The organism is Lentzea tibetensis, assembly GCF_007845675.1.
Lineage (GTDB): Bacteria > Actinomycetota > Actinomycetes > Mycobacteriales > Pseudonocardiaceae > Lentzea > Lentzea tibetensis.
The window spans coordinates 1-115343 of sequence record NZ_VOBR01000018.1; the positions used below are offsets into that span (position 1 = coordinate 1).

Sequence of the window (115343 nt, forward strand, 5' to 3'; positions counted from 1 at the left end):
CCTTGACTTGGGGTGCGGCGTGGTACCCCTATCGGGCCGGCAGGTTCTCTTCCTGCCGGCGGAGCCGGCCCCACCACGCCGCGAGGGGCCCCAAGTCAAGGCCCAATCGCTGCGCCGAAGGCGCGACCCAACCCACGACACCGAAACACCGAAACACAGCAACCATCAGACCCCAGCCTCGACGAGAACCGGCCGCCAGGCAAAGAACCCCAGCCCCGACGAGAACCGGCAGCCAGACAAAGAACCCGGCCCCGACGAAGCCGGGCACGTCGACACGCCCAGCAACCCGGCGGAAGCACACCCGGCCCGCGCGAGCCGTCGCGAAGTCGGCCACCCCCGCGAGCGAGGTGTGCGCGGACCTGCGCTCTACAGCGGAATGTTGGTGTGGGCCCCGCGCCCAGCGGGAGCGGCAGCCAGCGCCTCTGCCACCCGGCGCCGCGTCTGGGTTGGCGCGATCACCTCGTCGACCACGCCGAGCGACACGGCGCGGTCCACGCCGCCCGCGATGCGCTCGTGCTCGGAGACCAGGTGGGTGCGCAGAGCTTCGCGCGCGGTGGTGTCGTCGACGGCGGCGAGTTTCTTGCGGTGCAGGATGCCGACGGCGGCGCCCGCGCCCATCACGGCGACCTCGGCCTCTGGCCACGCGAACACGTTGGTGGCGCCCAAGGAGCGGGAGTTCATGGCGATGTACGCGCCGCCGTAGGACTTGCGGGTCACCAGGGTGACGCGCGGAACCACGGCCTCGCCGAAGGCGTGCAGGAGTTTGGCGCCGCGCCGGACCACGCCGCCCCACTCCTGGCCCACGCCGGGCAGGTAGCCGGGTACGTCCACGACCACGAGCAGCGGTGTGCCGAAGGAGTCGCACATGCGCACGAAGCGGGCGGCCTTCTCTGCGGACAGCGAGTCGAGGCAGCCGCCCTTGCGCAGCGGGTTGTTGGCGATCATGCCCACCGTGCGGCCGCCGAGACGGCCCAGGCCGACCACCACGTTCGGGGCCCAGCGGGCCTGGAGTTCCTCGAACGACGACGTGTCCAGCAGGGCGTGCACGAGAGGCTTGACGTCGTAGGCGCGGCGAGGTGCCGAGGGGAGCCAAGCTCGCAGGTCGTCGCCCTCGGGAACGGAGCGGGGATCGAAGACGCCGGGTTGTGCGAACAGACCGACGAGGCGGCGGCAGCGGGCGAAAGCGTCCAGCTCGTCAGAAGCGGTCACGTGGACCACGCCGGAGCGGCGGCCGTGGGCGTCCAGACCGCCCAGGTCGTCCATGGAGATTTCCTCGCCGGTCACCGAGCGGACGACGTCCGGGCCGGTCACGAAGACCTTGCCGGACGGGCACATGATGACGAGGTCGGTCAGCGCTGGGCCGTAGGCGCCGCCGCCCGCGGCCGGGCCCACGACCACGGACAACTGGGGTATGCGGCCTGAGGCGCGGATCATCGCCGCGAACATCTGGCCCATGCCGTCCAGCGACTCGACGCCCTCCGGGAGGCGGGCGCCGCCGGAGTGCCAGACGCCGATGACGGGGCAGCGCTCGCGCACCGCGGCGTCGATGGCTTCCACCACGTGACGGCAGCCGAGCGAACCCAGTGCGCCGCCCATCAGGGTGGCGTCGCTGCAGTACGCGACGACCTTGGCGCCGTTGACGCGGCCGCGCACGGCGTGCATGCCGCTGCCGTCACGTGGGCGGAACGGGGACATCGAGCCTGGATCCAGCAACAGCGAGAGGCGGTGCAGGGGGTCGCGGGGGTCGATCACCACAGCGGCAGTCATCGCGGTACTCCTCGGGCGCGCGGAAGTGCAACCGATAAGGAGAAGGGGGCCTCACCCCGGCCGTGGAACTAGGCCGGGGTGAAGGCGAGCGCGACGTTGTGCCCGCCGAAGCCGAACGAGTCGTTGACGGCGGCGTCCAGCTTGATCTTGCGTGGCTCGTTCGCCACGACGTCGAGCAGGACGGCCGGGTCGAGGTTGTCCAGGTTCAGCGTCTGCGGCACGACACCATCACGGATCGAGAGAACCGTGACGATGGCTTCCACCGCTCCAGCGGCACCGAGCAGGTGACCGAGCGCGCCCTTGGGAGCGGTCAGCACCGGGTGGTCGCCGATGGCCTTGCGGATTGCGACGGTCTCGGCCACGTCGCCGACCGGGGTCGAGGTGGCGTGGCAGTTCACGTGGCCGACGTCGGCCGGGTCGATGCCACCGCTGCGCAGCGCAGCGGCGATCGCCCGTGACTGCCCCACACCCTCGGGGTCCGGTGCGGTGATGTGGTAGCCGTCGGCACTGGTACCGATGCCTGCGAGCCTGCCGTAGATCTTGGCACCGCGAGCCTCGGCGAAGTCCCGACGCTCCAGCACCATGATTCCGGCGCCCTCACCGAGCACGAAGCCGTCGCGACCGACGTCGAAGGGGCGCGAGGCCTTCTCCGGCTCGTCGTTGCGCGTGCTCATCGTGCGGGCCTGGGAGAAACCGGCGACCGGGATCGCGGTGATGCACGCTTCCGCGCCACCGGCGACCACGACGTCCGCTTCGCCCGCCTTGATCATGCGGAACGCCCAGGCGATGGCCTCGGCACCCGAGGCGCAGGCCGACACCGGTGCGTGCACACCGGCCTTGGCCTTCAGCTCGAGACCGACGTGCGCGGCCGGGCCGTTCGGCATGAGCATCGGCACGGTCAGCGGCGACACCTTGCGGAGGCCCTGCGTCTCCAGCAGGTCGTCCTGCGTCAGCAGCGTGATCGCGCCGCCGATGCCGGTGCCGACGATGACGGCGAGCCGTTCCTTCTCGACGGTGTCGTCGTTGTGACCCGCGTCCGCCCATGCCTGCCGCGACGCGACGATCGCGACCTGCTCGGAGCGGTCCAGCCGCCGTGCCTCGACCCTGGGGAGGACCTCGGTGGGGTCCACGATCAGCTGCGAGGCGATCTTGACCGGCAGGTCGAACCGCGCGACCCAGTCAGCCTCCAGGGGGCGAACCCCGGACTTCCCGGCGAGCAAGGCGTCCCACGTCGAGGTGACGTCACCGCCGAGCGGGGTGGTGGCACCCAGCCCGGTGATGACGACCTCGATGTCGTTCGAACTCATGCGTTGGCGGTGATGTACTTCACCGCATCACCCACGGTCTTGAGGTTGGCCAGCTCGTCGTCCGGGATCTTGACGCCGAACTTGTCCTCGGCCTGAACGGCGATCTCCACCATGGAGAGCGAGTCGATGTCGAGGTCGTCCACGAAGGACTTCTCGGCGGTGACGTCGTCGGCGGCGACACCGGCGACCTCTTCGACGATCTCGGCAAGCCCTGCAAGGACGTTGTCGCTCACTGAAGTTCCCTTTCCATCGATACTCATGGGCACCGGACCACCTGTCCCGCGTAGGACAGACCTGCGCCGAATCCGACCAGCAACACCACATCTCCACTGGAGATCTCGCCCGCTGCCCTCATGTGGTCCAGTGCCATGGGGATCGAGGCGGAGGAGGTGTTGCCGGATTCGACGATGTCTCGTGCGACCACCATGTCGTCGCGTGCACCCTTGGCACGCAGACGCTTGGCGATCGCGTCGATGATCCGCAGGTTCGCCTGGTGCGGCACGAACACGTCCACGTCGGACAGTTCGATGCCGGCCAGTTCGACCGCGCGGATCGCGACGGGCGCGATCTGGGTCGTCGCCCAGCGGAAGACCGACTGGCCTTCCTGGTGGATGAAGGAGTTGCGGTCCTTGATCGTGATGGTCTCCGCGAGGTCACCCGCGCTGCCCCACGACACCGGACCGATGTTGGCCTCGTCGCTCGCGCCGACGACCACCGCGCCAGCCGCGTCGGCGAAGATGATCGCCGTCGAGCGGTCCTCGGGGTCCACCCAGTCGGTGAGCTTCTCGGCGCCGATCACCAGCACGTGCTTCGCGGTACCGGCGCGGACCAGGTCCGACGCGGTGGCGAGCGCGTAGCAGAAGCCCGCGCACGCGGCGTTCACGTCGAACGCGGGGCCCGCCTTGACGCCGATGCGGTCGGCGACCTGCGCGGCGGCGTTCGGGATCGGCGACGGCATGGTGCACGTCGCGACGATCACGCCCTGGATGTCCGCCGCGGTGAGACCCGCGTCCTCGAGCGCCTTCTTGCCCGCGGTGGCGGCCATGTCGACGAGCGACTCGTCCTTGTCCGCGAAGCGGCGGTTCACGATGCCGACGCGCTCGCGGATCCACTCGTCGCTGGTCTCCATGCGCGCCGCGAGGTCGTGGTTGCTCACCACGTTCTCGGGCTGGTGGCTGGCGAGCCCGACGATCCGGGTGCCACCCACGCTCGCGGAGACGTTGAAAGCGGTCACTTGGTGGCCTCCGCGCTGGTCAGCAGGTCGCTGACCTGGTCGAGCTGGGCCGGGGTCTTCAGGCCGAGCGTGGGGGTGCCCTTGAGGGTGCGCTTCGCCAGACCGGTGAGCGCGCCCGCGGGCGGCAGCTCGATCACAGCGGTGACGCCCTCGGCGGCGAGCGTCTCCTGGCAGCTGTCCCAGCGGACCGGGCGGGTCACCTGCGCGACGAGGCGGCGCAGCACCTCGGCGCCGGTGGTGACGACCTGACCGTCCGAATTGGACAGCAGAGGCAGCGTGGGGTCGTTCGGCGTGATGCCGGCGGCGTGCGTCTTCAACGCCTCTTCGGCCGTCGCCATGTACTGCGTGTGGAACGCGCCCGCGACCGCCAGCTTGCGCACCTTGGCGCGCTCCGGCGGGTTCTCCACGAGCTTGGCGAGCGCCTCCAGCGGACCGGCCGCGACGATCTGACCGGCGCCGTTGCGGTTCGCGGGCACCAGGTCCAGCTCGGCGAGCCGCTCCAGCACCTCGGACTCCTCGCCACCGAGGACGGCGGCCATGCCGGTCGCCTCCAGGGCGCACGCGGCGGCCATCGCCTTGCCGCGCACCGCGGCGAGCGCGACGGCCTCGTCCGGGCTCAGCACACCGGCGATCGCGGCGGCGGCGAGCTCACCGACGGAGTGGCCCGCGATGATCGTGTCGGCGGGCACCTCGATCCGGCCGCGCAGCTCCTGGAACGCGAGGAGCGCGAACGCGACGACGAGCGGCTGCGTCACGGCCGTGTCCACGATCTCCTCGGCCTCAGCGGTGGTGCCGAGTCGCACGAGGTCCAGGTTCGTGATCTCCGACCACTTCTGGACCTGCTGCTCCGCCCCCTCGACCTCGAGCCAGGGGGTGAGCATGCCGGGCGACTGGGAGCCTTGTCCGGGAGCGAGGAGTGCGATCACCCGCTCACTAAAGCTGGTCACGGGCGATCGAAGTGATGCCGGGGGTTACGAAGTACGACGATCGTCTTTGTAGGTTCTCTACAAAAGTGACCGGGCGATGAACGTTGAACGACGTCATCAGTTGTTGAGCGTTGACTCAATCACCCGTTTGGACCGGCACTCCAGCGTGTGCCTCTCACCACAGTCCGCGCGATCTTGCCAGTCTTCCCACGCTCAGTGCGACGCGCAGCACCAGAGCGTCACGAGGATCGTGCGCGTTGCGGCCGGTCAGCTCGTGGACCCGGCGCAGCCGGTACCGGACGGTGTTGGGGTGGACGAACAGCCGTTTCGCGCAGGTCTCCAGCACGCCGCCGACCTCGAGGAACGCGTCGACGGTCTCCAGCAGCGAGCCGCCAGCCTCCTCCAACGGCCGCGCGACGCGGTCGACGAGCTGCCACTCGGCCTCCGGGTCGCCCGCGAGCGCGCGTTCCGGCAGCAGGTCCAGCGACCGGACGGGTCGCGGTGCGCCCGGCCAGCCGACCACGGCCCTCAACCCGCTGAGCGCGTCGCTGGCGCTGCGGTGCGCCTCGGCCAGGCTCGACGTCGTCGGTCCGGCGACGACCGGGCCGTCGCCGAACGCCTCGGCGACCTTCTCCAGCACGTCGCCACCGGGCTCGGTCGGCCCGCTCAGCACCACGACCAGCCTGCTGCCCTGCACGCTCAGGAGCACCGCCCTGCCGATCCGGGCGGCCCGGCTGCGCACGCCGTAGATGATCTCCTGAGGGTCTTCCGAGCTCGGGTTGCCGACCAGGACGGTCGCCTCGGCCGCCGGGTCCCAGCCGAGCGCTGCCGCCCTGGAGAGCAGCGCCTCCTCGGGGTCGCCGCGCACGATGCCGTCCACGACCAGCGCTTCGAGCCGGGCATCCCACGCGCCGCGGGCCTCCGCGGCCGCCGCGTAGCTCGTCGCCGCCGAGAAGGCGATCTCCCGGCCGTACCGGAGTACGCCCTCGGTGAGGAACGCGCGCTCCTTCTCGTTCACGGCCAGTATCGGCAGTTGCTGCTCGAACAGCTCCAGCGCGATGCGGACCAGTTCCACGGTCTGGCGGAGGCTCACCCAGCGGGAGATGTCCTTGGGCGCGCTGCGGAACGCCTCCGCGCTCAGGCTCATCGACTGCTGCGGGTCGTGCAGCCACGACACGAAGCCGGCCACGCCGTTCTGGATGAGGAGCAGCACGCTCGCGCGCTGGTCGGCGGGCATGCGGCGGAACCAGGGGAGGCGGCTCTCCATCTCGGCCACCGTGGACGACGCCAGGCTCCCCGACGCGCGCTCCAGCTTGCGCATCGTGCGAGGGGACAGCGGTTGCGCGCCCTCCTCGGCCCCGGCGGTGGTGGTCATACCCCCAGCCTATGTGGTGGTTCTGGGCGTCACCGTTCCGAGTGACAGAACCTGAATCGGCGTCTCAGTAGCCATACCTTCGCTGGGGTGTTCTGCCCGTCGTCGCGGAGGTTCGTCTTGCGGAGGTATCCGACTATCAGCATCGGTGTGGTCGCGCTCATGCTGGTGAGCACGACCGCGTCAGCGGACCCTCCGGATCCGCTCGCCGAGTTCTACCAGCAGAAGGTGACCTGGGCTCAGTGCAGCGGCAAGCTGGCCGAGCTGGAGTGCGCCACGCTGGTCGCGCCGCTGGACTACGCCAAGCCCGCGGGCGACCGGATCTCGGTCGTCATCAGTCGCCGCAAGGCGGGCGAGCAGGAGCGCAGGCGGGGTGTTCTGTTCACCAATCCGGGTGGTCCCGGTGGCTCGGGTCTCGGGATGCCGCTCTTCCTCGGCAAAACGGAGATCGCGAAGGTCCACGACCTGATCGGGTTCGACCCGCGCGGGGTGGGCGGCTCGACGGCGTTGAACTGCCGCGCGGCTCCCGTGATCGCGGCACCGGACTCGCGGCCGGGCGACGCCGACTTCCCCAAGTGGGCGGCCGAGGCGCGCGAGGCGGAGGAGGCGTGCCAGAAGTCGGCAGGCGGGATCCGGCAGTTCGTCAGCACGCTCAACACGGCGCGGGACATGGACGTCCTGCGCGGTGCGCTGGGTGAGCAGAAGCTCAACTACCTGGGTTACTCGTACGGCACCTACCTGGGCGCTGTGTACGGAACGTTGTTCCCGGCACACCTGGACCGCAGTGTGCTCGACTCGGCCGTGCACCCCGAATGGGTGTGGCGCGAGCAGTTCAAGGCGCAGGCCGTCGCGTACCGGCGCGACGTCGAGGCGTGGGCGGCGTGGGCCGGTGAGCGCAACGAGAAGTTCGCGCTCGGCAAGACGCAGGGCGAGGTGCTGGGCGAGGTCGAGAAGGTCGCGGCCAAGCTGCTCGCCGAGCCGATCGGCGACCACACGCGCACGTCGTTCGACGGCGCGGTCGGTGTCGGCGCCCGCTACCGTCCACTGTGGGCGGACCTGGCGACGATCGTCGGGAAGCTCAAGGCGGGGGAGAAGCCCGCGCAGACCGAGGGTGCGAAAGCCGCGCAGCTGCTGGCGAAGACCGGGCTGAGCGAGCTGCGGTCTGGCGTCTTCGACACGGTCACGTGCGAGGCGGACTGGCCGACGGACGTCGAGACCTACTACGAGGACATGCGGGCGTTCCGCGAGCGCTACCCGTTCGGGTTCGGCATCGTCAGGGCCGCGCCGATGACGTGCACGTTCCGCACGTTCACGCCGCCGGAGGCGCCCGCGAAGCTGGCCCGCAACGGCTACCCGGTCGGCCTCGTGGTCCAGGCCGAGGGCGACACGCAGACGCAGTACGCGAGCGGTCCCGCGATGGCGAGCCGGTTGGGGCACAACCTGATCACCGTTGTCGACGAGGGCAAGCACGGGATCTACGGCGGCGGCAACAAGTGCGTCGACGCCAAGGTCGACCGGTACCTGGTCGACGGGGTGCTGCCGGGCAGCCTGACCGAGTGCCACGGCGACGGGCGGCCGGACGTGCCGAAGGACGGTGAGCCGCCGAAACCGGCGCAGGCGGCGAACCTGGAGCAGTCGATCCAGACGTACCTCAACGGCCGCGGGCTCAGCGCGATCGGCTGACCCCACCTGGGAAACACGGAAGCGCCCGGCGCGTCGAACGCGCCGGGCGCTTCCATCTCCCCGGTCCCCACCGGTCACTCCACTCTGGACGGACTGAGACGGAAAATCCACGTCAGCCACCCTTTCGTGTAGCAGTGTCGCGCTTGTCGCGTGTCGTGATCCGCGAAACGATCTCCACGTTGGTTTTCATCTTCGTGTTGGTTGGAGTGGCGCCGTGGGCACCCAAATCACCGAAGGACTGGGTCAGGCGTGGGCAATGGTCGCCACGTTCGTGCCGAAGCTCCTCGGTTTCCTGCTCGTCCTGGTCGTCGGCTGGTTCATCGCCAAGGCACTCGCCAAGGGCGTTGAGTTCCTGCTGAAGCGGGTCGGTTTCGACCGCCTGGTCGAGAAGTCCGGTCTCGGTGGCGCCATGGCGCAGTCCCCGATCGACGCGTCCGGGCTGATCGTCAAGATCGTCTACTACTTCGTGCTCCTCATCGCGCTGCAGCTGGCGTTCGGTGTCTTCGGCACCGGCAACCCGGTCAGCTCGCTGCTCAACGAGGTCATCGCGTACCTGCCGCGCATCGTCGTGGCGCTGGTGCTCGTGCTGGTCGCCTCGGCGATCGGCAAGGCCGTGAGCGGTCTCGTGACGGGTGCGCTCGGTGCGCGGCCGTACACGAAGATGCTGGGCTCGATCACCTACGGCTTCATCATGGCCCTCGGTGTGATCGCCGCGCTGAACCAGCTCGGCATCGCCGTCTCGGTCACCATGCCGGTGCTCATCACCGTGCTCGCGACCGTCGCCGGCGTGATCGTCATCGGTGTCGGTGGTGGTCTGGTCCGTCCCATGCAGCAGCGCTGGGAGGGCTGGCTGCAGCGCATGCAGGCCGAGGCGCCGGGTCGTGCGCCGGAGCCGCGTCGCTCGCAGGAGCCGGTCAGCGCCGGTGTGCGCGCCGGTGACAACACGCCGACGCCGCCGCAGGGCACCCCGATGCCCAAGCCGGAGTAGTCAGCGCACAGTTCGCTCGACGTCCGGGGCGAGGAAGGCCAGGAGGCGCTCAGCCTCCTCGGTCACCTCGTCCCGGACTCGTTCTTCCGGCTCTGCCAAGTACTCCACGGCCAGCGTCGCCGAGTCCTTCGTGCGGGTGAGCGTCCACTGCGCGCCGACGTAGCCGTTGATCAGCACGGTCCGCTTGCCGCCGATCACGAGCGGCAGGTCCTTGTCCGCGATGACGCGGCTGCGATCCGCGTGCGCCAGCAGGATGTTGTCGAACTCCGGGATGAACCGCACCGGCAGCGGCGTGTCCTCGTCCGGCCGCGGCGCGTCCGGCAGGTCGAACAGCTCGCGCCCCGACTCGTCGGTGAACACCACGAGCCGGTCGCGCAGCCGGTCGAGCACCTCGCGCAGCCGGGTCAGGCCGCACCACGCCTGCACGTCCATCACGGACGACGGCCCGAACGCCGCCAGGTACCGCAGCACCACGTCGTCGATCGAGAACGACTCGAGCGGGCGGCCCAGCCACGCGTCGGACGTCGTGCACACCGGACGCTTCATCAGCCCCGGACCCCACGTGCCGCGCGGCGGCAGCTGCACGGCGGGCAGCGCGCACCGCAGCAGCAGGCCGAACGTCGTGGGGTCGTAGCCGGGCCACTTCTCCGCGAGCTGCTTGCCGATGTTGGTGAGCGTGTCCGGACGTTCCTCCATGAGCACGCGCGCGGTCTCGACGACCTCGGGGACGTCGAGACCGACCAGCTTCTTCATGATCATGGGGGTGGCGGCGTGCCGGTCGAGTATCACCTGCACGAGCGGCCGCAGCCCGAGGCAGTCGGCCGCGCTGACCAGGTGGATCGTGCCGCGCATCAGCAGCAGCCGCACGGCCTGGCGCGACTCGAGCAACGCCGTCAGGTCGTCGGCGCGGAAGTTCTGCAGCCGTGACCAGAGGCCGGGGTAGGGCGACGGCGGTTCCTGCGCCTGGATGCCCACCAGGTGCTCGATGGCGTCGAGCGCGCCCAGTGGGGCGCGCTCGCGCAACATCTGCCGTTCGATCAGTGCCCTGTTCAGCGCGTCCCGGCTGAGAATCCCCATCCGGGAATGCTAATCACCTGCGCAGGAAGGCGAAACCGGTGCCGTCAGGACGTTCGCCGTCGTGCACGACCAACAGGTTGAGCTTCCCGGTGACGATCGCCGCGCCGTCCGAGTGCTCGACACCGGCGACCTTGAAGTCGCTGAGCGCCTTGAACGACCCGGTGCGCCGGTACAGCACGAACCGCGAGTCGCCCTGGCTGGACGCGATCAGCATGTCGTCGCCGAGCAGCGTCAGGCCCTCGGCGTCCGCCTCCAGCCACTTGCCGCCGAAACCGGGGTTCGGGCCGTCGGCCACGCACTCCTCGGTCGCCTCGTCGAACTTCATCGGCGCGCCGAACGTGCGCACCTCGTCCACCAGCACCGGCTGGCCGAAGCCCTTGGCGCGCAACGGGATCCGCCAGATGCCGACGTCCTCCTGCGCGGCGTAGAGCACGCCGGCCCTCGAGTCGATCACCATGCCCTCGAGTTGCGGGTCGTCGCCGGGCTCCTCGCACGGCTGCCACGTCTTGCCGTTGGGCAGCTTGAACTTCTTCGGCAGGTCGAGAGTGGACACCACCTTCGTGTCGACCGTCCTGCCCTTCTCGACCTGCAGCAGCGCGATGCGGGTCTCGCTGCGCCTGCTCGTGACGACGACGTCCTTGCCGCCGACGGTGCCCGCCGCGAGGCCGTACGCGGTGTGCTGCTCGTCCACCTCGGTCTCGTCGGCGGAGAAGACGGGCTTCGTCCTGGGGTTCGTGACGTCCTTGGCGCCGTGCTCGTCGACCCGGTACACCCGGATCCGGTCGCGGCCCCGGTCGCTGACGAACGCCAGGTCGCCCAGCACGTCGACGTTGTTGAACCGGCCCGGCTTCGAGTCGGGCGTCGGGCCCGCCGGCGCCGGGTACGTGCCGATCGTGCGTCCGCTCAGGTCGAACGCCGCCAGGCCGCCCTCCTTCAGCGTGCCGAGCACGACGCTGCGCTCGGGGTTGGCCGGGTTCACCCAGATCGCCGGGTCGTCGGCGTCGGCGGGATCACCGAAGGTCTGCGTCACCGCGGTCGGCTCGAGTACAGGGGTGGCGGAGGGTGCCGCGAGGAACAAAGGCACCAGCGCCAGCGCTAACGAAGATGACATGGGTGGGAACGTAAGGGCGGTCGGTGTACAACGACTGAACCGAGGGGGAACGGCTGTGTGGTTCGAGCTGGGGTTCAAGATCTTCGGTCAGAAGATCGCCTACACGGAGCTGGTCGGACAGGTGCTGGCGCTCGCGGTGGTCTTCTTCGCCCAGCGCCGCTCGTTGTGGACGTGGCCCGTGCAGCTCGTGTCGGTGTCGCTGTTGTTCGCGGTCTACGTCTCCGCGCACCTCGGTGGTCTCGCGACCAGGCAGGTCGTGGTCGGGCTGATCGCGATCTACGGCTGGTACGCGTGGGTGCGGCGGCGTGACCCGATCTTCGGCGTGGTGGTCCGCAAGGGCTCCCCGCGTGAGCGGCTCGCGATCGTGGGTGTGTTCGCCATCGGCACGGTCGCGTTCGCGCTGCTCCTGGACGCACTGGACGCCTCGTGGGCGCCGTGGCCGGACGCCGCGATCTTCGTCGGCACCGTGCTGGCGTTCTCGTTGCAGGGGCTCGGGCTGGTCGAGTTCTGGCTGGTCTGGCTCGCCGTCGACGCGGTCGGCGTACCGCTGCAGATCCAGTCGCACCTGTACTTCAGCGCACTGGTCTACACGGTGTTCGCCGGTCTGGTGATCCACGGCTGGTTCGACTGGAACAGGACCGCGCGCCGATTGACACAGGCGGCAAAGTCTCCTGTATGAGGGGACTCCTGATCGCTCTCGCAGCAGCAACACTCACCTTCACCGCGGCTCCGGCGCACGCAGCCGAGCCGCCGCGCACCGGGTTCGAGCAGACCGGCAAGTGGACCACGCAGGACGAGGAGCAGGCCTACCTGAAGGCGCTCGGACTGCCCGTCACGCAGATAGGCACCACCGCGCAGGGCCGCCCCGTGCAGCTCGTGCGGGTCGGTCCGAAAGCCAGGACCGTCGTGCTGTTCATCTGCTCGCAGCACGGCGACGAGCCGTCCGGCCGCGAGGCCTGCCTGATCGCGATGCGGGACCTGCCGCGCCGCGCGGGCGTCACGTACCTGTTCGTGCCCAACGCGAACCCCGACGGCCGCGTCGCGAACACGCGCGGCAACTCGGCCGGCATCGACATCAACCGCGACCACCTGCAGCTGCAGACGGCCGAGGCCCGCGCGATGGCCGCGGTGATCCGCGACTGGCAGCCGGACGTGATCCACGACCTGCACGAGTTCGGCCCGTCCGCGCCGTACTACGTCAAGGACGTGCTCTGGCTGTGGCCGCGCAACCTGAACGCGCAGCAGGACGTGCACGACCTCTCGGAGTCGCTGTCGCGCTCCTACGTGAAGCCCGCGGTCGAGGCCGCCGGCCGGACGAGCGGCGTGTACGGCATCTACGTCGACCCGGTGACCGGTGAGCCGGTCCGGCAGGTCGCCGGTGACCACCAGGAGCGCATCCTGCGCAACACGGCCGCGCTCAAGCACAGCACCGGGCTGCTGCTGGAGACCAACGTGACCGGCACGCCGCGCAAGCGCGTCTACTCGCACCTGATCGCCGTGGACGGGACGCTGAAGTTCGTCGGCGAGAAGCGGAGCCTGATCGAGCGCGCAAACGCCCTCAGCCGGGCCGTGCGGAGCGGGCCGGTGTACTTCGGTGGGGCGGACAACCAGCCGCCGTCACCGGGGCAGGTGGACGCCAATCCGCCGTGCGGCTACGTGCTCACCGCCGCCCAGTTCACCCAGATCGGTGACGAACTGGCGTTGCACGGGATCTCGTCGCAGTACCTGCGCGGCGGTGACCGCATCGTGCCGCTGAAGCAGGAAGCCCGCGCGCTGATCCCGCTGCTGCTGGACGCGCGGGCGGACGGCGAACTGGTCGCCGCCCGCCCGGTAGCGCGCTGCTGATCTTTATGAAGGGAGCTTTCATCAAGCTCAGGTTGATGAAAGCTCCCTTCATCAAGGACTAAGCGAGGCCTGCGTCGCCCGTCGAGGGGCCAGCGGCCTGGACGTCGTCGATGCGGTACTTGCGTGCCGCCTCGACGACCTTGGCCTGGTCCACCTCACCGCGGCGGGCGAGCGCGGCCAGCGTGGCCACGACGACCGACTCGGCGTCCACCAGGAAGTGGCGCCGGGCGGCCGGGCGGGTGTCCGAGAAGCCGAAGCCGTCGGTGCCGAGGGTGACCATGTCGGTCGGCACGTACGGGCGGATCAGGTCCGGGATGGCGGACATCCAGTCCGACACCGCGACGACCGGGCCGGGCTGGTCGGTCAGCACCTGCGTCACGTACGGCACGCGCGGCTCGGCGTCCGGGTGCAGCAGGTTGTGCCGGTCCGTGTCGACCGCGTCGCGGCGCAGCTCCGGGTACGACGTCGCGGACCAGACCGCGGCCTGCACGCCCCACTCGTCGGCGAGGATCTGCTGGGCCTTGAGCGCCCACGGCAGGCCGACACCGGAGCCGAAGATCTGCGCCTTCGGGCCGTCGCCCGCCGGAGCCTCCTGGTACCGGTACAGACCCCGCAGCAGGCCCTCGACGTCCAGGCCCTCCGGCTCGGCCGGCTGCACGTACGGCTCGTTGTAGACGGTCATGTAGTAGAAGACGTTCTCGGCGTTCTCGCCGTACATCCGCCGCAGGCCGTCCTTGACGATGTGCGCGACCTCGAACGAGAACGCCGGGTCGTACACGACCGCGGCCGGGTTCGTGTGCGCCAGCAGCAGCGAGTGGCCGTCGGCGTGCTGCAGGCCCTCACCGGTCAGCGTCGTGCGGCCCGCGGTGGCGCCGAGGACGAAGCCGCGGGCCATCTGGTCCGCCGCCGCCCACAGGCCGTCACCGGTCCGCTGGAAGCCGAACATCGAGTAGAAGATGTAGATCGGGATCATCGGCTCGCCGTGCGTGGCGTACGACGTGCCGACGGCGGTGAACGACGCCGTCGAGCCTGCCTCGTTGATGCCCTCGTGCAGGATCTGGCCCTGCTCGGACTCCTTGTACGCCAGCATCAGGCCGGCGTCGACGGAGGTGTAGGCCTGCCCGTTCGGGTTGTAGATCTTCTGCGTCGGGAACATGGAGTCCATGCCGAACGTGCGCGCCTCGTCCGGGATGATCGGCACGATGCGCGAGCCGATCTCCGGGTCCTTCGCGAGGTCGCGGACGAGCCGCACGAACGCCATCGTCGTCGCGACCTCCTGCTTGCCGGAGCCGCGCTTGATGCCGTCGTAGACCTTGTCGCCGGGCAGCACGAGCGCCTTGGACTTGGTGCGCCGCTCGGGCACGAAACCACCGAGCTGGCGGCGGCGCTCCTGGAGGTACTGGATGGCCGGGTCGTCCTGGCCGGGGTGGTAGTACGGCGGCAGGTACGGGTTCGCCTCGAGCTGCTCGTCGGTGATCGGGATGCGCAGGCTGTCCCGGAAGCCCTTGAGGTCGTCGAGGGTCATCTTCTTCATCTGGTGCGTCGCGTTGCGGGCCGCGAAGTGCGGTCCGAGCGAGTAGCCCTTGATGGTCTTGGCGAGGATGACCGTCGGCTGGCCGACCGTCTCGGTCGCCGCCTTGTACGCCGCGTAGACCTTGCGGTAGTCGTGGCCACCGCGCTTGAGGTTCCACACGTCGTCGTCGCTCATCTGCGAGACGAGCTCCTTCGTGCGCGGGTCGCGCCCGAAGAAGTGCTCCTTGATGTAGGCGCCGTCGTTCGCCTTGTAGGTCTGGTAGTCGCCGTCCGGCGTGCTGTTCATCAGGTTGACCAGCGCGCCCTGGCGGTCCGCGTGCAGCAGCGCGTCCCACTCGCGGCCCCAGATGACCTTGATGACGTTCCAGCCCGCGCCGCGGAAGAACGACTCCAGCTCCTGGATGATCTTGCCGTTGCCGCGGACCGGGCCGTCGAGGCGCTGCAGGTTGCAGTTGACCACGAACGTCAGGTTGTCCAGCTGCTCGTTCGCGGCGAGCTGCAGCAGGCCGCGCGACTCGGGCTCGTCCATCTCGCCGTCGCCGAGGAACGCCCAGACGTGCTGGTCCGAGGTGTCCTTGAAGCCGCGGTCGTGCAGGTAGCGGTTGAACCGCGCCTGGTAGATCGCGTTCATCGGGCCGATGCCCATGGAGACCGTCGGGAACTCCCAGAAGTCCGGCATCAGCCGCGGGTGCGGGTACGACGGCAGGCCGCCGCCGGCACCGGCGTGCGAGTACTCCTGGCGGAAGCCGTCGAGCTGGTGCTCGGACAGCCTGCCCTCGAGGAACGCGCGGGCGTACACACCGGGGGACGCGTGGCCCTGGATGAAGACCTGGTCGCCGCCGCCGGGGTGGTTCTTGCCGCGGAAGAAGTGGTTGAAGCCGACCTCGTAGAGGCTCGCGCTGGACGCGTACGTCGAGATGTGACCACCAACACCGACACCCGGCCGCTGCGCGCGGTGCACGGTCATCGCCGCGTTCCACCGGATCCACGCGCGGTAGCGGCGCTCGGTCTCCTCGTCACCGGGGAACCACGGCTCCCGCTCGGTGGCGATCGTGTTGACGTAGTCCGTGCTGATCAGCGAGGGGACACCGACCTGGTTCTCACCGGCCCGCTCGAGCAGCCGGAGCATGAGGTAGCGCGCACGCTGCTGTCCACCGTCCTGCAGCACCGCGTCGAACGACTCGAGCCACTCCGCGGTCTCCTCCGGATCGATGTCCGGCAGGTGGGCGGCGAGGCCGTCGCGGATGACGCGCACCCGTTCGGGGCCGGTGTTCTGCGGGCTCAAGGTGTCTCCTCGACTGGTTCTTCCGGTGGCCGTGCGACCGCCTCGTGCGCCTCTATCGTTGTCTGAAGGACACGAATACGTCACCGCTACCGGTGAGTAGTTCTGGATCGTGTCTCTCACGCGCGCGCGATAAGAGGTATGTGCAGCGTGCACCATCACCCCCTAGGTGTTCTCACAGGGGTCCTTTTTGCGGCGTGTCACGTGGTCAACAGTTGCGCAGGTGGTAGCAGGCAGTGTTCGCTGTCCCGGAAGACTTGAAACCGGCGGCAGTCGAGGTGGGCTGCCGCTCTTGCGTAGTTGGAGGAGTGGAAGCCGTGGTCGCCGCGGAAGACGCCGGCAAGATCGGTGTCGCCGAGAAGCTCGGGATCGAACCGGGCATGACCGTCCAGGAACTGGGCTGGGACGAGGACGTTGACGACAACCTGCGGGCGGCCGTCGAGGAACAGGTCGGTGGAGACCTACTCGACGAGGATGCCGACGAGGTCATCAACGTGGTCCTGCTCTGGTGGCGAGAAGACGACGGCGATCTGGTCGACGCCCTCATCAACGCGACCGGACCCCTTGCCGAGGACGGCGTGATCTGGGTCCTGTCGCCGAAGACTGGGCGCCCAGGACACGTCGAGCCCAGCGACATCGCGGAGGCCGTGCCGACCGCTGGTCTGGCGCAGACGTCGAACATCGGTGTCGCCGACGACTGGGCGGGCGTCCGCCTCGTGTGGCCGAAGTCCGCCAAGGCCAAGCGCTGATCTAGGGTGGGTGACGGGCTCCCCGCCAGGCGGGGGGCTCGTTGCTGACACCTGTCTTTGGGGCCTTTGTGCCTTTGGTCGGAGGGGTTTGTACATGGCGGTCGAGATCGGTTCGGTGGCCCCGGACTTCACGCTCAACGACTACAACAAGCAGCCCGTCACGCTGTCGTCGTTCCGCGGCTCGAAGAACGTCCTGCTCGTGTTCTACCCGTTCGCGTTCAGCGGCACCTGCCAGGGCGAGCTCTGCCAGGTCCGCGACGAGATCGGCGCCTACGAGGACGAGAACGTCCAGGTGATCGGCGTCTCCGTCGACACGCCGTTCTCGCTCAAGGCGTGGGCAGCGCAGCAGGGCTACACGTTCCCGCTGCTGTCCGACTTCTGGCCGCACGGCGCCGTCGCGCAGGCCTACGGCGTGTTCAACGACGGGCCGGGGTTCGCCAACCGCGGCACGTTCCTGATCGACACCGACGGGGTTGTGCGGTTCGCCGAGGTCAACGGACCCGGTGAGGCCCGCGACCAGGACGCCTGGAAGAAGGCCGTAGCCTCCCTCAAGGCATAATTCGATGCGCCCAGGACTCCTGGGCGCGTCTGGGGCGTGTAGCTCAGCGGAAGAGCACTCGGTTTACACCCGAGCGGTCGCAGGTTCGAACCCTGCCGCGCCCATCCGCTCGTGGGCGAGGTGTGTCTGTGGACAGCACAGACCGCCTCGCTCCTCGTGTCTTCTGGGGGCCGAGCCCCCAGACCCCCAGCCGGGGCACTCCGCCCCCGGACCCCCGGTTCGGCCCTTGCTTCGCTCGGCCGCCCTTGTTGGCCGCATGAACTGCGTCCGTCGTCACCTGTCGGGTTAGTCGTCGAGGCAAAGGGCGCCAGGCAGGGTGCCGAGAACGGCGTTCCCGTCGGCACCGCCTGGCACGTTGAGGACGTAGCCGACCAAGCACGCGTCGTCGCCGATGGCGACGGCGTGGATCAGGCTGCTGGGCGGAGCCGGGGCGGTGGAACGAGCAACGCGGGCCGTGCTGCTGTGGTGCACGCCGCCTTGAGCGCCTGGACGACGGCATCGGTTGGTTGGCGGTGCGATGTGCTCCCACCGCAAGGCTCTCCGACGCGTCCCGGTATTCGCTCGATCTCGCTCGCCGCGGCTGCGGCCGCACGACCGCAGTACTCGTCGTTGCTGCCAGCCCCTACGTCCAACCGCTTCAGTAGTTGTGGCAGGTGACCTTCTGGGTGCGCACCCATTGGGCCTTGTCCGGGCAGAAGATCTTGGACTCCTTCGACGCGGTGACGCGGAACGGCGTGCCGTTGTCGTCGACCTGGAGCTCCCCCTTGCTGGTGCCCGAAGTCCACGACAGGTGGACGCGCCAGTCGAAATCGCCCTCGCGGGTCGTGGCGCTGACGACGATCTTCTCCGGTGCCGTGCGGCTGACGGTGTAGGGGAAGGGCGCCGAGCCGTCCTCGCCCTCGTAGAACTTGAGGGCGAGTGTCGGGGAGTCCAGATCGGCTCCGTAGTGGCGGACCGGCAGGAGGTAGCACGGACAGATCGGGCCGGTCCACAGCAGAGCGCCGCCGGAGGTCGGTGGGCGGCGGGCGACTACCTCCACGCGGGCGCCTTCCAGCACCACCGCCTCATCGGTGAGGCCGTGCACGGTCATGCTCACCGACAGGCTGGTGCCGGCCACCCCGTCGGGCGGCCGGTTGTCGCGGTCGAGGGGAATGGGATCGTCGGGACGGTCGGGCACCAGCCAGCCGACATCGGCCTTCTGGGTCGAGGTCACCGACAGCGGTACCGACGGGGCGCGAAGCGTTGTCCAACCCCAGATACCGCCCACCGCGGCCAGCGTGACGAGGAGTGCGCCGATCACGGGCCACGCACGGGCGCCGCGCACGATGACGTTGTCGATCGAGCCCGCCTGCACCACCCAGCGGGCCCTGCCGCTCATCGAGTTCGTCACCTCGTCGGGCCCGGCCATAATTGGAACTCGGAATCGGCTACCCGGCCGTTACCCGTGTCACCTGTTCAGCCCAGGAGGTGTACTCCCACGTCCGTCAGGAACGGTGCGTCGTACTGGGCCGGGTCGACCGCCGTGTCGGTGATCAGGTCCGCCCGGAGCGGCGTGTGCTGGGTGATCACCTCGACCCCCTCCAGTTGGTACGACAGCAGCAGCGACGGGTCGGTCAACGCGTCCAGCCGCAGCACCTTCGTGGCCTCGTCGGGGTCGTCCATCGTGCCGAGGAAACGAGCGGGCACGGGTGTGAAGCGCAGTGCGCTCTTGAACGCGAACAGGCCAGGCTTGGCCATGTGACCGTAAAGAGCAGGGTCGGAGCCCAGTGAGATGTCGTTGAACCCCATCTCGCGCGCGGTCTGGAACACCTGCATGTACATGGCCCGCACGAGCCGCTGCTGGCGCGAGGACGGGGCCGTGGAAGCGAAGCGGATCACGACAGTGGAGATGTCGCGGCGCAGCCTGCACACGCACGCGCCCTGCAGAGCCGAGGACGAGTACGCCAGCACGGCGAAGTAGTCGGCCCCCGCGGCGAGGATCTCGGACCGTTCCATGCGTGCGTACGGAACGCCGTGCCGCATGGAGCTGATCTGCGCGTCGTAGAGCGTGAGGAACGCGTCGAACGACGCCTCGTCCAGTGGGGAAGCCACCTTCAGCGCGATGCCCTCGGAGGCGACGAACCGTTGGCCGGCGCGGACGGAACGGCGTTCCTTGCCGGAAAGGCGGGAGAGGTAGGACTCCTCGGAAGCGCCGACGGGCGCGATCCAGGTGACCCACGACGGGTGGACCGCGAAGCCCGCTCGCTGCAGAGCGGGCCACGCGGCCGCCGGGGGATCGACGACACGGACGACGTCGAGACCGTCGTGCGGTGAGAAGGTCAGTGCTTCGTCGACGGTCACCAGCGCGGTGGTCAGACCGTGCGTGGTCTCGACGTCCATCCGTGCCTCCAGGTCACGTGCGAACGGTTACCGGGACGTCCAGACGCTGCTCGCGCGTGCCCTGACGGGTGCGCAGGACCACGCCGGACTCCGTGATCTGGACGGTGCGCTCGTCGGTCCAGCCGGTGAAGCGGAACTCCCCGTCGCCGACGTGCACCAGGCCGTACTTCGGCGTGCCGTCCACGGACAGCACGAGCGGGTCACCGTCCACAGTGGCCTGAACGTTCTGCTGCGGCAGTTTGAACTGGCCCTCGGCCTCCTCGAAGTCGAGGAACGACAGGGGGAGCTCGAACGAGCAGTCGTACGAACGGTCGACCGGTACCGCGGGGCGGTTGAACAGGATCTCGGACGCGTCCAGCTGGTCGAGGAACGACGACGGGAACAGCGACAGCAGCTCGGGGGTGAGGGTGGTGTCGATGACCATGTGGATGCGCTTGCGGGTACCGGTGTTCTCCACCTGGTGCAGGCGGCAGAAGTCGCCGAACCAGAACGTGCCCGGCTCCCACACGTGGACGTCGCCGTCCATCAGCAGCGTCGCGCCGGGGTTGGTGATCAGCGGTACGTGCAGACGCAGGTTCGCCCACGGGAAGCCGATCTTCGTGTCGAAGTGGAGCTCGCTGCACGCGCCCGGACCGAGTGCGAGCAGGCGGACGCAGCGCAGCGGGGCCGGAATCGAGTCCAAAATGGACGCGAGATAGGGCGCGGACGCCTTCCACTTGGTGTCGGCGAACTCGTCGAGCCCGGCACCGCCGGGGTCGGTGCGCAGCTCGCTGCCGGTCGGGCTGCGCAGCGGCAGCGCGCGCCAGTCGAAGTCCGCCTCCTCGGCGGGACCGTCGGTCTCGAACGTCGTCTGCAACGACCACTGGTGGCTGTCGAGGATCTTCAGGTCCCCGAGCAGCCGCTCGACGTCGAACGTCGGCAGCAGCCGCACGGCGGACGGGTGGCTGCCGACGTGGGCCTCGCAGAGCTGGTACGGAGCAGTCATGGTGTTGGTCTCTCCGATCTTCCTGGTTCTCAGCCCACTGTGTCGCCGGCCGGTATCAGTTCCTTCTCCTTCCGGTACTCGCGCTGCGGCACCACGACGAACACCAGTGCTGCCAACAGGAGTCCGGACACCGCGCCGAGGAACACGAACGACAACCGCCCGGTCAGCTCGTACAGCACGACGCCGATGATCGGCCCGAGCACGCTGCCGACGTCCGAGATGAACCCGAACAGCCCGAACGCCTTGCCGTGGTTGCCCGCCGCGGACTTGAGCTCGACGATGCCGCGCCGCGCGCTCAGGAACAGCGCCGCGTACCCGACCATGAACAGCACGAACCACGCCGCGACCGCCAGCACGTCCGCGCTGATCGCCGTGCCGGCCAGTCCGACCGCGAGGAACCCGAGCCCGACCTTCACCATCGTGGTGAGGCGCAGCTTCTCCGCGTACCGGCCGAGTACGAACATGCTCAGCCCGGACGTCGCGAGCCCGACGACGAACACGATCGAGATCGCGCCGCGCGCGTCGTCCCGCACGGTGCTGAGGTACAGCGGGAGCACGGGTTCCAGCGCCGAGTAGATGATCGAGGTGAACATGTCCAGCCCGCCCAGCGCGAGCACCCACACCCACCACTTGCCGACGGACTCCTTCGACTCCGTCTGCTGTTCCTCGTGCGTCTCGACGCGCCGGGCCGGAATCGCCTGCAGCAGACCGAAAGCAGTCGCCGCGGTGATGACGGCACCGATGAGGAACAACGCTTCGAGCCCGAGCGGTGTGGCCACGCCGGCGACCAGCGGCCCGAGCAGGAACCCGGCGATCGCGGCCGACCCGAAGTTGCCCATCATCCGGCTGGTCGAGATGCCGTAGACGTTGCACAGCGCGGACATCCCGGCGTACAACGCGGGGGACACGAGCCCTTCACCCACACCCCACAGCGCTCGCCCGGCGAGCAGCGTGAACGAGTCCGTCGCGAACGCCGTGACCACGATGCCCGCCGCCGCGATGAGCAACGACACGCACGCGACGGCGTTGGCCCGCCAGCGGTCGACCCACCACCCGCCGACGGGCTGGAACAACGCCTTCGTCGCGGCGAAGAGCGCGAACATGAGCGCGATGGTCACCGGCCCCGCACCGACCCGGTGCTCGAGGTCGGGGACGAACGGGATCAGGACCGTGTACGAGGCGTTGACGCTGATGACCGCGATCAGCAACAGGGCGGCGCGCCGCTGACCTGATCCCATCACACACCCTTGATATAGGCGGAAAGCACGCTGTGCATGCCTTCCAGAGCGGGCACGAGATCAGGTCTCGCGGAGGGCGCGTAGACCAGGGCCCACAGATCGGTGCTGTCCAAGCCGTGCTTCTCCTTGAACCGGTAGTTGTCGCGGCCCCACTCCATGCGGCGCATGCCGTTCTCGTAGGACCACCGGACGCAGCCGTACATCAGTGCGATGTAGGTGCTGTACTCCTTCAACGTCGAGTACTCGATACCGCCGCACATGAACGTGACCTCGTCGCCGTGCACGAACGAGAAGAACGCGCCGACCAGCCGATCACCGATCTCGGCAGCGACCAGCATCGCGCCGGGCACGTCGAGCATCGCGTTCAACGACTGCTCGCTGAACAACGCGGGCCAGTCGTTCTTGTCGCTGGTGTCGACGGTCAACGGGTACGCGTACTTGACCAGGTCGTGCGCCTCGGCACCGGTGACCATGCGGATGGTGAGCCCGCGCTCGGACGACCGCCGCAGCCTGCGCTCGACGTCCTTGCGGATCTTCTCCGGCAGATGCCGCCACAGGTGGTCCCGAAACGTCCCCTCAACCGCAACGCTGTAAGTGCGCTCCAACAACACCTTGCCGACGGGCTCCGGCGCCGCGTCGAGCCAGCTCTCCACACCTTCGTCGGTCAGGTTGGGCACGATGAGCAGGTCAGCGGGCCCGTTCTCGATCCACTCCATCGCCGTGGCGTGCGCGCCGCGGATCAACGCGTGCGACACCGCCCCTCGCTTGCCGTACATCGAGTACGTCGACCCGGCGAACAAGATCGGCTTCCCGAACCGCCCGACCAGCTCGCACTGCACCTCGTACCCGTGCCAGAACGGCGACGAGGTGATCTCGTACAAGGGCAGCACATCCCCGCGTTCGTCGCTGATGTAGCCGAACCGGGTGCGTTGCTCGATGGTGTTGGTCTCCCAGGTGCGCAGCCAGCCGTCGGAGTCGTACAGGCTGCTGGGCACAACCCGCTCCGGCAGCTGATCGGACAGCGACCAGCCGGTATGTGTGACGGTCATGTCGCATACCTCCCGGGAGAAAACTAGATATCGCCGCTCTCATCCCGGTCTCACCGCATTCCAGCGAGATTTGAGAGTTTCCTGATAGGTCGTCTCGCTACTTTTGGTGGCGTGGAGCCGACTATTACTTCCGTGGACGCGGACACGTTCCGCCACGCGATGGCCCAGCTGGCCGCGCCGCTCACCGTGCTGACGTGCTACGGCCCGTCCGGTGAGCCGATCGGCCTCACGGTGAACGCGGTGTGCTCGGTGTCGGCGTCTCCGCCCCTGGTGGCCGTGTGCCTCAACCGGTCCAACTACAGCCACGACATGGTCGTCGCCGCGCGGCGGGTGTGTCTGCACGTGCTGGAACCGGGGCAGGAGGGGTTGGCGTTCCACTTCGCCAAGCCCATTGACCGGTTCGCCGGGGTTTCCGTGCTGCACGGGGATGCACCCGAGTTGGGTGATGTGCGGCTGCGGATCCTGTGCACTCCCGACGGGGTACGGGATGGCGGGGACCACACCATTCTGCTGGGGCGCGTGGTTTCTGTGGTCAGCCCTGAGGAAGGCGACGGGGGCGGGCTGGTCTGGCACCGGCGGGGCCCGGTGGACGCTCGCCGCTCCGCTTGAGCAGCCGCGCGCTGGTCTGCTCTCGCACCGTCTTGCCCTGACCCCGGCCGCGCGCCGCACGTGGGTGTGTGCGGTCGCCGAGTTGTTGGGCGCGTCGACGTGCCCGCGCTCACGCAGGCATCCTCCGGCGCGAACCAAGCGAGCGCCGCCCAACCGGCAGGTACCAAGGGAGCGCCGACCAAAACCGGCAGGTACCAAGGGAGCCCAGCGAAACCGGCAGGTACCGAGGGAGCCCGACGAAACCGGCAGATACCAAAAGAAAGAGCGCCCGCCGCACTCCCAACCCCCGCACTGCCAACCGGGCGCGGCCCCCGAGCACAAACCGGCAGCCAAATAATCCCAAGCATCCGAAGGGCGAGCCCCTCCCCACCCCACACCAGAAAGCCCCAAGCCCCTCAGCTGGTGATGTCCTTGCGAGCAAACCGCCGAGCAGCAAACACACAGAAGACCAAGCAGTACCCCAAGGACAACAGAGCCCCACTAGCCATGTTGGTCCAGTTGACATCGGTGGAGAACACGTCAATCCAGGAGAACGTGTAGTGCGTGGGCAAGAATTCCCGAACACCCCCAAGCGCGGTGATCGCATCGAGGATCTGCGACAACACCCCGGCCAACACAGCCCCACCCACAGCCCCAAGAGGAGCGTCAAGCACCACGGACAGCAACAACGCAAGCCCAGCAACCCAACTCAACTGAACCACGATGTACCCGGAAGCAACGCACAACGCGACAACGGACTTCCCGAACGGCACAGCGTCCCCGGTAGGACTGGTCGCATCCCCAGCCCCGTACCAAATCACCCCGACCAAAAAGGCACACAAGGGAAACAACAACAGCCCGGCCAACGACAACCACCCGGCGACGAAGGCCTTCTGCCGCAACAACCGCAACCGAGGAACAGGTATGGCCAACAGGTACTTCAGGGAAGACCACGAGGCCTCGGAAGCAACCGCCTCACCGAAGAACACTGCCACCACAACGGGCAACAGATAGGCGCCGGCGACGTAGAACCCGAACACCACGAAGTTGGGCGCGGACACCATCGCCAGGTCGGCGAACGTGCCACCGCGCTTGGCGGTGTCCGGAGTCTCGCCGAACCCGAACGCCACCACCAGCAGCAGAGGCAGGAGAGCGGTCAGCGCGAGCAGCATCTTGGTGCGACGGCGCCGGAGCTGGCGGCGCAGCTCCACCCCCAGCCGCAGCGTGCGGGAAGGCGCGTACCCGGCAGCGGTCATGATCCCTCTCCGACGAGTTGCAGGAACGCGTCCTCCAGGCGGACGCGGGGGCCGGCGCGTTCCACGGACACGCCCGCGGCCACGAGAGCCGACACGGCCGTGCCGATGGACGACGTGCCCAGGTCGGCGTGCACCACGGAGCCCTCGACCGCGGTCACCAAAGGCCCGAGTACGGAGGCGGCCAGAACGGGCTGGTCCACGGTGAAGCTCGACGCGCCGCCCGCCGACGCGATCTCGGACACCGTGCCCGACGCGATCACGTGGCCGTGGTGCACGACCACCACGTGCGAGCAGGTCTGTTCGACCTCGGCCAGCAGGTGGGACGACACGACCACGGTGCGGCCTGCCGCTGCGTAGCGGCGGAGCACGTCGCGCATCGCGTGGATCTGGGGCGGGTCGAGGCCGTTGGCCGGCTCGTCCAGCACCAAGAGGTCGGGGAGACCCAGCATGGCCTGGGCGATCGCCAGACGTTGGCGCATGCCCTGGCTGTACGTCCGGACCCGGCGCGACAGAGCGGAACCCAGGCCGGCGATCTCCAGCGCTTCGTCGAAGCAGGCATCCGCAGCGGGACGACCTGTCGCGGCCCAGTACAGGCGCAGGTTCTCGATGCCCGACAGGTGCGGCAGGAACCCTGCGCTCTCCACGAACGAACCCACCCGCGACAGCACCGGAGCACCGGGCGTGATGAGGCTGCCGAACACCCTGATCTCACCGGCCGTGGGCTTGATCAAGCCCATCAGCATGCGCAGGGTCGTGGTCTTGCCCGCGCCGTTGGGACCGAGCAGACCGAGGATCTGGCCGCGTGCCACCGAGAACGACAGGTCGTCGACCGCGGTGACGCCACCGGGGTACGCCTTGGTCAGCGAAGAGATCACCAGAGGCGTGTCCGACAAAGACGAGTCCACATCGGGACTGCGGCGGCGCCGCACGAAACCGAGCACCAGAGCCAGCACGAGCACACCGAGAATGCCGAGCAGCTGGCCAACGGGCAGCAACGACGAGGTGGGCGCGCCGGGGACCACGGGCACCGACACCGGGCCCACCAGGGACACCCGGTAGGAAGCCGGAGTGGTGGGCGTGCGGAAGTTCTGGTCCGTCGTGCCGACCACGACCTGCAGCGTGTGACCGGTCTCGAACGGGCGCACGATGCCGGACAGCTCGACGTCGACCTCGACCGGCGAGCCGTCGGCGGGCAGCGGAGGCAGGCGCACCGGCATGACCGCGTTGCCGGGCAACGTCCTGTTGTCGTTGGGGTCCTTGTCGAAGACTTTCAGGAACAACACGCCGTCGCCGGGCGGGCCGACCGCGGACACCCGCAGCCGCACGCGAGGAGCACCGGCTGCCAGCAGCTGCGACTCCAGAGGGGCCGAGGTGAACGCGGCCTGCTGGCCGGGCAGGTCCATGCCGAACAACGAGGACAGCCACGGGGTCTGCGCCAACCGGCTGTTCAACGCCGGCATACCGCTGATCGCGGCGGGCAGGCCACCGGGCGGCGTGATGATCGTCTGCGCATCACCGAGAAGCTCCACCGAGCGGCGGGTAGCACCAGCAGGATCGGCCCGAACGGTGCGAGCGGAAGGAATGCCCTCGGGCGTGATGTTGCCCTGCACGTCGTACTCGAAGGCACCGAACGGGTTCGAGCCGGCTCCGCGCAACTGGAACGAGATCCACGAGATGATCCGGGCCCGCAGCTCGTCATCGGGATAGGCGCCGTCGTGACCACCGGCGAACCACACCTGCTGCACAGGCCCGGGAATCTGCGCCGCGTTCGCATCAGACTGGTCGAGCCCGAACAGCGTGTCCTGCTCGCCCTGCACCAGCAGCGTAGGCGCCTTGATCTTGTCGGTCACGGTCAGCGGCGAGACGCGCCGAAGCAGAGCAGTGGTCTCGGGACCCATCGTCCCGGTGGTGGCCACCTCGGTCCATGCCCGGCAGATCTCCGGGGTGAACCGTCCGCACACCCCGGAAACCGGCGTGGCCAACGAAGCCGGGGCGACACCGTCCGAAGAGGACACGACGGAGTCGACGCCCATCGAGTAGAGGAAGCCACCCCAGGCGCCCTTGAACACGCCGTTCGGCAGCAGCCCCTCAGCCAGCGAGTTGTAGGTGATCACCGGTACCAGCGCGTCGATGCGCGAGTCCGTGCCGGCCAGCAGCAACGACAGGCCGCCGCCGTAGGAGGCACCGGACACCGCGATCCGGGGATCACCGGGGGAGTCCAGCACCACGTCGGAACGGGAGGCCAGGCGGGACACCAGGAAACGCGCGTCGGCCACCTCGAGGTCGGGGTCGTTCAGGCCGATCTTGCCGGTGCTGCGGCCGAAGCCGCGCGCCGAGTAGGTCTGCACGACGAAGCCCGCCGCGGCGAGTTCGCGCGCGTCCTTCTCGGTGCTGTGCTTGTCGCCGCCGAACCCGTGCGCCAGCAGCACGGCGGGCGCCGGTGTCTGCGAGGGTATGTACAGGCTCGTGTCCAGCGTGGCGCCGGACACCTCCACGAACCCGTCCTCCACCTGGAAGTCCGGGGCCGGGTCCTCACGTGAGATCCACACCGCGGTCGCGCCCAGAAGAACGACGACGACCGCGGCGAGCGCGACGAGCCTGCCGCGCGAACGAGTCAACCGCCTGCGCAAAGTCACGCGACCGACGCTAGCCAGCACGCCTATCACCCGGCTCTTACCGGCGCCGGGCCGCCACCGCGACGTCCGGGTGGTCGGCGAACGCGCCGTCGATGCCCTGCCGGTAGTACGCCTTCAGCAACGAGGTGAACGTCTGGCCGGTCGGCAGGTCGTCGGCCGCGAACGTGTACGCGTGCACGGCCAGCCCAGCTCGGTGCGCGTCGCGAACCAGCGTTGTAGGAGCTCCCAGAGAACCGTCCGAGTTCCAGCTGATCACCATCGTCATGTGCGGCCCGACCGCATCCGCGTACGAGGCGATCTCGCGCAAGCGCGCGGGCGTCACCTGCGCGGGTTCCCACACCAGCTGGATGAGCGGAACGCGCAGCTGCCGGTTCAGCGCGCGCAGGTTGTCCGACTCGAACGACTGCACGAACACCTTGGCGCGTCGGTGGTTGAGCCCGTTGACGTTCAGCGTCCGCACGAGCGCCGGCTCCAGGGGCAGACCCAGAGCCGCGAAGTACGCGGAGTGCTTGGTCTCCGGGTAGAGGCCGATCTCGCGCCCGAGCTGCCGCGACAGCCGCCGCGAGAGGTCGATGACCTCCTGGAACGTCATGATCTGGTACTTCCCGTCCCACGCCGTGTTCGCCGGCCGAAGTGAAGGCTGGCTCTCCCGCGCGCGCAACGTCTTGAGCTCGGCCAGGGTGAAGTCCTCGGTGAACCAGCCGGTCATGTCCCAGCCGTCGACGTTCTTCGTCGTGAGCCGAGAAGCGAACTCGGGGTGCGACGCCACGTCGGTCGACCCGCCGATCTCGTTCTCGTGCCGGGCGACGAGCACACCATCCTTTGTGGACACCAAGTCCGGCTCTACGTAGTCGGCACCCATCCGAGCCGCGAGCTCGTAGGACGCGGCGGTGTGCTCGGGACGGTAACCGGCGGCGCCGCGGTGGCCGATGACCAGCGGATCCGCCCCGTGCGCGGCGGCGGGCACCACAACGGTGCTGTGCAGGAGGAGTACGGCGGCGGTGGCCGCGACGAGTCGAGTCAGCATGGCCGAAATCGTCTGCCGCACCGTGCACAGGAGCAATCGAATGAGACTGGAGCGAAGACCGCGCTGATAGGTGAACTTCGTAGCTTTGCCGCAGGAAATCGTCATACCGGCGGAGGGGTTCGCCACATGAAGGACTACGCCCGGCAGGTGCTGACCGGCGAGGGACGCGACGACTACGCGAGGTACATGCGCACCGATGCGCTGCTGTCGCTGCAACGCGGCTCGGACGAGGTCGTGCACCGCGACGAGCTGCTGTTCCAGGTGGTGCACCAGTCCACCGAGCTGTGGCTCAAGCTGGCCTGCGCGGAGGTCGCCGAGGCGGCCGAGTGCATCGGGCGCGACGACTTGGAGGCCGCGATCCGGCTGCTGGGCCGGGCCGCGCTCGGCGTCCACCTCGTCACCGACCAGCTGGAGATGATGCGGCACCTGTCGCCGTGGGACTTCCAGACGATCAGAACCGTGCTCGGCCACGGCTCCGGCGCCGACTCACCCGGCTGGCGGTCCGTGCAGCGCACCAGCAGGGTTGTCGACCGCGCCTTCACCGACCTCGTCGAACGCCGCGGCGTCGACCTCGCCGAGCTGTACCGCAGCAAGGTCGACAGCGACGAGCAGCGGCTCGCGGAGGCCATGATCGAGTGGGACGAGCGCATCTCGCTGTGGCGCGTGCGCCACTACAAGATGGCCACCCGCGTGATCGGCCACCAGGTCGTCGGCACCCAGGGAACGCCGGTCGACGTGCTCGCGAAGCTCATCGCGCACAAGTTCTTCCCGTCGCTGTGGGACGTCCGCACCGAGCTCACCAGAACAGGGCCGATGGGGGACACGACATGACAGCAGCGGTGTTCCGCAAGCACTTCCCCGCACTGGAGCAGAGGGTCCACCTGGCCAGCTGCAGCATCGGCGCGCGCTCGTCCGACCTGGACGACGCACTCCTGCGCATGGCGGACGACCTCTCCGGCAACGCGTGGGAGTCGTTCGAACGTGAGGTCCTCCTCGCACGTCAGGGGTTCGCGAAGCTGGTTGGCGCCGATGAAGACCAGATCGCCTTGCTGCCCAATGCCTCCACCGGCGCCTATCAAGCAGCCTCCACGATGGAGTTCGGGAAACGGTGGAAGGTGGTCACAACTCCGGTGGAGTTCCCGTCCATCGCGCACGTCTGGTTGGCCCAGCAGCCGCGCGGCGCCGAGGTCGTCTTCACCGCCGAACCCGAGGACTACGAACGGTTCGTCGACCGCCGCACGCGCCTGGTGTCCGTGCCGCTGGTGAGCTACCAGCACGGCCGGAGGCTGCCGGTCGAACGAGCCGTGCACGCCGCGGAACAGGTGGGTGCGCAGGTGTTCGTCGACGCGTACCAGGCGGTCGGCGTCATGCCGGTCGACGTGTCCGAACTGGACTGCGACTTCCTGGTGGCGGGTGCGTCGAAGTACCTGCCCGGCCTGCCGGGCCTCGCCTTCCTGTACGTGCGCGACCCGGAGCTCACCGACCGGGTGCCGCAGCTGACCGGGTGGTTCGGCCGCGTCAACCCGTTCGCGTTCGACCCGACGACGCTGGACTTCCCCGGCACGGCGTCCCGGTTCGAGACCGGGACGCCGCCGGTGCCCGCGTGTTACGCGGCGAACGCCGCCCTTGGCCTGATCGGAGCGCTCGACCTCGCGGAGGTGCGTATGCACGTGCTGCAACTGACCGAGCTGGCCGCGAGCCGGCTGACCGGTCAAGGGGAACAGGTACACGCGTTGCCACCGGAGCGACGCGGCGCGCACATCGGCCTGGTCGATCCCGACCCGGCCGCGCTGGCCCGTGGTCTCGCGAGTCGCGACGTCACGGTGAGCCCGCGCGGCGATCTCGTTCGCATCTCCTTCCACTACTACAACAACGAGGAGGACGTCGCGGCCTTGTGCGACGCACTCGACGACGTCAGAAGCGGGCGGTAGAGCCATGTCCACCGCCGAGTTGAGGTCCTGGTTGCGCGCTCCGGCCGTCAAGAGCTTCCCGTACGGCGCCGTGGTCCGCGAGTACCACAGCGCGGGCAAGCACTTCGTCTCACCGGAGCTGCTGGAGATGCTGTCCGGCGTGCGCGACATGCTGCCGGAGCTGAGCGGCCCGTGGCCGAACGTGCAGACGCTCGCGTCGTTCCTGACCACCGCGCTGGACAAGCCGGACAAGCGTTACGACTACCCGTCCTACCTGGCGCTGGCGCTGCTCCAGCTGCCGGGCCCGGACGACCCGGTCGAGCAGGCGCCGTTCGCGCGCACCCGATGCGACCGGCTCACCGCGCAGCTCGTCGCGGACGCACTGGCGTTCGAGGTGTCCGCATTGGACGGACGCACGACGTTGCTGCCGCAGTTGCGGCCCGCAGAGGTGCACGTCGGCAAGCGGTTCCGGCACGGGCTGCGGGTGATCCGGCCCGCGCTGGCCCGCATGGCGCTCGACACCGGGCTCACCGCCACCGAGCCTGGCGACCTCGCGCGCCAGGCCTGCGCCGCAGTGCACGACGACATGTCCTACGCCGAACGGCGTGCGCTCGAGCTGAGCATCCTGCCCGTCTACACGATGCACGACGAGTACCTGTTCCTGCGCGTGCTCCAGACGTTCGAGACGACGTTCTCGCTGCTGGCGACGCAGATCCGCGGCGCGATCGCGGCCATCGGCGACGGTGAGATCGAACGGGCCGTGCACTTCGTCAACAGCTCTGAGACCGCGTTGAGAGAGTCCGCCCCGTTGTTCTCGATGCTCGCGACCATGCAGATCGAGTCGTTCCGCACCTTCCGCGACTTCACCGAAGGCGCGAGTGCGATTCAATCGCGCAACTACAAACTGGTCGAGTCGCTGTGCCGGACACCGGACACCAGCCGGGTGGACTCACCCGCGTACCGCTCGGTGCCCGACGTCCGCGAACGCGTGCTGGGCAGCCAGCCCACGCTCGACGAGGCGTACCGGGAGCTCTGCGCGTCCGACGTCATCGCCGAGGACGCGCTCAAGCCGTTGTCCGAGGCCATGAGCGCGTTCGCGCGGGCGCTGCTGCGCTGGCGGCAGACGCACTACCGGCTCGCCGTGCGCATGCTCGGCGAGGCGACCGGGACCGGTTACACCGAAGGAACTCCATACCTGGCCGCGGTGCGGGACATCCCCGTCTTCCACGCGGTCGACACCGAAACCACGGGGGCGCCGTGATCATCGAAGCACCGGTCGGGATCGTCGGTGCCGGCCCCGTCGGGCTGGTCGCCGCACTGCGGCTCGCCAGCCTCGGCGTGGACTGCGTCGTGCTGGAAGCCGATCCCCACCTGATCAAGCAGGGTTCCAAGGCGTGCCTCATCCAGGGCGACGTGCTGGAGGTGCTCGACAAGTTCGGGTGCGCCCAGCAGATCGCGGACGAGGGTGTCACGTGGACCACCGCCCGGACGTACGTGCGCAACCAGGAGATCCGCGCGGCGCAGTTCCCGCGCGGGCTCGGGTACGGGCCGTTCGTCAACATCTCGCAGTTCCGCATCGAGCAGGTGCTGGTCGACGCCGCGGAGGCCGAGCCTGCCATCGACATCCGGTGGGGCCAGAAGGTCATCGGCGTCTCGCAGGACGACGACGCGGTCACCGTGCGCGTCGACAGCGCCAGCGGCGACTTCGACCTGAGCTTCTCCTACCTCATCGCGTGCGACGGTGTCCGAAGTGGACTGCGGGAGATGCTCGGCGTCGAGTGGACCGGGTACACGCACCAAGACCGGTTCCTGATCACCGACATCAGGGCCAAGCTGCCGCTCGCCAAGGAACGGCACTTCCACTACGACCCGTCGTTCAACCCCGGCCGCCAGCTCGTCATGCACCCGCAGCCCAACGACATCTGGCGCATCGACTGGCAGCTCCCGCCGGACGCGGACATCGAGGCCGAGCGCGCCGACGGCCGGTTCGACGAACGGGTGCGCAAGGTCATCGGCGACATCCCGTACGAGATCGACTGGGTCAGCACCTACCGGTTCCACCAGCGGGTCGTCGACCGGCTGCGGGTCGGGCGCGTGCTGTTCGCCGGTGATGCCGCGCACGCGCTGCCGCCGTACGGGTCGCGCGGCATGAACAGCGGCATCCAGGACGCGGACAACCTCGCGTGGAAGCTCCCGCTCGTGCTGGCAGGCACCGCGCCGGACGAGCTGCTCGACACCTACCACGACGAGCGGTACGCCGCGGCGAAGGAGAACCTGCGGGTCACCGAGGCCACGATCCGGTTCATGGTGCCGCCCAACCGGATCCGCAGGCTGACCCGCTCGGTGCTGCTCACGCTGTCCGGCTGGCTCGGGCTCGCGCGCAAGCACGTGAACAGCGGCAAGATGGCCGAGCCCTACCACTACACGGACTCGGCGATCATCCAGAAGGGACACCCGCTGCTCGGTGCGTTCGCGCCGGACGGCCGGGTGTACGTCAACGGTTCCCCGACGCGGCTGCGCAGGCTGCTCGGCGACGAGTTCGTCGGGCTGGTCTTCGCGCGCAACCGCATCGAGGCCGTCGAGATGATCGACGCCGCGCAGCTGCGGCCGTGGCCGTTGCCCGCGAACCTGGTGGTGGTGCTGCCGTACGGCTCGTCGGTCGCGGGGCTGCCGCCCGAGGTCACCGTCGCGATGGCCGAGGACGAGCGCCTGTTCGACACCTACGGCACCGGCTGGTGGCTGGCCCGTCCCGACGGCCACCTCGCGGCCACCGGGCACCGCGGCGAGGAGTTCTTTAGCGCGCTTCGAGCGGCGGCGGGCATCGTCGCATCGGACCTGGTCGAAGGCTCGATGAGGGGATAGCCGCCATGAGCAACGCCTACAGCAGGCGCGCCGTGATCGCGGGTACCGGCGCCGTGATCGCAGGAACCGCCGTCGGCGCGTGCGGTGAGGTCGTCCGCACCGCCGACGCGCCACCGTCCGGCACACCGCTGGGCAAGGTGTCCGGCATCCCGGTCGGCGGCGGCGAGATCTTCGCCGAGGCCGGCGTGGTCGTGTGCCAGCCCGAGGAGGGCAAGTTCAAGGCCTACTCGGCGATCTGCACGCACCGCGGCTGCAAGGTCACCGCCGTGCGCGACGGGCAGATCACCTGCGAGTGCCACTACAGCGTCTTCAACATGAAGGACGGCACGGTCACCAGCGGACCGGCCAAGCAGCCGCTGCCGGAGTTCGGGCTCAAGGTGGACGGCGACGAGATCCAGGCGGTGTGACGTGCTCACGATGGTGGTTGTGGCGGTTGAGGTGTGCTGCGGCGACGAGATCCAGGCGGTGTAGCGGTGCTCAGCGAGCTGGTCGCGGCACTGCGCGGCGGCGCGATCGAGGTCGTCGACCTGACCGCGCCGCTGTCCGAGGAGACGCCGATCATCAACCTTCCGTCCGAGCGCGGACAGCCGTGGCCGTTCTCGCGCGAGGTGATCAGCGACTTCGACGCGCTCGGCCCGACCGTGTACTGGAACAACATCCGGCTGTCCGAGCACACCGGCACGCACTTCGACGCGCCGGTGCACTGGTTGTCCGGCAAGGGATCGCACGACGTGTCCGAGGTGCCACCGGGAAAGCTCGTAGGTCCCGCCGTGGTGCTGGACTTCTCGGCGCAGGCCGCGGAGAACCCGGACTTCCTGTTGCAGCAGTCGGATGTCGAGCAGTGGGTGTCGGAGCACGGCCCGTTGCCCGAGGACGGCTGGCTGCTCTACCGCACCGGCTGGGAAGGCCGGGAGAACTTCCTCAACGACGGCCACACCCCCGGTGTGGCCGTCGACTGCGCGCGCTGGCTCGCCGAGGAGACCCCGATCGTGGGAATCGGCGTGGAGACCGTGGGCACGGACGCGGGGCGGGCAGGTGAGTTCGAGCGGCCCTACCCGTGCCACTGGTACCTGCACGGCGCGGGCAAGTACGGCCTCACCCAGCTGCGGAACCTCGCCTCGCTGCCCCCGACCGGCGCGGTGCTGATCGCGTCACCGCTGCCGATCGTGCGCGGCTCCGGCAGCCCCACCAGGGTGCTCGCGCTCGTCGAGCGGCGGCCATGATGTTCGGCATGGGTTCTTCCGACAACCACGACGTGATCGAGGTCCGCGGCGCCAGGCACAACAACCTGGCCGACGTGTCGCTGGACGTCCCGAAGCGCAGGCTCACCGTGTTCACCGGCGTGTCCGGGTCCGGCAAGTCGTCGCTGGTGTTCGGCACGATCGCGGCCGAGTCGCGCAGGCTGCTCAACGAGACCTACACCGCGTACGTCCAGGGCTACCTGCCGTCGATCGGACGCCCGGACGTCGACTCGCTGCGGAACCTGAGCGCGGCGATCATCGTCGACCAGGAGCGGATGGGCGTGAACTCCCGTTCGACGGTCGGCACGGCCACCGATGCGCACACCATGCTGCGCATCATCTTCAGCAGGCTCGGCAAGCCGCACGTCGGCACGTCGAGCGCGTTCAGCTTCAACACGCCAGAGGGCGCGTGCCCGTCGTGCGAGGGCCGCGGGTACGTGTCGGACATCGACGTGGACAAGATCCTCGACCGGAACCTGTCGCTCAACGACGGCGCGATCACCGCACCGCACACCGGTGTCGGCTCGTGGTACTGGCAGATCATCGTCGAGTCCGGCTACTTCGACCCGGACGTCAAGCTCAAGGACTTCACCAAGCAGCAGTGGGACGACCTGCTCAACCGCGAGGCCACCAAGCAGAAGAAGGGCAACGGCAAGACGACCTACGAGGGCCTGCTGGTGAAGATGCGCCGCATCTACCTCACCAAGGACCGCGACGCGATGCGCCCGGACATGCGCGCGTACGTCGACAAGGTCGTCACGTTCACGCACTGCGCCACGTGCGACGGCACCAGGCTCAACCCGGCCGCGCTGTCGTCGAAGATCCGCAACCGCAACATCGCCGAGTGCTGCGCGATGCAGATCGACGACCTGCTGACGTGGGTGCGCGGTGTGCGCGGCAAGGCCGTCGCGCCGATGCTCGCGATGCTGACCGCGACCCTGGAGTCGCTGGTCGAGATCGGCCTCGGGTACCTGTCGCTGGACCGCGAGTCCGGGACCTTGTCCGGCGGCGAGGCGCAGCGCGTGAAGATGGTGCGGCACCTCGGGTCCTCGCTCAGCGACATCACGTACGTGTTCGACGAGCCGACGGTCGGGCTGCACCCGCACGACATCGAGCGCATGAACGGCCTGCTGCTCTCGTTGCGGGACAAGGGCAACACCGTGCTCGTGGTCGAGCACAAGCCGGAGACCATCGAGATCGCGGACCACGTCGTCGACCTCGGTCCCGGTGCCGGCGCCGACGGCGGGCACATCTGCTTCACCGGTGACGTGGCCGGGCTGCGCGCGTCGGACACGTTGACCGGGCAGTACTTCGACCACCGCGTCACGTTGCGCGAGGAGCCGCGCACGAGCACGGGCAAGCTGCCGATCAAGCGCGCGAAGCTGCACAACCTGCGCAACGTGAGCGTGGACATCCCGCTGGGCGTGCTGACGGTCGTCACGGGTGTCGCGGGCTCGGGCAAGACGTCGCTGATCCACGGTTCACTGTCTGAAAAGGACGACGTGGTGATCGTCGACCAGGCCGCCATCCGCGGTTCGCGGCGCAGCAACCCGGCGACCTACACCGGCATGCTCGACGCGATCCGCACCGCGTTCGCCAAGGCCAACAAGGTGAAGGCCGCGTTGTTCAGCGCGAACTCCGAGGGCGCCTGCCCGAACTGCAAGGGGCTCGGCGTCATCTACACCGACCTCGCGATGATGGCAGGCGTGGCGTCCGTGTGCGAGGACTGCGAAGGCAAGCGCTACACGGCCTCCGTGCTCGAGTACAAGCTGCGCGGCAAGGACATCAGCGAGGTGCTGGCGATGTCCGTCTCGGAAGCGGTCGACTTCTTCCCGTCCGGAGTCGTCCGCACCGTGCTGGACCGGCTGGTCGACGTCGGCCTGTCGTACCTGCGGCTGGGGCAGCCGCTGACCACGTTGTCCGGCGGTGAGCGGCAACGGCTGAAGCTCGCGGTGCACATGGCGTCCGAGTCGGCGACCTACGTGCTGGACGAGCCGACCGCCGGCCTGCACCTCGCGGACGTCGACCAGCTGCTGGCATTGCTGGACCGGCTCGTCGACGCGGGCAACACGGTGATCGTCATCGAGCACCACCAGGCCGTGATGGCGCACGCCGACTGGCTGATCGACCTCGGACCCGGTGCCGGGCACGACGGCGGCAAGGTCGTCTTCACCGGCACGCCCGCCGACCTGGTGGCGAACGCGGACACGCTGACCGCCCAGCACCTGCGGAAGTACGTCGGTGCTGCCCGCTGACGTGCGCGCGGGCGCCCGGCTCATCTCGAGGATCGAGGCGGGCGAGGCGGCGTTCGACGTGGTCACGGGCAACGCGTCCGTCGTCGGCATCACCGGCCCGCCCGGCGCGGGCAAGTCCACGCTCGTCGACAAGGTCATCACCGCGTACCGCATGCGCGGCCAGACGGTCGCGGTGCTCGCAGTCGACCCGTCGAGCCCGTTCACCGGCGGCGCCGTGCTGGGCGACCGGATCCGGATGCGCTCGCACGCGGGCGATCGCGGCGTGTTCATCCGCTCGATGGCCGCGCGCGGGCAGCTCGGTGGTCTCGCGGTGGCGACGCCCGCGGCGATCCGGGTGCTCGACTCGCTCGGGTTCGACCGGATCATCGTGGAAACCGTGGGGGTGGGCCAGAGCGAGATCGCGGTGGCCGCGTCCGCCGACTGCACCGTGCTGGTGAGCACGCCCAACGCGGGCGACTCGGTGCAGGCCATGAAGGCAGGCGTGATCGAGGTCGGGGACGTGTTCGTGGTGAACAAGTCCGACCTGCCCGGTGCCCAGGTGACGGCGCGATCGCTGCGCAACGCCTTGGGAGTCACCGCTCGACGAGCTCCGGTGCTGCTCACGCGGGCGGACCGCGGTGACGGCGTGCCGGAGCTCGTCGGCGTGGTCGAGCGCTTCCTAGACGCGCTGTAGGCGTTGCGCGGCAGGCGGTTGGTCGAGCTGGATGCCGAACGTGCCGCGGTAGACCTCGACCAGCTCGGCCTCGTCCAGCGTGCGTTCGGTCGTCTCGCCGTCGGACGTGGTCAGCAACCTGTTGCCGTGCAACGTGATCCGCCCGGTGGGTGTGGCGAGCGAGCAGAGGTCCATGGTGTTCCAGAACGACTCGGTCGCGACCTGGTGCCACTCCCAGGACGGCATGAAGTCGACCCAGCGGCGCGGGTGGGACTCCACGCGGTACTTCGGCTTGCCGTCGAACCACACGTCCACGTCGCCGTGCTCGGCCTCGGTCACGCGGAACGTGCCGGCGGGGTCGTGCTGCACCTCGTCGGTGTCCATGCGGATCGGGAAGATGTAGCCCTGGCCGAAGCCGACGTCGATCATGTACGGGTGGTCGAGGTCGACCCGCAGCACGAGGTGGTCCAGCGCGAACATGGGCACGCCGTCGGGCTTGAACGGCGCGGCGCCCAGCAGCGTCACCTGGTAGCCCAGCGCACGCAGCAGCGCCCCGAAGGCACCGTTGAGCTCGTAGCAGCCGCCGCCGTACCCGAGGCGCACGATCTTGTCGACGTACACGTCCTCGTCGAGGTCGACGGGTGTGCCGATGCGCGTGTAGATGTTCTCGAACGGCACCGCGTACAGGTGGCGCTGGTGCAGTTCCCGCAGCGTGTCGAGGTCGGCTGTGATCGGCGTGGAGGCGCCGAGGCGGTCGAGGTAGGCCCGCACGATCTGCTCGTCCATGCGCCCGATGGTGTCGGGATCGGCTCGAGCGCGGCTTGAGAACGCACCGATACGGTGCGTCGCATGACTGAATCGCTGGCAGGAAAGGTCGCACTGGTCGCGGGCGGAACGCGTGGCGCGGGCAGGGGCATCTCCGAGCAACTGGGCGCGGCGGGCGCGACCGTCTACGTCACGGGCCGGACGACCCGCAGCCAGAAGTCGGAGATGAACCGGCCGGAGACGATCGAGGAGACCGCCAAGCTGGTGACGGCCGCCGGTGGCACGGGTATTCCCGTCCAGGTGGACCACCTGGTGCCCGCCGAGGTGCAGGCGCTGGTGCAGCGCATCGAGGACGAGCAGGGCGCGTTGCACGTGCTGGTCAACAACATCTGGGGCACCACCAAGATCGAGTGGCAGAAGTCGGTGTGGGAGGTCGACCTCGAGAGCGGGCTGCACACCATGCGCCTCGCCGTCGACACGCACGCCATCACCAGCCACTTCGCGTTGCCGCTGCTCATCAAGCAGCCCGGCGGGCTCGTCATCGAGATCACCGACGGCACGGACGAGTACAACTCGAAGAACTACCGCAACTCGTTCTTCTACGACCTCGCCAAGGGCGCCGTCAGCCGCATGGCGTTCGCGCTGGCGCACGAGGTGAAGCCGCACGGCGCCACCGCCGTCCTGCTCACGCCGGGCTGGCTCCGTTCGGAGTTCATGCTCGGCGAGTTCGGTGTCACCGAGGACAACTGGATGGACGCCACCCGGTTCCAGCCGCACTTCGCGATCTCCGAGTCGCCCGCGTTCGTGGGACGCGCGGTGGCCGCTCTCGCCGGTGACCCCGATGTGGCGCGGTGGAACGGGGAGTCGCTGTCCAGCGGCCAGCTCGCCAAGGTGTACGGCTTCACGGACGCCGACGGCAGCCAGCCGGACGCGTGGCGGTACATGGTCGAGGTCCAGGACGCCGGCAAGCCCGCGGACACCACCGGTTACCGGTAGAGACTCAGCTGAGAGCCGTTGAAGCTAGTTTTGGCTGGTGACGGCATCGGCGAGTGGTATTCCGCTACCCGCGGTCGCGGGTGATGACCTGGTGGCACCCGGCCTGTCCGACCGCGTCGGCAGGCCGGGGGAGTTCCCCTACACCAGGGGAATCCGGCCGACGATGTACCGCGAGCGGCCGTGGACGATCCGGCAGCTCGCCGGGTTCGGCACGGCCCAGGACACCAACGCCCGCTACCGGATGCTGCTCGACAACGGCTCGACCGGCATCAACGGCGTCTTCGACTACCCGAGCCTGCGCGCGTTCGACTCGGACGAGCCGCGCGCGCGGGCCGACGTCGGGCGTGGCGGCGTGGCGGTCGACGTGCGCGACGACTTCGACGACCTGTTCAAGGCCATTCCGCTGGACTCCGTCAGCGTGTCGCTGGTGTCGTCGCAGCCGATCGGTGCCGTCGCGCATCTCGCGATGTACCTGCGTTCCGCGGAACGCCAGGGCTTTGCGCGCACCTCCCTCGCGGGTACGAGCCAGAACGACTTCCTGATGGAAACGGCCATCACGATCGCGCCGGAGGCACTGCCGCCCGCCGGGTCGTTCCGGCTGGCGTGCGACCTCGCGGACTTCGCGCTGCGCGAGGTGCCGCGCTGGAACCCGGTGAGCGTCAGCGGGTACAACTACCGCGAGGCCGGTGCGGACGCCACGTTCGAGATGGCCCTGTGCCTCGCGCACGGCCAGGCCGTCGCGCGTGAGCTGATCGGGCGCGGCCACGACCCGGACCGCGTGCTGTCGCGGATCTCGTTCTTCCTCAACGCCCACAACGACTTCTTCGAGGAAGTGGCCAAGTACCGCGCGCTGCGCCGGATGTGGGCCACGTGGGTGCGCGACGAGCTGGGTGTCACTTCGCCGCGCGCACAGGCGTTCCGCTATCACGTGCAGACCTCGGGCGTGACGAACGCCGCCCGGCACGCGCACGTCAACATCGCGCGCAGTGCGCTGCAGGGTCTCGCCGCGGTGTGCGGCGGCACGCAGTCGTTGCACCTCAACGGGTACGACGAGGCCGTGTGCATTCCCTCCGAGCACGCCGCGATGACCGCGTTGCGCACGCAGTACGTGCTGCTGCACGAGACCGGTGTCGCGAAGGTCGCGGACCCGTTGGGCGGCAGTCACCTCGTCGAGTACCTGACGGACTCGCTGGAGGCCCGCGCGGCCGAGCTGGTCGCGGTGATCGACGACATCGGTGGTGTCGTCGCCGCGACCGAGCAGGGCTGGGTGCACGCGGAGCTCGCGCGCACCGCGTTCGCCGACCAGAAGGCCATCGAGGACGGCACCTCGCTCGTCGTCGGCGTCAACACGCAGCTGGAGGGCGACGACGAGCAGCCGATGCTCTTCGAGATCCCAGACGACACGCTGGAACGGCAGGTCGCGCGCCTGGAACTGGTGCGCTCTCGGCGTTCCGAAGTCGGTCCTGCCCTGAAGGCTGTGGCACAGGCCTGCCGCGACGGCGTCAACGTGATGCCCGCCGTGCTGGCCGCGGTCGACGCCGACGTGACGCTCGGCGAGCTGGGCCTGGTGTTCCGCGACGAGCTCGGACGATGGGAGTTCCCGCTGTGGTGACCGCATTGCAAGGACGCAAGGCCATCGTGGCCAAGCTCGGCATGGACGCCCACTGGCGGGGCGCCATCGTCGTGTCGAACGCGCTGAAGGAAGCCGGGATGGAGGTCGTCTACCTCGGCCACGCCACGGCGCAGGACCTCGTTTCCGCGGTGGCGCAGGAGGATCCGGCTCTGCTGGGCCTGTCCACGTTGTCCGGAAACCACCTCACCGAGTGCGAGGCCGTGATGGCCGCACTCCGCGACGCGGGCCTCGACGACGTGGCCGTGGTGGTGGGCGGCTCCATCCCCGCACAGGACCACGACCGCCTGAAGTCCTTCGGCGTGGACCAGGTCTTCGGCGTGGGCAGCCCGCTGACCACCATCGTCACCAACATCGCCGACCTGATCGCCTGAACGCCGTCAGGGCCACCCCTCAGCGAGGGGTGGCCCTGACGGCATTTCGGCCTAGCGGCGGGAGCGGATCAGCAGCGAGGCCAGGATGATGGCTGCGGCGAAGCCGGCACCTGCGGCGAAGCTGCCGGACATCGACGCCGTGAACTGGGCGTCCGGGGCCGCGGAAGCCGACACGGCCGTCGCGATCGCGACGATGATCGCGAGCGAGATCGACGAGCCGACGTTCTGCACGGCGTTGACGACGCTCGAGGCGGAGCCGGAACCGGAGTCCTCGACACCCGACGTGGCGTGCACGGTCGCCGGGATGATCGTGAACGCGAGCCCGGCGCCGACCAGCAGCAGCGACGGCAGGATGGCGGTCCAGAACGAGTCGCCCGGCTCCATCCGCAGCAGCCACACGTTGGCGGCCACCAGCATCAACGCGCCGAGCACGATCACCTGACGCCCGCCGATGCGCGCGTCCAGCTTGCCGGCCGGACCGGCGGCACCGACCATGCCCACCGACACCAGCAGGAACGCCAGCGCCACCGTCATCGGTGTGTACCCGGCGACGAGCTGGAGGTACTGGCCGAGGAAGAAGAACAGGCCGATCTGCGTGCCGGGCATGAGCGCCAGCACCAGGTACGCGCCGACGCGCGACCGGTCGGAGAACAGCGACAGGTCCAGCAGCGGCTGCGCGGCCCGCCGGGTGATCGTCACGAACACCCCGAGCAGCACCAGACCGCCGACGACGTACCAGGACGCACTGGCCCAGCCGTTGGTCTGCGAGCTGGTCAGCCCGTACACCAGCGCGACGAGCCCGAGCGTCGACACCAGAGCACCCGCCACGTCGAACCGGCCGGACTCCCGAGGCGTCTCACCGACGACGGCAGGCGTGACGACCAGCAGGACCAGCCCGATCACACCGGCCAGCCCCATCTGCAGCTTCCACGAGCCGAACGACCCGAGCGCGCCCGCGAGGAGCAGGCCGACGGCCGCGCCGGTGCCACCGGCGATGGTGTAGACGCCGATCGCCTTGCGGCGCAACGCACCCTCGGCGAACATGTTCATGATCAACGCGAGCACGCACGGCGTGGCAAGGGCCGCACCGGCGCCCTGCACACCGCGCGCGAGGATCAGCAGCCACGCGTCGGGCGCGACGACCCGAGCGAGACAACCGATGGTGTACAACGCCATGCCGGCGACGAACACCCTGCGCTTGCCGAGGATGTCGCCCACCCGTCCCCCGAGCAGCAGCAGGCCGCCGTAGGGGAGCAGGTAGGCGTTCACCACCAGCGACAGCTCGACCTGCGTCAGGTCGAGCGCGGTTCCTATCTGCGCCAACGAGATGTTCACGACCATCTCGTCGACGAGGATGAGCGCCCAGAAGCTGACCACGACGGCGAGCGCGACCGCGGTGCGGCCCCTGATCCGATCAGGCGCCGGTGGCGCCAACAGCTGCGTGGACATGGGCGGCTTCCAATCGTTAGGCGGGGACGATGGACATGGAGTGCTTGAACACGTTGCGCGGGTCGTAGCGCTTCTTGATGCGCTGCAGGCGCGGGTAGTTGTCGCGGTAGTAGAGGGTGTGCCACGGCACGCCCGAGGTGTTCCACGCCGGGTCGAGCAGGTCGCTGTCGGCGTAGTTGATGAACGCGCCACCGTTGGTCGCGTTCGGCACGGGCACGCCGCCGGTGGTGGCGTAGACGTCGCGGTAGAGGTTGCGCACCCACGTCATGTGGGTCTCGTCCTCCCACTCGCCGGTCCAGCCGCCCGCGGTGAAGTACACGCGCAGGATCGAGTCGCGGTGCACGGCCGCGGTCGCGTCGGACGCGACGCTGTTGATCTGGCCGCCGAACCCGGTCATGTTCACCAGCGCGTTGGCGTTGGAGTAGCCGGGATCGTTGAGGTAGCGGTAGATCGTGGAGATCTGCGCGTCGCTGTAGCCCTTGCGCAGGTCCGCGGTCTTGTTCTTCTGACGGCCCGCCGGGTCGCTGACCCAGTTGCGCGGGTCGAGCCACGAGGTGACCTCGCCGAAGTCCGCGATGGGCGTGGCGCCGACGTCCGCCATGATCGAGTTGAAGTGCGCGTCCAGCATGGCCTGGCCGCCGGACACGGTGTCCTCGACGCCGGCCAGCACGCCGATCGTGCCCGCGGCGGCGTGGTTCGCGAAGAGGGTGCCCCAGAGCTTGGTGTTCGGGTTGCCCGGCGCGCTGTTCGCCTCGAACCAGTTGCTGTAGTTGCGGATCAGCTTGATGAACGACTGCTCCGACATGCCCTGCCACGAGTACATGACCATGCGGGCGCGCTGGTTGCCCGTGCTGGGCAACAGCTTGCGCGGATCGGTCGACGTGGCACCGGGCGAGCGGAACCAGTACTTCGTGACGATGCCGAAGTTGCCGCCGCCACCGCCGGTGTGCGCCCACCACAGGTCGCGGTTCGGGTCGGTCGCCTCGCGGGTCGCCACCACCAGCTTGGGGGTGCCTGCCGCGTCGACCGTCACGACCTCGATCGCGTACAGGTGGTCGACGGTGATGCCGTAGCGGCGCGAGTAGAAGCCGTAGCCGCCACCGGGGATGTGGCCGCCGACGCCGACGGCCGCGCAGCCGGTGCCGGGGATCATGACGCCCCAGCCCTTGAACAGGGTCTCGGCCATCCGGCCGATCGTGGCGCCCGGCTCGACGCAGAACGCGCGCTTGGCCTCGTCGTAGTACACCTCGTCCAGCTGCGAGAGGTCGATGAGCGCCTTGACGTCCGTCGTCGTGAAGTTCTCCATGCAGTGGCCGCCGGAGCGCGCGGCGATGCGCTTGCCCGCGGCGACGGCGTCGCCGACGGCGGAGACGACGTGTGCTGGTGTGCCTACTACTTTGGAGTAGTCGGGGCTTCCTACGTACCTGGTGTTGTGCGCGCGTTGCACGCTCAGGTAGCGAGGATCACCGACGGGGATGGTGACAGGCCCGAAGGGGGCGCACGTCCTGGCGGCCTCGGCGGCGGCCGTCGCGACCGACGTTCCCGCCACCAGGCTCGCTCCGCCGATCGCCGTACCGGCCAGGAATCCTCGACGGGACAGTGCAGTCATGTTCTCACCTCGAAGTAGTTGAAACCGACCCTGGTCTCGGTGGCGATTCGCCACCGAGACCAAGCAGGACCACTTGTGCTGAACCTCAGCGCTTGATGAACGGCTTTCCCATGGGGAAGGACTTGCCGCCGAGAGCGGCGTTCGTGGCGCTCATGAAGAGGTACAGACCGAGGAACGGCATGATGAACAGCGCGGCGATGCCGGGGTGCAGGATGAACGGGTCGCCACCGGCACCGGGACGAGCGATGCTGACCGCCGAGAACAGCGTGATCAGCGAGAAGTCGACCAGCACGAACAGCAGCGTGATGGCCTTCGGCAGGCGCAGCGTCGCGAACGTCATCGCCAGCATCAGTACGAACCACACGAGCAGGAAGTTCGCGTTCGCGCCGCGCTGAGCGGGCTCCGGGAGCTTGCCGAACCAGTTGTCGAGCAGGCCGACGATCAGGACGGTGAAGCTCAGCCAGAACGCGCCGAACAGGCCGAAGATCGCGGCCTGCACGCCGTCGTTGCGCTTGATGGCCCAGATGCTCGCGACGATCAGCAGCAAGCCGCTGGCCACGATCATGATCGGCAGCCCGCCCGCGAGCGTGCTGGGGATCGTGGTCTGGTTGAAGCCGGTGAGGAACAGCGCGAGAGACAGCGCCCCGATGGCGAACGCGGGGTAACCGAGCAGCGCCGGGTTCGCGCTGAGAGAGGTCGGGACCTCGGTCGGTGCGGTCTCGGTCTTCTCGACGGCCACCTTGTGCCCGTTCGAGGTCTGGGACGGAATTTCCGTAGTGGTCATGAGTTCTCTCCGGTCGCTCGACATCTGGCGATCCGAAAGCTAGCGAGCGCCGTTCTCACATCAGTAAACGCAGAGATTCGTACGGCTCTTTCGCCAGTCTCACCACGCTCTTGTCCCCTTGTTCGCGTCCGAGCGACTCCAATTTACTAACCAGGCGGCAAAGCGGACGACCAGGCTGAAATGGGGGTTGTATGCGCACGCTGCTCATCGACAACCACGATTCGTACACCTACAACCTGTTTCAGTTGATGGCCGAGGTGTACGGCACGCCTCCGGTGGTGGTGACCAACGACGACGAACGCTGGTCGTCGCTGGACGTGGACGGGTTCGACGCGATCGTCGTCTCGCCCGGTCCCGGCCACCCCGGACGCACCCGCGACCTCGGCGCTGTGCGCGCGGTGCTCCGGCACACCTCCGTCCCGTTGCTGGGCGTGTGCCTCGGTCACCAGGCGATCGCCCTGCTCGCCGGAGCCGATGTCGTCGGCGCTCCGCAGCCGAGGCACGGGCACCTGACTCGGGTGCGCCACAACGGATCCGGCTTGTTCGACGGGCTGCCACAGGACTTCACCGCCGTCCGCTACCACTCGCTGTGCGTGCCACCCGAGAGCTTGCCCGCGACGCTCGAAGCGACGGCGTGGGCCGAGGACGGCGTGCTGATGGGGTTGCGGCACCGGGAACGTCCCATGTGGGGCGTGCAGTTCCACCCGGAGTCGATCGCGTCCGAGCACGGCGCCTGGTTGATCGAGAACTTCGGCAGGCTCGCCGCGAAGACGTTGGCGGAACAGGGGAAGGCCTTGCGCGCCCCGGTCGCCGACGAACCGGTGCGTGAGGTGATCACGGTGCGCCCGGCGGGTGAACCGTGGCGCGTGCTGCACCGCGAGCTCGGCCGCGAGGTCGACACGGCGTCGGTGTTCGCGGACCTCTTCGGCGGGCTCGACCACGCTTTCTGGCTCGACAGCAGCCGCGTCGAGCCCGGCCTGTCGCGGTTCTCGTTCCTCGGCGCGCCCGAGGGCCCGCACGGCGAGGTGCTGACGTACACGATCGACGAGACCGAAGAGTCGATCTTCGACGCCCTGCGCGCGCGGCTGGCCGCGCCGGTCGAGGGTGCGCCGGACGTGCCGTTCGACCTGACCGCCGGCTACGTGGGCTACTTCGGCTACGAGCTGAAGGGCGAGCTGGGGTCGCCGAACCGGCACCGCGCGCTCACCCCGGACGCGGTGTGGATGTCGACGACCCGCATGGTCGTCGTGGACCACGAGGAACGCGTCACGCACCTGGTCGCGCTGACCCGCGGCGACGACGTCACCGCTGCGGAGTGGCTCGACGACACCGAACGCCGGATCGCCGAGCTGCCGCCGTTGCCGGAACCACGTGAGCCGCTCGAGTTCGGCTACGACCCCGGCCCCGGCCTGATGCTGGCGCGGCAGGACTACATCGACAAGGTCGAGGCGTGCCAGCGGCAGCTGCACGCAGGTGAGAGCTACGAGATCTGCCTGACGACCAGGACGAGCCTCCCGCTGCTCGACACCGACCCGCTGAAGCTGTACCTGGTGCAGCGCAGGACGAACCCCGCGCCGTACGCGGCGTTCCTGCGGCTCGACGGAGTGTCGGTGATGTGCTCGTCGCCCGAGCGGTTCCTGCGCGTCGACCGCGACCGGACCGTGGAGTCCAAGCCCATCAAGGGAACCACCGCCCGATGCGACGACCTGCTCGAGGACGCGCGGCTGCGGGCCAGCCTCAGCGAGGACCCTAAGGTCCGCGCCGAGAACCTGATGATCGTCGACCTGCTGCGCAACGACCTCGGCCGGGTGTGCGAGATCGGCTCGGTGCACGTGCCGAGGTACATGGCGGTGGAGAGCTACGCGACCGTGCACCAGCTCGTGTCGACGGTGCGGGGCAGCCTGCGCGACGACGTGGACACGATCGCCGCCGTGTGCGCGTGCTTCCCCGGCGGCTCGATGACCGGTGCGCCGAAGATGCGCACGATGGAGATCATCGACCAGCTGGAGCAGACGGCGCGCGGCATCTTCTCCGGCTCCATCGGTTTCCTGTCCTGCAACGGAACCGCGGACCTGAACATCGTGATCCGCACGGCCGTCTCGGACGGGCACAGCCTCTCGATCGGTGCGGGCGGCGCGATCGTCCTCGACTCCGTTCCCGAGGACGAGTTCGAGGAAATGCTGCTGAAGGCACGGGCCCCGATGCGCGGGCTCGGCGCACCGCGATCCCATCTCTTGGAGGCGAAGCGATGACGCGCTCCGGCAAGGAGTACCTGGAGTCGTTGCGCGACGGCCGGGTCATCTGGCTCGACGGCGAACGGGTGGACGACGTCACGACGCACCCCGCGTTCCGCCGCTCGGTCCAGTCGATCTCCGAGCTGTACGACATGACGCACGAACCGGAGTTCGCCGACGCGCTCACCGTCGACCACGACGGCACGAAGATCCTGCGCGCGCACCAGATTCCGCGCACCAAGGACGAGCTCAAGGCCAAGGGCCGGGCGTTCAAGGTGTGGTCGGAGGCGACGTTCGGCTTCTTCGGCCGCTCGCCCGACTACATGGCGTCCGCGGTCGCCGGGTTCGCCGCCGTGCCCAGCGTCTTCCAGAGCGACTTCGACGGGTCGGCCAACATCCTGGCGCACTGGGAGCGGATGGCCACACAGGACCTGTACCAGGCCCACACGCTGGTCAACCCGCAGATCGACCGCACCAAGGCGCCGTCCCAGCAAGAGGAGGACGACCTCTGCCTGCGGGTGGTCCAGGAACGCGGCGACGGCATGGTCGTGCGCGGCGCCAAGATGATCGGCACCGCGGCCGCGTTCGCGGACGAGATGCTGGTCGGCGTCACGCAACGGATGGCGCCCAGCGAGGCCGACTACGCGGTGAGCTTCTCCGTTCCCGTTGCCACACCGGGCATCCAGTTCGTCAGCCGCACCTCCTACGAGGGCCGCGCGACGAGCGTCTTCGACTACCCGCTCTCCAGCCGGTTCGACGAGAACGACGCGCTGGTCGTGTTCGACGACGTCTTCGTGCCGTGGGAGCGGGTCTTCGCCTACCGCGACCCGGTGGTGTGCCAGGAGCAGTTCTGGAAGACGCCCGCGTTCCTCAGCTTCGTGCACCACGGCGCGATCCGGCTGTGGACCAAGCTCGAGTTCATGGTCGGCGTGGCGATCCTCGTCGCGCGGGCCAACAACACCTACGACCTGCCGCCGGTGCGGATGCAGATCGGCAAGCTCATGGCGTGGGTCAACACGGCCAAGGCCGTCGCGATCGCCATCGAGGACGGCGCCGAGCCGATGGGTGCGGCCATGGCGCCGAACCGCGAGATGTCGTGCGCCCAGCTCGCCATCGGGCCGGACCTCTACCCGAAGGTGCTGGCGGAGATCAAGCTCCTCGCCGGTGGCGGGCTGATCCAGCTCCCGGCGTCCTACCGGGACCTCCAGCACCCCGAGGTCTCCAAGCTGCTGAACAAGTACGTCCGCTCACCCGGTCACGACGCCGAGTCGCGGATCAAGCTGCTGAAGCTCGCGTGGGACGCGCTCGGCAGCGAGTTCGCCGGCAGGCACGACCAGTACGAGCGCTTCTACCACGGCTCACCCCACGTCTACCTCCCCGCGCTGGTGCGCGAGGGAGATCCCGAGTCCTACGCGGCGCTGGCCAGACGGTGCCTCGACGGCTACGGCCTCGAAGAGCTCTGAGAACACCATCCACCGAAAGGAACCAGTCATGGCCGCGACCGAGACCCGCACCAGCCCCACACTCGCGACGAAGCTGCAGCCCGGCGTGCTCGCCGGGTTCCGGATCGTCGTGTCGTTCCTCTTCATCCTGCACGGCACCATGGGCCTGTTCGGCGCCTTCGGCGGCGTCGACGGTCAGGGCGGCACCGTGTCGTTCCCGACGTTCCCGGACTTCTGGGGCAGCGCTATCCCGTTCGGCACCGGCATCCTGATCCTGCTGGGCCTCTTCACCCGGCCCGCCGCGGTGCTCGCGTCCGGCTCGATGGCGTTCGCGTACTTCGTCGTGCACATCCCGATGGGCGGCCTGTGGCCGTTGCAGAACGGCGGCGAGCTCGCCGCGATGTTCAGCTGGATCTTCCTGCTCATCGCGGCCTTCGGCCCTGGTGCTCTCGCGCTGGACAACCTGCGTCGCAAGGCATCATGACCGGCGGCGTAACCCACGGCGCCCTGCTGCGGACCTACCTGGGTCCGCAGCGGGCGAGCGTCGTGGTGATGGCGGTGCTGCTGCTCTGCTCGATCGCACTCGAGATCGCGGAGCCGCGCATCGCCGCCTTCTTCATCGAGTCCGTGCAGCTCGGCCGCGCGGAGAGCACGCTCGTCGGCATCTCGCTGGTGTTCCTCGCGGTCGCCGCGTTCCGCCAGCTCGCCAAGGTCATCGCGGCCTACGCGTCGGAACGCGTGTCGTGGACCGCGACCAACGCCGCGCGCGAGGACCTCGCCGCGCACGTGCTGAGCCTCGACCTCGGCTTCCACGAGTCGCGCTCGCCGGGTGAGCTGATCGAGCGCATCGACGGCGACGTCAACCAGGTCGCCGAGTTCTTCTCCAGTCTGATCGTGCACCTCATCGGCAACGCGGTGCTGGTGCTGGGGATTCTCGGCGCGTTGACGTTCGTCGACTGGCGCATCGGGCTGACGTTCGCCGCGATCACGCTGCTGGGGTACTTCTTCCTCGCCCAGGTCGCCGGGGTCGCGACCGTCAAGTGGGAGGCCGACCGCGAGCAGAGCGCCAAGTTCTTCGGCTACGTCAGCGAGTCCATGCGCGCGACCGAGGACCTGAAGTCGTCCAACGCCACCGAGTACGCGTTGTCCCGGTTCCACAAGCACCTGCGCTCGTGGCTGCCGGTGAAGGTGCGGGCCGAGGGCTGGGGCAGTGCGATCTGGGTCGTGCTGTCGCTGGTGTTCACGGCCGGATCGGCGTTCGCGTTCGGCTACGGCGGGTTCTTCTACCAGAACGGCACCGTGTCGCTGTCCGGTGTCTTCCTGATCATCGCGTACGCCACGATGCTCAACACCCCGATGGAGGTGCTGCGCCACCAGGTGCAGGCGTTGCAACAGGCATCGGCCGCCATCCGGCGCATGGCTGAGCTGTTCGGGCACAAGCCGACGATCCTCGACGGGACCCGCACGCTGCAGAAGGGCGCGTTGTCCGTCCGGTTCGACCACGTCACGTTCTCCTACCAGGACAAGAAGATCCTGGACGAGCTGACGTTCGAGGTCCCCGCGGGCACGTCGTTCGGTCTCGTCGGACGCACCGGCGCCGGCAAGTCGACCATCGCGCACCTGATGTTCCGCATGTACGACCCGGTCCAGGGCCGGGTCTTGCTCGGTGAGGTCGACACGCGGGATGCCACGCTGTCGTCGTTGCGCTCGCAGGTCGGGTTCGTGACGCAGGACGTGCAGGTGTTCGACGCGACCCTGCGTGAGAACCTGACGTTCTTCGACCGCAGCGTGGACGACTCGCTACTGCTGTCCGTTTTGGACACTCTGGAGCTGCGGCCGTGGCTCGACGGCCTGCCGGACGGGTTGTCGTCGCGGATCTCGCCCAGCTCGCTGTCCGCGGGCCAGGCGCAGCTGCTCGCGCTGGCGCGGGTGTTCCTCAAGGATCCCGGCCTGGTGATCCTGGACGAGCCGTCGAGCAAGCTGGACCTGGTCACCGAGGCCATGGTCGAGCGCGCGCTGGACCGCATGCTGGCCGGCCGGACGTCGATCATCATCGCGCACCGCCTCGACACGATCCTGCGCACCGACCACACGCTGGTGCTGAGCCAGGGCGCGGTCGTCGAGCACGGCGTGACCGCCGACCTGCTGGCCGATCCGGACTCCCACCTGTCCGAGCTCTACCGCGTTGGGCGGGTGCTGCAATGAAGAACGACTCCGTACCGCCGACACTGACGTTCCTGTGGCGGCTGATCACCTACAGCCCGTGGCGCTACCTCGCGGCCGCGGGCGGCTGGGCGTTGTTCCACCTGTGGCCGCTGCTGCCGGGTGTGCTGGGCAAGCTGCTGTTCGACGTGCTGGAAGGCCGGGCCGCGCCGGGCATCACGGTGTGGACGCTGGTCGCGATCGTCGTCGCCGCGGGTCTTGCGCGATGTGCGGCGATCATCGGCGCGACCGTCGCGTGGGCGGGCTGGTACCTCCGCGCCCGCGGCCTGGTGCAACGCAACCTGCTCGCGCGGGTGTTCAGACTGCCTGGCGCGCAGGCGATGCCGACGAACGTCGGCGAGAGCATCTCGACGGTGCGGGACGACAGCGACGCCATCGCGTTGATGGGCGGCTGGGGCTTCGACATGATGTCCGGCCTCATCTTCGCGGGCGGCGGGATGATCATCCTGCTCAGCGTCGACGTGAAGATCACGCTGATCGTCATGGTGCCGCTGGCGATCGTGCTGGGGCTGGCCCAGTTCGCACGGGCGCGGGCGTACCGGATCCGCGAGCAGAGCCGCGACGCGACGGCCAAGGTCACCGGCACCATCGGCGAGATCGTCGTCGCTGTGCGCGCGATCAAGGCCGCCAACAAGGAGAAGGAAGTCGTCGAACGGCTCCGCGCGGACAACCGGGTGCGCAAGACCGCGATGATCCGCGACAAGGTGCAGAGCCTCGCGATCGACTCCGTCTTCAACAGCACCGCGTCGCTCGGCGCCGGCCTGACGTTGCTGGTCGCGGCAGGTCAGATGCGCGGCGGCGACTTCACCATCGGCGACTTCGTGCTGTTCTCCACGTACCTCATGCAGGTCGCGGACTACACCGCGTTCATGGGCTTCCTCGTGCGCACCTACCAGCAGTCCGGCGTGTCCTTCGTGCGCGCGGCCGCGCTGTTGCAGGGCGCGCCGCCGATGACCCTGGTCGACCACCACCCGCTGCACCTGCGTCACGACCCGCCGCCGCCCGCGCCGTACCCGGACGTCGAACCGTTGCGGGAGCTCGAGGTGCGCTCGCTGACCCACGTGTTCCCCGGCTCCGGCGGCATTCGAGACGTGTCGATGACGCTGCGAAGAGGCACCGTCACGGTGGTGACCGGCGAGGTCGGGTCGGGCAAGACGACGTTGCTCCGCAGCGTGCTCGGTCTGTACGCGGCGCAGGACGGCGAGGTCCGGTGGAACGGGTCCCGCGTCGATCCGGGTGACTTCATGATCCCGCCGCGCGTCGCGTACACGCCGCAGAACCCGGCGCTGCTCTCCGGCTCCATCAGGGAGAACATTCTGCTCGGGCTGCCAGAGGACGGCCTGGAGCGCGCGGTGCAGATGGCCGTGCTCGGGCCGGACGTCGAGCGGCTCGACGACGGCCTGGACACCGAGATCGGGGTACGCGGCGTCCGGCTGTCCGGTGGGCAGGTGCAACGGACCGCCGCCGCACGGATGTTCGCGCGCAAGCCGTCGCTGCTCGTGATGGACGACCTGTCGAGCGCGCTGGACGTGACGACCGAGCAGGAGCTGTGGCGGCGCATCTTCGCCACGGACGCGACCTGTCTGGCGGTGTCGCACCGGCCCGCCGTGCTCGAACGCGCGGACCAGGTGCTGCTGCTCAAACAGGGCCGGGTGATCGCGGCCGGTCCGCTCGCCGAACTGCTGGAGACGTCCGCGGACATGCGGATGCACTACCGACTGCCGAGGGAGTGACCGTGTCCGCGAAAGTGATCATCGTCGGCGCCGGGCCGACGGGCCTGGCGCTCGCGGCCGAGCTGGCCGAGGCCGGGATCGACTGCCACGTCCTGGAGAAGCGCTCGCAGAAGGCGGAGTTGTCGCGCGCGTTCACGATGGAGCCGCGCACGATGGAGCTGCTGGACATGCGCGGCCGCGTCGAAGGTGTGCTCGAGCACGGCAGGCCGTGCCAGCACCCGCCGGTCGGCGACGAGGACGGCTACCTCGACTACGGGCTGCTCGACACGCGGTTCCCGTTCAGCCTGATCATCCCGCAGCACCGCACGGAGAGCGTGCTGCAGGAGGCCGCCGAGAAGGCGGGTGCCCAGATACGCACCGGTGTCGCGGTCGTCGGGCTGCGGCAGGACGCGGAAGGCGTCGAGGTCGACCTCAGCGACGGCACGACCGAACGCGCGGAGTACGTCGTCGGGTGCGACGGCGTGAACAGCAAGGTGCGCGAGCTGATCGGCGTCGACTTCGACGGCTGGAACTACGAGGACTCCGTGATCATGGGGGACTGCAAGCTGCGCAACCCACCGGTCCCCAACGCCTACGCGCGGATCAGCAAGCGCGGCATGGCGGCGGTGTTCCCGTTCCAGGACGACACGTACCGCGTGATCGTGTTCGACCACGAGAAGATGAAGCTGCCCGCGGACCTGCCGCTGCCGCTGGAGGACGTGCGGGAGAGCTGCACGGCCCTGCTGGGCATGGACATCGAGCCGTACGACCCGGTGTGGCTGTCGCGGTTCCGCAGCTCGCAGCGGCACGCCAAGAAGTACCGCGTGGGCAGGGTGCTGCTGGCCGGCGACGCGGCACACACGCACATCCCCTCTGGGGGACAAGGACTTCAGACGGGCATTCAGGACGCGTTCAACCTCGGGTGGAAGCTCAGAGCCGAGATCGAGGGCTGGGCGCCGGACGGGCTGCTGGACAGCTACGAGGCCGAGCGCTACCCGATCGCGGCGGAGACGTTGCGCAAGACCGACATCTCGTTCCGCTTCGAGACGTCCAACGGCGTCGCCGCGCGGGCGATCCGCTGGGTCGTGCAGCAGCTCGTGCGGTTCGACTGGTTCCAGCGCGCGAACCTCGAACACCTGTCCGGCCTGACGCTGCGGTATCCCGGCAAGGGCTGGGTGGGCAAGAGGGTCCCCGACCGGCCCGTGCGCGACGGATCCCGGCTGTACGAACACTTCCGTGCCGGCCTGCCCGTCCTCATCGGACCGGGCCACCTGGAGCTGTCCGAACCGCTCGGCCGCGGCTGCCCGCCGTTCGTGCTGGTGCGTCCCGACGGCTACGTGGCCTGGGCCGGAACCGAGAGCGAGCTGAGACTCCAGCCGCCAACACTACTTCTACACAGCCAGCGAGTGTGAGGGGAACGCAGCATGCAGAGCTATTCCGCGGAGTCCTACGGCGAAGCCATTGCTGCGGTCTTCGACTTCATCAACGACAACCCCGCCGAGGTCGCCAGCATCGTCGGCTTCCTCAAGGGGTACGTGGGTGACGGTCCCGTGCTGGAGGCCGGCATCGGCACCGGCCGCATCGCGATCCCGCTGGCCGCCGAAGGCGTCGAGCTGTACGGCGTCGACATCAGCAAGGAGATGGTCGACCAGCTGCTCGCCAAGCCCGGTGCGGAGAAGATCACCGTCGAGGTCGGCGACATGAACGACATCGACTTCGGCAAGCAGTTCTCGATGGTGTTCCTCGCGCAGGGCACGTTCGGTGCGCTGCTGACCGAGGAGGCGCAGCGCCGGTTCCTGCAGGGCGCGCGCAAGCAGCTCGCGGCCGGCGGGAAGCTCGTGATCGAGACCATGGAGGTCGACGACACCCGCTTCACCCACGACCAGTACTGCACGACCTCGCTGCTCGACGTCACGCACGTCGTGCTCAGCGCCGCCATCCGCGAGCCGGAGGCGCAGCTGCTGAGCATCCAGAACGTTCTGCTGACGCCGCACGGGATCCAGCTCTACCCGGTGAAGTTCCGGTACTACACGGCCACCGAGCTCGACGGCATGGCGGCCGAGGCCGGACTGCGGCTGCTCGAGCGGTACTCCGACTGGGACTCCGCCGAGTACAAGTCCGGCGACCTGCGGCACATCTCGGTATACGGCGCAATCTGATCCCTGGGAAGGAAAAGAGCAATGACCACGTTACGCAGATCGCTGCGCCGGACCGTCGCACTCGTGCTCGCCGCGGCCGCGGTCGCCGCCTGTGCACCGAGCCGCGCGAGCACCAACGCCAAGGGCGAGATGACGGTGCTCGGTGACACGGAGGCGCTCGGACTGGGGATCGCCACGCCGTACGCGACCATCGACAAGCAGGGCAACCCGGTCGAGATCGGCGTGCGGCTCACCGAGAAGGCGCTCGACGGACTGCCGCAGGGCGACGCGCCGTCGATGTACGTGCTCAACTTCCCGGAAGAGGCGGCGAAGACGCCCGTCAAGAACCTCATGCTGAACTGGTACCCGAAGGGCCGCAAGCCCGCGGAGCTCTTCGGCGAGCCGCAGCTGGCGTTCCACTTCTACACGATCGACCACGGCGAGGCCATGGGCATCAACCCCAAGGCCGAGACCGCCAAGGCCAACAACCTGCTGGACCCCAAGTACGTCGCGAAGGACTTCATCGCCGAGCCCGGTGACCCGGTCGAGAAGACCGTGCCCGCCATGGGTCTGCACTGGCTGGACTCCACCCGCGAGTTCGGGCCGGGCAAGCCGGAGTTCTCCGAGGTCTTCGTGTACGGCTCGTGGGACAGCAAGATGATCTTCCTGGAGCCGCTGGCGACGCGGAAGTACCTGCTGACCAAGCCGAACCTCACGGCCGAGGTCAAGCAGCCCGCCGCGTTCCAGAAGGACGCCTACTACCCGACGAAGTACACCATCCGGTGGGACGGCGAGCTCCAGCAGTACGTGATCGCGCTGACCAACCTGACGAAGAGGCAGGGCTCGTAGCGATGCCTTCGCCCGACGAGGATCTGGAGCTGCTGGTCGGCATCCGGCACTTCGAGCTGGCGCTGCTCCGGATGTTCGACGAAGGCAAGCTCAACGGCACCACGCACACCTGCCTCGGCCAGGAGTACGTCCCGGTCGCACTGGCCCCCTTGCTGGACGGGGACTTCGTGCTCAGCAACCACCGGGGTCACGGGCACTACCTCGCGCACACCCGTGACCCCGAGGGGCTCCTGGCGGAGATCATGGGCCGCGCCGGCGCCGTGTGCAACGGCGTCGGCGGCAGCCAGCACGTGCACACCGAGGGGTTCCTCTCCACCGGCGTGCAGGGGCAGAGCCTGCCGCTGGCGGTGGGGATCGGGTTGCACCACAAGAGAATCGGCTCCGGTCAGATCGCCGTCGCGTACGTCGGCGACGGCACGTGGGGCGAGGGAACCGTGTACGAGGCGCTGAACATGGCGTCGCTGTGGCAGGTTCCGGTGCTCGTCGTCGTGGAGCACAACGGGATCGCGCAGTCCACGCCGACCGCGCTGGAGATGGCCGGGAACATCGGCGATCGGGCGCGGGCGTTCGGAGTGGACTTCCTGTCTGTGTCCTCAAAGGACGTATCCGAGATCCGGTCGCTGGTCTCGCCGGTGATCGCTCGGGTTCGCGACGAGCACCGGCCCGCGGTCATCGAGTTCCGGACGACTCGGGTCGGTCCGCACAGCAAGGGCGACGACACGCGGTCGGCTGACGAGATCGCTTCGGTGCGTGCTGCCGACTGGTACGCGGCTCTGGCCGACCGGCCGGGGTTCGCGGAGCTGGACGCGCGGGTGCGGGAGTCGGTGGACCGGATGGTCGCCGAGGTGGAGGCGCGGGCGTTGTCGTCGTGGGACGGCCTGGTTGAGGCGGGGGTGGCGGGATGGGCTTGAACCACCTGGTCGCGGACATCCTGCGGGTGCCGGTGGAGTCGGTCGGTGACGAGACCGGCACCGCCACCACGTCCGCGTGGAGCAGCCTGCGGCACGTGGAGATCGTCGTCGGTGTCGAGAAGACCTACGGCGTGAAGCTGACGCCGCGCGAGGCGCGCTCGTGCCGTTCGGTGCGCGCGTTGCGGCAAGTGTTGTCAGGGAAGGGGATCACGGCATGACCCCGGCGCCGCGTGTGGTCGAGAACCTGAACCGCGCACTGCACCGGCTCTTCGCCGAGCGCGCGGACCTGCACCTGCTGGGCGAGGACGTGCTCGACCCGTACGGCGGCGCGTTCAAGGTCACCAAGGGCCTGTCGTCCGGTTTCCCGGACCGCGTGCTGACGACACCGTTGAGCGAGGCGGGCATCGCCGGTGTCGCAGCCGGGCTCGCCGTGGCCGGTGACCAGGTCGTGCTGGAGGCCATGTTCGGCGACTTCGCCGCGTTGATGTTCGACCAGATCCTCAACATGGCCTCGAAGTCCGTGACGATGTACGGGCGGCCCAAAGCCATGCGCGTGCTGGTGCGCTGCCCGGTCGGCGGCAACCGCGGCTACGGCCCCACGCACAGCCAGAGCGTGCAGAAGCACTTCATGGGCATCCCCAACCTCGGGTTGTACGAGGCCACGCCGTTCCACGACGCGTACCCGCTGATGGCGCACGCGCTGGACCACGGCCCGTCGATCCTGTTCGAGGACAAGGTCCTCTACACGCGCCGGCTGTTCCAGGACGGCGTGGTGTCGGACCACTTCCGCTACTCGCTCGTCGGTGGCGCCACGGGCTGGGCGCACGTCACCTCGGGCGCACCGGCCGATGTCGTGATCATCTGCCCAGGTGGTGTGGCACATCGGGCACTGGAAGCGGCGGAGGCGTTGCGCGAGCAGGGCGTCTCGGCGCACCTGCTGGTGCCCGCCCAGCTCTACCCGCTCGACGTCGAACCCGTGCTGCCGCTGATCTCCGGACGCGTCGTCGTCGCCGAGGAGAGCACGGCGGGCGGCACGTGGGGCTCGGACGTCGCCGCGGTGCTGCACGAACGCTTGTGGGGCAAACTGTCCGCCCCCGTCCTGCGCCTCTCCTCGGCCGACTCGATCATCCCCAGTGCCCGCCACCTGGAAGAACGCGTCCTCCTCAACTCCCACCACATCGTCACCGCGCTGGGACGCGACCACTGCGAAGCACCTCAGGCCGTGCCAGAGGTGACGGCAGGCGCGCCGGTGACCGCGCCCAAGCTGAACAACAACGACACCACGTACCTGGTGCTGGGGTGGCTGGTCGAGGACGGTGCGAAGGTCGAGCCGGGGACGGCGATCCTCGAGCTGGAGACGTCGAAGGCGATCGAGGAGATCGAGGCGACGGAGGCCGGGTACCTGCGCATTCACGTCCAGCAGGGCGTGGAGGTCGAGGTCGGCGCGCTGCTGGCGGAGATCGTCGGTGCGAAGACCGCGGTCGCGAAACCAGAAGTCCCGAAGCAGCGCACGCACAGCCTGGACCGGGCGCAGCAGGGCACCGCGATGGTGGTCAGCAAGGCGCACCAGGAGGTCCCGGCCGCGTTCACCGCGATCGAGGTGCGGGTCGACGCGCTGCTGGAACGGTTGCGCCAGCTCAGCGACGAGACGGGCGCCGAGGTGGGCGTGCCGGAGGCCGTGGTGAAGGCGGTGGCGGGCGCGCACGCCGACTTCGGCACGTTGTTCGGCAGCCTGGTCGACGACACGACGGTCGCGCTGGTCGACACCCCGCACGTCGCCGTGACGCTGGACGCCGGCAAGGGCCTCTACGCGCCGGTGATCCGCGACTGCACCGACCGGTCCATTGTGGACATCTCGGACGACATGATGGACTTCCGGATGAAGGCGTGGCGCGGCGAGTTCGCCGCGGCCGAGCTGACCGGCGGTTCGATCACGGTGTCGCTGAACACCGACGACGACGTGCTGCTGGTGCAGCCCATCGTGATGTGGCCCCAGCTGTGCATGTTGTCGGTGGGCGGGCTCCGGAACCAGGTCGTTCTGGAAGACGACGGGCCCAGCAACACCACGGTCGTCACGCTCGGCCTGGCGTACGACCACCGCGTCGTGAACGGCGCCGAGGCCGTGGCGTTCCTCCGCGCGGTCGCGGACAGCCTGCGCAAGCCGGATCGGTTGGAGAAGCTGGTGAGCCTCTGATGGCGTTCGGACTGGTCGCGTTCGGCACGGCGCTCGGCGAGCAGGTCGCCGTCAAGGACGTCGTCGCCGACTACACGGAGGACGTCGAGCGGGTGCTCGGCTACGGCTACGACTACGTGCACCGCTCGGACCAGCACCTGACCGATCTCGCGGTCGAGGCGGGCGCGAAGGCGCTCGAGAGTGCAGCGGTCGATCCCAGAACCGTTGACCTGCTGGTATTCGCGATCACGGACATCGCGGACTACCTGTACTGGGACGCGGCCGCATCGGTCGCGCACCGGCTGGGCCTGCGCCGCGCGGAAGCCGTTCTCATCGACCAGGGCTGCGTCGGCGGCGTCACGGCGTTCGACGCGCTGGCTGGCCGCTTCGCCACGCACCCCACCTGCAAGACGGCACTGGTGATCGGCGCGAACCGCACCACCGAGCTGTACATGAACCGCTTCGACACGAACTCGCTGCTGTTCTCGGACGGCGCCGCCGCCGCGGTGGCAACGCGAGACGCGCTCACGTTGACCTGGCGTTCGTCACACGCCGAAACCGATGGCAGCTACGCGGATTTCTTCCGCATGGACGTCGGTGGCGGTGCCAGGCCGTTCCAGCAGGGTGACCCGCCTGCCGTGCGCGACGCGTGGGACATCATGAGCTACTTCGACTACGAAGTAGAGCGGTTCTCGGTTTTCGCCGCAGAGATCAACGATCGCACCGCGCGCGCCGTGCACCGGGTGTGCAAGCAGGCAGGCGTCTCCGAGGACGACCTCGGCTGGTTGGTGCTGCTCAACGACAATCCGCGCGTGCTCACCGAGCAGGCCGACCTCATCGGTGTGCCGGTCGAGCGCACGAACCTGAGGTGGGCGACGCAGCACGGCCACTTCGGTGCTGCCGATCACTTGTTCGCATTGGCGGAGCTCAGCGCCTCGGGCGAGCTGAAACGAGGTGACCTGGTCGCTCTCGCCGCCAACGGGCGCGGAATGCACTGGGCCGCAACGTTGCTGACGGCGTGATCTGACCAGTTTCTGGCCACTCCGCTTACTCCACTTAGGTCTTGTTCTCCGGGACCCCTCCCGAGCGCGGCGCCACATGGTAGACCGTGATCGATACGGGAGGTGGGGATGTCGTACGCGGTCGGCGAGAGCAGGAGCAGGGCGGCTGCCGACCGGTTGCTCGAGGTGGCGGGGCCGCACGTGTACCGGCGCAACCCGTTCCGGGTGACCGGCCTGGCCACCGACGCGCGCGCACGCGAGGTGCGGCAGCGCAGGCAGACCGTGCTGGGCGCCATCGACCTCGGCGCGGCTGCGACGGTCGGAGACAAGCGCCTGCCGCTGCCCGCGACGCCGTCCGCGCAGGACGTGCGCAGCGCGTTCGACGCGCTCGAACGCGCTGACCAGCGGCTCGTCGACGAGCTGTTCTGGTGGTGGGGCGAGCCCGGTGCGTGCGGCTGCGAGCCGGAGGTGCACGAACTGCACGACACGGCCGTCGAGGCGCACGCGACGGTCCTCGACCTCGAGGCCGCGGGCAAGACCAGTGAACGGGGCGACCGCTGGGCGGACGCGGCCGACTCGTGGATGGACGCGCTCGACCACGACGGGTTCTGGCGCCACGTGCTGCACCGGGTCGGCGTGTTGTCCGACCGCAGGCTCGACGAGTCCACTGTGGATGGTCTGAGGGGTGCCATGCCGAAGGCGCTGCTCGCACCGCAGGTGGCGCTGGCCAGGGACAACTCTCCGGAGCTCGCCGCGTTGCTCGCGGTGTGGGACGTCGACGAGAGCGTCATCGAGGACGCCCGCAACGCCGCGGCGGCACCGAGGATCGACATGATCACGAAGCAGATCAACGAGATCAGCGCCCTGCTCGACGCGGGCAGCGCCTACTCGGCGAGCAAGCGCGCGCTGGTCGAGTTCCCGGCCGCCGCCGTGCAGCTGGACATCCTGCTGCCGTACCAGAGTTTTCGCAGGTCGGCGAAACTGCGCAACCGCATGGCCGTGCTGATGAACAACTGCGCGCTGAAACTCGCGAGTGAGCACGCGAAACTGGGCACCGACCTGTTCAACAGCGCGCTGGACCTGGCCACCGAGGCGACCGACAAGCGGACCATCGAGCAGAACCTGGCGAGCCACCGCACCATCGCGCAGTACCCGGTGAGCCAGCAGGCGCAGATCGAACGGGTGCTCCAGCAGCTCCAGAACCAGCAGCGGTACGCGGCTCCTCCGTCATCCGTCCCGGCTCGCCCGCCGCTGCCGCACACCTGGCTCGCGAACCTGTCGTTCATCACCGCGTTCATCGCCGGCCTGGTGCTGCTGCTGGTCGTGCGCTGGGACTACCCGACGTGGGCGGCCGCGATCGCGACGACCGTGCTCGCGCCGTTCCCGATCACCCTCATCTACGCGCACACCCGCGAGCGCGTCCCGCCTGGACTGTTCGTTCTCTTCGGCATCGTCGTGTCCGTCTTGGCGTACAGGATGGTCGGGACGGTCTTCGAGGTCCGTGGTGACGCGTTCCTGTGGTGCCTCGGCACGTTCATCGTCACGTCACCTTTCACCATCGCGATCGGCAAGTCGTGGGCAGAACGCAGGGAGTACCGATGAGCAGGTGGTCGCGAACCGAGCGAGCGCAACGGCGCCACCACCCCCAGTTCCGGATCGCCGAACCCGACTGGACCGCCGCGGAACGCGAGCGGCTCACCAGCCTGGTCGGTGACCTCACCGTGCCTCAGGGGATCGGAGCGGCGCTGGGAGAAGGGGATCTCGCCAGCGCCGCGACGAGCCTCTGGCGGGCCCGGCGCAGAGTCGCCAGGCTCGCTGACGAGCGCGAGGCCAAGCGCATCGGCCGGTTCCTCGAGAACAGCCAGGAGGAGTTCGACCGGGCGGGCGTGGTGGTGCAGGACCACGACGGCACCGAGTACGACCCAGGGCTGTCGCTGGAGGTGCTGATGTTCCAGGACGACCCGGCGCTGTCCAGGGAGGTCGTCGTCGAGACCGTGCGTCCGTCGGTCTACCTGCTCGGCAAGCGCATCCAGATGGGCCAGGTCATCGTCGGCGGCCCCGAGAACGGCTCAGGAAACGGCAAGGCGGAGGAAGCCCGTGCGTGACAGCATCGACTTCGGCATCGACCTGGGCACCACCAACAGCGCGATCGCCGTGGTGCACGACGGCGAGGCGCAGGTCATCAAGAACAACGACGGCTGGGAGTACACGCCGTCCGCGGTGTGGATCCCCAGGGAGGGCGTGACGAACGTCGGCCGCAGCGCACGTGACCGCCTGCACCGCGAGATGGACAACGTGCACGCCGAGTTCAAGCAGGAGATGGGACTCGAGGGCGCTGTCCGCACCTTCCGCAAGTCCGGCATCTCGCTGACGCCGCCGCAGCTCTCCGCCGAGGTGCTCAAGTCGCTGCGCGCGGACGCCGCGTCCCGGTTCGGCGAACCGCCGCGGGCCGCCGTGATCACCGTGCCGGCCGCGTTCCGCCTGCACGAGAACAACGCCACCAGCCTGGCCGCCGAGCTCGCCGGGTTCGGCGCCTGCCCGCTGGTGCAGGAACCGACAGCCGCCGCGTTCGCCTACGGCTTCCAGAACGAGAGCGCGGACGCCTGCTGGATGGTCTTCGACTTCGGCGGCGGCACGTTCGACGCCGCGGTCGTCAGCACGCACGACGGCGAGCTCAGGGTGCTCGACCACGAGGGCGACCCGCACCTCGGCGGCAAGCTCATCGACTGGGCCATCGTCGAACGCGTCCTCGCGCCCGCGGTGGCCCGCGAGTTCGGCCTCACCGACTTCACCAGGGACAACCCGGCCTGGCGGCTGAACTTCTACCGGTTGAAGTGGGCTGCCGAGGAAGCGAAGATCTCGCTCTCCCGCAACGAGAAGGCGGTGCTGTACGCCGAGATCGACCTCGGCGACGGCGACACCGAGACGTTCGAGTACACGCTGCACCGCGACGAGGCCGACCGGGTCGCCGAGCCGTACTACCTGCGTGCGATCAACCTGTGCAGGGCCGCGTTGAGCAAGGCGAACCTGCACACCGGCGACATCGACCGGCTCCTGCTGGTCGGCGGCGCGACGCTCGCACCCGGCCTCCGTGAACGGCTCGCGGATCCCGTGGCCGGCATGGGGATCGAGCTGGACCACATCCAGGACCCGACCACGGTCGTCGCCCGCGGCGCGGCGGTGTTCGCCAGCACGGTGCCGCTCGCGATGCCGAAGGTCCGTCCGGCAGCGGGTGAGTTCAGCGCGGACCTGCGGTATCCGTTGAAGACGAGCCTGCTCACGGCGTCCGTCGTCGGCAGGGTCGAGAGCGCGCCGCCGCAGGACATGACCCGTTTCGCGATCCAGTTGGACAACCCGGACGGCATGCCGCCGTTCCGCAGCGCCAAGGTGCCGCTCGACGCGCAGGGCAACTTCCTGGTCGACGTGAAGCTGGCCGAGAAGACCGCGTCGACGTTCACCCTGTTGCTGGTCAACGACTCCGGCGGCACCGAGAAGATCACGCCGAGGTCCGTCAAGATCACGCACTGGCCGCAGGAACCGGGCGGCCAGGTGCTCACGAACTCGATCGGCCTGGCCGAGGCGGACCGCAAGTTCGCTCCGATCCTGCGCAAGGGCTCGCGGCTGCCCGCGAAGGAACGCGCCACCTTCTACACGACGGCCGCGTTGCACCGCACGGACACCACGACGTTCATCAAGATCCCGATCGTCGAGGGCGAGCAGCCGGTCGCGGACCGCAACCTCCAGGTCGGGTTGATCGAGATCTGGCCGAAGGACGTGCGCATCGACCTGCCGCAGGGCAGCGAGGTCGAGGTCACCATCGAGGTCGACGAGTCGCGCCGCGTCACCGTCGTCGCCGACGTGCCGCTGGTCGACGAGCAGTTCGAGGCCGAGATCGACCTGACCAACGTCCGCGCCCGCGACACCGACGACCTCGAACGCGAGCTCACCGAGGTGCGCAGGCGCATCGACGAGCTGCGCGACTCCGCGGGCAGGACCGGTTTCCGGCCTGCTCTGGACAAGCTCGACCAGATCGACGGTGAGCAGCGGGTCGTGCTCGCCGAGACCGCGGTCCGCGCCGCCAGGAGCGATGCGGGCAGTGCTGCCGCGGCCGACCAACGCCTGCGCGAGCTCCAGGCAGAGCTCGACGGGGTGGAGGCGGACGTCGAGCTGCCTGCGTTGCGCGAGGAGCTGGACGCGCTGATCAAGCGCTGCCGCCAGCTCGTCGACCGGCTCGGCAACGCCGACGACCGCACCGAGTTCGACGAGATCGCCCGCCGCGCTTCCCTGGCCCGCACGGCCGACGAGATCGAGGCGGTGCTGGAGCGAGCGGCGGACCTGCAGACCATGTTGATGAAGCGCGAGGGCACCTTCGACATCGGGCTCTTCTTCTACTTCAAGGAGAACCAGCACCGCATGACGTCGCCGGCGCGCGCACGGGCGCTGATCGGGGAGGGCGACCGGGCGATCGCCACCGAGGACTTCGACGCGCTGATCGGCATCAACCAGCAGCTGCGCCAGCTGTGGCCCGCTGATCTCCAGGAACCGAGTGCCGGCGTCTCGAGCCAGCGGAACGGGCGTGGCTGGTGAGCAACGCGTTCACACGGGAGCTGAGCCGGTCCGAGGCCGCCGAGCTGGCGCGGGACGGCAAGTACGAGTCGGCCGTGCGCATCCTCGAAGGCCTCGACGACGACTCGGCTGCCACCCTCGACCTGCTCGCCAGGGTGCACGCGCAGCGCGGCGACCTCACCGCTGCTGACGCGGTGTGGCAGCGGCTGCTCGAGGTCACTCCCGGCCACGCGTCGGCGTTGTCCGGACGGCTGTTGATCGCCGAGATCCGGTCGGGCAACCGCCGTGCGCGGCCTCTTCCGCTGGTAGCCGTGGGTGGTGCTGCGGCCGCGGTGTTGCTGCTGGCCGGGACGGTCGCGGTCATCGCTTCACCCTCGTCCTCGCCTGGCCCGGTTGCCGTGGACGAGGCGGTGCAGGTGACGACCTCGGCCTCCGCTGTGCCGTCCGATGATGCTCGGGTTGATGCGGAAGCGGCGGCGCGGCTCGACGCGTTGGCGGCCGGGTTGGCCGGGCCGGGAGTGAAGCTGGAGAAGCGGAAGCAGGACGTCCAGGTCGTCTTCGACGAGGGACTGTTCCTGCCTGACGGCACCGAGCTCACGGCGAGCGGCCGGGACGCGCTCGTGCGGTGGGGCGAGGTGTTGCGCGGCAAGGAAGTCCGGGTCACCGTGCTCGGGCACGGCGTCACCGTCGACGGCGAACCCTCCACCGGTGGTTCGACCGTTGCGCTGGGGCGTGCGGCATCTGCTGCTGAAGTGCTGGCTCAGGTGAGCGGGCGGCCGATGACGTCGTTCGCGATCATGTCGGCTGACCAGTCTGCGGCGCCTCACCAGGGCAGCGGGGACGACGTTCGTGCCCGCAACCGCACGATCAGTCTGCTCGTGGAGCCGTCCGGCTCGTGAACGCCCGCCATGCGTTTGCGGAGAAGGTGAGTTGGGGACCGGTAGCGTGCTTGGAGTCGCGGATGCGCACGGCCTCGGCGAACGCCACCTCGACGCAACTGCCCTCAGGCGTGCCATCGCTGTAGCTGCTCTTGCGCCACGTGTGCTCCGGGGTCATCTGGGTCCTCTCGCGGTCGGCTGAGGTACTGCATCAGCAGGCTCCGCGATTGTCCCTCATCCAAAGCGATCTCATCCAGGTGGTTGAACAGGTCCTTGCTGCGGGCGACAGCCTCCACGCTCTGGGCGAACAGCTGGCCGATGAGCGTTTCGGCGAAGGCCACCGGCCTGTCTTTCTCGTATTCCCAAAGGGTGTAGCTCCCGCCGATCGCTCCGCGCTCACCGGTCGAGGCGGGCACGATGCGGATGGCGTGGGTCTTGAAGAGCAGTCGGCTGATCTGCTCCTCCATGACCCGAGCGCCACCCACCTGCAGCATCAAAGCTTGCTCGTGCAGGTAGAAGGTGCAGTCGGGCCTGTGTTCGCGCTGAAGGATGGCTTGGCGCTGTATTCGGAACTGCACGAAGGACTCGATCTTGTCCTCGGGGATCAGACCCCGCTGCCTGAACAACGCGCGTGCGTAGTCCTCGGTCTGGAGCAAGCCGTGTATGAAGGTCTGGTCATAGCTCGTGATCTTGGTGGCTGATCCTTCGGCGAACACCAAGGTGCGGAGGTTCTCCGGCACCTGCACGAAGTACGCGTCGAAGGCACGCCGGTAGCGGTTGAGGAACTGCTCGGCGAAGGTTCGGCTGCGCTTGCAGGTGGTCAGGTACTGGACGATGTCGATCTCGCTGGCGCGGACCTTGCCGTTTTCGACGTTGGAGACTTTGGTCTGGTGCCAGCCGAGCACGTAGCCCATTTCCGTGCCGGTGTAGCTGGTGTGTTTTTCGCGCAGGTGCCGCAGCTCGTCGCCGAGGTCTCGGCTGTACGGCGTGGAGGGCGTCGGCGTCATGGCTTGGAGTTTCGGGTATGCGCTGGGGACATGGACCGCCCCGTTCGAGTGAGTACCGGATTCTCTTTGTTGTTAGTGGAGTCCGGGGAGGACTGGTTCGGGTTCGCGGGTGTAGACGCGGCCGGTGGGGCTGACACATTTGAATGTGCCTGGACGGGGTTGGGTGATGGTCCAGCCGGATTCGTGTTTGAGGCGGTGGTCGTGGGTGCAGAACATCCCGTTGTTGTGGTCCGCGGTCGGACCCTTGGGGTACGGGATGGTGTGGTCGACCTCGCAGCGGCTGGCCCGCGCGGTGCAGCCGATCATGCGGCAGGTCTTGTCCCGTGCCCACAGGAACCGCCGCAGATGCGCGGGTGGCCGGTAGGTGGTGGTGCCCAAGTCGAGCGGGACACCGGAGGCCGGGTCGGTGAGCAACCGCCGCCACGTCGCATCCCCCGCCAACTCGCGCGCCAGGTCGGCACTGATCGGCCCGTAGCCCTCCAACTCGCCGGGATGCTCGTCGAGACCCATCAGCGTGGTCGCCGAAACGGTGACCAGGAGTTCTACCTTGACCGGGCTCGCGTTGTCCGGGGTCGCCAGCAGCAGATCGGCGATGACGTCGGCGCGGCGCTGGTTGAGGGTGCGGGTGTCGCCGGGGAACTTCGCCTCCTCGGCCATCTTGTCCACCCGCAGCCAGCTGACCATGGCCTTGTCCGCGGGCATATTGATCCACAACATGGCCATGTCGTCTTCGAGGGACCGTATCCCGGCGGCGCGGGCGGCTTTCTTCTCCGCGACGCGTTCACGGGTGCCGTCGGGGTCGACGCTCATCACGATCCGCCGCCCGCGCTGCCGCATCTGCACACTGGTCTGCACGGGCGCCTTGGTCAGCACCCGTTGTTCGACCTCGGCCGCCTGCTCGGCGGACAGCGGCATGGTTTGGGTGTGGATGATCTGCGCCTTGTACAGGTCGATGTCGCCCTTCTCCAGGGCGTCGACCGTCGCGGGCAGCCGGGTCACGAGATCGCGGGAGACGCCGAGACGGTCCTCGGTCCAGTTCCGGGTCCAGCGCATCATCGCCGCGATCTCCGAGGACGCGAACTCGTCCTGCCACGTCAACTCGGCGTATTCGCCCAACGCGCGAACCTGCTGAGCCTGCCAGTAGTCGATCTGTTTCTGGCAGTGCTGGATTGTGTCGAGAGCCCCCTCGATGTCCATAACGAACACATTACCGCACAATTGTTCGAACAGGCATCACTCATTAGGATTAAAGAACGAAAAGGTGAGCCACCGCCCGCCAGTCACGGAGCCAGCGCGACCACAACAACGAAAGCCGACAACCGGATCGGGACCACGGTGCCAAGCCACCCAAGAATTCGGTACGAGTGACGCCGACGGAGGAGGCATCACTCGTGGTCCGGGCGAAGCCCGGCAACCCCGCAAGCCACAGCGAGCGGGGACAGAGCCACAACGGCAAGCAGGGTCACGAGGAAGCAAGGCAAGCCCAGCCACCGACCGGCAACCACGCAGCCAGCAGAACCAGGACAACGAAAGCCGACAACCGGATCGGGACCACGGTGCCAAGCCACCCAAGAATTCGGTACGAGTGACGCCGACGAAGGAGGCATCACTCGTGGTCCGGGCGAAGCCCGGCAGCCTTCACCCCCGCACCCGCCGAAGCCGAGGAATCACCACAGGCGCCGAGACGGCCTCCGGAAGGTGAACAGCGAGCTCCGCAACAGTGGGCTGGTCGAACACGAGCCGCAGGTCCAACCGCACACCACAACGAGCAGCCACCCGAGACACCATCCGGCTGGCGAGCAACGAGTGCCCCCCGAGCGCGAAGAAGCTGTCGTGGACGCCGATGTCCGACCGCTCCAGCAACTCCGCCCAGATCTCCACGAGCAACTTCTCCGCAGCCGTGGACGGCGGCACGTGCGCGGCCGAAGCGACCGGCGAAGGCGAGGGCAGGGCGTTCCGGTCGACCTTCCCGTTGGGGGTCAACGGAAGGGCGTCCAGGACGACCACCTGCCCAGGCACGAGATGGCCGGGCAGCAACGTCCGCAACGCGTCGAGGGAGACCGCCCCCACCACGTACGCGACCAGCAGCTCGTCCCGCACCACGACCACCGCGTCGGAGACGGAAGGTTGCTGGCGCAGCACGGTTTCGACCTCGCCGAGCTCGATGCGATGCCCGCGGATCTTGACCTGGTTGTCGATGCGGCCGAGGTAATCGAGCTGGCCGTCCGGACGCCAGCGCACGAGGTCACCGGTGCGGTACAACCGCCCAGGTCCGAACGGGTTCGGCAGGTAACGGGACGCGGTCAGTGAAGCCCGGTTGTGGTAGCCGCGAGTGATGCCCAGACCGGCCAGGTACAGCTCGCCGACCGAGCCCAGCGGCACCGGGCGCAGAGCCGGGTCGAGGACGTACCCGCAAGTGCCGTCGACGGGCAGTCCGATGGGGGTGCGGTCGTCGTCGGGCGAAGTCACGGCGTGCGTGGAGTACGTCGTGTCCTCACTGGGGCCGTAGAGGTTGTGCAACACGGAGACGACCGGATGCGCGTACAGCGAGCGGACCAGCTCGGGCGACAGCGGCTCGCCGGCGAGGTTGATGGTCCGCGCGAGCGGCGGGATCGCATCCACGGCTAGCAACTCACGCGCAACCGACGGCACCGAGTTGATCAAAGTGATGTGCTGGAAGAGCTCCGGCGAGTGGATCAGGTCCAGGGCGTTGTTCGGGGCGAGCGTGACGGTGGCGCCGATCGAGAGCGGCGCGAAGATCTCGTACACCGAGAGGTCGAAGCAGATCGACGTGGCCGCAAGGGTTTCCGAGAACGCGCCCGCGGGGAAGACGCGCGTCGCCCACTCCAGCATGGCGGCGGTCTGCCGGTGTTCGATCATGACGCCCTTGGGCAGGCCTGTCGAACCCGAGGTGTAGATCGTGTACGCCAGGTCGTCCGGTTGGGCAAGAGCCACCGGACGCGACGAGTCGGAGGACAGCGCGAACGTGTCCTCGGTGAGGACGACCGGGGCGTTGGTGTCCGAAACGATGAACTCGACGCGTGAGTCTGGGTACGCCGGGTCGATCGGCACGTAGGCGGCGCCCGCCTTGAGGATGCCGAGGATCGAGACGATCAACCTGCTGGTGCGCGGCATGCGCACGCCGACCAGGTCGCCCGGTCCGATGCCGAGCGAACGCAGGTGGTGCGCGAGGCGGTTGGCCTGCGTGTCCAAAGCCTGATAGGTCAGGGTGGTGTCGATCGCCCGCAGGGCAACGGCATCCGGGGTGCGGTCGACCTGCGCCTCGACCAGCGAGTGCACGCACTGCAGCGGAACCGAAGCGGGGTGGCCGGTTTCGAGTGCGGCGAGCTGGGCGCGTTCGGCGGTGGCGCGGACGTCCAGCTCGGCGATCGTGATGTGCGGAGCGGAGACGAGCGCCTCCAGCACACCGGTCAGCCGCGACGCGAACAGCCGCATCGTGGACTGCTCGAACAGGTCCGTGTTGTAGACGAGCCGCCCTGTGACGGACTCGGGGCGTTCCTCGACCTGCAGGACGAGATCGAACTGGGTCGCCTGCTGCGGCACCGGGATCGGGCGGACGGTCAGGTCCGGCAGCCAGTACGCGGGCGGCGTGCTGTTGACCGCGAGCATGACCTGGAACAGCGGGCTGCGGCTCTGGTCGCGCGCGGGTTCCAGCTCGCGCACTAGGAGTTCGAACGGCACCTCGTTCAGGTGCAGATCGAGCACGGAGTTCTGGGTCGCCCGCAACGCCTCCTCGAGCGTGGTGTCCGGGGACGTCTTGACGTGCAAGGGAAGCGTGTTGACCAGCAGGCCGATCAGGCCGGTCGTGTCGGGGTGGTTGCGGCCGCTCGTCGGGGTGCCGATGGTGACGCTGTGCTGGCCGGTGAGCTTGGTCAGCAGGACGCTCAACGCCGTCGCGAGCACGGTGAACGTCGTGGTGCCCGGCATCGACGGGACCGGCAGGTCAAGCGGAACCGTGGCGCCGTGGTGCGTCTGGTGCGCGGGCCGCGGCCGATCGGTCGGCAGGTCGAGCGGCACGGCGCCGGCGAGGTGCGAGCGCCAGAAGTCCAGGTCGCCGTCCTCCTGTTGCCACGCGGCGAAGTCCGCGTACTGCACAGTCGCCTCAGCCGGACGCACGCCGTCGTAGTGCGCGGTGATCTCGCGCAGCAGCAGGTCGACCGACCAGCCGTCGGAGATCACGTGGTGCAGGCTGAGCAGCAGCACGTGCCGCTTCTTGTCGACGTGCACGAGCACCGCACGCATCAGCGGACCATCGGCGACGTCGAACGGGTGCGCGGACTCCGCCTCGACGACCGACTCCCAGTCCGGCGAGCTGACCTGCGACAGCAGCACGACCGGGTCCGGCGACACGACCTGGACGATCTCCTCGTCGACCTCGCGCAACGACGTGCGCAGCGCCTCATGGCGCAACGTGGTGGCGCGCAAGGCCTCCTGGAGGCGCTCGACGTCGAGCGGTCCGTCGATCTCCGCTGCGCCGGTGATGTGGTAGGCCAGGTTGGCCTGCGGATCGAGCTTGCACAGGAACCACAGACGCTGCTGCGCAGCAGACGCCGGCAGCACGAGCGTGCCGTCCTCGTCAGGCGTGCGGTCGAGCACCGGGATCGGGGCGAAGTCCTTGTTGACCGGCAGGTGCGCGGCCAGCGACGCCACCGTCGGGTGGTCGAAGATCAGCCGCAGCGGGACCGTCGTGTCGAGCGCGGTGGTGAGCCGGTGGGTGAGGCGGGTCGCGAGCAGCGAGTGGCCGCCGAGGTCGAAGAAGTTGTCGTGCATGCCGAACTCGGGGACCTCCAGCAGCTCGGCGAAGAGGTCGGCGACCAGCTTCTCCTCCGCGGAGGCAGGCAGTTCGAGCGGCACCGGCGCCGAGACGGCCGGCGCGGGCAACGCGTTGCGGTCGACCTTCCCGTTGGGGGTCAACGGAAGTGCATCGAGCATCACGACCTGGTTCGGCACGAGGTGGCCGGGCAGCTTGGCGCGCAACGCCTCCAGGTCGCACAGCCCGACGACGTACGCGACGAGCCGCTGTTCGCGCACGGCCACGACCGCGTCGGTCACGCGCTCCTGCAACCGCAGCGCGGTCTCGATCTCGCCGAGCTCGATGCGGTGGCCGCGGATCTTGACCTGGTTGTCGATGCGGCCGAGGTAGTCGAGCTGGCCGTCCGGGCGCCAGCGGACGAGGTCGCCGGTGCGGTACAACCTGCCTTCACCGAACGGGTTCGGCAGGTAGCGGGACGCGGTGAGACCAGGCCGGTTGTGGTAGCCGCGGGTGATGCCAAGACCGGACAGGTACAGCTCGCCGATCGAACCCAGCGGGACCGGACGCAGCGCGGCGTCCAGAACGTGCGTCTGCGTGCCGTCGACCGGCGTGCCGATCGGGGTGCGGTCGTGGCCGGGGTTGGTGACCGCGTGCGTCGAGTACGTGGTGTCCTCGCTGGGGCCGTACAGGTTGTTGACCGTGTGCACGTTCCGGTGCGCGTACAGGTCGCGCACCAGGGCAGGCGGCAGCGGTTCACCCGCGAGATTGATGGTGTGCGCGTGGCGCGGAATGGCGTCGGCGGCGAGCAGCTCGCGGGCGACCGACGGCACCGAGTTGATCAGCGTGATGTGCTGGTAGTGCTTGCGGTCGTGGATGAGGTCGAGCGCGTCGTTCGGTGCGAGCGTGACCGTGGCACCGGTGGTCAGCGGCGCGAAGATCTCGTACACGGACAGGTCGAAGCACACCGAGGTCGCGGCGAGCGTGTGCTCCATGACCTCGGCCGGGAACACGCGGCGAGCCCACTCCAGCATGGCCGCGGCCTGCCGGTGCTCGATCATCACGCCCTTGGGGAGTCCGGTCGAACCCGAGGTGTAGATCGTGTACGCCAGGTGCTCGGGACGTGCGACGTTCACCGGCTGAGCATCCACATCGGACAGTTCGAAGGTGTCCTCGGTGATGAGGCACGGAGCATTGGTGTCCGCGAGGATGAACTCGACGCGCTCGGCCGGATAGGCCGGGTCGATCGGCACGTACGCGGCGCCGATCTTGAGGATGCCGAGCATCGACACGATCAGCGCGCTGGTGCGGGGCAGGCACACGCCGACCAGTGCGCCCGGCTGGACGTCGAGGTCGATCAGGTGCTGGGCCAGCCGGTTCGCGCGCGTGTCCAGCTCGCGGTACGTCAGGGTGGTGTCGGACGCCCTCAGCGCGATCGCATCAGGTGTGCGTCGGGCCTGTGCCTCGAACAGCTCGTGGACGCACTGGTCCGGGAACTCGGCCGAGAAGCCGATGTCCCACCCGGTTTCCCGTTCGGCCGAGGTGCGGACGTCCAGCTCCGCGAGCGTGGTGTCCGGCCGCTCGGCGAGTGCCTCGACGACCAGTGCGAGGCGGTCTGCCAGGAGTTGCGCGGTGCCGGCCTCGAACAGGTCGGTGTTGTAGGTGAGGTGGCCGGTCACCGCACGCGGCGTCTGTTCGAGGTGCAGCGACAGGTCGAACTGCGTGCCCGCGGGCGGTTCGTCGAAGCGGGTGAAGCGCAGGCCGGAGATGTCCAGCTCCCGCGGCGGCTCGACGTTCAGCGCCAGCATGACCTGGAACAGCGGGCTGCGGCTCTGGTCGCGTTCCGGGCGCAGGTGGTTGACCAGCTGCTCGAACGGCGTGTCGCTGTGCCGGTGCGTCTCGTTCAGCTCGGCGTGCGTGTCCTTCAACGCTTGCGCGAGTGTCGTGTCCGGGGTCGTGGTGCGGCGCAACGGGAGGCTGTTGACCAGGAAGCCGATGACATCCTGGGTGTCCGGGTGCGTGCGGCCGGTCGTCGGGATGCCGATCGTCACGTCGTGCTGGCCGGACAGCTCGGCGAGCAGCACCGTCAACGCGGTCGTGACGACCGTGAACGCCGTGGTGTCCGTGCTCCTGGCCAGCCGTTCGATCGTGTTGGCGGGCAACGTGATCGGGACGGCCGCGCCGTTGTGCGTCTGCCGGGCCGGTCGGGGGCGGTCGGTCGGCAGGTCGAGCGGAGCGGCGTTGCTGAGCTTGTTCGCCCAGTGTTCCAGCTCGGCGTCGACGGTCGGGGTGTTGCGCTGCCACGTGGCGAAGTCGCCGTACTGGAGGGGCTCCTGGAGCGCGTCGCCGCGGTAGAGGTCGGCGATCTCCTTGAGCAGCACCGTCAACGACCAGCCATCGGCGATCGCGTGGTGCAGTGACAGGTGCAGCTCGTGCGCGTCGCCGGTGCGCAGGACGTCCGCGCGGAAGAGGCTCGCGCTCGGCGTCCACTGTGGATGGACGGTTTGCACGACCTCGCCGTCGACCACGTGCAGCGTGGTGCGCAACGACTCGTGACGCTGGGCGACCTGGCGGATGGCGTCGTTCAGCTTCGCGACGTCCAGGTCGCCTTCGATGCGCGCGCCGCCGGTGATCTGGTACGCGCGGTCCGCCTGCGGGTCGAGCTGGCAGAGGAACCACAGGCGCTGCTGGCCGGCCGACGCGGGCAGGGTGATGGTGCCGTCCGGGTTCTCCTCGCGCACCACGCGGGGAATCGGCGTGAAGTTGCTGGTCTCCGGCAGGTTCGCGGCCAGCGACGCGACGGTCGGGTGGTCGAAGATCAGCCGCAGCGGAACCGTTGTGCCGAGCGCGGTCGTGAGCCGGTGGGTGAGCCGGGTCGCGAGCAGCGAGTGGCCGCCGATGTTGAAGAAGTTGTCGTGCACGCCGACCGGCCGGTCGAGCAGCTCCTCCCACAGATCCGCGACCAGCTGTTCGGTCAGGTCGCGCGGCGCTTCCCCGGCCTCGAACGTCGGAGCGGGCAGCGCCTTGCGGTCGACCTTGCCGTTCGGGGTCAACGGAAGCTCGTCGAGCGTGACGACGTGCGTCGGGACCATGTAGTCCGGCAGGCTCGTGCGCAGCTCGTCGAGGTCCACCTCGCCGACGACGTACGCGACCAGGCGGTCCTGGTGCACGGCGACCGCCGCGTCGGTGACGCCCTGCCTGCGCAGGACGGTCTCGATCTCGCCCAGCTCGATGCGGTGGCCGCGGATCTTGACCTGGTTGTCGATGCGGCCGAGGTAGTCGAGCTGGCCGTCCGGGCGCCACCGCACGAGGTCGCCGGTGCGGTACAGACGCCCGGTGCCGAACGGATTCGGCAGGTAGCGCTCGGCGGTCAGCGCCGGCCGGTCGTGGTAGCCGCGGGTGATCCCGTTGCCGGACAGGTACAGCTCGCCGACCGAACCCAGCGGCACCGGCCGGAGTTCGGCGTCCAGGACGTGTGCTTCGGTGCCGTCGATCGGACGGCCGATGGGCGTGCGGCGGTGGGCCGGATCGGTGACCGCGAGGGTGGAGTAGGTGGTGTCCTCGCTGGGCCCGTACAGGTTGTTGACGGTGTCGACCACCGGGTGCGCGTGCAGCTCGCGGACCAGTTCGGGGGACAGTGGCTCACCCGCGAGGTTGATCGTGTGCGCGTGTGGCGGGATGGCGTCGGCGGCCAGCAGCTCGCGGCCGACGGACGGCACGGTGTCGACGAGCGTGATGTGCTCGAACAGCTCCGGCGAGTGGATCAGGTCCAGCGCGTCGTTGGGGGCGAGCGTCACCGCGGCGCCGATCGAGAGCGGCGCGAAGATCTCGTACACCGAGAGGTCGAAGCAGATCGACGTGGCCGCCAGCGTTTCCGCCAGCACCTCGGGCGGGTAGACGCGCGTCGCCCACGCCAGCATCGCGGTGGTCTGGCGGTGCTCGATCATCACGCCCTTGGGCAGTCCCGTGGAGCCCGAGGTGTAGATCGTGTACGCCAGGTCGTCTGGCCGGACGTCTCGTGTCGGCCTGGATCCGTTGGCCGACAACGCGAAGGTGTCGTCGGTGATGACGACCGGTGCGTTGGTGTCCTCGCGGATGAACTCGACGCGTTCGGCCGGGTAGGCGGGGTCGATCGGTACGTAAGCCGCGCCCGCCTTGAGGATGCCGAGGATCGAGACGATCAGCTTGCTCGTGCGCGGCAGGCACACGCCGACCAGGTCACCGGGCTGGATTCCTCGTTCGATCAGGTGGTTGGCCAGTCGGTTGGCCTGGATGTCGAGCTCGCGGTAGGTGAGGGTCGCGTCCTTCGCCCTGAGCGCGATGGCGTCCGGGGTGCGGTCGGCCTGTGCCTCGACCAGCTCGTGCACGCACTGCCTCGGTTCCGGTGCCGCGTAGCCGGATTCGAGCTCGGCCAGGCGGGTGCGCTCGGCGTCCGGACGGATGTCCAGGTCGGTGAGTGCGGTGTCCGGGTCGGCGATGAGCCTGGTCAGCGTGGTGGTGAACCGGTCGGCCAGCAGTTGGGCCGTCGACGGTGCGAAGAGGTCGGTGTCGTAGCCGAGGAAACCCGTGAGGCCGTCCGGGGTGAGCCACAGGTACAGCTCGACGTCGTACTGGATCGCGGCCGGGGCCATGAGCAGCGGGCGCACCGGCAGGCCGTCCATGCTGAACTCGGGCAGGCCGTCCTGGAGCACGCACATCACCTGGAACTGCGCGTCGGCCAGCTTCTCCAGCGGTACATGCCCGTGGCCGTACGCGGTGAGGCACGTCTCGCGGACCTGCTGGATCAGGTCGCGGCCGGTGCGGGCGTCCGCGCTGTTGGTGCGCAGCGCGAGCATGTTGACCAGCGGGCCGATCGCGCGGGGCGCGCGGTGTCGTTCCGCGGTCGCGGTGGGGGAGCCGATCGCGATGTCGTGCTGTCCCGAGACCTTCGCGACGGTGTGGTGCAGTGCGCTCAGCAGCACCATGAACGGCGTGGCGCGCTCCTGTTCCGCCACCTCGCGGAGGCCCCGGATCTCGGCGCTGATCGGGACGTGGCCCGAGCGGAACGCCTTGCGGGCCGGCCTCGGCAGGTCGGTGGGCAGTGCGAGTGGTGCCAGGCCGGCGAGCTTGTCGTTCCAGTGCGCGAGGTCCTGCTCGGTGACCTCGGTGATGCTCGCGGGTACCGGTTGGGCGGGCGGGAGCGCGTCGCCGTTGTACACAGTGGACAGTTCGGCGAGGAAGACGCCGAGCGACCAGCCGTCGGAGACCAGGTGGTGCGCGATGATCTGGATGATCGTCTCGTCCGGGGTCTGCCAAGCGTTTGCGCGCCAGAGCGGACCGGTCAGATCCAGGGGCTCTTTCGCGTGGTCACGGGCTTCCTGCAGCGCGGTGTCGCGGTGGTCGGCCGCGGACACGTGGAGATCGGTGCTGGCCAGCAACGCGTGCCGGGACGCGACCTCGGCCAGTGCGGCGCGCAGGCGTGCCACATCGAGGTTTCCCGGTACCGACGCCACGAACGACAGGACGTTCACGGCCGTGCCGGGGTGGATCTCCTCGAACAGTCGCAGCCCCTCCTGCGCGGGAAGCGTCGTCGCGGCGGCGTGAGTCCGGGTGCGCCAGCGGCTGACGAGGTCGCGTCCGAGACTCACCGGACGCTCCCGGCGAGGTCGGTGATCCGGTCGATCACGTGCGCGCTGTCGGCACCCCACAACGCCAGTAGCCGAGCGGTCAGCTCACGTGGTGTCTGCGCGTCGAGCACGACGTCGATCGGCACGGGCAGGGCGAGCGCGTCCTCGGTGACCGCCGCGATCTCGGCGGCGCGGATCGAGTCGCCGCCGATGCTGCTCAACGCCTGCGTCGGCGCGCACGCCGCCACCTCGCACACCGCGGCGAAGACGCTCGACAGCAGCTCCTCGAGCGGTTCGGTGGCGACGGCGGTCGCAGAGGACGCGGCGACGACCGTGCCGCCCAGTTCGCCTGCCGCGTAACGGGTTCTGGCCAGGCTGCGCTGGATCTTGCCGCTGGTCGTGCGCGGGATCGTGCCCGGCAGGCACAGCACGACGGTGTCGACGCGCGCGCCGGTCGACGACAGCACCTCGGCGCGCACGTCGACCGCCAGCTCACCGAGGTCGACGTCGGTGCGCTTGGCCAGTTCGACGGCCAGCACCAGTTCCTCGTCGTCGATCGTGAACGCGGCCGCGGTCGGGCGGAGCAGCGGGTTGTCCAGCACCGCGGCCGCCTCGATGTCGTGCGCGTGGTGGTTGACGCCGTTCTGGATCAGGACGTCCTTGCTGCGGCCGGTGACGAACAGGTGGCCGTCGCGCAGGTAGCCGAGGTCGCCGGTGCGCAGGTAGCGGCGGCCGTCGATGTCGCCGAACAGCTCGCTCTCCGGCTGGCCGGTGTCGTTGAGGTAGCCGCGGCTGATGCTCGGGCCGCGCACCCAGATCTCGCCTTCGCCGTCGGTGACCTCACCGTCGTCGACGATCTTCAGGTCGTGGCGGTCGATCACCGGGCCGCAGTCCACGCGTCCATCCGCGTCCACGCAGTCGTCGTCGAGATGACGTCCGGTGACGATCAACGTCGCTTCGGCGAGCCCGTAGCACGGGAGGAACGCCTCGGAGCGGAAACCGTTGGCGGCGAAGCGATCCGCGAACACCTTCAGGGTGCGCATGCGGATCGGCTCGGCTCCGTTGAACGCGAGCCGCCAGCGGCTCAGGTCCAGCTCGGACAGGTCCTTGCCCGCGGCGCGCCGCACGCACAGGTCGTAGCCGAAGTTCGGGGCGCCGGTGTGCGTGACGCGCTGCTCGCTGATCTGCCGGAGCCATTCGAGCGGGTTCTTGAGGAAGTGGATCGGCGACATCAGACGCACCGGGAAACCGCCGTGAACGGGCGTCAGAATGAACCCGATGAGGCCCATGTCGTGATATGGCGGAAGCCAGGAAATCGCGCGCGTGTCCGTGTCCAGTTTGAAGACGTCACTGATCGCGCGCATATTCGCCATCAGATTTCCGTGCGTCAGCATGACGCCTTTCGGCTGATTCGTGCTGCCCGAGGTGTACTGGACGAGCGCGAGGTCCTCCGGCGACGGCAGCCGGCTCCACTCGCGGTCGATCGGCGTGTCCGGGTCGATCGTGACGACCGGCGGCAGGCCCTCCGGCGCGCCGGACGAGGTGAGCATCGAGAGCACGAACGGGTCCGCGAGCAGCGTGGTCGCCTGCGAGTCGGCGAGCACTCGCGCGAACCGCTGCTTGATCCGGTCGGCTGCTCCGAACAGCGGCGGATACGTCGGTACGGCCGGTACACCTGCGAGGAAGCAGCCGTACACGGCGACGACGAAGTCCAGGCCGGGCGGGTAGAGCAGCAGCGCGGGCCCGGTGGAGTGCAGCTGCTGCGCGACCTGGGTCGCGCGGTCCAGGAGCTCCCGGTACGTCAGCGTGTCGACCCGGCCGTCGTCGTGCAGGTACTCGAACGCGAGCCGGTCTCCGTCGGCAGCGACGTGGTCGAGCAGGACATGCGCCAAGGTGCGTCCGGGCATCGGCGATACTCCATTTCTCCTGACCGCTTGTGCTGAATGTAAAGAGGGCCCCTCTCGGGTCGTTCTCACGTCCCTACCTGCGATCTCTCACCTTTCTACAGCCGCCTTGACTTGCCCATGGGGTGCGCTGGCACATTGATTGAGCCCGCCGACGGAAATCCATTTGGGAGGTGCGCGTGGCCAGTTGGCTGACGTCTTTCGCCGACGTGTCCGATCCTGCGTGCGAACTGGTGTGCTTCCCCCACGCGGGCGGCGGGAGCTCGGTCTTCCAGACCTGGCACCAGCACACCGACTCGCTGCGCGTCTCCGCGGTTCGCCTGCCCGGCAGGGAGTCCCGGCTGCGCGAACCGGCGATCGCGGACCTCGGCGATCTCGTCGACGCGCTGGTCGTCGGACTGGGCAAGGTCTTCTCGAAGCCGTACGCCTTCTACGGGCACAGCATGGGTGCGTTGGTGGCGTACGAGCTGTGTCGGAAGCTGCGCGCGCTGGGACTTCCGCTGCCTCAAGGGCTTTTCGTCGCAGGCATGGACGCGCCGCAGCAGCTCGACCTCGACCGCGCGCACGACCTCCCGCGCGACGAGCTCGTGGCGTGGCTGATCGGCGTCAACGGACTCGACCCCGAGGTGCTGGAGTACCCGGCGCTGATCGACCTGATGCTGCCGACGATCCGCGCCGACCTCGCGGTCGTCGAGGACTACCACCACGTGCAACAGCCGCCGCTGCCCGTGCCGATCCACGTCCTGCGCGGGCGCGGTGACGTGCAGGTGACCGTGTCGGGTAGTTCGGGCTGGGCCGCACTCACCTCCGAGGGTTGCCGCGTCACGGACTTCGACGGTGACCACTTCTTCGTAGAGCACAACGAGCAGCGCATCGTCTCGCTGATCGAAGCCGACCTCGTCGCGGAAAGGGCCGAACGATGAGCAGTTCGTCCTATGTGGGCGGTGTGAGTGGCGGGCCTGCCCGCGACTACAGCGACTTCTTCGTTCTGCCCGCGGCGTCGTCGCAACGACAGCTGTGGTTCCTCTGCCAGCTCGACGCTTCCTCCAACGCCGCGTACAACGTGGTGAGCGCGGTGTCCTTGGCCGGTCGCCTCAACCACGTGCTGCTGCAGCGCGCGTTGAACGAGGTCGTGGCGCGGCACGAGAGCCTGCGCACCGGCATCGGCCTGGTCGACGGCGAGCCGCGCCAGGTCGTGATCCCGGAGACGCTGGTGTCGCTGCCGGTCGTCGAGGGCGACGTGCAGTCGCTGGCCGCCGAGCAGGCCGCGATCCCGTTCTCACTGGACGAGCCGCCGCTGCTGCGCGTGGTGCTGGTGCGGGAGTCCGCCGAGCTGCACACGTTGATCGTGGTGATCCACCACATCGCCTGCGACGGCTGGTCGACCGAGATCTTCTACCGCGACCTCGCGATGGCCTACGGACGGTTGGCGTCCGGTGACCTGACGCCGCTGGACGAGCTGCCCATCCAGTACGCGGATTACGTGGCGTGGCAACAGGAGACGCTGTCCGGTGAGCCGATGCGCGACCTGGTGACGCACTGGCGGTCCGCGCTCTCCGGTGTCACCCCGCTGAACCTGCCCGTCGACCGGCCGCGGGACACCGCGCGGCGGATGACCGGCGGGCGGCTGTCGCTGCCGTTGCCCGACGTCGCGTCGGTCGACCTTGTCGCCTCCTGCTGGGGTGCCACCCGGTTCATGGTGCTGCTGGCCGCCTTCAAGGTGGCGCTGGCCCGTGTCACCGGGCAGGCCGACGTCGCGGTGGGGACGCCGGTCGCCGGGCGGCACCACCCCGACTCCGAAGAGCTGATCGGGTTCTTCGCCAACACGCTGGTGCTGCGGACCCGGTTGCCGCTGGAGGAGTCGTTCGGCGCCGCGGTCGTGGCGGTGCGGGACACCTGCCTGGCGGCGTTCCAGCACCAGCAGATGCCGTTCGACCGGCTGGTCGAGGAGATGCGGTTGCCCCGCATGCTGGACCGGAACCCGTTGTTCGACGTCATGTTCTCGATGCAGGAGCAGCCGGCCGTCACGCTCGAGCTGCCTTCGCTGACCATGGCACCGGTCTCGCTGTCCTCGACGTCCGCCAAGTTCGATCTCTGGCTGACCGTCGTGCCCGCCGCCGTGGGTGTGGAGCTGCGGCTCGACTACGACGCCGACCTCTACGACTCGGCTACCGCGCAAGCGGTTCTGGCTGTCTACCGGGCCGTGCTGGACGAGGTGTGCCGCGACCCGGAGGTCGTGTCCGGGTCTCTGCCGGTGGCGAGCGAGGACGACCTGGCCCAGGTGTCGTACTGGGCGGAGGGGGCTTCGCTTCCGGTGCCCGACGGCACGGTTCTCGACCTCGTGGCGAACGAGGAGCTGCGGGCCCGTGCCGCCGAACTGGCCGAGCGGCTGCGTGAGGAAGGCGTCGGCGGACACGTGGTGTCGACGCCACCGGTCGCCTCCGCCGACCTGGTCGTGATCGCACTGGCGGTGTTCGAGGTCGGCGGGCAGTTCGCGTACGGCTCGCGGCACACGCGGGACGGGGCGTTCGTGAAGGCGTCCGGTGCCGACTGGGTGATCACCACCGGTCCCCGCTTCGACCCGGCGGACGCCACGACGCCACGCTCGGAAGACGTTGCGTGGCAGGGCTTCTCACACCGGGACCTGGTCACCGCGGTCACCGTGATGAGGAATCGGCTCGCGGCAGGCGACGTGGTCCTGCTGGCGGGCGACCCGCCCCACCTCGCCGACCTGTTCCTCTCCGAGCAGGTGACCATCGGCGACACCGGATCGCTGATCATCGGCCGGGCGCCGGCCTGGCGGCGGCTGCTCACCGACGGCTGGACCCCACCGCCCGGCGCCCGGTTGCTGTGCCGCGGCGAGGTGATCGCCGACGACCTGGTGGACATGCTCCGCCGCACCGGCGCCGAAGTGCTGGTGGCGCACGAGAACCCGGTGTCGGCCATCCCGATCGGCCTCGCGGCGGACGGGCTCGGCACCCCGCTGCCCAACACCACGAGGGCCCTCCTGGACCTCACCGGCGCACCCGCCCCGATCGGCACGGTCGGCGAGCTGCACCTCAACGGCGCGGCGACCGGCCAGCGCTACCGCTACACCCGCACCGGAGACCTGCACTTCGTCGGCTACACGGACAACCGCATCGTGGCGGGCGACCACCAGGTCGACCCGGCCAAGGTCGAGGCGGTGCTCGAATCCACCGAGGGCGTCCGGGCGGCGGCGGTGGTGGCGGGACACGTCGGCACCGAGACGAGGCTGGTCGGCTGGCTGGTGCTGGACGGCGCGAAAGCCGCGGCCTCCCCGCGTGAGCAGGACGAGTTCGTCGCCACGACCAAGGCGAAGGCGAACGCCACGCTGCAGCCGCACGAGGTGCCGGTGGCGTTCGGCATCCTCCCCGAGCTCCCGCGACTCACCGACGGCACCGTCGACCGCGCGGCCATCGCCGCACTCCCCGGTCAGGCGCTGCTGGGCGCGGTCGACGACACCCCGCCGCGCAACAAGACCGAGCGGGTGGTCGTCGCGATCTTCAAGGACACGTTGCCGGTGCAGGAGTTCGGCGTCCACGCGGACTTCTTCGCGCTGGGCGGGCACTCGATGCTCGCGGCCAAGGTCATCGGGCGGGTGCGCGACCAACTCGGCGTGCTCGTGCCGATCAGGGACTTCTTCAAGCGTTCGACGGCGGCCGGGCTCGCGGAAGCCGTTGCGGCGCTGGAGAAGGAGAAGGGACCGAAGGACAAGGGCGATGCGTTGCGCGGCCAGCTCCAAGGCATGACCGACAAGGAGATCGAGCAGCTTCTACGGCAGCTCGGCTGAACGAAGGAGAACCACTCAGATGGGCATCGACGACGCCGACACGATCTTCCAGGTCGTGGTCAACGAGCAGGACCAGTACTCGATCTGGTTCGCCGACCGCGCACTGCCCGCCGGCTGGACCGCAGACGGCACCACCGGCACGAAGCAGGAGTGCCTGCAGCACATCGACACAGTCTGGACCGACATGCGACCCCGTTCCGTCCGCGAGCGCGTCAGCAGCTGACCCGACCAACGAACAGGAGTTCACGATGAGCCAGCAGCACGAGCTGGAGTCCATGACGCCGGAGGAGAAGCGCGCGCTGCTCGCCCAGCTCCTGGATGGTTCGGCCGAAGCGACCCCGAGCAACCTCTCACTGGAGCAGCGCAGGCTGTGGATGCTCCTCCAGCTCGACGAGACCAAGCCGTGGCAGGTCAGCATCGCCGTCCGACTCGACGGTGAGATCAGCCAGGCCGCCATGCAGCAGGCACTCACCTCGGTGGTGCAGCGCCACGAGGTGCTGCGCGCGACGTTCCGGGAGGTCGACGGGCACCCGCTCGCGACGACCGTCCCCGCGGTGGCGCTCCGGCTGCCGGTGATCGAGACCGACGACCTGGAGAAGGTCGTCGCGAACGAGACCCGCACGCGGTTCGACCTCGCCAAGGGCCCGCTGGTGCGCGCCTCGCTGCTGCGCCGGACCGGCGACCACGTGCTCGTTCTGACGCTGCACCAGATGGTCGCCGACCGCCGGTCCGCGAAGCTGCTCGCGGACGAGGTGCTCACCAAGTACACCGAGCTCGTCGACGGCACCGCGCAGGACGTGCTCGCCACGCCGGTCGACTTCCACTCGCTCGTCACCGCGCAGCGCGACTGGGTCAACAGCGACGACGCCACCAAGGACGTCGACTACTGGCGCGACCAGCTCGCCGCGATCCAGGCGTTGGAGCTGCCGACCGACCGGCCGCGCCCGCCGCTGAAGACCATCCACGGCAGCTCGATCACCGTGCCGGTACCGGAGAAGCTCGCCGGGTGCGGCAGCGAGGTGCTGCTGTCCGCCTACGTCGCCGTGCTGGCGCGCTACTCGCAGCAGCGCGACTTCGCCGTCGGCGTGCCGGTGGCCGCGTCGTGGCACGAGGACGGCGCGAACCTGGTGGGACCGCTGGAGAACATGGTCCCGCTGCGCATCGAGGTGAGCGAGTCCGAGACCCTCGAGCGGCTCGCCGCGCAGGTCGGCGCGATCCACGCCGAGGCGCTGACGCACTCCCGCCTCTCGTTCGACCGGATCGTCGAGGCCGCCCAGCCGCAGCGCGACCTCAGCCGCACACCGCTGTTCCAGACGTTCTTCGCGTACGACGAGGAGGCGGGCTCGCACCAGGCGCTCGACCTGCCCACCACGTGGACGCCGCACGACATCGACCTGTACGCGGTCCGCCGCGACACCGGGCTGACGCTGCGCGCGCAGTACAACACCGACCTGTTCGACCAGGCCACGATCGAACGCTTCCTCGGTCACGTCCTGCTGCTGCTGGACGAGGCCGTCGCGAGCCCGGCCAAGCCGCTCGCCGAGATCCCGCTGCTCACCGACGCCGAGCACGACCAGGTCGTCGTCGCGTGGAACGCCACGTACGCCGAGCACGACCGGTCCGCGACGCTGCACGAGCTGGTGGAGAAGGCGGCGGCCAACAACCCGAGCGGCATCGCGGTCGCGGCGGGCGACACCGAGCTGACCTACGCGCAGCTGGACGGCCGGGCCAACGCGCTCGCCGCCGAGCTCGTGTCCCGTGGCGTCAGCACCGAGTCGCGCGTCGGCGTGCTGGTCGACCGGACCGTGCACTCCGTCGTCGGCCTGCTGGCCGTGCTCAAGGCCGGTGGCGCCTACGTGCCGCTGGACCCGTCGTACCCGGCGGACCGCCTGGCGTTCATCGTGAACGACGCGCAGATCGAGATCTTCGTCGGCCTGCGCGGCGCGGTGGACGTGCTGCCCAAGGAGGTCGCGGGCACCGACCGCATCACCATCCCCACCACGGACGTCACGGCCGACAAGCCCGAGTCCTCTGTGGACACCGGCGACCTCGCGTACGTCATCTACACCTCCGGTTCCACCGGGCGTCCCAAGGGTGTCGCGGTCGAGCACCGCTCGATCGTGCAGTCGACCGCGGCCCGCAGCTCGCTGGAGGGCTCCGGCCTGCCGGAGCGCTACCTCGTGCTCGCGCCGCTCACGTTCGACGCGGCGGGCGGTGGCCTCTACTGGACGCTCAGCCGCGGCGGCACAGTGGTGTTCCCGACCGACTCCGAGGTGCTCGACCCGCGGCTGCTCGGCAGGCTCATCCGCACCCGCGAACTGACCCACGTGGACGGTGTGCCGTCGCAGTACGCGGTACTGCTGGAGACCGACCTCGAGGCGCGCGACTCGGTGCGCACCACGGTCGTCGCCGGTGAGGCGCTGCCGCCGAAGCTGGTCGCGGACCACTACCGCGTCTCGCCGGACAACGCGCTGTACAACGAGTACGGCCCCACCGAGGCCTCGGTCTGGGCGACCGTGCACCCCGTCCAGCCGTCCGACGCGGACCTGCCGCGCGTGCCGATCGGCCGCCCGGTGCCGAACGCGAAGATCTACCTGCTGGACAAGCGGTACAACCCGGTGCCCGCAGGCGTGCCCGGTGAGATCTACATCGGCGGCGACGGCGTGGCCCGCGGCTACGTCAACCGGCCGGCGATGACGGCGGAGCGCTTCCTGCCCAACCCGTTCGGCGCCGGTCGCCTGTACCGCACCGGCGACCTCGCCCGGTACCAGGCGGACGGCACGATCGAGTTCCTCGGCCGCGCGGACACCCAGGTCAAGATCCGCGGCTTCCGCATCGAGCTGTCCGAGATCGAGAACGTCGTGCTGCGCCACCCGCTCGTGGCGGAGGCCGTCGTCACGGTCCGCGAGGACCAGCCCGGTGTGCCGCGTCTCGTGGCGTACGTCGTGCCGGTGATCGGCCGCGTCCTCACCCAGGAGACGCTGATCAACCACGTCATCGGCCAGGTGCCGGACTACATGGTGCCCAGCAACTTCGTGACGCTCGAGAAGATGCCGCTCACCCGGCACGGCAAGATCGACACCAACGCGCTGCCCGCACCGCAGCAGATCCTCGCGAGCGGGTTCGTCGAGCCGGCCAACGAGCTGGAAGCCGGCATCGCGGAGACCTTCGCGTCGGTGCTGGGACTCCAGCACATCAGCGCGACGGCCGACTTCTTCTCCCTGGGCGGCAACTCGTTGCTGGTCGCGCGACTCGCCTCGCAGCTCTCCCGCGAGAACGACATCGAGCTGCCGATCGACGAGGTGTTCCGCGTCCCCACCGTGCAGGGCATCGCGCGGGTCGTCGAGACCCACCAGCGCGAGCGCAGCGACGTCGACAGCGCCGCGCTGTACACGCAGCAGGTCGCCGAGCTGGTCGCCGACGTGAAGCTCGACCCGAGCATCAAGCCGGACGGCCTGCCGAAGGCGAACTGGTTCTCCCCGAAGCACATCCTCGTCACCGGAGCCACCGGCTACCTGGGCGTGTTCATCGCGGTCGAGCTGGTCAACCGCACTGACGCGACGATCCACTGCCTCGTCCGCGGCGAGAGCCCCGACGCGGCGTGGGACCGGCTCGAGGAGACCATGCGCAAGTACCGCGCGTGGGACGAGTCGTACCGCGACCGCATCAAGGTCGTCACCGGTGACCTCGCCAAGCCGTACCTGGGTCTGCCGAAGGAGGAGTTCGACCGCTACTGCGAGCTCTTCGACTCGGTCTACCACTCCGGCGCGATCGTCAACTTCACCTACCCGTACGAGGCGATGAAGGCGGCGAACGTCCTCGGCACCGAGGAGCTGCTCAGGCTCTGCACCAAGAAGACCCTCAAGGCGTTCCACCTGGTGTCCAGTGTGGACGTCTTCATGGGCACCGGCGCGGAGCGGCCGTTCACCGAGGAAGACCTCGGCATGAAGCCGGTCAAGATCCCGACGGGCTACCCGCGCACCAAGTGGGTCGCCGAGCACATCACGGTCATCGCCCGCGACCGCGGCATCCCGGTGACGATCCAGCGTCCGTGGATGATCACCGGTCACACCAAGACCGGTGCGTCGCACGACACCGACTACCTCTACGTCTACCTCAGGGGCTTCCTGGACCTCGGTGTCCTCCCGCTCTACAACGACGTGATCAACGCGGTGCCGGTCGACTACACCGCCGAGGCGATCGTCTACACGTCGCTGCGCGAGGAGAACCTGGGCAAGAACTTCAACATCACCAACCAGGAACCGACCACGATGACGCAGTGCTACCAGTGGCTGCGCACGTTCGGGTACGACCTCAACGTCGTCGACGAGGCAGAGGCCCGCAGGCAGGCGCTCGAGGTGGAAGAGGACCACATCCTCTACCCGCTGACCCCGTTGCTGCGCGTCGCGTCCATGAGGCACGCCGCGCTCGACCCCGACCTGCAGAAGGCGGTCGACCCCATGGACGAGTGCCGCGTCCTCACCGAGGCGCTCGAAGGATCGGGCATCTCCTGCCCGCCGGTCAACGAGCAGTGGGCGCACTCCTGCTTCCAGTTCCTCGTGGACAACGGATATCTGCCCGCGCCGCAGGACGTGGTGCGGTAACAGCAAGGAAGGCAGCACGACTATGAAGGGACACGTTCGCTACCTGGACCTGTCGTCCATCGACGCCAAGGATGTCGACACCCTCACCCGCAACATCGCTGCCGACCACGGCGCCAGCACCGCACCCGCGGTGCTGGCCGCGGCGGCCGGCCTCGCACAACGGTTGCCGCAGAACCTGATCGACGAACTGCGCGACTTCCGGTTGCGGGAGCCGTCCGCGGCGCTCGTGGTGCGCGGCCTGCGCGTCGACGACGCTGAGATCGGCCCGACGCCGCTGGACTGGCGTTCGGCACCGGACCCCGCGTGCGCGGCGGCTCTCACCGCGCACGAGGTGTACCTGGTGCTGGTCGCCAGCCTGCTCGGCGACATCTTCGGCTGGTCAACGCTGCAGAACGGCAAGCTGCTGCACAACGTCGTACCGATGCCGTCGGAGGTGAAGGAGCAGAGCGGGCACGGCACGGTGAAGCTGGAATGGCACACCGAGGACGGTTTCCACCCGCACCGCTGCGACTACCTCCTGCTGCTCGGCATCCGCAACCACGACGCCGTGCCGACGACACTCGCGAGCATCGACGAGGTCGTCCTCTCTTCGCGGCACCGAGAGGTGTTGTCGCAGAAGAGGTTCCTCATCCGGCCGGACAACGAGCACCTCAACCGGGCGCGTGCGCTCGTCGAGGGCACCGGCCGGGTGCACACCATCCAGCAGATGCAGGACAGCCCCGAACCCAGCGCGGTGCTCTTCGGTCACCCCGAGACGCCGTACCTGCGGATCGACCCGGCGTTCATGACCGCGCGCCCCGGTGACCCCGAGGCCGCGGCCGCGCTGGCCACGTTGATCAGCGAGCTGGACACCCAGCTGACCGGCGTGCCACTGGGTGCCGGTGACCTGCTGATCGTCGACAACTACAAGGCCGTGCACGGGCGCAGCGAGTTCACCGCCCGGTTCGACGGCACCGACCGCTGGCTCAAGAAGGTGGTCGTGACGAGGGATCTGCGCAGATCGCGTTCCTACCGGGCCGCGGCCCACGAGCGCGTCCTGCTCTGATCGAGTCACATCAAGAAGGGGAGTAGCTGTGCCTGACCCGACGCAACTCACCGATCGCGCCTGGCTGGTGCTGGGCGAGCTCGACCTCGGCCGGGCCCGAGCCCGGCTCGCCAGCGCCTTCCCGGCGTTGCGTCTGGTCGGGTACGACTTCACCTCACCCGGTGAAGAGCACACCGAAGCCGGGGCGTGCTGGGGCGAGCTCGTCCGCGCGGAGACCGAGTCGGCGGCCATCGACATCGCCGCCGCACCGGCCCGCGCGGCACTCGTCCGCATCGCCCGCGACCAGCACCTCGCCGTCGTCGTCACGAGGGGAGCACTCGACCCTCGCGCCGTGCTGGCGTGCGTGCTCGACCCGGCGGCACCGGTCCCCGAGACAGGCGGGCAGGTCGCGGCCGAGATCCTGCCGAAGATGGTCACCGTCGACCTGCCCGCCGCACTCCGCAACGGCCAGCGGTCCGGGTCGGCGAGCACACTCGTCCGCCCCTGTCCGCACGACGTCGACGAGGCCGATCTCGCGGCGGCGGCCGCGATCCTGTTGTCCCGCTACCGCTCCCGGCCCGACGCCGAGCTGCTGGTGTCCGGCGTCCGGGTGCCGGTCGTGGCCGACGAGCAGGCGTCCTCGCAAGACCTGGTTCACCACATCCGCCAGGCGGTCGCCGGCGGAACGCCTGTCCCGCAGGGAACCGAGGCCACGGTGGCCGTGACCCGGCACCGCAGCCCGCGCGAGTTCCTCGCGGGCAGGGAGATCCGTCAGGTCCACGTGTCCGACGGCCGCGCCACGCACGAGCTCACGATCGCGCTCACCGAGGACGGTGAACTGCGCATCGACTACGACGCGGGCCTGTTCGACACGCACGACGTGTTCGTCGCCGCGAACCGGCTGCTCGCCGTCCTCGCGGACGTCGTGGCAGACAAGCCCGTGCTCGAGATCTCCGCGATGGCCGGCCTCGAACGCGACGCCGTCGCCTCGTGGTCGCAGGGCGTGGTGCAAGCCGTCGAGGACACCTGCCTGCACACGTTGGTCGAACGCCACGACCCGGAGAAGGTCGCGCTCGTCTGCGGCGGCACATCGCTGACCTACGGCGAGCTCAACAAGCGGGCGAACGCCGTCGCGCATCGGCTGGGACGCTTCGGGGTCGGCAAGGACGACATCGTCGCGATCCTCGCGGACCGCGCCGCCGAGTCGGTCGTCGCGATGCTCGGCGTGCTCAAGTCGGGTGCCGCGTACGTGCCGATCGAGCCGTCCTACCCGGCGGAACGAGTCCGGCACATCCTCAGCGACTCCGGTGCGCGCATCGTGCTGGCGCACGGTGAGTTCGAGTCGCCGTTGCCGGTGCTGGACGTCTGCGACTGCACCGGCGAGCACACACCGGTGCGCGTCGACCCGGCCGACCTCGCCTACGTCATCTACACGTCCGGCTCCACCGGTGTGCCGAAGGGCGTGTCGGTGAGCCATCGGTCCATTGTGGTCTCGACGCACGCACGCGGTGTCGGTGGACCACCGCCGGAACGCGACCTGGTCACCATGCCGTTGTGCTTCGACGGCGCGGCGGGCGGGTTGTACTGGACCCTCACCGGCGGCGGCACGGTCGTGCTGCCGACCGAGTCCGAGGCGCACGACCCCCTGGCGCTGCGGGCGTTGCTGCACCGTGCGCCGATCACGCACATCCACTCCGTGCCGTCGCACTACGGCCTGGTGCTGCAGGCCGCGGGCGGGTCGGGGCTGGAGGAGCTGAAGCTCGTGTCGGTCGGCGGCGAGCCGATGCCGCCGAAGCTGGTGGCGCGCCACCTGTTCGACTGCCCGGACGCCGTGCTGCTCAACGACTACGGCCCGACCGAGGCGGCCGTGTGGGCGACCGCGCACCGCTGCGACATCGCGGACGCCACCGGCGCCAAGATCCCGATCGGCGGACCGCTGCCCAACTACCGGATCCACGTGCTGGACGCGCGAATGCGGCCGGTGCCACCGGGTCTGCCCGGCGAGATCTGCATCGGCGGGCCGGCTGTCGCACGCGGCTACCACCAGCGGCCGGGACTGACCGCGGACCGGTTCGTGCCGGACCCGTTCGGCGCGCCGGGCGACCGGCTGTACCGCACCGGCGACCGCGGCCAGTGGTCCGCGCAGGGTGAGCTGCACATCATCGGGCGCGTCGACAACCAGGTGAAGCTGCGCGGGTTCCGGGTCGAGCTCGGTGAGATCGAGGCGGCCGTGCGCAACCACCGCTCCGTCGTCGACTGCGTGGTGATGCTGCGCGCCGCGCCGAACGGACAGGACCAGGTGCTCGCGTTCGTCGCGTCCGGCGACGGCGGGCTGACCGACGCCGAGCTGCGGAGTGAGGTGGCGCGGTTGCTGCCCGCGTACATGCACCCCGACCGGTTCGTCGTGCTGCCCGAGCTGCCGCGCGGCCCGAGCGGCAAGATCGACGCGCAACGCCTGCGCAACTACGACGTGGACTTGGCGGCTGTGTCATGACCGTAGTCGATGCGCGAGACGTCAGCGTGCACGCGCTGCTCGCCTCGCACCCGTTGGTGGCCAAGGTGTTCGTCGTCCAGCAGGACGGCCGGACCGTCGTGATGGTCGTGCCGCGCAGGCAGGCCAGGATCCCCGACCAGGTGTCGCGGACCGTCCAGCTGCGCGACCGCGTCCTCCGGCTCGCTCCACAACGCGTGCTTCAGGTCGGCGTCGGTGACGCGGATCTGCCGGACGCGCTGGCGAAGCACTGCGCGGTGTACCGGCTCGTCGAGCCGCTCCAAGCCGCGGAAGCGCTCAAGACAGACCGGTACGACCTGGTGCTGCTGGACCTGGCCGCACCCAAGCTGTCCACTTTGGACATACCGGCCGCGGTGCTCGCCGCGTTGAGCCGCACCGGCGCGGTGTTCGTGGCCAACCTCCGCGACCCCCGCGTCGAACGGCTCGCGAGCTGGACCCGCACCGGCGAACCGCGCTCGACCCAGGACGCGGCCGGCTGGTCACCTCCGGCACTGGTGCGCGGCCTCGCCGACGTGCCCGGCGTCGAGGTGCACGCCTACCCGCCGCTCGGCCCGGTCGGCGACTTCGACGTGGTGCTGCGCCACGCCGGTGAGGCCGCCAAGGTGCCGATGCTGCGCTGGAACCGCGAGGTGCAGTCGCCGGCGCACCTGTCCCGCCTGCTCTCCGAACGCTGCGTCGAACGCGTCCGGCTCGTCGGCATCCCGCTCGCCGGCGTCGTCGACAACGTGCTCGCCTGGCGGGAGAACGCCCCGCGCTCGGCAGGCGTCCGCTACGGCTTCGGTCTCGGCGTCGACTGGCGCGAGGTCGAGGCCATCAGTGCCGATCACGGCTACGACGTCACGTTCGTCGCGTCGCTCACCGGCACCGAGTACCACTTCGACGCGGTGCTCGAACGTTCCGGCAGACCGCCCCGCCGCCCGCCTGACCAGCTGGCACCGCTGCTGCGGCGGTGGCTGGCCGAACGGGCACCGGACATCGGTCCGGTCGACCTCGCTGTTCTCGACGACTTCGGTGGTGTGCTGTGACTCGTACGGTTGTGGTCGGTGGCGCCGGTCAGGTGGGGGAGCTCTTCACCCGCCTGTGCCTCAAGGGTGGCCGGGTCGTGTCGATCGACGGTGGAGACACGCTCGTACCGGGAGCTGAATCCGTCACGGGTGACGCGTGCACCCCGACCGACGCCATGCTCGACGAGATCAGCGAAGCGGACGTGGTCATCTTCGCCCTGCCGGAACGCGCCGCGCTCGCCGCGGCACGAGCCTGCGCGCCCGCCGTCCGGCCGGGCACGTTGCTGGTGGAGACGCTGTCGGTGCAGCAGGTCGTCACACGGGGGTTGACCGTGCTCGCCGAAGAACGCGGTGCCGAGGTGTGCGGGCTGAACCCGATGTTCGCGCCGGCACTGGGTTTCGACGGCAACGCGGTCGCGGCGATCAGGGTGGTCGACGGCCCGCGCACCGCGACCATGATCGACCTGATCGAGGACTCCGGCGCGGACGTCGTCACGATGTCGGCGGAGGAGCACGACCGGATCACCGCGGTGCTGCAGGCCGCGACGCACGCCGCCGTGCTGGCGTTCGGCAGCGTCGTCGCGGAACAGGGAGACATCAAGGCTCTCATCGCGCTCGCACCACCGCCTCACCTGACGTTGCTCGCGTTGTTGGCCCGGATCACCGGTGGCAACCTGGACGTGTACTGGGACATCCAGGCCGCCAACCCCAGCGCGGCCGACGCGCGTGCCGCGTTGAGCGAGGCGGTCACGGTGCTGGACAAGCTCGCGACGGTCGGCGACCGGGACGGGTTCTGGGAGTGGGTGCGCCGGATCGACGACCACCTCGGCGACCACGGCCCTGGGCTGCGCGACCGCTGCGCCGAGCTGTTCGCACTGCCGAGCCGGTAGAGGGGCAGAACTGATGAAGACGGTCCGCGACGTCACCCGTGACCTGATGCGGCAGCTGGGGCTCACCACGGTGTTCGGCAACCCCGGCACGACGGAGATCGCGTTCCTGACCGACTGGCCGGACGACTTCCGCTACGTCCTCGGACTCCAGGAGTCGGCGGTCGTCGCGATGGCCGACGGGTACGCGCACGCCGCCCGGCGGCCGGTGCTGGTGAACCTGCACTCCGCCGGTGGTCTCGGGCACGGGCTCGGACACGTCTTCACCGCGTTCAAGAACCGCACGCCGCTGATCGTGCTGGCCGGGCAGCAGATGCGCACGCTGCTGCCCGACGACCCGTTCCTCGGCGCGAAGGACGCGGCCGAGTTCCCCAAGCCGTACGTGAAGTGGAGCTGCGAACCGGCCCGCGCGCAGGACGTTCCCGCCGCGTTGGCACGGGCTTTCCACGTCGCCACCCAGGCGCCGCAGGGCCCGGTGTTCCTGTCCGTCCCCGTCGACGACTGGGACCAGCCGTTCGACGGGCCGGTGCCGGTCCGGCCGCGCATCCCCGGTTTCGCACCGGATCCGGAGACTTTGCAGGCGTTGGCGGAGGCGCTGAACAACAGTGAACGACCGGGCATCGTCGCCGGCCCCGCGATCGACGAGGACGGTGCGGTCGACGACCTCGTCGCGCTGGCCGAGAAGCTGAACGCCGGTGTGTGGGCGGCCGGTGTGTCACCGCGCTGTTCGTTCCCGGAGAACCACGCGTTGTTCCGCGGTTTCATCAGCCCCGAGCGCAAGGCGACCGCGGAGGCGTTGGCCGAGCACGACGTCGTGCTGGTGCTCGGCGCGCCCGCGTTCACCTACCACGTCTACCGCGGCGAGTCGGAAGTCCCGCTGCCACCGCTGTTCCTGGTCTGCGACGACGACCAGGAGCTCGCACGGGCCCGTGAAGGCGTCGGCCTGCGGTCGACGATGAAGCTCGCGATCACCGCTCTGCACGACCTGGTCGTGCAGAGCGATCGGGAACGACCGGCCGTGCTGCACAGGCCGCCGCGGCCGGTCGAGACCACTCCGCTGTCCGCGGGTTTCGTGTACTCGACCATCGCGGAACTGCTGCCGGACAACGCGATCGTCGTCGAGGAAACGCCGAGCCACCGCACTCTGCTGCACGATCACCTGCCGATCACGAGCACCGACTTCGGTTTCCTCACCACGGCCAGTGGCGCGCTGGGCTACGGCCTTCCCGCGGCGGTGGGTGCGGCACTCGCGCGTCCGGAGCGGAAAGTCGTCGCGGTCATCGGTGACGGCTCGTCGATGTACAGCATCCAGGCGTTGTGGACCGCGGCCCGCGAGGAACTCCCCGTCGCGTTCGTGATCCTCGACAACGCCCAGTACTCCGCCGTCCGAACGCTGGGCGCGGCCGCGGGTGGGCGCAACATTCCCGGCGTCGACCTGGGCGACCTCGATTTCACCGCACTGGCAAGGGGAATGGGGTGTGCGGCGCACACCGTCACTCAGCCCGACGAACTGAAAACCGCACTGGCGCAGGCGTTCGCTGATGACGTACCGCACCTCGTTCACGTTGTGGTGGACCAAAAACCACCAGCCATGTACTGACGAAAGACCGCCACGAGAGACACGGAACTTAGTGTCGGTGGCGGGTCGGCGCACAGCGCCACCGGATGACTCTTTCGAGAAATGCCCCTTGTGGAGAGGAAGAGATATGAAGGCGGAGCTGGCGATGTTCGGCGGCAAGCCCGCGGTACGGACGGAATACCGGAGACTCGAATGGCCGGTGGTGACCGATGCCGAGCGCGAAGCCGTGCTGCGCGTGCTGGACCACCGGAAGTTCACCGTCGGTGCGAAGAACGAGCCCGAGATCCACGGCCTCGAGTCCGAGTGGGCCGAGTTCTGCGACACCCGGTACGCGGTCGCCGTCAACAGCGGCACGGTCGCACTGGAGCTGGCGCTGACCGCGCTCGGCATCCAGCCCGGCGACGAGGTCATCGTGCCCGCGCTGAGCTACGTGGCGACCGCGATGGCGCCGCTCTACCAGCTGGCGATCCCGGTGTTCGTCGACATCGACCCCGTCACGTTCAACATCGACGTCACCAAGATCGAAGAGAAGATCACCAACCGCACGCGCGCGATCGTGCCGGTGCACCTCGGCGGTCTGCCCGCGGACATGGACGAGATCCGTGCGCTCGCGAGGAAGTACAACCTGCTCGTCGTCGAGGACGCGGTGCAGGCGCAGGGCGGCAAGTACCGCGGCGAGACGATCGGCTCGCTCGGCGACGTCGGCTGCTGGAGCCTCAACGTCGAGAAGTCCATCCCCACCTGCGGTGAGGGCGGCCTCGTCACGACGAACAACGAGGAGGTCGCGGAGCGGATCAAGTCGCTGCGCATCCTCGGCGAGGACCTCAGCACCGAAGAGCGCCTCTACGTCTCCACGACCCGCGGCTCCAACCTCAAGCTCAGCTCGGTGCTCGCCGCGTTCACCCGCGCGCAGCTCGCCAGCTTCTGGGACTACCAGGCCAAGCGCGACGTCAACGTCCCCGTCTTCCTCGACCGGCTGGCCCAGCTGCCCGGCATCACCATCCCGACCGTGCCGAACGACCGGACGCACATGTGGCACATGCTGCGCTTCCGCTTCGACGCCGAAGCCGCCGGTCTCGGTGACCTGTCCGCGGGCCGGTTCCGCGCCGCGCTGCGCCGCGCACTGCTCGCCGAGGGCGTGCCGCTCACCCACTACCAGCTCATCCCGTTGCCCGGTCAGCCCGTGTTCACCAAGCAGGACGCGTACGGCCAGGGCCTGCCGTGGTCGCTGCCCGGCGCGAACCCGCAGCGCTACGACCTCGCCGACTACCCGGTCACCTGCCAGGTCATCGAGGACTCGCTGTGCCTGCGCCGCATGCACCTCAACCCCGGTGCCGGCCCCGCGCTGGAGGAGTACGCGGACGCGTTCGACCGGGTCTGGAACAACCTCGACGTCATCGGCCGGATGGCCCGTCAGCTGGACTACGCGCCGCCGTGGGCGGCCGTGCCGGGCTTCGAGAAGGTCGGTGCGGCGTGACGGTCCAGGCCGAGGCGGTCACAGCGGACCTGTTCCGGTTGGAACGGGTGGCGCTCGCCGTGCGCGAGAACGTGCTGGCCATCGGCGCGGGGCCGATCGGCACGCACGTCGGCGGATCGCTGTCGGCGACGGACATCCTCGTCGCGCTGTACTTCGACGTCCTGCGGGTGCGGCCGGACGAGCCGCGCTGGGACGACCGGGACCACTTCATCCTCAGCAAGGGCCACGCGAGCGCCGCGCTGTACGCGACGCTCGCCGAGCGGGGCTTCATCTCCCGCGACGAGCTGGTCACCTACGGCAGGGCGACGGGCAGGCTGATGGCCCACCCGACGCTGTCCGTACCCGGTGTCGAGTTCGCCACCGGAGCGCTCGGCCACGGCCTGTCGCTCGGCGTCGGGCTCGCACTGGCCGCGCAGCGGGCGTTGCGTCCCAACCGGGTGTTCGTCGTGCTCGGTGACGGTGAGCTCCAGGAGGGCTCGGTCTGGGAGGCGGCCATGTCGGCCGCGCACCTCGGGGTGGGCAACCTCACCGCGATCGTCGACCGGAACCGCCTGCAGATCAACGGTTCCACCGAGGATCGCATGGCACTCGAGCCGCTCACCGACAAGTGGCGCGCGTTCGGCTGGGACGTGTCCACTGTGGACGGGCACGACTTCGCCGAACTGGTACCGGCACTGCGGGACGCGCCCGGTGGCGGCAGGCCGTCCGTGATCATCGCGGACACCGTCAAGGGGCGCGGCGTCCGGCACCTCGAGCACCGCAAGCAGGGCCACTTCGCCAAGCTCAGCCCCGAGGCCTACGAGAGAGCACTCGCCGCATTGCGAGCGGTCGCATGACCAGCACCTTGTCCGCCGCCACGTCCGACAGGGAGGCCTACCGGGCCACCCTGCTGGAGCTCGCCCGTGCCGACCAGCGGATCTGGTGCCTCGACTCGGACACCGGCGGGCTGGAGAAGGTGTTCGAGTCCGAGCTGCCCGGCCAGTACGTCGACCTGGGCATCGCGGAGGCGAACCTGATGTCGGTCGGCGCGGCGCTGGCGAGCACGGGACTGCTGCCGTTCGTCAACACGATGGCCGCGTTCGCGTCGGCTCGCGCGCTGGAGCAGGTGAAGATCGACATCGCCTACCACGCGCTGCCGGTGCGGATCGTCGCGACGCACTCCGGGTTCTCGGCCGCGCATCTCGGGCCGACGCACCACGCGCAGCAGGATCTCGCGATCATGCGGTCGCTGCCGAACATGACCGTGATGACGCCGGCCGACGCGGGCGAGACCGTCCGCATGGTGCGGGCGGCCGCGTACCTGCCGGGCCCGGTGTACATCCGGATCGGCCGCAACGCCGTCGAGAACGTGTACGACGAGGACGCGGACTTCACCGTCGGCCGGGCGGTCGAGCTGCGCTCCGGTGACGACGTGACGATCGTCGCCGCGGGCTCGTACCCGGTGGTGTTCGCACTGGAGGCCGCCGAACGCCTTGCCGCGCAAGGCATCGAGGCCACCGTGCTGAACATGCACACCATCAAGCCCCTCGACATGCCCGCCTTGATCAAGGCGGCGGGCACGACCAGAGGCATCGTGACGGTCGAGGACCATTCGTTGCTCGGAGGGCTCGGCGGCGCGATCGCCGAGGCCATCTCCGTGCACCGGCCGACCCGCGTGCTGCGGGTCGGCGTGGCGGACGCGTTCTGCGCCCGTCCCGGCACCCATCGCGAGCAGCTCGTCGCGGGCGGCGTCTCACCCGAGCACGTCATCGCGGCCGCCCGCGCGATCGTCACCAGATGATCGTCCACAGTGGATGAAGAGGAGAACGGATCATGACAACCGCCACCGCGAGCATTTGCCCTGACTGCACGGAGACCGTACCGGTGTCGGCCGGCCTGCGCGTCACGTCGATCGTCGTGTGCCCCGGTTGCAAGGTCGAGCTCGAGGTCATCAGCCTCGACCCGGCCGAGTTCGCCCTGGCGCCGGAGATCGAGGAAGACTTCGGGGAGTAGCCGTGCTGGCCGTCCTGACGACCCGCGCCCGCCTGGAAGAGCGCATGATCTTCGACGCGCTCGAACGGCGAGGCGTCGCCTACGAGGCGGTCGACGACCGAACGCTGGTCGAAGACCTGCAGGCAGGTCCCGCTGTGCGGTACAGCGGGGTGTTCAACCGGATCATGTCGCACACGCGCAGCGTGTACGCCGCCCGCCTGTTCGAGGCATCGGGTCATCAGGTCCTCAACTCCAGTCAGGTCGTCGAGACCTGCGGCGACAAGATCCTCACGTCGCTGGCACTCGTGCGCGCGGGTCTGCCGACACCCCGGACGGTGGTGTCGGTGACGCCCGACGGAGCGTTGAAGGCCATGGAGATGATCGGGTACCCGGCGGTGGTCAAGCCCGCCGTCGGGTCCTGGGGCAGGCTGCTGTCCAAGGTCAACGACCGGGACGCGGCGGAGACGCTGATCGAGCACAAGCAGGCCCTGAAGTCGCCCGCCCACAACGTCTACTACGTCCAAGAGTTGATCGACAAACCCGGCCGCGACATCCGGGTGATCGTGCTCGGCGACCGGGTCGCCGCCGCGGTCTACCGGCGGTCCGAGCACTGGATCACCAACACCGCGCGGGGTGCGACGACCGAGCGGTGTGCTCTGACACCGGACCTGGTGAAGCTTTCCCTGCGGGCGGCCGAAGCTGTCGGTGGCGGGATGCTCGCCGTCGACCTGATCGAGCGGTCTTCCGGTGAGCTGCTGGTCACCGAGGTCAATCACACGATGGAGTTCCACGGTCTGGCCGCGGTCGCGGACGTCGACATCGCGGACCTCATCGTCGAGCACGTGCAGGAGGTGCTGTTGCGATGAGCGCGGACTCTGGGGTCGTCGGCGGTGAGCTCGTCCGGTTCCTGCTCCAGCACCCGGATGCGAGTTGGGCCTGGGCGCTCGTGCCGGGCCTGGTGCGGCTGACGCCGCGAGTGGTCGAGGAGGTGGAAGCCCGATGCGAGCGTCGGTGATCGGCGGCAGCGGGTACATCGGCGGAGAGCTCGTCCGGTTGCTGCTGCAGCACCCCGAGGTCGACCTGATGCACGTCACGTCGTCGCGGCACAGCGGACGCCCGCTGCGGGCCGTGCACCCGAACATGCGCGACCAGACCGACCTCACGTTCGTGCCGGACGAGGAGGTCACCGCGTGCGACGTGGTGTTCCTCGCGGTGCCGCACGGCGCGGCGGCGAAGTCGCTCGACAAGTGGTCCGAGATCGCACCGAAGATCGTCGACCTCAGCGCCGACCACCGGCTGCACGACTCGGCTGCCCGCGAACGGTTCTACAGCGGTCCGGGGCCGGATCCCGAGTGGCTGTCCCGATTCCAGGCCGGGTTCCCCGAGCTGAACCGGGACGGGCTGCGCGGCGCCGACCACATCTCGGTGCCGGGCTGCATGGCGAACGCCGCGATCCTCGCGCTGCATCCCTTGGCACGCGCGGGACTCGTCGAAGGGCCGGTGCAGGTCGACGCGCGCACCGGGTCGAGTGGCGGCGGCCGGACACCGGACGAGGGCAGCCACCACCCCGAACGCAGCGGCGCGCTGCGGATGGCCAAGCCGCACGGGCACCGGCACATCGCGGAGATCGAGCAGGCGTGCGGCGTGAAGGTGCACATGTCGGTCACCGCGATCGAGGCGGTGCGCGGCGTGCAGGTCGTCTGCCGCGTCACGCCCTCGCGTCGCGTGTCCGAGCGCGAGCTGTGGGCGTTGTACCGCGAGGCGTACGGCAAGGAGCCGTTCGTGCGGCTCGTGCGGGAACGCTCCGCGCTGCACCGGCTGCCCGAGCCGAAGATCCTCAGCGGCACCAACTACTGCGACGTCGGCTTCGCGCTGAACGCCGACGGCGACCACCTCGTGGTCGTGGCCGCGCTGGACAACCTGGTGAAGGGAGGTGCGGGCAATGCCGTCCACTGCTTCAACATCGCCAACGGTTTCGACGAGACCGCTGGGCTCCGGTTCGCCGGACTCCACCCGGTCTGAGCGGTACGTCATCAAGGTCGGCGGCTCGCTCGGCGCCGACATGTCCCGTGCCTGCGCCGACATCCGCGCGCTGGTCGATGCCGGGTGCTCCGTGGTCGTCGTGCACGGCGGCGGTGCCGAGTCCGACAAGCTGGCCGCGGAACTGGGGCGTCCGCCGCGCTACCTGACGTCGACGAAGGGCAGGCGCAGCCGCTACACCGACGCATCACAACTCGACGTGCTCACGTTGGGCATGCTCGGCCGCGTCAAGCCACCGCTGCTGGTGGAGCTGCTGGGCATGGGCGTGAACGCGGTCGGACTGTCCGGAGTGGACGGCGGGCTGGTGACCGCGCGGCGCAACCCGCCGGTCCGGGTGGTCGTCGACGGCGAGGAACGAGTGGTGCGCGACGACCTGTCCGGGCGCATCACCTCGGTGAACCCGCGGCTGGTGCGGACGTTGCTGGACGCGGGATACGTGCCCGTCGTGTCACCGCCCGCGCTGGACCCGGTGGCCGGCCCGCTGAACGTCGACGCGGACCGGTTCGCCGCCGAGCTCGCGATGGCGATGGAAGCGGACTGGCTGATCATCCTGTCGAACGTGCCGGGGCTGCTGCGCGACCAGGACGACCCGTCGTCGCTGGTGTCGTCGATCCCGGTCGGTGAGCTGCCCGCGTACCTGGACCTGGCAGGCGGGCGGATGAAGGTGAAGCTGCGCAGCGCGGGTGACGCGTGCGCGGCGGGGGTGCGGCACGTCGTCCTCGCGGACGGCAGGCACTCCTCGCCGGTGCTGGCGGCGCGAGCGGGTACCGGGACGACTTTCGTCGGAGGAACAGGATGAGCACGCGAGCAGAGAACCTGTTGCGGCAGATGGTCGACATCCCGTCGCCGTCGGGGGAGGAGGCCGCGATCGCCGGCTTCCTGGCCGAGGTGCTGCCGGACTTCGGATTCGACGAGGCCTACGTCGACGAGGTGGGCAACGTGATCGCCCGCCGGGGAGACCCCGCCGCACCCATGATCATGCTGGTGGGGCACATGGACACCGTGCCGAGCCAGATCCCGGTGCGCCAGGAGGGCACGATCCTGCACGGCCGCGGCACCGTCGACGCCAAGGGCCCGCTGGCCACCATGATCTGCGCGGCCGCGGAGGCTTCCGCCGAAGGCGTGCAGATCGTCGTCGCCGGCGTGGTCGAGGAGGAGACGTTCGGCAAGGGCGCCACGCACCTCGCCGAGACGTTCCGGCCCGCGGTCGGGTTCGTCGGCGAGCCCAACGGCTGGGCCGGCGTCGGCATCGGCTACAAGGGCCGCGTCATGATGCAGATCGACGTGAGCCGCCCGTCCGTGCACACCGCGAGCCCCGAGGAGAAGGCGTCCGAGGCCGGTGTCGCGTTCTGGAACAAGGTCGTGGACTACTGCACCGAGGTGTCCACATCGGACAAGGCGTTCGAACGGCCGATCGCGACGCTGGTGGAGATGAAGGGCGACATCGAGGTCGCGTCGCTCACGATCTCCGTGCGCACGCCACCCGGCTTCGACCTGCCCGCGTTCGAGGAGTTCGTCGTCGACGCGGCGGGCTCGGACCTGCTGAAGATCGACGACCGCACGCCCGCGGTGCGCGTCGACACGGCCGGTTCGGCGGTGCGCGCGCTGATGGCCGGGATCCGGGCGCGCGGCGAGCGGCCGCGGCTGAAGCTCAAGACCGGCACCGCGGACCTCAACATCGTCGAGCCCGCGTGGCAGGTGCCGATGGCGGTGTACGGGCCGGGTGACTCGAGCCTGGATCACACCGACCGCGAGCACATCGACCTCGTCGAGTACCAGCAGGCCATCGACGTGCTGAAAGACGCGCTGGAGCGCCTCGCGGAGGATCTCCGCGCCGGTTAGTACAGTCGGTTCATCACCGAGAAACGCCAGGCCCCAGCGCTCATCGCGATCACGGTCGCGATGGTGCTCTGGGGCCTCGCGCCGGTCGCGACCCGGTTCCTGGTGCTGACGTCCGACCCGCTCGGCGTGATCGCGATCCGGCTGTCGTTCGCGTCGCTGTGCTTCGCGCCGCTGCTGCCGTGGATCAAACCGACGCGCGAGTCCGTGTCGTGGCCGATGATCGTGTGCGGGTTGGTCGGGATCGTCGGTTACAACGTGCCGATGACGTACGGGATCCAGCACGTGCAGGCCGGTCTCGCCGGTGTGCTGCTGGCGACCGAGCCGCTGTGGATCGCGGTGCTGAGCGTCGTCTTCCTGAAGGAGAAGCTGACCCGGCCGCTGCTGCTGGGGCTGCTCGTGGCGTTCGCTGGCGTCGTGACGCTGAGCGTGGGCGGCGGGATCGCGTTCGACCCGTCCATGCTCGCCGGGGCGGGCCTGGTGCTGTTCGGCGCGTTCATGTGGGGCGTGTACTCCGTTGCTGTGGCGCCGCTGGTGCGGCGGTTCGGCGCGTTGCGGGTGAGCGCGGTGACGTTGTGGATCGGCACCGCGCCGCTGCTGGTGTTCAGCGTGCGCGCGATGGTCACCACGGGCTCGAACCTGACCCCGACGGCCTGGCTGGTGCTGTTCCTCTACGGCCTGGGCCCGCACCTCGTCGGCATGCTGCTGTGGAACTACGGCCTGTCGAAGGTGCCGAGCAGCCGGGCCGGCCTGCTGCTCAACCTCTACCCGGTGGTGAGCGTGGCCGCGGGCGTCGCGCTGCTCGGTGAACACGTCGATGCCGCCACCCTGATCGGTGGCGGCATCGTCCTGCTGGGCCTCGCAATGTCCCAGCTCAGGGCTCGTGAGTGATCAGGAGGCCCAGAGCACTCCTGATCACTCACGAGCCCTTAAGCGACGTGGTGGCCGGGGGTGGCGACGGGCAGCGTGGTGGCGAAGGCGGACAGGTGGGTGCGGTGCGGCCGCGCGATCGTCAGCTTGTGCAGCCACGGCAGGTTGGGCCGTTCCTGCGCCAGCCACAGCTCCGCGCGCTGCGTCACGTCGCGCAGCAGGTCCTCGCCGATCTCCCGGACGACGTCCGGCGGACGCACCAGCTGACCGGGGTGCTCCAGTGCGCGCCGCGCGTGCGCCTCGAGCCATGAGAACACGTCCACGAGCCGGTCGAGCGCCGTCGCCAGCTCCTCCAGGTCGAGCTCGGCGTCGGCGAGCTGACGCGCGCGGATCCTGGTGAGCGAGTGGAACTCGTAGTGCGTGCCGCCCAGCTGGTTCTCCGTGACGACGTCGAGCAGCTGGTGGTCGACGAGCTTGTCCAGCAACCGCTGCGCCTTGTCCTCGGTGACACCGGCGACGGTCGCCGCGACCCACCCGGAGATGTGCGGCAGGTCCGGGATGCTGAGCTTCAGCCACAGCGCGCGTTCGGTCGGCGAGAGCCGGTTGGCCGCGGCGGCCAGCCGGGTGCCGGTGTCGAGCGAACCGTAGGCCAGCTCGGCGATCCGGTGGGTCTCGTCGGCGATGTGGTCGACGAACCGGTCCAGCCGCACCGTCGGCCGCGTGTGCAGCCGGGCACCCGCGGCGCGCAGCGCGAGCGGCAGGTGACCGCACAGGTCGACGATCGACCGCGCGCTCTCCGGTTCCCGCGCGATCCGCTCGTTGCCGATGAGCCTGCCGAGCAGCTGCACCGCGTCAGCCATGTCGAGCCCGTCGATCCGCCGCGACGTCACGCCCGGCGTCTCGACCATGCTCGACTGGCTCGTCACGAGCACCGCGCTGTCCGTGCCACCGGGCAGCAGCGGCTCGATCTGGGCGCCGGACTCCGCGTCGTCGAGCACGATCAGCAGTCGCTTGCCCGCGGTGATGCTGCGGAACAGCGTCGCCTGGTTCGCCAGGTCGGTGGGAATGCTGCGCTCCGGCGTGCCCAGCGCGTAGAGGAAGCTGCTCAGCACCTCTTGCGGCTCAAGGGGAGTGGTGCTGCCGCGCAGATCCGCGTGCAGCTGCCCGTCGGTGAACCGCTCGCGCGCCCGGTGTGCGGCGTGCACGGCCAGCGCGGACTTGCCGACACCGCCGCGCCCGATCAGCGCGACGACCGGTGGCCGTTCGCGGCGCAGCTCGTGGTCGATCCACTCCAGGTGCTCGGTGCGGCCGGTGAAGTCACCGACGTCCGCGGGCAGCTGCGCCGGGACCTTCGTGGCGTACCTGGCGCGCTGCGGCTGCGGCGACGTGATCGGGTGCCCGGCGATGATCCGCCGGTGCAGGTCCTGCAGCCGGGCGCACGGGTCCAGCCCGAGGTTGCTGACGAGCGTCGCCCGCCCCGCCCGGTACACGGCGAGCGCGTCGGCCCGCCGGTCGGACAGGTACAGCGCCGTCATCAGCCTGCCGCGCAACTGTTCCCGCAGCGGGTGCTCGTCGACCAGCAGCCGCAGCTCGCTGATCAGCTCCCGGTGCCTGCCCATGGCGAGCTCGATGTCGAGGCACTCCTCGAGCACCGAGAGCCTGCGCTCGGCCCAGTACGCGGCGACCGCCTCGATGGCCGGGCTCTCCAGCTCCGCCAGCGGACGTCCCTGGAACAACGCCAGAGCCGCGCGGTACTCGTCGACCGCACCGCCCAGGTCGCCGTCCTCGGCGCGTTCCCGGCCGCGCAGCATCGCCTTCTCGAACACCTGCGCGTCGAGGCACCCCTCGGGCAGCCGCAGCAGGTAGCCGCCGCGCGCCGTCTCGATCAGCCCGGTCCCGCCGGCCTTCTCGAACGCGCTGCGCAGCCGCCACACGCAGGTCTGGATCTGCTTGTCCGCCGTGACCGGTGGGGCGTCGCCCCACACGGCGTCGATGATCCGCCCGACCGACACGACCTTGTTGGCCTCGGTCAGCAGCAGTGCGAGGACCGTCAGCTGACGGTTCTTCGCGAGCTGGACCACCCGGTCCGCGATCGTCACCTGCAATGGTCCAAGAATGCGGAAGAAAACGTCGGTGCGCATACCCGCCCCCCGGCTGTCCCGTTGGTAGCGGAACTCTCGCAGCGGGAAGTGGAACCGAACTTGAGCGCACCTCGAACACGATCACCCGATGATCTCGTCCTCCAGCCGGCAGGCCTCGTTGATCAGCAGCGTCGCCAGCTCCGCCATGAAGTCCGGTGACACGCCCAGCGCGCGCCCGCGCTCCGCGTACGCGCGACAGACCGCGCGCACGCGGTCCGGCTGCATCATCGGGATGCCCTCGGCCTTCTTCACCGCGGCGACCTCGCCGCACACCCGCAGCCGGTCCGCGATCAGCGCGGCCAGCTGGCCGTCGAGCACCTCGATCCGTTCCCGGAAGGGTCGGAGGATCTCCATAAGAGGCTCCCGTCGAGTCGCACTGGAGTTGAGGTAAAGCTAGGTCGTGACGGTCTCAGTGCGGTCTTCCACCACGGCTCCACCGGGGCCCTTGCGCCCACCGATACAGCGTTAGGGGCTTAGGGGAGTACCCCTAGTGCCGCTGACCAGGGCTATACGGGTGTCCATTTGAGACGTAACTTTCTCCCATGTCACCGCGCACGTTCACCGTCGTCATCGGACTCGCGTTCTTCCTGGCCGGTTTAGCGATCTTGCTGGTGGCACTCGCCGTCGAGGCGCCGAACGGGACGCTCATCCCGTGCGGCAACAGCCTCGGCTTCGGGTTCGACGAGGTGGACGCGGCCGCGACGAGCCCCGCGTACGTCACCATCTGCGGTGACCTGCGCGAGAAGCGGCTGGTCTGGGCGGCGCCGATCGTCTCCGTCGGGGTGCTGCTCCTGCTGGGTGCCATGGTCGTGCGCAAGCGACCTACTCACCGGTAAGGTCCGCCGCATGACGTGGATGCTGTACGGCGCGAACGGTTACACCGGACGTCTCATCGCGGACCTCGCGGTCCGCCGCGGCCACCGGCCGATCCTCGCGGGACGCACCGCGGCCAAGGTCGCGCCGCTCGCCGAGGAACTGGGACTGGAGCACCGGGCGTTCGACCTGAGCGACGCGGCCGCCGGGCTGGAGGGCGTCGACGTCGTCGCCCACTGCGCCGGCCCGTTCTCGGCCACGTCCGCGCCGATGGTCGCCGCGTGCCTCGCCACCCGCACCCACTACATCGACATCACCGGCGAGATCGACGTCTTCGAGACCATCGCCGCGCAGGACGGTGCCGCGCGCGACGCGGGCGTCGTCCTGCTGCCGGGCGCGGGTTTCGACGTCGTGCCGACGGACTGCGTCGCCGCGATCCTGGCGAAGGAACTGCCCGGCGCCACACACCTCGACCTCGCGTTCGTCGTGGGCGGCGGCGCGAGTGCCGGCACGGCCAAGACATCCGTCGAGGCGGCGTCCGTCGGCGGGCGCATCCGAGTCGACGGCGAGCTGCGGTCGGTGCGCATCGGGCACCGCACGCGCGTCGCCGAGTTCCGGTCCGGGCCGCGTCAGGTCGGCTCGATCCCGTGGGGTGACGTCAGCACCGCGTACCGGTCGACTGGAATCCCCAACATCACGGCGTTCACGCTCGTGCCCGGCATGGCGGGACAGATGCAGGCGATCTTCGCGCCGATCCTGCAGACGCCCCTGTTCCAGAAGTTCGGGAAGTCCGTTGTGGAGCGTTTCGTCGGCGGGCCGGACGAGCAGAAGCGCCAGAACACCACGTGCGACGTGTTCGGTGAGGCGTGGAACGACGCGGCGCGGGTCTCCGTCGCGCTGACGGGACCCAACGCCTACGACCTGACGGCCGACTCGGTCGTCAGGGCCGTCGAGAAGATCTCCGACGTCGCGCCCGGTTCCCACACGCCGTCGAGCGCTTTCGGCGCGGACTTCGTGCGGGAACTGGACGGCGTCGTGCTCACCGCGGTGCGAGGAGTGAAGTGATCTCCTGAGACGCGGACGCCTGGAGGAGGTGCAGGAGGTTCTCGGGCAGCTCGTGCCCGCGCTTCTGCACCGCCTGCGCGTACAGGCGCCCGGCGCGGTACGAGGAGCGGACCAGCGGCCCGGCCATGACCCCGGAGAACCCGATGCCCTCGGCGGTCTCCTTGTGCACCACGAACTCCTCGGGCTTCACCCAGCGCTCGACCGGGTGGTGCCGCGGCGACGGGCGCAGGTACTGCGTGATCGTGATGATCTCGCAGCCCGCCTCGTGCAGGTCGTGCAGCGCCTCGGTGACCTCTTCGGACGTCTCGCCCATGCCGAGGATGAGGTTCGACTTGGTGACCAGGCCCGCCTCACGAGCCCGCGTGATGACCTCGAGCGAACGCTCGTAGCGGAACGCGGGCCGGATGCGCTTGAAGATCCGCGGCACGGTCTCCAGGTTGTGCGCGAGCACCTCGGGCCGTGACTCGAAGACCTCGGCCAGCTGCTCGGGCACCGCGTTGAAGTCCGGGATCAGCAGCTCGACGCCGGTGCCGGGGTTCATCTCGTGGATCTGCCGGACGGTCTCCGCGTACAGCCACGCGCCGCCGTCGGTCAGGTCGTCACGGGCGACGCCGGTGACCGTGGAGTACCGCAGGCCCATCGCCTGGACGGACTCCGCGACGCGACGGGGCTCGTCGCGGTCGAGGTCGGCGGGCTTGCCGGTGTCGATCTGACAGAAGTCGCAGCGGCGGGTGCACTGCTCGCCACCGATCAGGAACGTGGCCTCGCGGTCTTCCCAGCACTCGTAGATGTTGGGGCAGCCGGCCTCCTCGCACACGGTGTGCAGGCCCTCGCGCTTCACCAGACCCTTGAGCTCCCGGTACTCAGGACCCATCTTCGCGCGGGTCTTGATCCACGAGGGCTTCTTCTCGATCGGCGTCTGGCTGTTGCGGACCTCGAGACGCAGCAGCTTCCGACCCTCAGGTACCACAGTCACTCGCTCACCCTACGCCGAACCGGCATGCGTCTTCTCTCAAGGTCCGCTCCGCCGCAGGTCACGCGGGGTCGGGTGTGACGCCCGTCAACTTCGCGGTGAGGTCCCACAGCTTGCTCGCGCCCAGATCGTCGCGCGCACGGGCCGACATGTCCGCCTCGGCCGGGTAGCCGAAGGCGCCGCCGAGGCCGTTCGGGCCGTAGTACTGGCCGCCGCGCGCCTCCAGCGCCGTCGCCGCGTACAGCTGCGGCAGCGCTCCGCGCTCGACGGACTGGGAGAACAGGTGGCTGATCCGGCCACCGACCTTGAGCAGGAGGCTGCGGTGCGCGGACGCCATGTTGTCGGTCAGGTCGGTTCTGGTGACGCCGGGGTGCGCGGCGATGGACGTGACGTCCGGCGAGCGGCGGTCCAGTTCCCTCGCGAACAGCAGGTTCGCCACCTTCGACTGGGAGTAGGCGTTGGCCGGGCTGTAGCGGCGGTGCTCGAAGTTCGGGTCGTCGAAGTCCACGTACCCGCGCTGGTGCGCGAGGCTCGCCACGGTCACCACGCGCGAGCCGGGACGCTGCCGCAACGCGGGCATCAGCAGCCACGTCAGCGCGGCGTGCCCGAGGTGGTTCGTGCCGAACTGGCGCTCGAACCCGTCGGCGGTCAGCCCGTACGGCACGGCCATGATGCCCGCGTTGTTGATCAGAATGTCCAAAGAGGAGACTCGCCCGGCGGCCGCGCGCACCGACGCGAGGTCCGCGAGGTCGAGCTCCAGCGCGGACGAGTCACCGCCGACGATCTCCAACGCCTTCTGCGCGCGTTCGGTGGAGCGGCACCCGAGCAGCACCGTCGCGCCCTTGGCCGCGAGCACCTGTGCGGTGCGCAGGCCCAGCCCGGAGTTCGCCCCCGTGATGAGCGCGGTTCTGCCGGTCTGGTCGGGGATGTCGTCTTCGGTCCACTTCGCCATGGCTAACAACTACCGTCCGGTAGCCCTCACGCGCTACGGGCGAGGTGCGTGACGTGCGCGTCGAGCACGGCGCGCAGCGTCGGGTCCTCAACCGAAAGCATGCGCGTCACGCGCGCCACGACGGTGTCGTAGTCGTCGGTGGTGTCCAGCAGCTCGACCGCGATTCGGCTGGTCAGCCGCTGGTTCCAGCGGTAGGTCATCGCCTGCAGCAGCTCGTCGCGGCTCTCGAACACGTCGGGGTCGACGATCAGCGGTGCCGCCGGGTCGTGGCGGGCGTCGTTGAGGACGGCGTCGATGGCGTCGCGCCGCCGGTAGAAGTCGCTCCAGCCCATGTATCGTACCCCCGGTTCTTCACATACCCTCGGTATGGCACCGACCATACCACGGGTACGTACCGTTGGTATGTGAGCTACCGTGACGCCGTGGTGAACGTGCGGTCGAGGCGGGTGGAGTACTCCGAGTCCACGCGGCAGGCGCTGGTGGACAACGCCGTCGAGTTGTTCACCAAACGCGGCTACGCAGGCACGTCGCTCGACGAGGTCGTCAAGCGGGCGCGTGTGACGAAAGGCGCGCTGTACCACCACTTCAGCGGAAAGCAGGCCCTTTTCGAGGCCGCGTTCGAGTCCGTCGAAACGCGACTGGTCGAGCGGCTGTCGAAGATCGTCAACACTCCCGGCGACGCGTGGGAGATCGCGACCGGCGGCCTGCGCGCCTACGTCCGCGAGTGCCTCGAACCGTCGTACCAGCGGATCGTGATCCACGAGGCGCCGGTCGTGATGGGCTGGGAGCGCTGGCGCGAGGCCGAGGAGCACTACAGCTTCGGGCTGCTGCGCGCGGGAATGCAGTTGCTGCGCGAAGCCGGGGAGATCGACGAAGATCTTCCGGTCGAGATCACCACGCGGCTGTTGTTCGGCGCGTTGTCCGCGGGTGCGAGCACCATCGCGAGCTCACCCGACCCGCGGAAGGTCAGCAAGGACGTGGAACGGACGGTCGTGCGCGTGCTCGAAGGACTGCGCTGTAACCGACGGTAGCGCTCCAATTACACATTACGAATGGGTCACTGGGGCATTCGGCGCAGTTCACCCTGCGTACGGGCCAATTCCTTGGCACCCCCTGTCACCGAGTGTAAGACTCGGTACTTTGAGCTGACACGTAGGGGGCTCGATGATCAGAGTGTTGCTCGCCGAGGACGTGCAAATGGTCCGCGGAGCACTCGTCGCGCTGTTGGATCTCGAGCCGGACATGCAGGTTGTCGCGTCGGTGGCCAACGGTGACGAAATCGTTCCCGCGGTCGAGAAGAACAAACCTGACGTAGCCGTGCTGGACATCGATCTGCCCGGAATGGACGGCCTTTCCGCGGCCGCCCAGATCCACGAGGTCGCACCCGCCACGCGCACCTTGATCCTCACCAGCCTCGGCCGTCCCGGCACGCTGCGCAGGGCGTTGAACGCGCGGGTCAACGGCTTCATCCTCAAGGACGCGCCGATCAACCAGCTCGCGGATGCGATCCGCGGCGTCGCGGTCGGCCGCCGGGTCATCGACTCGCAGCTCGCGCTCACCGCGTGGGACGGCGACGAGTGCCCGCTCACCCCGCGTGAACTGGAGGTTCTCCGGCTCGCCGCGGACGGTGCCGACGCGATGGAGATCGCGGGCACGCTGTACCTGTCGGTCGGGACGATCCGCAACTACCTGACGACCGTCACCATGAAGCTCGAGGCCCGCAACCGCATCGACGCGGTGCGCATCGCCCGCAAGGCCGGCTGGCTCTAGAGCTCTACAGGGGGATTTGGGCGTGCAGGTGGAACCTGCCGCTCTCCCGCCGCGATGTGAAGCTGCCGCCGATCTCGTCGACGCGCTCGGTCATGTTCCGCACCCCGCTGCCGGACGGGTCGCAGGGCGACTCGTCCGCCCCGTCGTTCATGATCTGCAGCTCGATCAGGTCTTCCTTCTGCCGCAACGAGATCTCGCAGTGCTCGGCCCGGCTGTGTCGCAGCACGTTCGTGACGCTCTCGCGCAGCACGGTGGCCAGCACCGTCGCGGCGGGCTCGGGGATCTCGCCGTGGTCGAGCTCCATGTTCACGGTGATGTTCGCCGAGGTCAGGACGGCTTTCGCGGAGCAGAACGTCTCCTCGACCGACAGCAGCCGGTAGCCGAGGGCGACGGACCGCACGTCGACCAGCGTGTGCCGGGTGATGTCGAGGATCTCGCCGAGCGTCTCGCGCGCCTGGTCCGGGTGGTCGGGCAGCAGCCGGTGCGAGAGCTCGCTCTTGAGCTTGATCGCCGACAGGCCGTATCCGAGCAGGTCGTGCAGGTCGCGGGACACGCGGATGCGTTCCTCGGCGACCGCGCGGTCGGCCAGGTCGGAGCGGGTCGCGTCGACCTTCACCGCGAGGGCGGCGAGCCACGGCAGCCCGTGCAGCACGAGCCCGGCCATCGCCGTCGTCACGATGCTCAACGACGCTGCGGTGAGGTCGTGACCAGCGGAGATGTGCACCCCGCCCGCGGCGATGACGATCGCGGTGAACGCCGTCCAGCCCGCCGTGCGCGGTAACACCAGCAGTACGCTTCCGGCGAGGAAACCCGTCGCGGCGATCCACGTGTGGCCGAACAGCAGCATCGGCAGGAACACCAGGAGTGCGTGCACCGTGAGCGCCAGGTGGCCGGTCGGGAACTCCAGTCGCGCGGACGGTCTGCTGAAATAGGAAAGCTGAATGGCGGCCAACGCCCCAATTACCGTGACGACGACCGCCGAATGGGTGGTCCCGCGGCCGAGCAGAAGCACGTGAACCACTTCTATCAACGAGAGCCCGCTGACTATCACGAGGCTCGTTCGCATCGTCCGCCGTGCGGGCGGCATCGACACCCTGACCGTTCCGGGTGGATGTGCCAATGCTGCCATTTCAACCCCCGCACAACCGAGGCGCCGCCCGCGAATAATACGGCAACGTCAAGACTCGCTGATCGAAAAGAATCACACAAACGGACGAGTATCAGAGGCGTCCCATTACTAACCGCGTCGGACCCGTCACGTTCGGAAGCGGTTTTGGGCCCGTGTGAAAGATTCATCGTTCCCGCGGGTACAGCTCATCACGGACTTGTGGGGTGCTCCGTGGCGTCGGCGATGCCCTCTCGGTTGCACTAGTAGGTGCTCGAAACAGGCCGCCGTAGGGAGAGTTCCGTGGACATCAAGGTGCTGGGACCGCTGGAGGCGCACGAGAACGGTGTCTCCATCACGCCGACCGCGGCCAAGCCCCGCCAGCTGCTGGCGCTGCTCGGACTGCAGGCCGATCACGTCGTGACCGTGCCGACGCTGATCGAGGAGCTGTGGGGCATGGCCCCGCCGCGCAGCGCGCTGACCACGTTGCAGACCTACGTGCTCCAGATCCGCAGGCGCATCGAGGCCGCGGGCAACGACGCCGCGAAGGACGTGCTCGTCACCCGGTACGGCGGCTACCTGCTGGACGTGGGTGCCGGCGCCGTCGACGTGGTCGAGTACGAGCGGCTCGCGTCTCGCGGCCAGCGCGCGCTGGAGGAGGGTTCGCTGGAGCCCGCGGCCAGGATGCTGCGCGCGGCGCTGGAGGTGTGGCGCGGCCCGGTGCTCGCCGACGTGCGCATCGGCATGCGGCTCGGCATGGAGGTCACCAGGCTGGAGGAGAGCAGGCTCGGCGTGCTGGAGGCGTTGATGGACGCCGACCTCCGCCTCGGCAGGCACCAGCAACTGCTCGGCCAGCTCTCGATGCTCACCGCGCAGCACCCGCTGCACGAGAACTTCTGCGCCCAGCACATGCTCGCGCTGTACCGCTCAGGCAGGCAGTGGCGTGCACTCGAGGAGTACCGGACGTTGCACGACAAGCTGATGGACGAGCTGGGCCTCGCGCCGTCGGAACGCCTGCGCCGCCTGCAGAGCGCGATACTGCGCGCCGACCCCGATCTCACCCAGGTACCACAACTCGCGGGGTAGCTGTGTGGTTCGAGGCGGATGGTCGGGCGCTAATGTGTGCCGGACGGGGCTGAGGGGACGGCAGAGATGATCAGGGTTTTGCTCGCCGAGGACATGCACATGGTCCGGGGCGCGCTGGTAGCTCTGCTCGATCTGGAACCCGACATCGAGGTCGTCGCCGAAGTGGACTCCGGCGACCAGATCGTCTCCATGGTGGAAAGCCACCAGCCCGACGTGGCGGTCATCGACATCGACCTGCCGATCCTGGATGGACTGACGGCCGCGGCCAAGATCCGCAGCACGATCCCCGGCGTGCGCACGCTGATGCTCACGTCGCTCGCCCGCCCAGGCACCCTGCGCCGCGCACTCGCCGCCGGTGTCGACGGGTTCATCCTCAAGGACGCCCCGCCCGCGAAGCTGGCCGCCGCGATCCGCGACGTCGCCGCTGGCCGCCGCGTGGTGGACTCCCAGCTGGCGCTGGCCGCGTGGGACTCCGGCGAATGCCCGCTGACCGAGCGCGAGCTCGAAGTGCTGCGGCTCGCCGCGAACGGCACCGACGCGCCGGACATCGCGCGCGCGTTGTCGTTGTCCCCCGGGACGGTGCGCAACTACCTGACGTCGGTCGTGGCGAAGCTGGACGCGCGCAACCGGGTGGACGCGATCCGCATCGCCTCTGAAGCCGGTTGGCTGTAAACCTTTCCGGGTTTTCCCCCGCCCAATGCCGTCCAGTTCAGTGCAGGGGAATTTCGGCCTGCAGGCGGTAGGTGTTGTCCGGTGTGGTGCCGGCGACCAGGGTGCCGCCGATGTTCGTCACGCGAGCCGTCAGGTTGTGGATCCCGCTGCCACCGCCGTTGGTGGAGGGCGGTGGCACGGCCAGCAGCCCGTCGTTGACGATCTCCATGGTCAGCCGGTCCTCGCTCCGCGCCAGGGTGATCTCGCAGTTGGCGGCCTTGCTGTGCCGCAACAGGTTCGTGACACCTTCGCGCAGCACGGTGGCGAGAGTCGTGCGCACGTCGGAGGACAGCTCGCACGGCTCGAACCGCAGCGTGACGTTGATGTTCGCCGCGGCCAGCAAAGCCCGCGCGGACACGGTTTCCTCGTCGAGCGACATCTCGCGGTACGACGAGGCGACCGCGCGCACGTCGGCCAGCGCCTGCCGGGAGATGTCCAGGATCCCGGACAGTTCCTGTTGCGCCCGTTCGGGATCGCGCTCCACCAGCCGGTGCGTGAGCTCGCTCTTCAACGTGATGGCCGAGAGGCTGTAGCCCAGCAGGTCGTGCAGGTCCCGCGCGAACCGCAGGCGTTCCTTGGTGACGGCGAGGTGCGCGAGCTCGGTCCGCGCGTCGTGCAGGTCCTGCACCATGGAACGCAGCCGCGACAGGCCGAACACGACCAGGCCGTGGTTGCTCGTCACGATGAACCCGAACACGATGTTGATCGAGCTGCCCTCGAACAGCCAGTGCGCACCACCGGCGCTCGCCATGACGAGCAGGAACACCGGTACGCCGAACCGCGCGGGCAGCACCAGCAGCGAGGCGCCGGCGAGGTAGCCGGGCATGCCGAGCAGCGGGTGTTCGAACAGCGCCATCGGCAGGTACGTGAGCACGGCCTGCGCGCACAGCAGCGCGTACCCGAGCGGCGAGCGCACGGAAGCGCTGGGGCGGCTGAAGAAACCGAGCATCAGGCCGAGCGACGCGAGGATGCACGCGATCGCGACGGCGCGGCTGGTGGTGTCGGGCAGCCAGGCGAACGTCAGGATGATCGAGCTGATCGCGTACCCGGTGAACACGGCCGTGGCGATCAGGGAACCCAGCCGCGGCGCCATCACCGCACCGTGCTCGGTGTGCGGCTCCGATGTGGTGGGCGAGTTCTCCTGGCCGGACAAGGGGATCGACGCGTGCAGGCGGTACGTGTCGTCGTCCGCGCGGGCGGTCAGCGTGCCGCCGAGTGCGCGGACGCGCTGCGTCAGGTTGCTGATCCCGTTGCCGTGGCCCTCGGATTCCACGTCGTCGCGCACGCCGTCGTTCACGATCTCGATGCACACCGCGCCGTCGTCGCGCGACACGGTGATCGAGCAGTTCTCGGCCTTGCTGTGCCGCAACAGGTTCGTGACGCCCTCGCGCAGCACGGTGGCGAGTACCGTCCTGACCCGCGGCGGCACGTCACCCTGGCCCGCGTGCACGTCGACCACGACCTCGGCCGCGGACAACACCGATCGCGCCGACGCCAGCTCGTCGTCCAGCGACAGCTCGCGGTAGGACGACGCGACCGCACGCACGTCGGCGAGCGCCTGGCGGGAGACTTCGAGTATCTCGTCGAGCTCCTGCTTGGCGCGCTTGGGCTGCAACGGCACGAGGCGGTGCGTCAGTTCGGTCTTCAACGTGACCGCGGACAGGCTGAACCCCAGCAGGTCGTGCAGGTCCCGAGCGAACCGCAGGCGTTCCCGCGCGACGGCGAGCCCGGCCAGTTCGGACCGGGCGTCCTCGAGCTCGCGCACGAGCGAACGCAGCCGTGACAACCCGTAGACGACGAGGCCGATGACCATCGTCAGGTTCGCGATGTAGACGACCTCGAGCCCTGGGCCGGTCAGGTTCGACTGGATGACCCCGGCGACAGCGGCGATCGCGAAGAACGCGACCCAACCGGTGCCCAGCCGCAGCACCAGCAGCGCGTCACCGGCGAGGAAGCCGGGCATGCCGGTCCACGCCTCGTGGAAGAAGAACATCGGCACGAACGTCAGCAGCGCCTGGACGAACAAGGCGGAATAACCGAGCGGGCCTCGCACGTCCGCACCGGGACGGCTGAAGAAACCCAGCTGCAGCACCATCATCAGCGCCAGGCACGCGCCTGCCGGAACGACCCTGGCGAACGTCGCGCCCTGCACGACGACGTACTGGAAGGCGTTCACGGCGAATCCCGCGAACACGACGGTGACGACGAGGAGCGCGAGGCGGGGGGCGAGCCCGGCCGCGCGGCCCTGGCTGTCGCTCTCCTGCCCTAACGCGGAGTCGAGGCGTCTTGCCACAACCGCTCCCATGCGAAGAGTCCGGGACTTCGCCATCAGGGCGCCATGCTACCGGTGCCCTGTCGAAGTCCTGTCTGTTTTCCCTGTTCCCTCAGTGAGGATGAAACCAGCGCTCGCCAGATACGCCACGACGTCGGACACGACCTCTTTTCCGACCTCCGAACCGGCCGCGACCTCGGCGATCGTCGTCTCGCCGTCCAGCAGCGACTTCACGATCCCGGTGGCGGGCGGCCGGTGCAACACAGCGGTGTACGACAGACCGTCGCAGACCAGCACGTGGTCG

93 protein-coding genes and 1 tRNA gene (1 of these 94 running past the window's edge) are annotated in these 115343 nt (G+C 69.2%); 60 read left to right on the plus strand and 34 right to left on the minus strand.

Going from position 1 to position 115343, the window contains the following annotated elements:
• Positions 1-366 precede the first annotated feature (366 nt).
• From FKR81_RS26180 to FKR81_RS26205, 6 genes are all read right to left on the minus strand, one after another.
• Positions 367-1767 (minus strand): acyl-CoA carboxylase subunit beta, encoded by a 1401-nt coding sequence (locus FKR81_RS26180; protein WP_146355471.1) that lies wholly within the window; start codon positions 1765-1767, stop codon positions 367-369.
• Between the two features lie 68 nt (positions 1768-1835).
• Positions 1836-3074 carry a beta-ketoacyl-[acyl-carrier-protein] synthase family protein gene (locus tag FKR81_RS26185; RefSeq protein ID WP_146355473.1) on the minus strand — a complete coding sequence of 413 codons (1239 nt, stop codon included), beginning with the start codon at positions 3072-3074 and terminating at the stop codon, positions 1836-1838.
• Positions 3071-3307, minus strand: coding sequence for an acyl carrier protein (locus FKR81_RS26190; RefSeq protein ID WP_235921780.1), 237 nt, complete (start codon positions 3305-3307; stop codon positions 3071-3073). The genes FKR81_RS26185 and FKR81_RS26190 overlap by 4 nt, the downstream gene beginning before the upstream one ends.
• 23 nt (positions 3308-3330) lie before the next feature.
• The gene (locus FKR81_RS26195; protein ID WP_146355477.1) at positions 3331-4308 is read right to left on the minus strand and encodes a beta-ketoacyl-ACP synthase III; all 978 of its coding nucleotides are present in this window, start codon (positions 4306-4308) and stop codon (positions 3331-3333) included.
• Positions 4305-5234 carry an ACP S-malonyltransferase gene (locus tag FKR81_RS26200; protein WP_186763181.1) on the minus strand — a complete coding sequence of 310 codons (930 nt, stop codon included), beginning with the start codon at positions 5232-5234 and terminating at the stop codon, positions 4305-4307. The genes FKR81_RS26195 and FKR81_RS26200 overlap by 4 nt, the downstream gene beginning before the upstream one ends.
• 175 nt (positions 5235-5409) lie before the next feature.
• Positions 5410-6609, minus strand: coding sequence for a PucR family transcriptional regulator (locus FKR81_RS26205; protein ID WP_146355479.1), 1200 nt, complete (start codon positions 6607-6609; stop codon positions 5410-5412).
• A gap of 117 nt (positions 6610-6726) precedes the next feature.
• On the opposite strand from FKR81_RS26205, the gene FKR81_RS26210 reads away from it, so the two are divergent.
• Both FKR81_RS26210 and FKR81_RS26215 read left to right on the plus strand, forming a co-directional pair.
• On the plus strand, positions 6727-8289 hold the full coding sequence (locus FKR81_RS26210; protein WP_235921781.1) for an alpha/beta hydrolase: 1563 nt from the start codon (positions 6727-6729) through the stop codon (positions 8287-8289).
• Positions 8290-8503: 214 nt separating this feature from the next.
• On the plus strand, positions 8504-9277 hold the full coding sequence (locus tag FKR81_RS26215; RefSeq protein WP_146355481.1) for a mechanosensitive ion channel family protein: 774 nt from the start codon (positions 8504-8506) through the stop codon (positions 9275-9277).
• Here the strand turns inward: FKR81_RS26215 and FKR81_RS26220 are convergent, their stop codons facing one another.
• Both FKR81_RS26220 and FKR81_RS26225 read right to left on the minus strand, forming a co-directional pair.
• The gene (locus tag FKR81_RS26220) at positions 9278-10354 is read right to left on the minus strand and encodes a winged helix DNA-binding domain-containing protein (RefSeq protein ID WP_146355483.1); all 1077 of its coding nucleotides are present in this window, start codon (positions 10352-10354) and stop codon (positions 9278-9280) included. It abuts the gene before it with no gap.
• A 13-nt stretch (positions 10355-10367) separates the two neighbouring features.
• Positions 10368-11465 (minus strand): phytase, encoded by a 1098-nt coding sequence (locus FKR81_RS26225; protein ID WP_146355485.1) that lies wholly within the window; start codon positions 11463-11465, stop codon positions 10368-10370.
• Between the two features lie 55 nt (positions 11466-11520).
• Between FKR81_RS26225 and pnuC the strand changes: the two genes are divergently transcribed.
• Positions 11521-12144, plus strand: coding sequence for a nicotinamide riboside transporter PnuC (gene pnuC / locus FKR81_RS26230; RefSeq protein WP_235921782.1), 624 nt, complete (start codon positions 11521-11523; stop codon positions 12142-12144).
• Positions 12141-13310 carry a M14 family zinc carboxypeptidase gene (locus FKR81_RS26235; protein ID WP_146355489.1) on the plus strand — a complete coding sequence of 390 codons (1170 nt, stop codon included), beginning with the start codon at positions 12141-12143 and terminating at the stop codon, positions 13308-13310. The genes pnuC and FKR81_RS26235 overlap by 4 nt, the downstream gene beginning before the upstream one ends.
• Before the next feature lie 58 nt (positions 13311-13368).
• Here the strand turns inward: FKR81_RS26235 and aceE are convergent, their stop codons facing one another.
• Positions 13369-16128, minus strand: coding sequence for a pyruvate dehydrogenase (acetyl-transferring), homodimeric type (gene aceE / locus FKR81_RS26240; RefSeq protein ID WP_146355491.1), 2760 nt, complete (start codon positions 16126-16128; stop codon positions 13369-13371).
• A 314-nt stretch (positions 16129-16442) separates the two neighbouring features.
• Here aceE and FKR81_RS26245 point away from each other — a divergent pair, with 314 nt between their 5' ends.
• From FKR81_RS26245 to FKR81_RS26255, 3 genes are all read left to right on the plus strand, one after another.
• The gene (locus tag FKR81_RS26245) at positions 16443-16874 is read left to right on the plus strand and encodes a DUF3052 domain-containing protein (RefSeq protein ID WP_146355493.1); all 432 of its coding nucleotides are present in this window, start codon (positions 16443-16445) and stop codon (positions 16872-16874) included.
• A 94-nt stretch (positions 16875-16968) separates the two neighbouring features.
• On the plus strand, positions 16969-17433 hold the full coding sequence (locus tag FKR81_RS26250; RefSeq protein WP_146355495.1) for a peroxiredoxin: 465 nt from the start codon (positions 16969-16971) through the stop codon (positions 17431-17433).
• Positions 17434-17465: 32 nt separating this feature from the next.
• Positions 17466-17537, plus strand: a tRNA-Val gene (locus tag FKR81_RS26255).
• 533 nt (positions 17538-18070) lie between these two features.
• Here the strand turns inward: FKR81_RS26255 and FKR81_RS26260 are convergent.
• From FKR81_RS26260 to FKR81_RS26280, 5 genes are all read right to left on the minus strand, one after another.
• Positions 18071-18811, minus strand: coding sequence for a hypothetical protein (locus FKR81_RS26260; protein WP_146355497.1), 741 nt, complete (start codon positions 18809-18811; stop codon positions 18071-18073).
• Between the two features lie 77 nt (positions 18812-18888).
• The gene (locus tag FKR81_RS26265; protein ID WP_146355499.1) at positions 18889-19812 is read right to left on the minus strand and encodes a GNAT family N-acetyltransferase; all 924 of its coding nucleotides are present in this window, start codon (positions 19810-19812) and stop codon (positions 18889-18891) included.
• Between the two features lie 13 nt (positions 19813-19825).
• On the minus strand, positions 19826-20797 hold the full coding sequence (locus FKR81_RS26270; RefSeq protein ID WP_146355501.1) for an aspartyl/asparaginyl beta-hydroxylase domain-containing protein: 972 nt from the start codon (positions 20795-20797) through the stop codon (positions 19826-19828).
• A 29-nt stretch (positions 20798-20826) separates the two neighbouring features.
• Positions 20827-22035: an MFS transporter gene (locus FKR81_RS26275; protein ID WP_146355503.1), complete on the minus strand. Its 1209-nt coding sequence runs from the start codon at positions 22033-22035 to the stop codon at positions 20827-20829.
• Complete coding sequence (locus FKR81_RS26280; RefSeq protein ID WP_146355505.1) at positions 22035-23084, minus strand: GNAT family N-acetyltransferase; 1050 nt, start codon at positions 23082-23084, stop codon at positions 22035-22037. Before FKR81_RS26280 ends, FKR81_RS26275 begins: the two co-directional genes overlap by 1 nt.
• Positions 23085-23216: 132 nt before the next feature.
• Between FKR81_RS26280 and FKR81_RS26285 the strand changes: the two genes are divergently transcribed.
• Positions 23217-23693, plus strand: coding sequence for a flavin reductase family protein (locus FKR81_RS26285; protein WP_186763182.1), 477 nt, complete (start codon positions 23217-23219; stop codon positions 23691-23693).
• Positions 23694-24088: 395 nt separating this feature from the next.
• On the opposite strand, the gene FKR81_RS26290 is transcribed toward FKR81_RS26285, so the two are convergent.
• From FKR81_RS26290 to FKR81_RS26300, 3 genes are read right to left on the minus strand one after another with little or no spacing between them, the layout of a single operon-like run.
• The gene (locus tag FKR81_RS26290; protein ID WP_146355509.1) at positions 24089-24928 is read right to left on the minus strand and encodes an ABC transporter permease subunit; all 840 of its coding nucleotides are present in this window, start codon (positions 24926-24928) and stop codon (positions 24089-24091) included.
• Positions 24925-27564: an alpha/beta fold hydrolase gene (locus FKR81_RS26295; protein WP_235921783.1), complete on the minus strand. Its 2640-nt coding sequence runs from the start codon at positions 27562-27564 to the stop codon at positions 24925-24927. Before FKR81_RS26295 ends, FKR81_RS26290 begins: the two co-directional genes overlap by 4 nt.
• A gap of 37 nt (positions 27565-27601) precedes the next feature.
• A complete protein-coding gene (locus FKR81_RS26300; protein ID WP_146355511.1) occupies positions 27602-28591 on the minus strand; it encodes a glycerophosphodiester phosphodiesterase family protein in 990 nt (329 codons plus the stop codon).
• Positions 28592-28717: 126 nt separating this feature from the next.
• Between FKR81_RS26300 and FKR81_RS26305 the strand changes: the two genes are divergently transcribed.
• The 8 genes from FKR81_RS26305 to meaB all read left to right on the plus strand — a co-directional run bounded on the left by FKR81_RS26305 (position 28718) and on the right by meaB (position 37532).
• Entirely contained in the window at positions 28718-29422 is a 705-nt protein-coding gene (locus tag FKR81_RS26305; protein ID WP_146355513.1) for a tryptophan 2,3-dioxygenase family protein, read from the plus strand.
• On the plus strand, positions 29419-30522 hold the full coding sequence (locus FKR81_RS26310; RefSeq protein ID WP_146355515.1) for an aminotransferase class V-fold PLP-dependent enzyme: 1104 nt from the start codon (positions 29419-29421) through the stop codon (positions 30520-30522). Before FKR81_RS26305 ends, FKR81_RS26310 begins: the two co-directional genes overlap by 4 nt.
• A 4-nt stretch (positions 30523-30526) precedes the next feature.
• Positions 30527-31762 (plus strand): tryptophan 2,3-dioxygenase, encoded by a 1236-nt coding sequence (locus FKR81_RS26315; RefSeq protein ID WP_146355517.1) that lies wholly within the window; start codon positions 30527-30529, stop codon positions 31760-31762.
• Positions 31759-33363, plus strand: a complete 1605-nt coding sequence (locus FKR81_RS26320) for an FAD-dependent monooxygenase (RefSeq protein ID WP_222598406.1) — start codon at positions 31759-31761, stop codon at positions 33361-33363. Before FKR81_RS26315 ends, FKR81_RS26320 begins: the two co-directional genes overlap by 4 nt.
• A gap of 5 nt (positions 33364-33368) precedes the next feature.
• Entirely contained in the window at positions 33369-33770 is a 402-nt protein-coding gene (locus FKR81_RS26325; RefSeq protein ID WP_146355519.1) for a Rieske (2Fe-2S) protein, read from the plus strand.
• Between the two features lie 66 nt (positions 33771-33836).
• On the plus strand, positions 33837-34586 hold the full coding sequence (locus tag FKR81_RS26330; protein ID WP_235921784.1) for a cyclase family protein: 750 nt from the start codon (positions 33837-33839) through the stop codon (positions 34584-34586).
• Positions 34587-34594: 8 nt separating this feature from the next.
• Complete coding sequence (locus tag FKR81_RS26335) at positions 34595-36859, plus strand: ATP-binding cassette domain-containing protein (protein ID WP_146355522.1); 2265 nt, start codon at positions 34595-34597, stop codon at positions 36857-36859.
• Positions 36846-37532: a methylmalonyl Co-A mutase-associated GTPase MeaB gene (gene meaB, locus FKR81_RS26340; protein ID WP_146355524.1), complete on the plus strand. Its 687-nt coding sequence runs from the start codon at positions 36846-36848 to the stop codon at positions 37530-37532. The genes FKR81_RS26335 and meaB overlap by 14 nt, the downstream gene beginning before the upstream one ends.
• Here the strand turns inward: meaB and FKR81_RS26345 are convergent.
• The gene (locus FKR81_RS26345; RefSeq protein WP_146355526.1) at positions 37518-38297 is read right to left on the minus strand and encodes an arylamine N-acetyltransferase family protein; all 780 of its coding nucleotides are present in this window, start codon (positions 38295-38297) and stop codon (positions 37518-37520) included. The genes meaB and FKR81_RS26345 overlap by 15 nt on opposite strands.
• Positions 38298-38360: 63 nt before the next feature.
• Here FKR81_RS26345 and FKR81_RS26350 point away from each other — a divergent pair, with 63 nt between their 5' ends.
• Genes FKR81_RS26350 through FKR81_RS26360 form a run of 3 tightly spaced genes read left to right on the plus strand, consistent with a single transcriptional unit; the run spans position 38361 to position 41276 of the window.
• On the plus strand, positions 38361-39272 hold the full coding sequence (locus FKR81_RS26350) for an SDR family oxidoreductase (protein WP_146355528.1): 912 nt from the start codon (positions 38361-38363) through the stop codon (positions 39270-39272).
• A gap of 37 nt (positions 39273-39309) precedes the next feature.
• Entirely contained in the window at positions 39310-40884 is a 1575-nt protein-coding gene (locus FKR81_RS26355; protein WP_146355530.1) for a methylmalonyl-CoA mutase family protein, read from the plus strand.
• Positions 40863-41276, plus strand: a complete 414-nt coding sequence (locus tag FKR81_RS26360) for a cobalamin B12-binding domain-containing protein (protein WP_146355532.1) — start codon at positions 40863-40865, stop codon at positions 41274-41276. Before FKR81_RS26355 ends, FKR81_RS26360 begins: the two co-directional genes overlap by 22 nt.
• A 51-nt stretch (positions 41277-41327) precedes the next feature.
• Here the strand turns inward: FKR81_RS26360 and FKR81_RS26365 are convergent, their stop codons facing one another.
• The 3 genes from FKR81_RS26365 to FKR81_RS26375 all read right to left on the minus strand — a co-directional run bounded on the left by FKR81_RS26365 (position 41328) and on the right by FKR81_RS26375 (position 45118).
• On the minus strand, positions 41328-42725 hold the full coding sequence (locus tag FKR81_RS26365) for an MFS transporter (protein WP_146355534.1): 1398 nt from the start codon (positions 42723-42725) through the stop codon (positions 41328-41330).
• Positions 42726-42741: 16 nt separating this feature from the next.
• Entirely contained in the window at positions 42742-44334 is a 1593-nt protein-coding gene (locus FKR81_RS26370) for an FAD-binding oxidoreductase (protein ID WP_146355536.1), read from the minus strand.
• Positions 44335-44419: 85 nt separating this feature from the next.
• Positions 44420-45118 (minus strand): acetate uptake transporter family protein, encoded by a 699-nt coding sequence (locus tag FKR81_RS26375; protein ID WP_186763183.1) that lies wholly within the window; start codon positions 45116-45118, stop codon positions 44420-44422.
• A 191-nt stretch (positions 45119-45309) separates the two neighbouring features.
• Between FKR81_RS26375 and pabB the strand changes: the two genes are divergently transcribed.
• From pabB to FKR81_RS26455, 16 genes are all read left to right on the plus strand, one after another.
• Positions 45310-47370: an aminodeoxychorismate synthase component I gene (gene pabB / locus FKR81_RS26380; protein ID WP_146355539.1), complete on the plus strand. Its 2061-nt coding sequence runs from the start codon at positions 45310-45312 to the stop codon at positions 47368-47370.
• Positions 47367-48815, plus strand: a complete 1449-nt coding sequence (locus FKR81_RS26385) for a 4-hydroxyphenylacetate 3-hydroxylase family protein (protein ID WP_146355541.1) — start codon at positions 47367-47369, stop codon at positions 48813-48815. The genes pabB and FKR81_RS26385 overlap by 4 nt, the downstream gene beginning before the upstream one ends.
• A 28-nt stretch (positions 48816-48843) precedes the next feature.
• Positions 48844-49278, plus strand: coding sequence for a DoxX family protein (locus FKR81_RS26390; protein ID WP_146355543.1), 435 nt, complete (start codon positions 48844-48846; stop codon positions 49276-49278).
• Entirely contained in the window at positions 49275-50999 is a 1725-nt protein-coding gene (locus tag FKR81_RS26395; RefSeq protein WP_146355545.1) for an ABC transporter ATP-binding protein, read from the plus strand. The genes FKR81_RS26390 and FKR81_RS26395 overlap by 4 nt, the downstream gene beginning before the upstream one ends.
• Positions 50996-52750 (plus strand): ABC transporter ATP-binding protein, encoded by a 1755-nt coding sequence (locus tag FKR81_RS26400; protein ID WP_146355547.1) that lies wholly within the window; start codon positions 50996-50998, stop codon positions 52748-52750. Before FKR81_RS26395 ends, FKR81_RS26400 begins: the two co-directional genes overlap by 4 nt.
• Before the next feature lie 2 nt (positions 52751-52752).
• The gene (locus FKR81_RS26405; protein WP_222598407.1) at positions 52753-54141 is read left to right on the plus strand and encodes an FAD-dependent monooxygenase; all 1389 of its coding nucleotides are present in this window, start codon (positions 52753-52755) and stop codon (positions 54139-54141) included.
• Positions 54142-54153: 12 nt separating this feature from the next.
• Positions 54154-54888 carry a class I SAM-dependent methyltransferase gene (locus tag FKR81_RS26410; protein ID WP_146355551.1) on the plus strand — a complete coding sequence of 245 codons (735 nt, stop codon included), beginning with the start codon at positions 54154-54156 and terminating at the stop codon, positions 54886-54888.
• Between the two features lie 21 nt (positions 54889-54909).
• Entirely contained in the window at positions 54910-55716 is an 807-nt protein-coding gene (locus tag FKR81_RS26415) for a DUF5602 domain-containing protein (protein WP_146355553.1), read from the plus strand.
• 2 nt (positions 55717-55718) lie between these two features.
• Complete coding sequence (locus tag FKR81_RS26420; protein WP_146355555.1) at positions 55719-56627, plus strand: thiamine pyrophosphate-dependent dehydrogenase E1 component subunit alpha; 909 nt, start codon at positions 55719-55721, stop codon at positions 56625-56627.
• On the plus strand, positions 56618-56845 hold the full coding sequence (locus FKR81_RS26425) for an acyl carrier protein (protein ID WP_146355557.1): 228 nt from the start codon (positions 56618-56620) through the stop codon (positions 56843-56845). The genes FKR81_RS26420 and FKR81_RS26425 overlap by 10 nt, the downstream gene beginning before the upstream one ends.
• Entirely contained in the window at positions 56842-58821 is a 1980-nt protein-coding gene (locus tag FKR81_RS26430) for a 2-oxo acid dehydrogenase subunit E2 (protein ID WP_146355559.1), read from the plus strand. Before FKR81_RS26425 ends, FKR81_RS26430 begins: the two co-directional genes overlap by 4 nt.
• Complete coding sequence (locus FKR81_RS26435; RefSeq protein WP_146355561.1) at positions 58821-59822, plus strand: 3-oxoacyl-ACP synthase III family protein; 1002 nt, start codon at positions 58821-58823, stop codon at positions 59820-59822. The genes FKR81_RS26430 and FKR81_RS26435 overlap by 1 nt, the downstream gene beginning before the upstream one ends.
• Before the next feature lie 108 nt (positions 59823-59930).
• Complete coding sequence (locus FKR81_RS26440) at positions 59931-61403, plus strand: hypothetical protein (protein ID WP_146355563.1); 1473 nt, start codon at positions 59931-59933, stop codon at positions 61401-61403.
• A complete protein-coding gene (locus tag FKR81_RS26445) occupies positions 61400-61906 on the plus strand; it encodes a hypothetical protein (protein ID WP_146355565.1) in 507 nt (168 codons plus the stop codon). Before FKR81_RS26440 ends, FKR81_RS26445 begins: the two co-directional genes overlap by 4 nt.
• Positions 61899-64388 (plus strand): Hsp70 family protein, encoded by a 2490-nt coding sequence (locus FKR81_RS26450; RefSeq protein WP_146355567.1) that lies wholly within the window; start codon positions 61899-61901, stop codon positions 64386-64388. Before FKR81_RS26445 ends, FKR81_RS26450 begins: the two co-directional genes overlap by 8 nt.
• A complete protein-coding gene (locus FKR81_RS26455; protein ID WP_186763184.1) occupies positions 64385-65266 on the plus strand; it encodes a tetratricopeptide repeat protein in 882 nt (293 codons plus the stop codon). Before FKR81_RS26450 ends, FKR81_RS26455 begins: the two co-directional genes overlap by 4 nt.
• On the opposite strand, the gene FKR81_RS26460 is transcribed toward FKR81_RS26455, so the two are convergent.
• The 5 genes from FKR81_RS26460 to FKR81_RS26480 form a co-directional block, all read right to left on the minus strand.
• Entirely contained in the window at positions 65235-65423 is a 189-nt protein-coding gene (locus tag FKR81_RS26460; RefSeq protein WP_146355570.1) for a DUF397 domain-containing protein, read from the minus strand. The two genes, FKR81_RS26455 and FKR81_RS26460, sit on opposite strands and share 32 nt — an antisense overlap.
• Positions 65371-66252, minus strand: coding sequence for a helix-turn-helix domain-containing protein (locus tag FKR81_RS26465; protein WP_146355572.1), 882 nt, complete (start codon positions 66250-66252; stop codon positions 65371-65373). The genes FKR81_RS26460 and FKR81_RS26465 overlap by 53 nt, the downstream gene beginning before the upstream one ends.
• A gap of 72 nt (positions 66253-66324) precedes the next feature.
• Positions 66325-67449 carry an HNH endonuclease signature motif containing protein gene (locus FKR81_RS26470; protein WP_146355574.1) on the minus strand — a complete coding sequence of 375 codons (1125 nt, stop codon included), beginning with the start codon at positions 67447-67449 and terminating at the stop codon, positions 66325-66327.
• A gap of 441 nt (positions 67450-67890) precedes the next feature.
• Complete coding sequence (locus tag FKR81_RS26475) at positions 67891-76650, minus strand: non-ribosomal peptide synthetase (RefSeq protein ID WP_186763185.1); 8760 nt, start codon at positions 76648-76650, stop codon at positions 67891-67893.
• On the minus strand, positions 76647-78536 hold the full coding sequence (locus FKR81_RS26480; protein ID WP_146355578.1) for an AMP-binding protein: 1890 nt from the start codon (positions 78534-78536) through the stop codon (positions 76647-76649). Before FKR81_RS26480 ends, FKR81_RS26475 begins: the two co-directional genes overlap by 4 nt.
• Before the next feature lie 176 nt (positions 78537-78712).
• On the opposite strand from FKR81_RS26480, the gene FKR81_RS26485 reads away from it, so the two are divergent.
• The 19 genes from FKR81_RS26485 to FKR81_RS26570 all read left to right on the plus strand — a co-directional run bounded on the left by FKR81_RS26485 (position 78713) and on the right by FKR81_RS26570 (position 102172).
• Positions 78713-79456: a thioesterase II family protein gene (locus FKR81_RS26485; RefSeq protein WP_222598408.1), complete on the plus strand. Its 744-nt coding sequence runs from the start codon at positions 78713-78715 to the stop codon at positions 79454-79456.
• A complete protein-coding gene (locus FKR81_RS26490) occupies positions 79453-82344 on the plus strand; it encodes a condensation domain-containing protein (protein ID WP_146355583.1) in 2892 nt (963 codons plus the stop codon). Before FKR81_RS26485 ends, FKR81_RS26490 begins: the two co-directional genes overlap by 4 nt.
• 19 nt (positions 82345-82363) lie before the next feature.
• Positions 82364-82567 carry an MbtH family protein gene (locus FKR81_RS26495; protein WP_146355585.1) on the plus strand — a complete coding sequence of 68 codons (204 nt, stop codon included), beginning with the start codon at positions 82364-82366 and terminating at the stop codon, positions 82565-82567.
• Between the two features lie 25 nt (positions 82568-82592).
• Positions 82593-86948: a non-ribosomal peptide synthetase gene (locus FKR81_RS26500; protein ID WP_146355587.1), complete on the plus strand. Its 4356-nt coding sequence runs from the start codon at positions 82593-82595 to the stop codon at positions 86946-86948.
• A gap of 22 nt (positions 86949-86970) precedes the next feature.
• Positions 86971-87993, plus strand: coding sequence for a guanitoxin biosynthesis L-enduracididine beta-hydroxylase GntD (gntD, locus tag FKR81_RS26505; RefSeq protein ID WP_222598409.1), 1023 nt, complete (start codon positions 86971-86973; stop codon positions 87991-87993).
• Between the two features lie 28 nt (positions 87994-88021).
• Entirely contained in the window at positions 88022-90466 is a 2445-nt protein-coding gene (locus FKR81_RS26510; protein ID WP_146355589.1) for a non-ribosomal peptide synthetase, read from the plus strand.
• The gene (locus FKR81_RS26515; protein WP_146355591.1) at positions 90463-91509 is read left to right on the plus strand and encodes a hypothetical protein; all 1047 of its coding nucleotides are present in this window, start codon (positions 90463-90465) and stop codon (positions 91507-91509) included. Before FKR81_RS26510 ends, FKR81_RS26515 begins: the two co-directional genes overlap by 4 nt.
• On the plus strand, positions 91506-92378 hold the full coding sequence (locus FKR81_RS26520) for a prephenate dehydrogenase dimerization domain-containing protein (protein ID WP_146355593.1): 873 nt from the start codon (positions 91506-91508) through the stop codon (positions 92376-92378). The genes FKR81_RS26515 and FKR81_RS26520 overlap by 4 nt, the downstream gene beginning before the upstream one ends.
• 13 nt (positions 92379-92391) lie before the next feature.
• Positions 92392-93975 carry a benzoylformate decarboxylase gene (gene mdlC / locus FKR81_RS26525; RefSeq protein WP_146355595.1) on the plus strand — a complete coding sequence of 528 codons (1584 nt, stop codon included), beginning with the start codon at positions 92392-92394 and terminating at the stop codon, positions 93973-93975.
• A 106-nt stretch (positions 93976-94081) separates the two neighbouring features.
• Positions 94082-95431, plus strand: coding sequence for a DegT/DnrJ/EryC1/StrS family aminotransferase (locus FKR81_RS26530; protein ID WP_146355597.1), 1350 nt, complete (start codon positions 94082-94084; stop codon positions 95429-95431).
• A complete protein-coding gene (locus tag FKR81_RS26535) occupies positions 95428-96267 on the plus strand; it encodes a transketolase (protein WP_222598410.1) in 840 nt (279 codons plus the stop codon). Before FKR81_RS26530 ends, FKR81_RS26535 begins: the two co-directional genes overlap by 4 nt.
• On the plus strand, positions 96264-97211 hold the full coding sequence (locus FKR81_RS26540; RefSeq protein WP_146355599.1) for a transketolase family protein: 948 nt from the start codon (positions 96264-96266) through the stop codon (positions 97209-97211). The genes FKR81_RS26535 and FKR81_RS26540 overlap by 4 nt, the downstream gene beginning before the upstream one ends.
• Positions 97212-97243: 32 nt before the next feature.
• A complete protein-coding gene (locus FKR81_RS26545) occupies positions 97244-97423 on the plus strand; it encodes a lysine biosynthesis protein LysW (protein WP_146355601.1) in 180 nt (59 codons plus the stop codon).
• A gap of 2 nt (positions 97424-97425) precedes the next feature.
• Positions 97426-98268, plus strand: coding sequence for a lysine biosynthesis protein LysX (lysX, locus tag FKR81_RS26550; RefSeq protein WP_235921785.1), 843 nt, complete (start codon positions 97426-97428; stop codon positions 98266-98268).
• Entirely contained in the window at positions 98265-98417 is a 153-nt protein-coding gene (locus FKR81_RS43735) for a hypothetical protein (protein WP_186763186.1), read from the plus strand. The genes lysX and FKR81_RS43735 overlap by 4 nt, the downstream gene beginning before the upstream one ends.
• Positions 98402-99424 (plus strand): N-acetyl-gamma-glutamyl-phosphate reductase, encoded by a 1023-nt coding sequence (argC, locus tag FKR81_RS26555; RefSeq protein ID WP_146355603.1) that lies wholly within the window; start codon positions 98402-98404, stop codon positions 99422-99424. The genes FKR81_RS43735 and argC overlap by 16 nt, the downstream gene beginning before the upstream one ends.
• Positions 99345-100241 carry a [LysW]-aminoadipate kinase gene (locus FKR81_RS26560; RefSeq protein ID WP_146355605.1) on the plus strand — a complete coding sequence of 299 codons (897 nt, stop codon included), beginning with the start codon at positions 99345-99347 and terminating at the stop codon, positions 100239-100241. The genes argC and FKR81_RS26560 overlap by 80 nt, the downstream gene beginning before the upstream one ends.
• Entirely contained in the window at positions 100238-101284 is a 1047-nt protein-coding gene (locus FKR81_RS26565; protein ID WP_146355607.1) for a M20/M25/M40 family metallo-hydrolase, read from the plus strand. Before FKR81_RS26560 ends, FKR81_RS26565 begins: the two co-directional genes overlap by 4 nt.
• 48 nt (positions 101285-101332) lie before the next feature.
• Complete coding sequence (locus tag FKR81_RS26570) at positions 101333-102172, plus strand: DMT family transporter (protein WP_268891584.1); 840 nt, start codon at positions 101333-101335, stop codon at positions 102170-102172.
• Between the two features lie 38 nt (positions 102173-102210).
• Here the strand turns inward: FKR81_RS26570 and FKR81_RS26575 are convergent, their stop codons facing one another.
• Together FKR81_RS26575 and FKR81_RS26580 are read right to left on the minus strand one after the other, a co-directional pair.
• Positions 102211-104292, minus strand: coding sequence for an AfsR/SARP family transcriptional regulator (locus tag FKR81_RS26575; protein ID WP_146355611.1), 2082 nt, complete (start codon positions 104290-104292; stop codon positions 102211-102213).
• A gap of 81 nt (positions 104293-104373) precedes the next feature.
• Entirely contained in the window at positions 104374-104646 is a 273-nt protein-coding gene (locus FKR81_RS26580; protein ID WP_146355613.1) for a chorismate mutase, read from the minus strand.
• Between the two features lie 188 nt (positions 104647-104834).
• On the opposite strand from FKR81_RS26580, the gene FKR81_RS26585 reads away from it, so the two are divergent.
• Positions 104835-105128: a hypothetical protein gene (locus FKR81_RS26585; RefSeq protein WP_146355615.1), complete on the plus strand. Its 294-nt coding sequence runs from the start codon at positions 104835-104837 to the stop codon at positions 105126-105128.
• Between the two features lie 10 nt (positions 105129-105138).
• Positions 105139-106170, plus strand: coding sequence for a saccharopine dehydrogenase family protein (locus FKR81_RS26590; protein WP_146355617.1), 1032 nt, complete (start codon positions 105139-105141; stop codon positions 106168-106170).
• Here FKR81_RS26590 and lipA read toward each other — a convergent pair.
• The 3 genes from lipA to FKR81_RS26605 are packed head-to-tail and all read right to left on the minus strand — an operon-like array spanning position 106145 to position 108427.
• The gene (gene lipA / locus FKR81_RS26595) at positions 106145-107146 is read right to left on the minus strand and encodes a lipoyl synthase (protein WP_146355619.1); all 1002 of its coding nucleotides are present in this window, start codon (positions 107144-107146) and stop codon (positions 106145-106147) included. The genes FKR81_RS26590 and lipA overlap by 26 nt on opposite strands.
• Positions 107147-107204: 58 nt before the next feature.
• Complete coding sequence (locus FKR81_RS26600; protein WP_146355621.1) at positions 107205-108095, minus strand: oxidoreductase; 891 nt, start codon at positions 108093-108095, stop codon at positions 107205-107207.
• A gap of 26 nt (positions 108096-108121) precedes the next feature.
• Positions 108122-108427: a hypothetical protein gene (locus tag FKR81_RS26605; RefSeq protein ID WP_146355623.1), complete on the minus strand. Its 306-nt coding sequence runs from the start codon at positions 108425-108427 to the stop codon at positions 108122-108124.
• A gap of 99 nt (positions 108428-108526) precedes the next feature.
• Here FKR81_RS26605 and FKR81_RS26610 point away from each other — a divergent pair, with 99 nt between their 5' ends.
• Both FKR81_RS26610 and FKR81_RS26615 read left to right on the plus strand, forming a co-directional pair.
• Positions 108527-109126, plus strand: coding sequence for a TetR/AcrR family transcriptional regulator (locus FKR81_RS26610; RefSeq protein WP_146355768.1), 600 nt, complete (start codon positions 108527-108529; stop codon positions 109124-109126).
• A gap of 133 nt (positions 109127-109259) precedes the next feature.
• Positions 109260-109865, plus strand: coding sequence for a response regulator transcription factor (locus tag FKR81_RS26615; RefSeq protein ID WP_146355625.1), 606 nt, complete (start codon positions 109260-109262; stop codon positions 109863-109865).
• A gap of 4 nt (positions 109866-109869) precedes the next feature.
• On the opposite strand, the gene FKR81_RS26620 is transcribed toward FKR81_RS26615, so the two are convergent.
• The gene (locus tag FKR81_RS26620) at positions 109870-110886 is read right to left on the minus strand and encodes a sensor histidine kinase (RefSeq protein WP_186763187.1); all 1017 of its coding nucleotides are present in this window, start codon (positions 110884-110886) and stop codon (positions 109870-109872) included.
• 387 nt (positions 110887-111273) lie between these two features.
• Here FKR81_RS26620 and FKR81_RS26625 point away from each other — a divergent pair, with 387 nt between their 5' ends.
• The gene (locus tag FKR81_RS26625; RefSeq protein ID WP_146355629.1) at positions 111274-112056 is read left to right on the plus strand and encodes an AfsR/SARP family transcriptional regulator; all 783 of its coding nucleotides are present in this window, start codon (positions 111274-111276) and stop codon (positions 112054-112056) included.
• A gap of 66 nt (positions 112057-112122) precedes the next feature.
• Positions 112123-112728 carry a response regulator transcription factor gene (locus FKR81_RS26630; protein ID WP_146355631.1) on the plus strand — a complete coding sequence of 202 codons (606 nt, stop codon included), beginning with the start codon at positions 112123-112125 and terminating at the stop codon, positions 112726-112728.
• Between the two features lie 37 nt (positions 112729-112765).
• On the opposite strand, the gene FKR81_RS26635 is transcribed toward FKR81_RS26630, so the two are convergent.
• Both FKR81_RS26635 and FKR81_RS26640 read right to left on the minus strand, forming a co-directional pair.
• Positions 112766-115060: a sensor histidine kinase gene (locus tag FKR81_RS26635; RefSeq protein WP_186763188.1), complete on the minus strand. Its 2295-nt coding sequence runs from the start codon at positions 115058-115060 to the stop codon at positions 112766-112768.
• Positions 115061-115108: 48 nt separating this feature from the next.
• Positions 115109-115343, minus strand: partial view of a hypothetical protein gene (locus FKR81_RS26640; RefSeq protein WP_146355635.1) — the 3' end only. Its footprint extends 464 nt past the window's final position; the window shows 235 of its 699 coding nt (coding positions 465-699); the start codon falls outside the window, past its right edge — the gene reads right to left on this strand; it ends in the stop codon at positions 115109-115111.

Excerpts from the sequence above, each read along its gene's own strand:
- FKR81_RS26325 (WP_146355519.1), top strand. The coding sequence starts at position 33,369 with ATGAGCAACGCCTACAGCAGGCGCGCCGTGATCGCGGGTACCGGCGCC.
- FKR81_RS26310 (WP_146355515.1), top strand. The coding sequence starts at position 29,419 with ATGACAGCAGCGGTGTTCCGCAAGCACTTCCCCGCACTGGAGCAGAGG.
- FKR81_RS26315 (WP_146355517.1), top strand. The coding sequence starts at position 30,527 with ATGTCCACCGCCGAGTTGAGGTCCTGGTTGCGCGCTCCGGCCGTCAAG.
- FKR81_RS26515 (WP_146355591.1), top strand. The coding sequence starts at position 90,463 with ATGACCGTAGTCGATGCGCGAGACGTCAGCGTGCACGCGCTGCTCGCC.
- FKR81_RS26540 (WP_146355599.1), top strand. The coding sequence starts at position 96,264 with ATGACCAGCACCTTGTCCGCCGCCACGTCCGACAGGGAGGCCTACCGG.
- FKR81_RS26300 (WP_146355511.1), bottom strand. The coding sequence starts at position 28,591 with ATGCTGACTCGACTCGTCGCGGCCACCGCCGCCGTACTCCTCCTGCAC.
- FKR81_RS26425 (WP_146355557.1), top strand. The coding sequence starts at position 56,618 with ATGGGCTTGAACCACCTGGTCGCGGACATCCTGCGGGTGCCGGTGGAG.
- FKR81_RS26205 (WP_146355479.1), bottom strand. The coding sequence starts at position 6,609 with ATGACCACCACCGCCGGGGCCGAGGAGGGCGCGCAACCGCTGTCCCCT.
- FKR81_RS26560 (WP_146355605.1), top strand. The coding sequence starts at position 99,345 with ATGCCGTCCACTGCTTCAACATCGCCAACGGTTTCGACGAGACCGCTG.
- FKR81_RS26350 (WP_146355528.1), top strand. The coding sequence starts at position 38,361 with ATGACTGAATCGCTGGCAGGAAAGGTCGCACTGGTCGCGGGCGGAACG.
- FKR81_RS26575 (WP_146355611.1), bottom strand. The coding sequence starts at position 104,292 with ATGCGCACCGACGTTTTCTTCCGCATTCTTGGACCATTGCAGGTGACG.
- FKR81_RS26585 (WP_146355615.1), top strand. The coding sequence starts at position 104,835 with ATGTCACCGCGCACGTTCACCGTCGTCATCGGACTCGCGTTCTTCCTG.
- FKR81_RS26490 (WP_146355583.1), top strand. The coding sequence starts at position 79,453 with ATGAGCAGTTCGTCCTATGTGGGCGGTGTGAGTGGCGGGCCTGCCCGC.
- FKR81_RS26180 (WP_146355471.1), bottom strand. The coding sequence starts at position 1,767 with ATGACTGCCGCTGTGGTGATCGACCCCCGCGACCCCCTGCACCGCCTC.
- FKR81_RS26415 (WP_146355553.1), top strand. The coding sequence starts at position 54,910 with ATGACCACGTTACGCAGATCGCTGCGCCGGACCGTCGCACTCGTGCTC.
- FKR81_RS26400 (WP_146355547.1), top strand. The coding sequence starts at position 50,996 with ATGAAGAACGACTCCGTACCGCCGACACTGACGTTCCTGTGGCGGCTG.
- FKR81_RS26385 (WP_146355541.1), top strand. The coding sequence starts at position 47,367 with ATGACGCGCTCCGGCAAGGAGTACCTGGAGTCGTTGCGCGACGGCCGG.
- FKR81_RS26220 (WP_146355483.1), bottom strand. The coding sequence starts at position 10,354 with ATGGGGATTCTCAGCCGGGACGCGCTGAACAGGGCACTGATCGAACGG.
- mdlC (WP_146355595.1), top strand. The coding sequence starts at position 92,392 with ATGAAGACGGTCCGCGACGTCACCCGTGACCTGATGCGGCAGCTGGGG.
- FKR81_RS26280 (WP_146355505.1), bottom strand. The coding sequence starts at position 23,084 with ATGACCGTCACACATACCGGCTGGTCGCTGTCCGATCAGCTGCCGGAG.
- FKR81_RS26430 (WP_146355559.1), top strand. The coding sequence starts at position 56,842 with ATGACCCCGGCGCCGCGTGTGGTCGAGAACCTGAACCGCGCACTGCAC.
- FKR81_RS26545 (WP_146355601.1), top strand. The coding sequence starts at position 97,244 with ATGACAACCGCCACCGCGAGCATTTGCCCTGACTGCACGGAGACCGTA.
- pabB (WP_146355539.1), top strand. The coding sequence starts at position 45,310 with ATGCGCACGCTGCTCATCGACAACCACGATTCGTACACCTACAACCTG.
- FKR81_RS26445 (WP_146355565.1), top strand. The coding sequence starts at position 61,400 with ATGAGCAGGTGGTCGCGAACCGAGCGAGCGCAACGGCGCCACCACCCC.
- FKR81_RS26265 (WP_146355499.1), bottom strand. The coding sequence starts at position 19,812 with ATGGACGTCGAGACCACGCACGGTCTGACCACCGCGCTGGTGACCGTC.
- FKR81_RS26420 (WP_146355555.1), top strand. The coding sequence starts at position 55,719 with ATGCCTTCGCCCGACGAGGATCTGGAGCTGCTGGTCGGCATCCGGCAC.
- FKR81_RS26630 (WP_146355631.1), top strand. The coding sequence starts at position 112,123 with ATGATCAGGGTTTTGCTCGCCGAGGACATGCACATGGTCCGGGGCGCG.
- FKR81_RS26600 (WP_146355621.1), bottom strand. The coding sequence starts at position 108,095 with ATGGCGAAGTGGACCGAAGACGACATCCCCGACCAGACCGGCAGAACC.
- FKR81_RS26410 (WP_146355551.1), top strand. The coding sequence starts at position 54,154 with ATGCAGAGCTATTCCGCGGAGTCCTACGGCGAAGCCATTGCTGCGGTC.
- FKR81_RS26460 (WP_146355570.1), bottom strand. The coding sequence starts at position 65,423 with ATGACCCCGGAGCACACGTGGCGCAAGAGCAGCTACAGCGATGGCACG.
- FKR81_RS26495 (WP_146355585.1), top strand. The coding sequence starts at position 82,364 with ATGGGCATCGACGACGCCGACACGATCTTCCAGGTCGTGGTCAACGAG.
- FKR81_RS26440 (WP_146355563.1), top strand. The coding sequence starts at position 59,931 with ATGTCGTACGCGGTCGGCGAGAGCAGGAGCAGGGCGGCTGCCGACCGG.
- FKR81_RS26435 (WP_146355561.1), top strand. The coding sequence starts at position 58,821 with ATGGCGTTCGGACTGGTCGCGTTCGGCACGGCGCTCGGCGAGCAGGTC.
- FKR81_RS26590 (WP_146355617.1), top strand. The coding sequence starts at position 105,139 with ATGACGTGGATGCTGTACGGCGCGAACGGTTACACCGGACGTCTCATC.
- FKR81_RS26270 (WP_146355501.1), bottom strand. The coding sequence starts at position 20,797 with ATGACTGCTCCGTACCAGCTCTGCGAGGCCCACGTCGGCAGCCACCCG.
- FKR81_RS26480 (WP_146355578.1), bottom strand. The coding sequence starts at position 78,536 with ATGCCCGGACGCACCTTGGCGCATGTCCTGCTCGACCACGTCGCTGCC.
- FKR81_RS26465 (WP_146355572.1), bottom strand. The coding sequence starts at position 66,252 with ATGACGCCGACGCCCTCCACGCCGTACAGCCGAGACCTCGGCGACGAG.
- FKR81_RS43735 (WP_186763186.1), top strand. The coding sequence starts at position 98,265 with ATGAGCGCGGACTCTGGGGTCGTCGGCGGTGAGCTCGTCCGGTTCCTG.
- FKR81_RS26615 (WP_146355625.1), top strand. The coding sequence starts at position 109,260 with ATGATCAGAGTGTTGCTCGCCGAGGACGTGCAAATGGTCCGCGGAGCA.
- FKR81_RS26395 (WP_146355545.1), top strand. The coding sequence starts at position 49,275 with ATGACCGGCGGCGTAACCCACGGCGCCCTGCTGCGGACCTACCTGGGT.
- FKR81_RS26260 (WP_146355497.1), bottom strand. The coding sequence starts at position 18,811 with ATGAGCGGCAGGGCCCGCTGGGTGGTGCAGGCGGGCTCGATCGACAAC.
- FKR81_RS26250 (WP_146355495.1), top strand. The coding sequence starts at position 16,969 with ATGGCGGTCGAGATCGGTTCGGTGGCCCCGGACTTCACGCTCAACGAC.
- FKR81_RS26235 (WP_146355489.1), top strand. The coding sequence starts at position 12,141 with ATGAGGGGACTCCTGATCGCTCTCGCAGCAGCAACACTCACCTTCACC.
- FKR81_RS26580 (WP_146355613.1), bottom strand. The coding sequence starts at position 104,646 with ATGGAGATCCTCCGACCCTTCCGGGAACGGATCGAGGTGCTCGACGGC.
- gntD (WP_222598409.1), top strand. The coding sequence starts at position 86,971 with ATGAAGGGACACGTTCGCTACCTGGACCTGTCGTCCATCGACGCCAAG.
- argC (WP_146355603.1), top strand. The coding sequence starts at position 98,402 with ATGCGAGCGTCGGTGATCGGCGGCAGCGGGTACATCGGCGGAGAGCTC.
- FKR81_RS26370 (WP_146355536.1), bottom strand. The coding sequence starts at position 44,334 with ATGACTGCACTGTCCCGTCGAGGATTCCTGGCCGGTACGGCGATCGGC.
- FKR81_RS26500 (WP_146355587.1), top strand. The coding sequence starts at position 82,593 with ATGAGCCAGCAGCACGAGCTGGAGTCCATGACGCCGGAGGAGAAGCGC.
- FKR81_RS26375 (WP_186763183.1), bottom strand. The coding sequence starts at position 45,118 with ATGACCACTACGGAAATTCCGTCCCAGACCTCGAACGGGCACAAGGTG.
- FKR81_RS26305 (WP_146355513.1), top strand. The coding sequence starts at position 28,718 with ATGAAGGACTACGCCCGGCAGGTGCTGACCGGCGAGGGACGCGACGAC.
- FKR81_RS26335 (WP_146355522.1), top strand. The coding sequence starts at position 34,595 with ATGGGTTCTTCCGACAACCACGACGTGATCGAGGTCCGCGGCGCCAGG.
- FKR81_RS26290 (WP_146355509.1), bottom strand. The coding sequence starts at position 24,928 with ATGACCGCTGCCGGGTACGCGCCTTCCCGCACGCTGCGGCTGGGGGTG.
- FKR81_RS26225 (WP_146355485.1), bottom strand. The coding sequence starts at position 11,465 with ATGTCATCTTCGTTAGCGCTGGCGCTGGTGCCTTTGTTCCTCGCGGCA.
- FKR81_RS26470 (WP_146355574.1), bottom strand. The coding sequence starts at position 67,449 with ATGGACATCGAGGGGGCTCTCGACACAATCCAGCACTGCCAGAAACAG.
- FKR81_RS26345 (WP_146355526.1), bottom strand. The coding sequence starts at position 38,297 with ATGGACGAGCAGATCGTGCGGGCCTACCTCGACCGCCTCGGCGCCTCC.
- FKR81_RS26185 (WP_146355473.1), bottom strand. The coding sequence starts at position 3,074 with ATGAGTTCGAACGACATCGAGGTCGTCATCACCGGGCTGGGTGCCACC.
- FKR81_RS26565 (WP_146355607.1), top strand. The coding sequence starts at position 100,238 with ATGAGCACGCGAGCAGAGAACCTGTTGCGGCAGATGGTCGACATCCCG.
- FKR81_RS26360 (WP_146355532.1), top strand. The coding sequence starts at position 40,863 with ATGGGAGTTCCCGCTGTGGTGACCGCATTGCAAGGACGCAAGGCCATC.
- FKR81_RS26365 (WP_146355534.1), bottom strand. The coding sequence starts at position 42,725 with ATGTCCACGCAGCTGTTGGCGCCACCGGCGCCTGATCGGATCAGGGGC.
- FKR81_RS26605 (WP_146355623.1), bottom strand. The coding sequence starts at position 108,427 with ATGGGCTGGAGCGACTTCTACCGGCGGCGCGACGCCATCGACGCCGTC.
- FKR81_RS26390 (WP_146355543.1), top strand. The coding sequence starts at position 48,844 with ATGGCCGCGACCGAGACCCGCACCAGCCCCACACTCGCGACGAAGCTG.
- FKR81_RS26275 (WP_146355503.1), bottom strand. The coding sequence starts at position 22,035 with ATGGGATCAGGTCAGCGGCGCGCCGCCCTGTTGCTGATCGCGGTCATC.
- FKR81_RS26530 (WP_146355597.1), top strand. The coding sequence starts at position 94,082 with ATGAAGGCGGAGCTGGCGATGTTCGGCGGCAAGCCCGCGGTACGGACG.